95 protein-coding genes and 1 pseudogene (1 of these 96 running past the window's edge) are annotated in these 115,343 nt (G+C 67.4%); 71 read left to right on the top strand and 25 right to left on the bottom strand.

Features of this window, described 5'->3' with window-relative positions:
- Positions 1–139 (bottom strand): annotated as a pseudogene (gene gloA, locus ABE546_RS09830) (lactoylglutathione lyase) (its annotated part extends 386 nt beyond the left edge of the window); the annotation flags it as partial.
- Between the two features lie 111 nt (positions 140–250).
- Between gloA and ABE546_RS09825 the strand changes: the two are divergent.
- Both ABE546_RS09825 and ABE546_RS09820 read left to right on the top strand, forming a co-directional pair.
- Positions 251–1,363: a PLP-dependent cysteine synthase family protein gene (locus tag ABE546_RS09825; protein ID WP_313213023.1), complete on the top strand. Its 1,113-nt coding sequence runs from the start codon at positions 251–253 to the stop codon at positions 1,361–1,363.
- Between the two features lie 118 nt (positions 1,364–1,481).
- Entirely contained in the window at positions 1,482–3,515 is a 2,034-nt protein-coding gene (locus tag ABE546_RS09820) for a M3 family metallopeptidase (protein ID WP_346463510.1), read from the top strand.
- A 127-nt stretch (positions 3,516–3,642) separates the two neighbouring features.
- Here the strand turns inward: ABE546_RS09820 and ABE546_RS09815 are convergent, their stop codons facing one another.
- Both ABE546_RS09815 and ABE546_RS09810 read right to left on the bottom strand, forming a co-directional pair.
- Positions 3,643–4,443, bottom strand: a complete 801-nt coding sequence (locus tag ABE546_RS09815) for an SDR family oxidoreductase (RefSeq protein ID WP_346463509.1) — start codon at positions 4,441–4,443, stop codon at positions 3,643–3,645.
- Complete coding sequence (locus ABE546_RS09810) at positions 4,434–5,012, bottom strand: DUF1415 domain-containing protein (RefSeq protein WP_123730129.1); 579 nt, start codon at positions 5,010–5,012, stop codon at positions 4,434–4,436. Before ABE546_RS09810 ends, ABE546_RS09815 begins: the two co-directional genes overlap by 10 nt.
- Before the next feature lie 210 nt (positions 5,013–5,222).
- Here ABE546_RS09810 and ABE546_RS09805 point away from each other — a divergent pair, with 210 nt between their 5' ends.
- The 3 genes from ABE546_RS09805 to ABE546_RS09795 all read left to right on the top strand — a co-directional run bounded on the left by ABE546_RS09805 (position 5,223) and on the right by ABE546_RS09795 (position 9,017).
- Positions 5,223–6,686: a benzaldehyde dehydrogenase gene (locus tag ABE546_RS09805; protein WP_346463507.1), complete on the top strand. Its 1,464-nt coding sequence runs from the start codon at positions 5,223–5,225 to the stop codon at positions 6,684–6,686.
- Positions 6,687–6,700: 14 nt separating this feature from the next.
- A complete protein-coding gene (locus ABE546_RS09800) occupies positions 6,701–7,828 on the top strand; it encodes an NAD(P)-dependent alcohol dehydrogenase (protein ID WP_346463505.1) in 1,128 nt (375 codons plus the stop codon).
- A gap of 88 nt (positions 7,829–7,916) precedes the next feature.
- Positions 7,917–9,017, top strand: coding sequence for a helix-turn-helix domain-containing protein (locus ABE546_RS09795; protein ID WP_346463503.1), 1,101 nt, complete (start codon positions 7,917–7,919; stop codon positions 9,015–9,017).
- 402 nt (positions 9,018–9,419) lie between these two features.
- Here ABE546_RS09795 and ABE546_RS09790 read toward each other — a convergent pair whose 3' ends face one another.
- Positions 9,420–9,902, bottom strand: coding sequence for a YajQ family cyclic di-GMP-binding protein (locus ABE546_RS09790; protein WP_313212414.1), 483 nt, complete (start codon positions 9,900–9,902; stop codon positions 9,420–9,422).
- 78 nt (positions 9,903–9,980) lie between these two features.
- Between ABE546_RS09790 and ABE546_RS09785 the strand changes: the two genes are divergently transcribed.
- The 3 genes from ABE546_RS09785 to ABE546_RS09775 all read left to right on the top strand — a co-directional run bounded on the left by ABE546_RS09785 (position 9,981) and on the right by ABE546_RS09775 (position 12,713).
- Positions 9,981–10,877: a DMT family transporter gene (locus ABE546_RS09785; RefSeq protein WP_313219553.1), complete on the top strand. Its 897-nt coding sequence runs from the start codon at positions 9,981–9,983 to the stop codon at positions 10,875–10,877.
- A 142-nt stretch (positions 10,878–11,019) separates the two neighbouring features.
- The gene (locus ABE546_RS09780) at positions 11,020–12,027 is read left to right on the top strand and encodes a methionine ABC transporter ATP-binding protein (protein WP_313212412.1); all 1,008 of its coding nucleotides are present in this window, start codon (positions 11,020–11,022) and stop codon (positions 12,025–12,027) included.
- Positions 12,024–12,713 carry a methionine ABC transporter permease gene (locus ABE546_RS09775; RefSeq protein ID WP_121039992.1) on the top strand — a complete coding sequence of 230 codons (690 nt, stop codon included), beginning with the start codon at positions 12,024–12,026 and terminating at the stop codon, positions 12,711–12,713. Before ABE546_RS09780 ends, ABE546_RS09775 begins: the two co-directional genes overlap by 4 nt.
- A gap of 74 nt (positions 12,714–12,787) precedes the next feature.
- Here the strand turns inward: ABE546_RS09775 and ABE546_RS09770 are convergent, their stop codons facing one another.
- Complete coding sequence (locus tag ABE546_RS09770; RefSeq protein WP_088433799.1) at positions 12,788–13,399, bottom strand: lipocalin family protein; 612 nt, start codon at positions 13,397–13,399, stop codon at positions 12,788–12,790.
- Positions 13,400–13,602: 203 nt separating this feature from the next.
- Here ABE546_RS09770 and ABE546_RS09765 point away from each other — a divergent pair, with 203 nt between their 5' ends.
- Both ABE546_RS09765 and ABE546_RS09760 read left to right on the top strand, forming a co-directional pair.
- A complete protein-coding gene (locus ABE546_RS09765) occupies positions 13,603–13,929 on the top strand; it encodes a hypothetical protein (protein WP_313212417.1) in 327 nt (108 codons plus the stop codon).
- A gap of 34 nt (positions 13,930–13,963) precedes the next feature.
- Positions 13,964–16,060 (top strand): prolyl oligopeptidase family serine peptidase, encoded by a 2,097-nt coding sequence (locus ABE546_RS09760; protein WP_346463501.1) that lies wholly within the window; start codon positions 13,964–13,966, stop codon positions 16,058–16,060.
- A 166-nt stretch (positions 16,061–16,226) separates the two neighbouring features.
- Here the strand turns inward: ABE546_RS09760 and ABE546_RS09755 are convergent, their stop codons facing one another.
- Complete coding sequence (locus tag ABE546_RS09755; RefSeq protein ID WP_346463499.1) at positions 16,227–17,423, bottom strand: pyridoxal phosphate-dependent aminotransferase; 1,197 nt, start codon at positions 17,421–17,423, stop codon at positions 16,227–16,229.
- A 111-nt stretch (positions 17,424–17,534) separates the two neighbouring features.
- On the opposite strand from ABE546_RS09755, the gene ABE546_RS09750 reads away from it, so the two are divergent.
- From ABE546_RS09750 to hslU, 8 genes are all read left to right on the top strand, one after another.
- The gene (locus ABE546_RS09750) at positions 17,535–19,652 is read left to right on the top strand and encodes a S9 family peptidase (RefSeq protein WP_346463498.1); all 2,118 of its coding nucleotides are present in this window, start codon (positions 17,535–17,537) and stop codon (positions 19,650–19,652) included.
- Between the two features lie 122 nt (positions 19,653–19,774).
- Positions 19,775–20,212, top strand: coding sequence for a YbaN family protein (locus ABE546_RS09745; RefSeq protein WP_346463497.1), 438 nt, complete (start codon positions 19,775–19,777; stop codon positions 20,210–20,212).
- Positions 20,213–20,368: 156 nt separating this feature from the next.
- The gene (locus ABE546_RS09740; protein WP_019183672.1) at positions 20,369–20,614 is read left to right on the top strand and encodes a lipoprotein; all 246 of its coding nucleotides are present in this window, start codon (positions 20,369–20,371) and stop codon (positions 20,612–20,614) included.
- Complete coding sequence (gene dapF / locus ABE546_RS09735) at positions 20,607–21,461, top strand: diaminopimelate epimerase (protein ID WP_313212405.1); 855 nt, start codon at positions 20,607–20,609, stop codon at positions 21,459–21,461. The genes ABE546_RS09740 and dapF overlap by 8 nt, the downstream gene beginning before the upstream one ends.
- Positions 21,458–22,135: a DUF484 family protein gene (locus ABE546_RS09730; protein ID WP_346463495.1), complete on the top strand. Its 678-nt coding sequence runs from the start codon at positions 21,458–21,460 to the stop codon at positions 22,133–22,135. Before dapF ends, ABE546_RS09730 begins: the two co-directional genes overlap by 4 nt.
- 22 nt (positions 22,136–22,157) lie before the next feature.
- Entirely contained in the window at positions 22,158–23,048 is an 891-nt protein-coding gene (gene xerC / locus ABE546_RS09725; protein ID WP_313219558.1) for a tyrosine recombinase XerC, read from the top strand.
- A gap of 91 nt (positions 23,049–23,139) precedes the next feature.
- Positions 23,140–23,691 (top strand): ATP-dependent protease subunit HslV, encoded by a 552-nt coding sequence (gene hslV, locus ABE546_RS09720; RefSeq protein ID WP_019183676.1) that lies wholly within the window; start codon positions 23,140–23,142, stop codon positions 23,689–23,691.
- A gap of 148 nt (positions 23,692–23,839) precedes the next feature.
- Positions 23,840–25,213: an ATP-dependent protease ATPase subunit HslU gene (gene hslU / locus ABE546_RS09715; protein ID WP_121039962.1), complete on the top strand. Its 1,374-nt coding sequence runs from the start codon at positions 23,840–23,842 to the stop codon at positions 25,211–25,213.
- Positions 25,214–25,274: 61 nt separating this feature from the next.
- Here hslU and ABE546_RS09710 read toward each other — a convergent pair whose 3' ends face one another.
- Positions 25,275–25,943: a TetR family transcriptional regulator gene (locus ABE546_RS09710; RefSeq protein WP_313212404.1), complete on the bottom strand. Its 669-nt coding sequence runs from the start codon at positions 25,941–25,943 to the stop codon at positions 25,275–25,277.
- Between the two features lie 230 nt (positions 25,944–26,173).
- Between ABE546_RS09710 and smeD the strand changes: the two genes are divergently transcribed.
- From smeD to ABE546_RS09695, 3 genes are read left to right on the top strand one after another with little or no spacing between them, the layout of a single operon-like run.
- The gene (gene smeD / locus ABE546_RS09705) at positions 26,174–27,352 is read left to right on the top strand and encodes a multidrug efflux RND transporter periplasmic adaptor subunit SmeD (RefSeq protein ID WP_123730148.1); all 1,179 of its coding nucleotides are present in this window, start codon (positions 26,174–26,176) and stop codon (positions 27,350–27,352) included.
- Positions 27,353–27,364: 12 nt separating this feature from the next.
- Positions 27,365–30,511 carry a multidrug efflux RND transporter permease subunit SmeE gene (gene smeE, locus ABE546_RS09700; protein WP_346463493.1) on the top strand — a complete coding sequence of 1,049 codons (3,147 nt, stop codon included), beginning with the start codon at positions 27,365–27,367 and terminating at the stop codon, positions 30,509–30,511.
- Positions 30,504–31,904: an efflux transporter outer membrane subunit gene (locus ABE546_RS09695; RefSeq protein WP_346463491.1), complete on the top strand. Its 1,401-nt coding sequence runs from the start codon at positions 30,504–30,506 to the stop codon at positions 31,902–31,904. Before smeE ends, ABE546_RS09695 begins: the two co-directional genes overlap by 8 nt.
- 42 nt (positions 31,905–31,946) lie before the next feature.
- Here the strand turns inward: ABE546_RS09695 and ABE546_RS09690 are convergent, their stop codons facing one another.
- From ABE546_RS09690 to ABE546_RS09675, 4 genes are all read right to left on the bottom strand, one after another.
- Positions 31,947–32,366 carry a low affinity iron permease family protein gene (locus ABE546_RS09690; protein ID WP_313212401.1) on the bottom strand — a complete coding sequence of 140 codons (420 nt, stop codon included), beginning with the start codon at positions 32,364–32,366 and terminating at the stop codon, positions 31,947–31,949.
- 76 nt (positions 32,367–32,442) lie between these two features.
- Positions 32,443–32,775: a hypothetical protein gene (locus tag ABE546_RS09685; protein WP_313212400.1), complete on the bottom strand. Its 333-nt coding sequence runs from the start codon at positions 32,773–32,775 to the stop codon at positions 32,443–32,445.
- Between the two features lie 62 nt (positions 32,776–32,837).
- Positions 32,838–33,116 (bottom strand): hypothetical protein, encoded by a 279-nt coding sequence (locus ABE546_RS09680; protein WP_346463490.1) that lies wholly within the window; start codon positions 33,114–33,116, stop codon positions 32,838–32,840.
- 256 nt (positions 33,117–33,372) lie between these two features.
- Entirely contained in the window at positions 33,373–33,825 is a 453-nt protein-coding gene (locus tag ABE546_RS09675) for a nucleoside deaminase (protein WP_019186053.1), read from the bottom strand.
- 79 nt (positions 33,826–33,904) lie between these two features.
- Here ABE546_RS09675 and ubiE point away from each other — a divergent pair, with 79 nt between their 5' ends.
- The 3 genes from ubiE to ABE546_RS09660 all read left to right on the top strand — a co-directional run bounded on the left by ubiE (position 33,905) and on the right by ABE546_RS09660 (position 37,624).
- Positions 33,905–34,666 carry a bifunctional demethylmenaquinone methyltransferase/2-methoxy-6-polyprenyl-1,4-benzoquinol methylase UbiE gene (ubiE, locus tag ABE546_RS09670; protein ID WP_070471930.1) on the top strand — a complete coding sequence of 254 codons (762 nt, stop codon included), beginning with the start codon at positions 33,905–33,907 and terminating at the stop codon, positions 34,664–34,666.
- Positions 34,667–34,734: 68 nt separating this feature from the next.
- Positions 34,735–35,601, top strand: a complete 867-nt coding sequence (locus ABE546_RS09665) for a GGDEF domain-containing protein (RefSeq protein WP_313219564.1) — start codon at positions 34,735–34,737, stop codon at positions 35,599–35,601.
- Between the two features lie 82 nt (positions 35,602–35,683).
- Positions 35,684–37,624, top strand: coding sequence for a M1 family metallopeptidase (locus tag ABE546_RS09660; protein WP_346463488.1), 1,941 nt, complete (start codon positions 35,684–35,686; stop codon positions 37,622–37,624).
- A gap of 71 nt (positions 37,625–37,695) precedes the next feature.
- On the opposite strand, the gene ABE546_RS09655 is transcribed toward ABE546_RS09660, so the two are convergent.
- Complete coding sequence (locus ABE546_RS09655; protein ID WP_313219566.1) at positions 37,696–38,316, bottom strand: TetR/AcrR family transcriptional regulator; 621 nt, start codon at positions 38,314–38,316, stop codon at positions 37,696–37,698.
- 132 nt (positions 38,317–38,448) lie between these two features.
- Here ABE546_RS09655 and ABE546_RS09650 point away from each other — a divergent pair, with 132 nt between their 5' ends.
- The 3 genes from ABE546_RS09650 to ABE546_RS09640 all read left to right on the top strand — a co-directional run bounded on the left by ABE546_RS09650 (position 38,449) and on the right by ABE546_RS09640 (position 40,929).
- Positions 38,449–39,495, top strand: a complete 1,047-nt coding sequence (locus tag ABE546_RS09650) for an MBL fold metallo-hydrolase (RefSeq protein ID WP_313219567.1) — start codon at positions 38,449–38,451, stop codon at positions 39,493–39,495.
- 94 nt (positions 39,496–39,589) lie between these two features.
- Entirely contained in the window at positions 39,590–40,321 is a 732-nt protein-coding gene (locus ABE546_RS09645; protein ID WP_313212991.1) for a hypothetical protein, read from the top strand.
- Complete coding sequence (locus ABE546_RS09640; RefSeq protein ID WP_313219569.1) at positions 40,309–40,929, top strand: HAD family hydrolase; 621 nt, start codon at positions 40,309–40,311, stop codon at positions 40,927–40,929. Before ABE546_RS09645 ends, ABE546_RS09640 begins: the two co-directional genes overlap by 13 nt.
- A 221-nt stretch (positions 40,930–41,150) precedes the next feature.
- Here ABE546_RS09640 and ABE546_RS09635 read toward each other — a convergent pair whose 3' ends face one another.
- Complete coding sequence (locus ABE546_RS09635; protein WP_346463486.1) at positions 41,151–42,089, bottom strand: carbohydrate kinase family protein; 939 nt, start codon at positions 42,087–42,089, stop codon at positions 41,151–41,153.
- Between the two features lie 275 nt (positions 42,090–42,364).
- Between ABE546_RS09635 and ABE546_RS09630 the strand changes: the two genes are divergently transcribed.
- From ABE546_RS09630 to ABE546_RS09590, 9 genes are all read left to right on the top strand, one after another.
- On the top strand, positions 42,365–43,411 hold the full coding sequence (locus ABE546_RS09630; RefSeq protein WP_019186044.1) for a rod shape-determining protein: 1,047 nt from the start codon (positions 42,365–42,367) through the stop codon (positions 43,409–43,411).
- 156 nt (positions 43,412–43,567) lie between these two features.
- Positions 43,568–44,635: a rod shape-determining protein MreC gene (gene mreC, locus ABE546_RS09625; RefSeq protein WP_313212996.1), complete on the top strand. Its 1,068-nt coding sequence runs from the start codon at positions 43,568–43,570 to the stop codon at positions 44,633–44,635.
- Entirely contained in the window at positions 44,632–45,117 is a 486-nt protein-coding gene (gene mreD / locus ABE546_RS09620; protein ID WP_019186042.1) for a rod shape-determining protein MreD, read from the top strand. The genes mreC and mreD overlap by 4 nt, the downstream gene beginning before the upstream one ends.
- 1 nt (position 45,118) lies before the next feature.
- Positions 45,119–47,179 (top strand): penicillin-binding protein 2, encoded by a 2,061-nt coding sequence (mrdA, locus tag ABE546_RS09615; protein ID WP_313212999.1) that lies wholly within the window; start codon positions 45,119–45,121, stop codon positions 47,177–47,179.
- A complete protein-coding gene (rodA, locus tag ABE546_RS09610; RefSeq protein ID WP_313213001.1) occupies positions 47,176–48,288 on the top strand; it encodes a rod shape-determining protein RodA in 1,113 nt (370 codons plus the stop codon). The genes mrdA and rodA (ABE546_RS09610) overlap by 4 nt, the downstream gene beginning before the upstream one ends.
- A gap of 166 nt (positions 48,289–48,454) precedes the next feature.
- The gene (gene rodA / locus ABE546_RS09605) at positions 48,455–49,555 is read left to right on the top strand and encodes a rod shape-determining protein RodA (RefSeq protein ID WP_313219570.1); all 1,101 of its coding nucleotides are present in this window, start codon (positions 48,455–48,457) and stop codon (positions 49,553–49,555) included.
- A gap of 601 nt (positions 49,556–50,156) precedes the next feature.
- Positions 50,157–51,302, top strand: coding sequence for a lytic murein transglycosylase B (gene mltB, locus ABE546_RS09600; RefSeq protein ID WP_346463484.1), 1,146 nt, complete (start codon positions 50,157–50,159; stop codon positions 51,300–51,302).
- Positions 51,299–52,618 carry a septal ring lytic transglycosylase RlpA family protein gene (locus ABE546_RS09595; protein WP_313219571.1) on the top strand — a complete coding sequence of 440 codons (1,320 nt, stop codon included), beginning with the start codon at positions 51,299–51,301 and terminating at the stop codon, positions 52,616–52,618. Before mltB ends, ABE546_RS09595 begins: the two co-directional genes overlap by 4 nt.
- Positions 52,619–52,723: 105 nt before the next feature.
- On the top strand, positions 52,724–53,947 hold the full coding sequence (locus ABE546_RS09590) for a D-alanyl-D-alanine carboxypeptidase family protein (protein ID WP_346463482.1): 1,224 nt from the start codon (positions 52,724–52,726) through the stop codon (positions 53,945–53,947).
- A 155-nt stretch (positions 53,948–54,102) separates the two neighbouring features.
- On the opposite strand, the gene ABE546_RS09585 is transcribed toward ABE546_RS09590, so the two are convergent.
- Complete coding sequence (locus ABE546_RS09585) at positions 54,103–55,167, bottom strand: lipid A deacylase LpxR family protein (protein ID WP_176988173.1); 1,065 nt, start codon at positions 55,165–55,167, stop codon at positions 54,103–54,105.
- 193 nt (positions 55,168–55,360) lie between these two features.
- Between ABE546_RS09585 and ABE546_RS09580 the strand changes: the two genes are divergently transcribed.
- From ABE546_RS09580 to gnd, 7 genes are all read left to right on the top strand, one after another.
- Positions 55,361–55,639 carry a DUF493 family protein gene (locus ABE546_RS09580; protein WP_121041243.1) on the top strand — a complete coding sequence of 93 codons (279 nt, stop codon included), beginning with the start codon at positions 55,361–55,363 and terminating at the stop codon, positions 55,637–55,639.
- Positions 55,627–56,334, top strand: a complete 708-nt coding sequence (lipB, locus tag ABE546_RS09575; RefSeq protein WP_313211595.1) for a lipoyl(octanoyl) transferase LipB — start codon at positions 55,627–55,629, stop codon at positions 56,332–56,334. The genes ABE546_RS09580 and lipB overlap by 13 nt, the downstream gene beginning before the upstream one ends.
- 18 nt (positions 56,335–56,352) lie before the next feature.
- Positions 56,353–57,366: a lipoyl synthase gene (gene lipA, locus ABE546_RS09570; protein WP_313211596.1), complete on the top strand. Its 1,014-nt coding sequence runs from the start codon at positions 56,353–56,355 to the stop codon at positions 57,364–57,366.
- A gap of 239 nt (positions 57,367–57,605) precedes the next feature.
- The gene (locus ABE546_RS09565) at positions 57,606–59,783 is read left to right on the top strand and encodes a carboxy terminal-processing peptidase (protein WP_346463480.1); all 2,178 of its coding nucleotides are present in this window, start codon (positions 57,606–57,608) and stop codon (positions 59,781–59,783) included.
- A 128-nt stretch (positions 59,784–59,911) separates the two neighbouring features.
- Complete coding sequence (locus ABE546_RS09560) at positions 59,912–60,538, top strand: DUF2242 domain-containing protein (protein ID WP_346463478.1); 627 nt, start codon at positions 59,912–59,914, stop codon at positions 60,536–60,538.
- Between the two features lie 22 nt (positions 60,539–60,560).
- Positions 60,561–61,841 carry a hypothetical protein gene (locus ABE546_RS09555; protein ID WP_313211599.1) on the top strand — a complete coding sequence of 427 codons (1,281 nt, stop codon included), beginning with the start codon at positions 60,561–60,563 and terminating at the stop codon, positions 61,839–61,841.
- A gap of 3 nt (positions 61,842–61,844) precedes the next feature.
- Positions 61,845–62,747, top strand: coding sequence for a phosphogluconate dehydrogenase (NAD(+)-dependent, decarboxylating) (gene gnd / locus ABE546_RS09550; RefSeq protein WP_313211600.1), 903 nt, complete (start codon positions 61,845–61,847; stop codon positions 62,745–62,747).
- 85 nt (positions 62,748–62,832) lie between these two features.
- On the opposite strand, the gene ABE546_RS09545 is transcribed toward gnd, so the two are convergent.
- Positions 62,833–63,873, bottom strand: a complete 1,041-nt coding sequence (locus ABE546_RS09545; RefSeq protein ID WP_313211601.1) for an oxidoreductase — start codon at positions 63,871–63,873, stop codon at positions 62,833–62,835.
- Between the two features lie 170 nt (positions 63,874–64,043).
- On the opposite strand from ABE546_RS09545, the gene ABE546_RS09540 reads away from it, so the two are divergent.
- The 4 genes from ABE546_RS09540 to ABE546_RS09525 all read left to right on the top strand — a co-directional run bounded on the left by ABE546_RS09540 (position 64,044) and on the right by ABE546_RS09525 (position 68,375).
- Positions 64,044–64,415 (top strand): BON domain-containing protein, encoded by a 372-nt coding sequence (locus tag ABE546_RS09540; protein ID WP_313211603.1) that lies wholly within the window; start codon positions 64,044–64,046, stop codon positions 64,413–64,415.
- A gap of 183 nt (positions 64,416–64,598) precedes the next feature.
- Positions 64,599–66,419 (top strand): ATP-binding protein, encoded by a 1,821-nt coding sequence (locus tag ABE546_RS09535; RefSeq protein ID WP_313211604.1) that lies wholly within the window; start codon positions 64,599–64,601, stop codon positions 66,417–66,419.
- Positions 66,416–66,856, top strand: a complete 441-nt coding sequence (locus ABE546_RS09530) for a response regulator (RefSeq protein WP_313211605.1) — start codon at positions 66,416–66,418, stop codon at positions 66,854–66,856. Before ABE546_RS09535 ends, ABE546_RS09530 begins: the two co-directional genes overlap by 4 nt.
- Positions 66,857–66,860: 4 nt before the next feature.
- Positions 66,861–68,375: an ATP-binding protein gene (locus ABE546_RS09525; protein WP_313211606.1), complete on the top strand. Its 1,515-nt coding sequence runs from the start codon at positions 66,861–66,863 to the stop codon at positions 68,373–68,375.
- Here ABE546_RS09525 and ABE546_RS09520 read toward each other — a convergent pair whose 3' ends face one another.
- Positions 68,376–69,110: a 20S proteasome subunit A/B gene (locus ABE546_RS09520; RefSeq protein ID WP_152152276.1), complete on the bottom strand. Its 735-nt coding sequence runs from the start codon at positions 69,108–69,110 to the stop codon at positions 68,376–68,378. It lies immediately after the preceding gene.
- Positions 69,111–69,194: 84 nt separating this feature from the next.
- On the opposite strand from ABE546_RS09520, the gene folK reads away from it, so the two are divergent.
- Positions 69,195–69,686, top strand: coding sequence for a 2-amino-4-hydroxy-6-hydroxymethyldihydropteridine diphosphokinase (folK, locus tag ABE546_RS09515; RefSeq protein ID WP_346463477.1), 492 nt, complete (start codon positions 69,195–69,197; stop codon positions 69,684–69,686).
- Between the two features lie 65 nt (positions 69,687–69,751).
- Here folK and ABE546_RS09510 read toward each other — a convergent pair whose 3' ends face one another.
- Positions 69,752–70,489, bottom strand: coding sequence for a pteridine reductase (locus ABE546_RS09510; RefSeq protein WP_313211608.1), 738 nt, complete (start codon positions 70,487–70,489; stop codon positions 69,752–69,754).
- A 56-nt stretch (positions 70,490–70,545) separates the two neighbouring features.
- Here ABE546_RS09510 and ABE546_RS09505 point away from each other — a divergent pair, with 56 nt between their 5' ends.
- Together ABE546_RS09505 and ABE546_RS09500 are read left to right on the top strand one after the other, a co-directional pair.
- Positions 70,546–71,730 carry a class I SAM-dependent methyltransferase gene (locus ABE546_RS09505; protein ID WP_313211609.1) on the top strand — a complete coding sequence of 395 codons (1,185 nt, stop codon included), beginning with the start codon at positions 70,546–70,548 and terminating at the stop codon, positions 71,728–71,730.
- A 1-nt stretch (position 71,731) separates the two neighbouring features.
- Positions 71,732–72,121: a VanZ family protein gene (locus ABE546_RS09500; RefSeq protein ID WP_346463475.1), complete on the top strand. Its 390-nt coding sequence runs from the start codon at positions 71,732–71,734 to the stop codon at positions 72,119–72,121.
- Between the two features lie 65 nt (positions 72,122–72,186).
- Here the strand turns inward: ABE546_RS09500 and ABE546_RS09495 are convergent, their stop codons facing one another.
- The 3 genes from ABE546_RS09495 to ABE546_RS09485 all read right to left on the bottom strand — a co-directional run bounded on the left by ABE546_RS09495 (position 72,187) and on the right by ABE546_RS09485 (position 78,506).
- On the bottom strand, positions 72,187–74,523 hold the full coding sequence (locus ABE546_RS09495) for a family 20 glycosylhydrolase (protein WP_346463473.1): 2,337 nt from the start codon (positions 74,521–74,523) through the stop codon (positions 72,187–72,189).
- Between the two features lie 93 nt (positions 74,524–74,616).
- A complete protein-coding gene (locus ABE546_RS09490) occupies positions 74,617–77,331 on the bottom strand; it encodes a TonB-dependent receptor (RefSeq protein ID WP_313219579.1) in 2,715 nt (904 codons plus the stop codon).
- A 155-nt stretch (positions 77,332–77,486) separates the two neighbouring features.
- Positions 77,487–78,506: a glucokinase family protein gene (locus tag ABE546_RS09485; protein WP_313211614.1), complete on the bottom strand. Its 1,020-nt coding sequence runs from the start codon at positions 78,504–78,506 to the stop codon at positions 77,487–77,489.
- 366 nt (positions 78,507–78,872) lie between these two features.
- Here ABE546_RS09485 and ABE546_RS09480 point away from each other — a divergent pair, with 366 nt between their 5' ends.
- The 9 genes from ABE546_RS09480 to ABE546_RS09440 all read left to right on the top strand — a co-directional run bounded on the left by ABE546_RS09480 (position 78,873) and on the right by ABE546_RS09440 (position 91,025).
- On the top strand, positions 78,873–80,165 hold the full coding sequence (locus ABE546_RS09480; protein ID WP_346463471.1) for a sugar MFS transporter: 1,293 nt from the start codon (positions 78,873–78,875) through the stop codon (positions 80,163–80,165).
- Between the two features lie 42 nt (positions 80,166–80,207).
- On the top strand, positions 80,208–81,275 hold the full coding sequence (locus ABE546_RS09475) for a LacI family DNA-binding transcriptional regulator (RefSeq protein ID WP_313211617.1): 1,068 nt from the start codon (positions 80,208–80,210) through the stop codon (positions 81,273–81,275).
- Positions 81,276–81,281: 6 nt separating this feature from the next.
- Positions 81,282–82,310 (top strand): SIS domain-containing protein, encoded by a 1,029-nt coding sequence (locus ABE546_RS09470; protein WP_313246741.1) that lies wholly within the window; start codon positions 81,282–81,284, stop codon positions 82,308–82,310.
- Positions 82,310–83,458, top strand: coding sequence for an N-acetylglucosamine-6-phosphate deacetylase (gene nagA, locus ABE546_RS09465; protein WP_313219582.1), 1,149 nt, complete (start codon positions 82,310–82,312; stop codon positions 83,456–83,458). The genes ABE546_RS09470 and nagA overlap by 1 nt, the downstream gene beginning before the upstream one ends.
- Entirely contained in the window at positions 83,455–84,522 is a 1,068-nt protein-coding gene (locus ABE546_RS09460; protein ID WP_346463469.1) for a heparan-alpha-glucosaminide N-acetyltransferase domain-containing protein, read from the top strand. The genes nagA and ABE546_RS09460 overlap by 4 nt, the downstream gene beginning before the upstream one ends.
- A 119-nt stretch (positions 84,523–84,641) precedes the next feature.
- Complete coding sequence (locus ABE546_RS09455) at positions 84,642–87,635, top strand: autotransporter domain-containing protein (protein ID WP_346463467.1); 2,994 nt, start codon at positions 84,642–84,644, stop codon at positions 87,633–87,635.
- A gap of 158 nt (positions 87,636–87,793) precedes the next feature.
- Entirely contained in the window at positions 87,794–88,816 is a 1,023-nt protein-coding gene (locus ABE546_RS09450; RefSeq protein ID WP_346463465.1) for a S41 family peptidase, read from the top strand.
- Between the two features lie 70 nt (positions 88,817–88,886).
- Positions 88,887–89,606: a helix-turn-helix domain-containing protein gene (locus tag ABE546_RS09445; protein WP_137190365.1), complete on the top strand. Its 720-nt coding sequence runs from the start codon at positions 88,887–88,889 to the stop codon at positions 89,604–89,606.
- Positions 89,607–89,729: 123 nt separating this feature from the next.
- On the top strand, positions 89,730–91,025 hold the full coding sequence (locus tag ABE546_RS09440) for an MFS transporter (RefSeq protein ID WP_313211622.1): 1,296 nt from the start codon (positions 89,730–89,732) through the stop codon (positions 91,023–91,025).
- Positions 91,026–91,347: 322 nt separating this feature from the next.
- Here the strand turns inward: ABE546_RS09440 and ABE546_RS09435 are convergent, their stop codons facing one another.
- Positions 91,348–92,517, bottom strand: coding sequence for a mandelate racemase/muconate lactonizing enzyme family protein (locus ABE546_RS09435; RefSeq protein ID WP_313219586.1), 1,170 nt, complete (start codon positions 92,515–92,517; stop codon positions 91,348–91,350).
- Positions 92,514–93,446, bottom strand: a complete 933-nt coding sequence (locus ABE546_RS09430; RefSeq protein ID WP_102789407.1) for a dihydrodipicolinate synthase family protein — start codon at positions 93,444–93,446, stop codon at positions 92,514–92,516. Before ABE546_RS09430 ends, ABE546_RS09435 begins: the two co-directional genes overlap by 4 nt.
- Before the next feature lie 236 nt (positions 93,447–93,682).
- On the opposite strand from ABE546_RS09430, the gene ABE546_RS09425 reads away from it, so the two are divergent.
- The 5 genes from ABE546_RS09425 to ABE546_RS09405 are packed head-to-tail and all read left to right on the top strand — an operon-like array spanning position 93,683 to position 101,414.
- Positions 93,683–96,346 (top strand): TonB-dependent receptor, encoded by a 2,664-nt coding sequence (locus ABE546_RS09425; RefSeq protein WP_313211624.1) that lies wholly within the window; start codon positions 93,683–93,685, stop codon positions 96,344–96,346.
- Positions 96,347–96,377: 31 nt separating this feature from the next.
- Positions 96,378–97,115, top strand: coding sequence for an SDR family oxidoreductase (locus ABE546_RS09420; RefSeq protein WP_206663131.1), 738 nt, complete (start codon positions 96,378–96,380; stop codon positions 97,113–97,115).
- Positions 97,112–98,035, top strand: coding sequence for a 2-dehydro-3-deoxygalactonokinase (locus ABE546_RS09415; RefSeq protein WP_313211625.1), 924 nt, complete (start codon positions 97,112–97,114; stop codon positions 98,033–98,035). Before ABE546_RS09420 ends, ABE546_RS09415 begins: the two co-directional genes overlap by 4 nt.
- A complete protein-coding gene (locus ABE546_RS09410) occupies positions 98,032–99,483 on the top strand; it encodes a 2-dehydro-3-deoxy-6-phosphogalactonate aldolase (RefSeq protein ID WP_346463464.1) in 1,452 nt (483 codons plus the stop codon). Before ABE546_RS09415 ends, ABE546_RS09410 begins: the two co-directional genes overlap by 4 nt.
- On the top strand, positions 99,480–101,414 hold the full coding sequence (locus ABE546_RS09405) for a sialate O-acetylesterase (protein WP_313211627.1): 1,935 nt from the start codon (positions 99,480–99,482) through the stop codon (positions 101,412–101,414). Before ABE546_RS09410 ends, ABE546_RS09405 begins: the two co-directional genes overlap by 4 nt.
- Positions 101,415–101,517: 103 nt before the next feature.
- Here the strand turns inward: ABE546_RS09405 and ABE546_RS09400 are convergent, their stop codons facing one another.
- Both ABE546_RS09400 and ABE546_RS09395 read right to left on the bottom strand, forming a co-directional pair.
- Positions 101,518–102,738, bottom strand: coding sequence for a multifunctional CCA addition/repair protein (locus tag ABE546_RS09400; protein ID WP_313219590.1), 1,221 nt, complete (start codon positions 102,736–102,738; stop codon positions 101,518–101,520).
- 55 nt (positions 102,739–102,793) lie between these two features.
- Complete coding sequence (locus ABE546_RS09395) at positions 102,794–104,770, bottom strand: transglycosylase SLT domain-containing protein (RefSeq protein ID WP_346463462.1); 1,977 nt, start codon at positions 104,768–104,770, stop codon at positions 102,794–102,796.
- A 174-nt stretch (positions 104,771–104,944) separates the two neighbouring features.
- Between ABE546_RS09395 and ABE546_RS09390 the strand changes: the two genes are divergently transcribed.
- The 3 genes from ABE546_RS09390 (at position 104,945) to ABE546_RS09380 (ending at position 109,030) form a co-directional block, all read left to right on the top strand.
- On the top strand, positions 104,945–105,115 hold the full coding sequence (locus ABE546_RS09390) for a hypothetical protein (RefSeq protein WP_346463460.1): 171 nt from the start codon (positions 104,945–104,947) through the stop codon (positions 105,113–105,115).
- Positions 105,116–105,314: 199 nt separating this feature from the next.
- A complete protein-coding gene (locus ABE546_RS09385; protein WP_346463458.1) occupies positions 105,315–108,188 on the top strand; it encodes a TonB-dependent receptor in 2,874 nt (957 codons plus the stop codon).
- A gap of 215 nt (positions 108,189–108,403) precedes the next feature.
- Positions 108,404–109,030, top strand: coding sequence for a LysE family translocator (locus ABE546_RS09380; RefSeq protein WP_346463457.1), 627 nt, complete (start codon positions 108,404–108,406; stop codon positions 109,028–109,030).
- A 138-nt stretch (positions 109,031–109,168) separates the two neighbouring features.
- On the opposite strand, the gene fhuE is transcribed toward ABE546_RS09380, so the two are convergent.
- Positions 109,169–111,334 (bottom strand): ferric-rhodotorulic acid/ferric-coprogen receptor FhuE, encoded by a 2,166-nt coding sequence (gene fhuE / locus ABE546_RS09375; RefSeq protein WP_346463455.1) that lies wholly within the window; start codon positions 111,332–111,334, stop codon positions 109,169–109,171.
- Positions 111,335–111,762: 428 nt separating this feature from the next.
- Between fhuE and ABE546_RS09370 the strand changes: the two genes are divergently transcribed.
- The 4 genes from ABE546_RS09370 to ABE546_RS09355 all read left to right on the top strand — a co-directional run bounded on the left by ABE546_RS09370 (position 111,763) and on the right by ABE546_RS09355 (position 115,270).
- Complete coding sequence (locus tag ABE546_RS09370; RefSeq protein ID WP_070471854.1) at positions 111,763–112,242, top strand: VOC family protein; 480 nt, start codon at positions 111,763–111,765, stop codon at positions 112,240–112,242.
- Between the two features lie 103 nt (positions 112,243–112,345).
- Positions 112,346–113,197 carry an AraC family transcriptional regulator gene (locus tag ABE546_RS09365; RefSeq protein ID WP_346463453.1) on the top strand — a complete coding sequence of 284 codons (852 nt, stop codon included), beginning with the start codon at positions 112,346–112,348 and terminating at the stop codon, positions 113,195–113,197.
- Positions 113,188–114,276, top strand: a complete 1,089-nt coding sequence (locus tag ABE546_RS09360; protein WP_346463451.1) for an alpha/beta hydrolase — start codon at positions 113,188–113,190, stop codon at positions 114,274–114,276. The genes ABE546_RS09365 and ABE546_RS09360 overlap by 10 nt, the downstream gene beginning before the upstream one ends.
- Before the next feature lie 115 nt (positions 114,277–114,391).
- On the top strand, positions 114,392–115,270 hold the full coding sequence (locus ABE546_RS09355) for an EamA family transporter (protein WP_346463449.1): 879 nt from the start codon (positions 114,392–114,394) through the stop codon (positions 115,268–115,270).
- The last annotated feature ends 73 nt before the right edge of the window (positions 115,271–115,343 follow it).

Here is a 115,343-nt window from a genome sequence, read left to right as displayed (position 1 = left end):
CGAGCACGCGGGTGTAGAAATCCAGCGAAGCGGTGGCGTCCTTGACGCGCAGCATGGTGTGGTTGAACACGAAGCCGGTGGTGTCAGCGGGCACCTGGGCGGCGACACCCGGTTGGTTCTGGAAGGCGGCAAGGCTCATGGGGGATCCTGGGGCGGGGGCCGCATCGGCGCGGCGGACGGGCCATTTTAGCGGTCCCGGCTGGATGGGGTGGCGGGTAGAATGGGGCGTCTCCCTGCGCAGTGTTCATCCATGTCCCAGCGTGAATGGGTGGCCGCCGCCATCCGCAAGATCGAAGCCGACTTCAACCGATCGGCCGATACCCACCTGATTCCGATGGACCTGCCCGGGTTCGAGGGCATCGACCTGTATTTCAAGGACGAATCCAGCCATCCCACCGGCAGCCTGAAGCATCGTCTGGCCCGGTCGCTGTTCCTGTACGCGCTGACCAACGGCTGGCTGCGTGAAGGGCGCCCGGTGATCGAGGCGTCCAGCGGCTCCACGGCCGTATCCGAGGCGTATTTCGCCCGGCTGCTGGGCCTGCCGTTCATCGCCGTGATGCCGGCCACTACCTCCCCCGAGAAGATCGCGGCGATCGAGTTCCACGGCGGCCGCTGCCATCTGGTGGAACGCGCGTGCGACCTCAACTGCGATTCGGAAGCGCTGGCCCGCGAAACCGGCGGCCACTTCATGGACCAGTTCACCTACGCCGAGCGCGCCACCGACTGGCGTGCCAACAACAACATCGCCGAATCGATCTTCAAGCAGATGGCCGAGGAGCCGCACCCGGTGCCGGAGTGGATCGTGTGCAGCCCGGGCACCGGTGGCACCGCAGCCACGCTGGGCCGCTACGTGAGCTACCGCCGGCATGACACGCGCATCCTGTGTGCGGACCCGGAAGTGTCGGTGTTCTACGACGGCTACTGCGCGGCGCTGGCCGGGCAGCCTTGGCGCGAGCTGACCTGCAGCGGTGGCTCGCGCGTGGAAGGCATCGGCCGGCCGCGGGTGGAATCCAGCTTCATCCCGACCAGTGTCGATGCGATGGTCAAGGTGCCCGACGCGCTGAGCCTGGCCGCGATGCGCCACGTCAGCCGCCAGCTGGGCCGCCGCGTGGGCGGCTCCACCGGCACCAATTTCATCGGCGTGCTGCAGGCCGCGCAGCTGATGCGCGATGCCGGCCGCAGCGGCTCGATCGTGACCATCCTGTGCGACAGCGGCGAGCGCTACGCCCACAGCTATTACAACCCGGAGTGGTACCCGAAGCAGGGCATCGACGTGGAGGGCGCCGATGCCCAGCTTGCCGCGGCGGTGGCGGGGCAGGGGTTGCCGGTGCTGCCCTGCGTCTCGCTGGAAGCGCTGTACTGAGCGGGGCAGCAGGCGCGGCGTGAACCTCGCCCATCGGCGCACGCCGGGGCCTTGTGCGGGGCGGGGGGCAATGCCATATCGTGGGGTGATGCCGCTGCAGCGGCCCCGTTGTCTGGAGATGCCTGTGACCCCCACCAACCCCCTGCTCGATTTTTCCGGCCTGCCGCGTTTCGATGCGATCCAGCCTGAGCACATCGCCCCGGCGATCGATGCCCTGCTGGCCGAGGCCGAGGCGGCGGTAACGACCGCCGAGACCGTCACCCCGCTGACCTGGGCGACCTTCGCCGATCCGCTGGATGACGCCACCGAGCGCCTGTGGCGTGCGTGGGGGCAGGTGGGCCACCTGCAGGCTGTGGTGAATACCCCGGCACTGCGCGAGGCCTACAACGCCAACCTGCCCAAGGTGACGCGCTTCGGCAGCGCACTGGGCCAGAACCTGGCGCTTTACCAGCAGTACCGTGCCCTGGCCGCCGCGCCGGAAGCGGCGCAGTACGCTCCGGCTCGCCGCAAGGTGCTGGAGAACGCCCTGCGTGATTTCCGCCTGGGCGGTGCTGAACTCGATGACGCCGGCAAGGCGCGCTACCGCGCGATCCGCGAAGAACTGTCCGCGCTCTCGGCGACGTTCTCGCAGAATGTGCTCGATGCGACCGATGCCTGGTCGCTGCATGTGGAAGACCGCGCCGAACTGGCTGGCCTGCCGGACGATGTGATCGCCGCTGCCCGCACGGCCGCAGAGAAGGATGGCCTGAACGGCTGGAAGCTGACGCTGCAGATGCCGTGCTATATCCCGGTGCAGACCTACGCCGAGCATCGCCCGCTGCGTGAGGCGCTGTATCGCGCCAACGCGGTCCGCGCCTCCGAATTCGGCGATGCCGCGCTGGACAACAGCGGCAACATCGATCGCGTGTTGGCCCTGCGTGCGGAGCTGGCGGCGCTGCTGGGCTTCGCCAACTACGCCGAGTATTCGATCGCCACCAAGATGGCCGAAGATGCGCCGCAGGTGCTGGGCTTCCTGCGCGATCTGGCCGCGCGTGCCAAACCGTATGCACAGCGCGACCGTGCCGAGCTGGAGGCCTTCGCGCGCGACGAACTGGGCCTGACCGCGCTGGACGCGTGGGACCTGGCCTTCGCGGCGGAGAAGCTGAAGCAGGCGCGCTACAGCTATTCCGAGCAGGACGTGAAGCAGTACTTCACCGAGCCGAAGGTGTTGGACGGCCTGTTCAGCGTGATCCGCAGCCTGTACGGGCTGGAGGTGCAGCCGGACAGCGCGCCGGTGTGGCACCCGGACGTGCGCTTCTTCCGGGTGGTCGATGCGCAGGGCGCGCTGGTGGGTCAGTTCTATCTGGACCTGTACGCGCGCGAAGGCAAGCGCGGTGGCGCGTGGATGGACGATTGCCGCAACCGCCGCGAGACCGCTGCCGGTGTGCAGACGCCGCTGGTGTACCTGGTCTGCAACTTCGGCAAGGGCGCCGCGGGGCAGCCGGCGACCTTCAGCCATAGCGATGTGACCACGCTGTTCCATGAAATGGGGCATGGGCTGCATCAGTTGCTGACCCGCATCGGCGAGCTTGGCGTGGCCGGCATCAACGGCGTGGAGTGGGACGCGGTGGAACTGCCAAGCCAGTTCATGGAGAACTTCTGCTGGGAATGGGAGCGCGTGCAGGCGATGACCGCACACGTAACCACAGGCGAGCCGCTGCCGCGTGCGCTGTTTGACCGCATGCTGGCGGCACGCAATTTCCAGAGCGGCATGTTCACCGTGCGCCAGCTGGAGTTCGCCCTGTTCGACATGCAGCTGCACAGCGATTTCGACCCGACCCAGGACAGCGTGCAGGCCCTGCTGGAGCGCGTGCGCGATGAGGTGGCGGTCAACCGGCCGCCGGCCTGGAATCGCTTCCCCAATCAGTTCAGCCACATTTTTGCCGGTGGCTATGCGGCGGGCTACTACAGCTACAAGTGGGCTGAAGTGCTCAGCGCCGATGCCTATGCCGCGTTCGAGGAAGCGCCGGACAAGGTGACCGAAACCGGTCAGCGGTTCCGCGATGAAGTGTTGTCGCGCGGCGGCAGCCGGAGTGCGGCAGAGAACTTCGCCGCGTTCCGTGGCCGCGCGCCGACCGTGGACGCCCTGCTGCGACACAACGGGATGGTGTGACCCCGGTTACGGTAGTGCCGGCCGCTGGCCGGCTCTGCATCCTGCCGCCAGGGGCGGAGTGTCATGCAACGTGAGGCGCCGGCCAGCGGCCGGCACTACCCGGCAGCGTGATCGGACCGGACGCGGCTCATTCGGCGTAGATCATCTTGCGGGTCATGCCGCCGTCGACGATGTGGTCCTGGCCGGTGATGAAACCGGCCAGGTCCGAGAGCAGGAAAACCGCCAGCGCGCCGATGTCCGGCGGCTGGCCAACCCGGCCGACCGGATGCTGCGCCTGATCGCGGCGCGAGAGCTTGGGCATGCGCCGGCGTGACGGTGCCTGCCAGGCATCGGTGGTGATCCAGCCGGGGCTGATGCTGTTGACCCGCACCGCCGGCCCTTCGCTCAACGCGAGTGCATGGGTGAAGGCGACCAGCCCGCCCTTGGCCGCGGCATAGGCCTCACTGTCCGGTTCGGACTGCCAGGCACGCGTCGAGGCGATGTTGAGGATGGCCCCGGCGTGTTCGCGCAGGGCGGGCAGGGCGTGTTTGCTGCACAGGAAGGCGCCATGCAGGCTGGAGAGGCGGCGTTGCCACTCGGCCAGCGGCATCTCCGCCAACGGCGTGCCATGGGCACTGGCGATGCCGGCATTGTTGACCAGGCCATCCATGCGGCCAAAGCGCTTCATCGTCGCCTTCATCAGCGCCTGCACACTGCGCTCGCTGGCCACATCCGCGCGCTGGAACGCCGCGCGCTCCGGCAGCGCCCATTCGGTCAAACAGGCCTTGCCGGCATCGGCATCCAGGTCGGCAATCATCACGCTGCCGCCGGCGCCGAGCACCGCCTGCGCGATGCCACGGCCCACCCCCTGCGCACCGCCGGTGATCACCACCACGCGATCGCGCAGCGGCTGTGCCGGCCAGTCGAGGATGGACGGTGTCAGTGGCACGGCGGCATGTCGTTGCGGCCCAGCAGGCGCGTCCAGCCTTCAATGCCGAGCTTGTCCAGCGTTTCGATGTTGCGCTCCACGATCACATCCGGATCCGGGAACGCGGCGACCGCCCGCTCGACGCTGTCTTCGCGCAGCAGGTGCAGGGTCGGGTAGGGCGCACGGTTGGTGTAGTTGCTCACGTCATCCGGCGCCGCGCCGGCGAACTGGTACTGCGGATGGAAGCTGGCCACCTGGAGGATACCCTGCAGATCCAGTGCTTCGATCGCCGCATCGGCGTTGTCGAGGAAATCGTTGTAATCCAGGAAATCGGTCAGCACGTCCGGATGCACGATCAACGTGGTGTCGATCTGTTCGGCCGGCGTATCGCGCAGCAGGATCAGCTCTTCGGCCAGTTCCTCCACCAGGGCTTCCGGGGTGGTCGCATCGCTGAGCACGAACCGCACCTGATCCTTCACGTACACCGCTTTGGCGAACGGGCACAGGTTCAGGCCGATGACGATCTGCTCCAGCCATTTCCGGGTCTCGGCAATGGGGTCGTGGGTGGCAGTGAGGGAAGCATCGTTCATGGCGGGCGGTGTCGCTGGCTGGGCTGTTGATTGTACGGCGCGGCGGTGAAGCGGGCGGGTGATCGGCTCCACTGTCCATTAACTGGACACCGGCCATGCTGATAAACCCTTATCCGGCAATCACTTGCAGTGATCGGGCCAACGGCCAATAGGCAGTGGTCCGCCGCAGGTATCCAATGGCCGGGTACACGACGCAAGGAGTTATCAGAGATGGCAACACACGCATTCCTGCCGACGGCCACGTGGTCCGGCATGCTGTTCGAGGGTCAGTGGAGCCCGGGTGCCGGCACCCAGGATGTGGTCGAACCGGCCACCGGCGAACGCCTGGGCGAGATCGCGATGGCCGACCCGGCGCAGATCTCGCGCGCCGCCGCCACCGCCGCCAAGGCGCAGCGCGACTGGGCCAGCGCCCCGTATGACACCCGCGCGCAGGTCCTGCGCCGTGCCGCGCAGCTGGCCGAAGAGCACAACGACGAGATCGTGCAGTGGCTGGTCCGCGAAAGTGGCTCCACCCAGCTCAAGGCCGGCTTTGAGGCCAAGGTGAACACCAAGGCGTTGCATGAAGCGGCGGCACTGCCCTCGCGCAGCATCGGTGAAGTGCTGCCGTCCGAACCGGGCCGTCTGAATCTGGCGCGCCGCCGACCGCTCGGCGTGGTCGGCGTGATCGCGCCGTTCAACTTCCCGCTGTATCTGGCCATGCGCGCAGTCGCCCCGGCACTGGCGCTGGGCAATGCGGTGGTGCTCAAGCCCGATCCGCGCACCGCCGTGTGCGGTGGCTTCGTGATCGCACGCCTGTTCGAACTGGCTGGGCTGCCGGCCGGCCTGCTGCACGTGCTGCCCGGTGATGGCGCGGCCGGTGCGGCGCTGACCAGCGACCCGAACATCGCGATGATCCAGTTCACCGGCTCCACCGGTGCCGGGCGCAAGGTCGGTGAAGCGGCGGGCAAACACCTGAAGAAGGTGTCGCTGGAACTGGGCGGCAAGAACTCGCTGATCGTGCTCGACGATGCGGACATGGATCTGGCCATCGCCAATACGGCGTGGGGCGTCTACCTGCACCAGGGCCAGATCTGCATGGCCACCGGCCGCGTGCTGGTCCAGCGCAGCATCCATGCGCGCTTCCTGGAAAAGCTGGTGGCCAAGGCGAAATCGCTCAAGGTCGGCAATCCGGCCGACGGCGAGGTGGCGATCGGGCCGTTGATCAATGCCCAGCAGCGTGACCACGCCGCGCGCATCGTCGCCGAGGCACAAGCCGCGGGCGCGACCCTGGCGACCGGTGGTGGCTACCAGGATCTGTTCTTCGAGCCGACCGTGCTCAGCGATGTGAGCCGCGACAACCCGGCCTTCCACGAAGAGATCTTCGCACCGGTCGCGGTAGTGGTGCCGTTCGATACCGATGATGAGGCGGTGGAGCTGGCCAACGACAGCGAATACGGCCTGTCGATGGCGATCGTATCCAGCAACGTGGGCCGCGCGCTGAAGCTGGGCGAACGGCTGCGCACCGGCCTGCTGCACATCAACGACCAGACGGTGAACGATGAGGTGATCAATCCGTTCGGTGGCGTGGGCGCCTCCGGCAACGGCACCAGCATCGGTGGCCCGTCCAACATCGACGAGTTCACCCAGTGGCAGTGGATGACCGTCAAGGGCGAAGCGCCCGCGTACCCGATCTGATCCAGGAGATTCTCATGACCGCAACAGCAGAACTGCGCGACATCACCGTGGCCGTGGTGCGCGAAAAAGAACAGCCCTTCACCATCGAGAAGGCGCGCATTCGTGGCCCGCAGGACGATGAAGTGCTGGTCCGCGTGGTCGCCACCGGCCTGTGCCATACCGACCTGATCGTGCGTGACCAGTACTACCCCGTGCCGCTGCCGGCCGTGCTCGGCCATGAAGGCGCGGGCATCGTCGAAGCGCTCGGCCCGGGCGTGAAGGACCTCAAGGTCGGGGACCATGTCGTGTTGACCTACGGCGCCTGCGGCCACTGCAATCCCTGCAGCGGCGGCCACGGCGCCTACTGCAAGGACTTCTTCGGCCTGAACTTCGGTGGCGGTGCGCTGGACGGCTCCACCGCGATCCAGGATCCGGACGGCACCCCGCTGCACGATCACTTCTTCGCGCAGTCCTCGTTCGCCACCTACGCACTGAGCCGCGAAAACAACGCGATCAAGGTGCCCGAGGATGCGCCGATCGAACTGCTCGGCCCGCTTGGCTGCGGCATCCAGACCGGTGCCGGTGCGGTGATCAACTCGCTCAAGGTGACCGCCGGCAGCAGCTTCGCCAGCTTCGGTGCCGGCGCGGTCGGGCTGAGCGCGGTGATGGCCGCACGCGTGGCAGGTGCGACCACCATCATCGCCATCGATGTGGTGCCGTCGCGGCTGGAACTGGCCAAGGAGCTGGGGGCCACGCACGTGATCAACAGCCGCGAGGTCGATGTGGTGGAAGCGGTGCGCGGGATCACCGGCGGCGGCGCGAACTTCGCACTGGAATCCACCGGTCGTCCGCAGGTGCTGGCGCAGGGCATCGAGGCCCTCGGCGGGTTGGGGATGATTGGCGTGGTCGGCGCGCCGAAGCTGGGCACCAAGGCCGAGTTCGACGTCAACAACCTGCTGCTCGGCGGACGCAGCATCCGCGGCATTGTCGAAGGCGACAGCGTGCCCAAGGTGTTCATTCCGCAGCTGGTGCAGCTGTACCAGCAGGGCCGCTTCCCGTTCGACAAGCTGGTCAAGTTCTACCCGCTGGACCAGATCAACCAGGCCGCCGAGGACAGCACCCGCGGTGTCACCCTCAAGCCGATCCTGACCATCGGCGGGTGAAACGGTCCGTCGCAGGCCTGCATGCCTGCGACGACGTACCAGTCAGCTTTGCGGGAGTAGGCTGTCGGTCCGAGGTGGAGATCGACCGATGGCCGCGATGGTTCTGGAACAGCAGCAGGTATTGGCCGCCGCCCGTCAGCGCTTCGCCGAGGGCGGCGCGCTGATGGACAGCGTGGTCAGCCCGCCGGTGCAGCGCTCCTGGGAGCGCTCGCGCCAGGCCGGCGTACAGCCGCGGCAGGAGCCGTACTACGCGCCCCTTGCCGCTGCGGCCACGCGCCTCGACGACCCTGCCGACCGCCGCCTCGCACGCTGTGTGCGCGAGGACATGGACCACCTCTGGGCCGCCTTCGGCGGCCGCCAGTGGACCCTGTTCTGCGTCAACGCCGACGGCCTGGTCATCGCCCAGCGCGAACATGGCCTGGCCGACGTCCCGGTACTGCGTCCGATCCAGATCGGTCGCCGCCTGCGCGAAATCGACATCGGCACCACCGCACCGGCCTGCAGCCTGGCGGAAGACGCGCCCGCCCTGGTGCGCGGCAATGAGCACTATCTCGACCGCTTCGCCACCGTGTTCTGCCTGAGCGTGCCGCTGCATGGGCTGGATGGCGAAGTGCTGGGTGCACTGGACATCACCGGCACTGGCGAGCGCGATGCCGAGCTGTTGCACGGCTACTTCCGCCAGGCCGCGCTGTCGGCCGAGAACCGCCTCATGCAGGACCACCGCCCCTGCCACCTGCTGGCGGTGCAACACGACACCCGATGGCTGCACTCGCCCCTGCAGGGCCTGCTGGCCATCGAAGAAGACGGCCAGGTGCGTGCCGCCAACCGCGTCGCCCGCCGCCTGTTCGGACTGCCGCGTCGCGGCCACTTGCCCGTTCTCACCCTGGACGGCCTGTTCGCCGGCGCCAGTACCCACCAGCGCCGCCGCCTGCTGCAGAGCGGCCCCGCCCACCGCGTCCGCCTGGATGACGACACCGCCGTGCACGTGCAGTACCTGCGCGGACCCCTCGCACCGCATGCCAGCGTGAAGCTCGATGTGCCGCGCGCCAACGCTGCACCTGCATCGCTGCGCACACACACCACACAGCACGTACGCGACGCCGTGGCCGCGCATCAAGGCAATGTCAGCGCCGCCGCACGCCAGCTCGGTATCTCACGCACCACGCTGTACAAGCTGATTCGCGCGTAACGAGCAGCATCCGGCGGCATACGCCGCGCGCGGAAGGGCTTCTCTTCGATCCTTTGCAACGAGGTTGCCGGCCAGCGGCCGGCACTACCGAGGGGACATCGCCTGATTGCCGGCCAGCGGCCGGCACTACCGCTTTGCTCGCCCATCCGCCGAGGAAGCGTCGGGCGGCGGGTAGGGCCGGGCCTTGCCTGGACAATGAGCGGCATGGATGCCGCGACATGAGCCCCCATGGATGGGTTCACGGCGGGTCCGGGCAAGGCCTGGCCCTACCCGCCGCAGCCCTCGCCAGTGAATCGCCAGCCTTTAGCGATGAGCTGCCAGCGCCCAAAACAACGAAAGCCCATCAGCAACAAACACAGGCGCCCTTCGCTGGCGTTCCTCGCTACAGCCGTCCGGCCAAGATCAATCGCGGAAATTATCGAACTGCAGGGGCACCTCGAACGTCTCCTTCCGCAACAGCGCCATCGCATCCTGCAGATCATCGCGCTTCTTGCCCGTCACCCGCAGCTTGTCGCCGTTGATCTGGCTGTCCACCTTCAACTTGGCCTCCTTGATCGTCGCCGCGATCTTCTTGGCCACCTTCTGCTCGATCCCCTGCTTCACGGTGATCTTCTGCCGTGCACCGGCCAGATTGGTTTCGATATCACCGAACTCCAGGCACGCCGCATCGATCTTCCGTGCCGTCAACCGCTGACGCAGGATGTCCGTCATCTGCTGCAGCTGGAAATCGCTCGGCGCGGACTGGCTGATCACGCTGTCTTCCAGCACGTACTTGGCGTCCACCCCCTTGAAATCGAAACGCGTGGACAGCTCGCGGTTGGCCTGGTCGACCGCGTTGGTCAGCTCGTGGGTGTCGACTTCGGAAACAACGTCAAAAGAGGGCATGGGCAAACTCCAGCGGGTGAATGTCCCCATTCTATCAAGCCACCATGGACGGGCCGGCCAAGCCGGCGATAATGGGCCATGAACACGCAGAAATCCCCCACCCGCGCCGTCGCCTGGATGCTGATGGCCGTCGCCTGCTTTTCGCTGATGGATGCCGGCATGAAGCAGCTGTCGGCCAGCTATCCCACCCTGCAGGTCACCTTCCTGCGCGGTGCGGCCTCGCTGCCGTTCGTACTGGTCTGGGTGCTGGCCACCGCCGGCCCGCGCTCGCTGGTGCCCAGGCGATGGGTCCTGCACCTGCTGCGCGGCGTGCTCGGCATGGTGATGATCGGCTGCTTCGTCTATGCCCTGCGCAGCCTGCCACTGTCCACCGCCTACACCATCTACTTCGTCGCCCCGCTGCTGATCGCCGCGCTCTCGGTGCCGCTGCTCGGCGAGCACGTGGGCCCGCGCCGCTGGATCGCCATCGGCATCGGCCTGGTCGGGGTACTGGTCGTGCTGCGCCCCGGGGTCGGCGGGATCATTTCCTTCCCGGGCCTGATGGTGCTGCTGGCCGCCACCGCCTATGCGCTGGCCGCGATCACGGTCAGCATGCTGACCCGCACCGACACCCCGCAGTCGATGGTGGTGTGGTTCCTGGTGATCATGGCTGTCGGCGCCGGCCTGCTGGCGATCCCGGACTGGCAGCCGCTGCAACTGGGCCATGCCGCGCTGATCGCCGGCATGGGCCTGGCCGGGGCAGGGGGGCAGGTCGCCCTGACCCGTGCTTTCCAGCTGGGGGAGGCCTCGATGATCGCGCCGCTGGAGTACACCGGGCTGGTCTGGGTGATCGGCTGGGACCTGCTGTTCTGGGGCGTGCTGCCCGACCAGGTGACCTGGCTGGGCGCGGCGATCATCGTCGCCTCGGGCCTGTACCTGCTGCACCGTGAGCGGGTGCGCCGGGTCCAGCCGCCCCGGCCGCTGGACCACCCCTGAGCCCGGCCGGCCCCCCCTGGCCGGCCGGATCACGGTCTCTTAGAACCAAACGGAATATCATTCCGCGCAACCGCACGGGCCAGGGCCGCCCCGCGCTGGTAGGCTGCACGCCCCCTCCCGTCGATGCCCGGTTGACCGCGAAGTGATCGAGTTCCAGCGCCTGCACAAATCCTATGCCGTCGGCGGCCGCGCGATTGCCGCGCTGCAGCCGCTGGACCTGACCATCGAGGCCGGCGAAGTGTTCGGCATCATCGGCCATTCCGGCGCGGGCAAATCGACCCTGATCCGGCTGATCAACCGGCTCGAGGAGCCGACCGGCGGCCGGCTCCTGATCAATGGCGAGGATGTCACCGCGCTCGATGCCGAAGGCCTGCGCGTGCTGCGCCGGAAGATCGGCATGATCTTCCAGCACTTCAACCTGCTCTCGTCGCGCACCGTGGCCGCCAACGTCGCCTTCCCGCTGGAGCTGGCCGGGACCCCGCGCGCGGAGATCGACGCGCGCGTGGACGAACTGCTGCATACCGTCGGCCTGGAAGCGCACGCCCACAAATACCCGGCGCAGCTGTCCGGCGGCCAGAAGCAGCGCGTGGGCATCGCCCGCGCCCTGGCGACCCGCCCGCAGATCCTGCTGTGCGATGAAGCCACCAGCGCGCTGGACCCGCAGACCACCGCTTCGGTGCTGAAGCTGCTGGGCAAGATCAACCGCGAGCTGGGCCTGACCATCGTGCTGATCACCCACGAGATGGACGTGATCCGCCGGGTCTGCGACCGCGTTGCCGTGCTCGATGCCGGCCACCTGGTGGAAACCGGCCCGGTCACCGAGGTGTTCCTGCACCCGCAGCACCCGACCACGCGCCGCTTCGTGAGCGAATCGGAGCAGGTGGACGAGGGCGAGCTGCACAAGGATTTCGAGGCGGTCGCCGGGCGCATCGTGCGCCTGACCTTCCTCGGCGCCGACACCTACGAACCGCTGCTGGGGCGCATCGCGCGCGAGACCGGCGTGGACTACAACATCCTGTCCGGCCGTATCGACCGGATCAAGGACACCCCGTATGGCCAGTTGACCGTGTCGCTGGTCGGCGGCGACGTGCAGGCCGCGCAGGCGGGGTTCGTTGCCGCCGGTGTCCACCTTGAGGAGCTGCGCCGATGATCCTGGCCACCGCAGGCGGGTTCTTCCGCCATCTCGACGCCGGCAAATGGGCCGATATCGGCCAGGCCACGCTGGATACCCTGCTGATGCTCGGCGGCTCACTGCCGCTGACGCTGCTGATCGGCCTGCCGCTGGGCGTGCTGTTGTTCCTGACCGGCTCGCCGCAGCTGCACCGCAAGCCGGTGCTGTATGGCGCGCTCGCGCTGCTGGTGAACCTGCTGCGCTCGGTGCCCTTCATCATCCTGATGATCGTGCTGATCCCGCTCACGCTGTGGATGATGGGTACCTCGCTGGGCGTGCGCGGTGCGATCGTGCCGCTGGTGATCGGTGCGGCGCCGTTCTATGCGCGCCTGGTCGAAACCGCGCTGCGCGAAGTGGACCGTGGCGTGATCGAAGCGACCCAGGCGATGGGCGCCACCACCTGGCAGCTGGTCACCCGGGTGCTGCTGCCCGAAGCGCGGCCGGGCCTGATCGCCGGCGCCACGGTCACCGTGATCGCGCTGATCGGCTTCACCGCGATGGGCGGCGCGATCGGCTCGGGCGGCCTGGGCGACCTGGCCTTCCGCGATGGCTACCAGCGCTCGCACACCGACGTGGCCCTGGTCACCGTGGTGCTGCTGCTGGTGCTGGTGCAGATCCTGCAGATGATCGGCGACCGCCTGGTCTCGCACTACAGCCGGAAATAACCGGTAGGTACCGACCGTTGGTCGGTACGCCCAAAATGACCGGTAGGTACCGACCGTTGGTCGGTACGCCACGCTTACCGGACGTTCGGCACTTCAAAGCCCAGCCGGTCCACCTGCTCGGGGTGCTGCGGCACGCGCTTGAGCTTGTCGGTATTGACCCCGTAATCGTCACGCAGGCGGGTGGCGAGCTCCTTGTAGAGCTCTTTGTCCATGTCCGGCTGGCGCGCGAAGATCCAGGCCATCTCGCGGCCCGGGTAGCCCAGCATCGCCCATGAATAATCCGGCGCGACTTCCAGCACACGGGTGTGGGTCGGCACGATCTTGTAGAACCAGGTGCGCCAGTTGTGGTTGCCGCTCTTCTCGTCCACCGAGGCGCGGACGGTCAGTTCCTGCTGCGGCTCGGAGAAGCCATCGCGGTAGCGGTAGGTGATGGACACTTTCTGGTCGCCGCGCAGGCGGAACTGATTGACGCTGGCGACATGGCCACGCTCGATCGGGTTCGGCACGCGGCCGATCACATACCAGGTGCCCATGAACCGCTGCAGGTCGATCGGCGCATTGGCGCTGTCGACCGCGACCGGGGTCGGCGCGGGTTCCGGTTTGGTCTCATGGCGGAACGCACAGGCTGACAGCAATGCCAGCGAGGAGACCAACAGGACAGCGCGAAGCGGGCGGTTCGAAGACATGCGGCAGGTGGCTCCAGTGGCTGGCAGGGGCATGGTGGGTGGGACAGCGGAGAACGTCAATGGCGGCGCAGCGGTTGCGTGACCGATTCATGCAACCGCTCGCCGGACATCCCTCCTGTCGCCTCCCCGTACAAGGTCGCAGCCCTTGAGATGGCGGCGCGGCAAGGTGACGCATCACTTTCGCACGGAGCTGTGTCATGACCCTGTCGTCTTCCCCGCGTTCGTCCGACCGTCCCGATCCCCGCGTGCTGCGTTGCGTCAGGCAGGCCGTCCTTGCCGGGGTGGCCCTGGTCCTGGTCTGGCCCGCCGCGCGGGGGCATAGCGAGTGGATCGGCTGGCTGCCGATGTGGCTGATCGGCATGCCGCTGATGGCCTGGTGGAGCCTGCTTCGCTTCCGCCTGCCGCTGGCCGGCCTGCTCAACCGCACCGCCCGCCGCCGCCGCGGGCCGCAGGCCCGGCGCCGGCGGCGCCCGTTGGCGCGTCCGGCGCGACCTGACCTTCGACACGTGAGCCGCGGCCAGCCGGTGTGATAGCGTCCCAAGGCTATGAACGCCTGGAGCTGCAATGTCACGATTCGCTTCCGCCTGCCTGGTGGCAGGTCTGATCTCCGCCGGTGCGGCGGGAACCGCCATGGCCGCTGACGCCCCCGCGGACCCGTACGCCTGGCTTGAAGACGTCACCGGCGACAAGCCGCTGGCGTGGGTCAAGGAACAGAACGCCAAGTCCGAAGGCCGTCTGGCTGCGACGCCGGCGTTCAAGCAGATGGAGACCAGCATCCGCGAGGTGCTCGATTCCGATGCCAAGATTCCCGGCGTGCAGAAAATCGGTGACTACTACTACAACTTCTGGAAGGACAAGCAGCACGAGCGCGGCCTGTGGCGCCGCACCACGCTGGCCGAGTACCGCAAGGCCTCGCCGCAGTGGGAAACCGTGCTGGATCTGGATGCACTGAACAAGGCCGAGGGCGAGAACTGGGTGTGGCACGGCGCTGACTGCCTGCGCCCGGATTACTCGCGCTGCCTGATCGCGCTGTCGCGCGGCGGCGCCGATGCCGATGTCACCCGCGAGTTCGACCTGGCCAACAAGACCTGGATCAAGGACGGCTTCTTCCGCCCCGAATCCAAGGGTGGCCTGAACTGGATCGACCGCGACACGGTGTTCGTCTACACCGATTTCGGCACCGGCACGATGACCACCTCCGGGTATCCGCGCGTGGCCAAGCTGTGGAAGCGCGGCACCCCGATGGCCTCGGCTTCGATGGTGTACGAGGGCAAGCCCGATGACATGTACATCGCGGCCATGCACGACGATACCCCCGGTTACGAGCGCAACCTGGTCAGCCGCACGCTGGCCTTCTACAACAACGAAATCTTCCTGCGCGCCGATGATGGCACGCTGACCAAGATCGATGCGCCGAACTCGGCCGAGAAGGGCCTGCGCAAACAGTGGCTGACCCTGGAGCTGCGTGAGCCGTGGACCGTGGGCGGCAAGACCTACGCCGCCGGTTCGCTGCTGGCCACCAAGCTGGACGATTACCTCGCCGGCAAGCGTGATTTCGACGTGCTGTTCGCGCCGACCGACACCACCTCGCTGGCCGGCACCAGCTGGACGAAGAACCACCTGGTCCTGAACGTGCTGGACGACGTCAAAAGCCGCCTGAGCGTGCTGACGCCGGGCGACGGCGGCTGGAAGACGACGGCCTTCACCGGCGCGCCGTCGTTCGGCACCGTGGCCGTCAGTGCGGTCGATGCCGATGACAGCGATGCGGTGTGGATGACCGTCACCGATTACCTGACCCCGACCACCCTGGCCATTGCCGAGATCGGCAAGCAGCCTGAGGTGCTCAAGACCATGCCGACGTTCTTCAACGCCGATGGCAAGGTGATCGAGCAGCACTTCGCCACCAGCAAGGATGGCACCCGGGTGCCGTACTTCGTGGTGCACCGCAAAGACATGAAGCTGGATGGCTCCAACCCGACCCTGCTGTACGGCTACGGTGGCTTCGAGATCTCGCTGACCCCGTCGTACTCGGGCGGCATGGGCCGCGCGTGGCTGGAGAAGGGCGGTGTATACGTGGTCGCCAACATCCGTGGCGGTGGCGAGTACGGCCCGCGCTGGCACCAGGCGGCGCTGAAGCAGAACCGCCACAAGGCCTATGAAGACATGGCCGCGGTCGCCCGCGACCTGGTGAGCCGCAAGATCACCTCGGCCAGGCACCTGGGCGTGCAGGGCGGCAGCAACGGTGGTCTGCTTACCGGCAACATGCTCACCCAGTACCCGGAGCTGTTCGGGGCGGTGGTGGTGCAGGTGCCGCTGCTGGACATGAAGCGTTACAGCCACCTGTTGGCCGGCGCGTCGTGGATGGCCGAATACGGCAATCCGGATACGGCCGATTGGGAATTCATCAAGACCTTCTCGCCGTACCACCTGTTCGACGCCAGCAAGACCTACCCGCCGGTGCTGTTCACCACCTCCACCCGCGATGACCGTGTGCATCCGGCCCATGCCCGCAAGATGGCGGCCAAGATGATCGACGCCGGCAAGGACGTGACCTACTACGAGAACATCGAAGGCGGTCACGGCGGCGCGGCGAACAACGCGCAGGCCGCGCATATGTCGGCGTTGGCCTACAGCTTCCTGTGGGAGCAGCTCTCCAAGTAAGCTCGGGGTGCTCGACGGCCAGGGGCGGTCGAGCAGCCGGCAGGGAGTGAGCCTGCCGCGGACGTTGTAGCCCCCTGGCGTAGACTCCGGGTGGTGGGGCGTCAGGTTGGCTCCACCCCATTTTGAGCGCCACGCAGCGATGCGTGGCGTTTTTTTTATGGGCGGCTCAGCGCACCCATGTCTCCAGCCCACGCGCGATCCGGCGCACCGCGTCTTCCAGGCGCGGCACGTCCTGCGTGTAGGCCAGGCGCACATGCTCGTTCGCACGGTGGTGCCCGAAGTCCAGGCCCGGCGTGAACGCCACATGCTCGGTCTCCAGGAAATGCGCACAGAACGCCTGGGCATCATCGGTGAACGCACTCACGTCGGCGTACAGATAGAACGCGCCTTCCGGTTCCACTTCGATGCGGAAACCGAGCGCGCGCAGTGCCGGCAGCAGGTAATCGCGACGCTCGCGGAACGCCGCACGACGCTGCTCGAAGATCGCGATCGATTCCGGCTCGAAACAGGCCAGCGCCGCATGCTGGGCGATGCTCGAGGCGCTGATGTACAGATTCTGTGCGAGCTTTTCCAGCTCACGCACCGCCTGCGGCGGCGCCACCAGCCAGCCCAGGCGCCAGCCGGTCATCCCGTAGTACTTCGAGAAGCTGTTGAGCACGAAGGCTTCGTCATCCACCTGCAGCACGCTGGCCGCGTCCATGCCGTAGGTAAGGCCGTGGTAGATCTCATCCACCACCAGGTGCCCGCCGCGCGCCTTCAACGACTGCGACAGCGCTGCCAGCTGCGCCGCCGAGAGCACGGTGCCGGTCGGGTTGGCCGGGGAGGCGACCAGCGCACCAACACTGTCGGCGTTCCACTGCCGTGCCACCAGGTCCGGCGTCAGCTGGTAGGCCGTCTCCGGGCCGACCGGCACCAGCTGCGCGGCGCCTTCCACCAGCCGCAGGAAGTGCCGGTTGCACGGATAGCCCGGATCGGCCAGCAACCAATGCTTGCCCGGGTCCACCAGCAGGCTGCTGGCCAGCAACAAGGCACCTGAGCCGCCCGGGGTCACCAGGATGCGCTCCGGATCGATCTGCACCTGGTAGCGATCCTGGTAGAAGCCTGCAATCGCCTCGCGCAGCGCGGGCAGGCCGCGGGCCGCGGTGTAGCGCGTGTGGCCGGCCGCCAGCGCGGCCTGGCCGGCGCGCACGATCGGAGCGGCGGTGGTGAAGTCCGGCTCGCCGATCTCCAGGTGGATCACATCGTGGCCAGCCTGCTCCAGCGCCTGCGCGCGGGCCAGTAGCGACATCACGTGGAAGGGTTCGATGTCCTGGCTGCGGCGGCTGTAGCCGGTGCCGGTCGGGGGCGTGCGGGAAGTATCCATGGCCTGATGATAGGCGCAGTGACCAACGACAGGCTTGCTGCTGGCCCACCCGCCAGCACAGACTGCACGGACACGGACGCCATTGCATTCCCCCGCCAGGAGCCTTATCTCGTGAAACCCGCCCTTTGTTTACTGGTTGCCAGCCTCATGACCTCCAACGTGCACGCCGCCCCCGCGCTGACCCCGCCCGACGCCGAGAAGCACCCGCACACGGTGAAGGCTCCCTTTGGCGCGACCCGCAGCGACGATTACTACTGGCTGCGCGACGACAAGCGCGAAAACACGAAGATGCTGGCCTACCTGAATGCGGAGAACGCCTACACCGACCAGGTGGTGGCCCCGCTCAAGCCGCTGGAAGACACCCTGTACAAGGAGATCGTCGCCCGCATCAAGCAGGACGATGCCAGCGTGCCCTCGCGTGACCGCGGTTACTGGTATTACACCCGCTTCGAAACCGGCAAGGACTACCCGATCCAGGCGCGCCGCAATGGCAGCATGGAGGCGCCGGAAGAAATCCTGCTCGACATCAACACGATGGCCGAGGGCAAGGGCTACTTCAACGTGGGCGATGCCGATGTCAGCCAGGACAACCACCTGCTGGCCTGGGCCGAAGACGACGTCGGCCGCCGCCAGTACGTGATCCGCTTCAAGGACCTGCGCACCGGTGAGGTGCTGCCGGATCGCATCGAGAACGTCTCGCCCAATGTGGTCTGGGCCGATGACAACCGCACCCTGTTCTATGTCGAGAATGATCCGGAAACCCTGCTCACCGTGCGCGTCAAGAAGCACGTGCTGGGCACCCCGGCCAGCAGCGACGTGCTCGTGTATGAAGAGAAGGACGACAGCTTCTACATGGGCGTGGGCCGCACCCGCGATGATCGTTTCCTGACCATCGAGCTGCACAGCACGGTGAGCTCGGAAACGCGCTACGCCCCGGCTGCCGACCCGCAGGCGTTCAAGGTACTGGCGCCGCGTGCGCGCGATGTGGAATACGACGCCGACCACTTCAATGGCCGTTGGGTGATCCGCACCAACGCGGCGGACGCGAAGAACTTCAAGATCGTCACCGCGCCCAGCGATGCCACCGCGCGCAGCCAATGGAAAGACTGGGTCGCGCACGATGACGCCGTGCTGATCGAAGGCTTCGAACTGTTCGACGGCTTCACCGCGATCGCCGAGCGCTCCAATGGCCTGGAACGCGTGCGCCTGCTGTTCCCGGATGGCCGCCAGGATTACGTCAAGGCGGATGAGCCCGCCTACTCGATGGGGTTGGCCGCCAACAGCGAGCATGACACCCCGTGGCTGCGTTACGCCTACACCTCGCTGACCACGCCGACCACCACCTACGAGCTCAATACCGTCACCGGTGAACGCCGCCAGCTCAAGCAGCAGCCGGTGATCGGCTATGACCCGTCGCAGTACACCACCGAGCGCGTGTGGGTGACGGCCCGCGATGGCGTCAAGGTGCCGGTGTCGCTGGTCTACCGCAACGGTTTCAAGAAGGACGGCACCGGCGCGCTGTACCAGTACGCCTACGGCAGCTACGGCATGTCGATGGATCCGGGCTTCAACCAGACCGTGGTCAGCCTGCTCGATCGCGGCGTGGTGTATGCCATCGCCCACATCCGCGGCGGCCAGGAAATGGGCCGTGCGTGGTATGAGGACGGCAAGCTGCTCAAGAAGCAGAACACGTTCAACGATTTCGTCGATGTCACCCGCGAGCTGGTCCGCCAGGGCTATGCCGCCAAGGATCGCGTCGCCGCCTCCGGTGGCAGCGCCGGTGGTCTGCTGATGGGCGCGGTGGCCAACCAGGCGCCGCAGGACTATCGCGTGATGGTCGCCCAGGTGCCGTTCGTCGATGTGGTCACCACCATGCTCGACGCCAGCATCCCGCTGACCACCAACGAGTATGACGAGTGGGGCAACCCGGAGCAGCGCGAGTATTACGACTACATGCTCACGTACTCGCCCTACGACAACGTCAGCAGGCAGGCGTACCCGGCCCTGTTCGTCGGCACCGGCCTGTGGGATTCGCAGGTGCAGTACTGGGAGCCGGCCAAGTGGGTGGCCAAGCTGCGCGATGACAACACCGGCCACTTCCCGATCGTATTCCGTACCAACATGGAAGCCGGCCACGGCGGCAAATCCGGCCGCTTCCAGCGTTACCACGAGCTGGCCGAGTCGTATGCGTTCGTGCTCGACCAGCTCGGCGTGACCACTTCCCGGTAATGCCGGCCGGCGGCCGGTCACCTCGGTTGGCCGGCGATTTCCGTTGACCGACGACCTCGTGTCGTCGGCCAATGCAGTGAGGCCGCCATGCGGCGGCCCGTCCGGGTCGCTATGCTGGCACCATGTCCCGGCCCGAACGCCCTGTGGTTTCCGAAGCGCCGGCTGTCCGGCGACGGGTGCGTTTTCGCTGGGCGTGGTGGCTGCTGGCCTATGTCAGCCTGGGCACCGGCGTCGTGGGCATTTTCGTGCCGGGCCTGCCCACCACCGTGTTCATCCTGATCTCGGCCTGGGCCGCCTCGCGCGGGTCCGAGCGCCTGCACAACCGCCTGCTGGCGCACCCGCAGTTCGGCCCGGCGATCCGCAACTGGCAGGCGCATGGCGCGGTCAGCCGCCGCGGCAAATGGATGGCGACCCTGACCATGGCGGTGTGCGCGGGCATCATGCTGTGGTGCGTGCCGATCGCCTGGGTGAAGTGGCTCTCCATCGGCAGCATGGCCTGCGTGGCGCTGTGGCTGTGGACCCGGCCGCTGCCGCCTGGGGATGCACACCGACCCCGGTAGTGCCGGCCGCTGGCCGGCACCCATGAGCCGTCAGGATGTGCGGGGAGCCGGCCAGCGGCCGGCACGACCAGGGTGCCTCCAAGGGCGTGATTTTTAGCGCTGCCCGTTCATCCAGCCGGCACCCAAGCGCTCAAACACCGCGGCTATACTCGGAGGATGAAGACATCCCCCCGTACCCTCATCTCCCTGACGCTGGCCGCCTCGGCGCTGCTGGTGCTGTCGGCCTGTGGCAACAAGGGCCCGCTGGTCCTGCCGCAGAAGCCGGTCCCGGTCGAAGAACAGCTGGTTGAACCGGCCGCCGACGACGCCACGCCGCCGGCCGCCGATGCCGATACCGATTCCCCGGTGGTTCCCGATCCCGTTGAAGCGCCGGCGCTGAAGGCCAATGACGGGAATGAGTAAGTCGAACACGTCCGCGGCGCTGCGCTTCACCAAGATGCATGGCGCCGGCAATGATTTCGTGGTGTTGGACCTGCGCGATGGCAGCGCACCGCCGGATGCTGCGCTGGCCGCGCGGCTGGCCGATCGCCACACCGGCGTGGGGTGCGACCAGATCCTGACCATCGAGCCGCCCAAGGCGGAAGGCTCGGTCGCCTCGTATCGGATCTGGAATGCCGATGGCAGCCGTTCCGAGCAATGTGGCAACGGTGCGCGCTGCGTGGCGGCCTGGCTGGTGCGTGATGGCGCGGCTACCGGCAGCACCTTCGCGATCGATAGCCCGGTCACTACCCATGCAGTCGAACGCCTGGGCGAAGACCAGTACGCGGTGGCCATGGGCGTGCCGCGTTTCGAGCCGGAGAACGTGCCGCTGATCGGCTTCGCCCGCGCCCGCGAGGAATACCTGCTGCCGCTGCAGGGCGACACGGTGCGCTTCGGCGCGGTCTCGATGGGCAACCCGCATGCCGTGATCGAAGTGGGCCTGGTCGATGCCGCCCCGGTCGAGCGCCTGGGCCCGTTGCTGCAGCAGCACGCCTCGTTCCCGAAATCGGTCAACGTCGGTTTCGTGCAGGTGCTCGGCCCGCAGCACGCGCGCCTGCGCGTGTATGAGCGTGGCGCCGGCGAAACCCTGGCCTGCGGCAGTGGCGCCTGCGCTGCGGCCGTGGTGATGATGCAGCGCGGTCGCCTGCAGCGCGATGCCACGATGTCGCTGCCCGGCGGTGACCTGCGCATCCGCTGGCCGGCCGATGATGCACAGATCGTGATGTCCGGACCCGCAGCCTTCGTCTTTGATGGGGAGTGGAACGCATGAGCGAGACCGCCGAGAAAATCGGGTCGCACGAAGTAGCCGCCTGGCTGCGTCGGCATCCGACCTTCCTGAAGCAGTTCCCGGATCTGGCCCTGACCCTGGTGGTGCCGCGCGATGACGGCCCCACCGCGTCACTGGCCAGCTACCAGCTGGAGGTGCTGCGCGACAAGAACCGTGAGCTGTCGCGACGGCTGGCCGATCTGGCCGCCAACGCACAGATCAACGAGCGCTTGGCCGTGCGCACGCACCAGCTGACCCTGGCACTGATGAAACAGGACTCGGCGGCGGACACCCTGCGGGCGATGGCCGCCTCGCTGGAAGAGGATTTCGCCGGGGATCTGGTGCGGCTGATCGTGCTGCATCCGGTTTCCGGGCTGGAACAGGCGCCGTGGCTGCAGGTGATCGAGGAGAGCAGCCCGCTGCTGGGTGTGTTCCGCGATTGCCTCAAGGACGGCGAACCGATCTGCGGCCGCCTGCAGCCGGAAAAGAGCACCGTGCTGTACGCCGGGCGCGCCGAGGAAGTGCAGTCCAGCGCGCTGCTGCCGCTGCCGGGTGTCGGCCTGATCGCGGTCGGCAGCCATGACGGCAATCGGTTCTACCCGGGCATGGGCACGCTGTTCCTGCGCATGATGGGTGAATCGCTGGTCGTTGCGCTGCAGCGTTTCCCGTCCCCCTGACTGCCCGTTGAGCGGAGTCGCCGTGAGTACCGCGCAGGACTTCCTGTCGCACCTGCAGGTGGAGCGCCGCATGTCGGCGCACACGCTGGATGCCTACCGTCGCGACCTGGACGCACTCGCGGCGTGGGCTGAGGGGCAGGGTGCGGTGATCGACACGCTCGACAGTGCGCAGCTGCGCCAGTTCATTGCTGCCGAACACCGCCGTGGGCTGTCACCGACGTCGCTGCAGCGCCGACTCTCTGCCTGCCGCAGTTTTTATGCCTGGTTGCTCAAGCACCATCGCATCGAGGCCAATCCCGCGACCGGCCTGAAAGCACCCAAGGCACCACGCAAACTGCCGCAGGTGCTCGACGCCGATGAAGCCGTGCAGCTGGTGGAACTGCCCACCGACGCACCGCTCGGCCTGCGTGACCGCGCGCTGCTGGAACTTTTCTATTCCTCGGGACTGCGCCTGAGCGAGCTGTGCGCGCTGATCTGGCGCGACCTGGATTTCGATACCGGCCTGGTCAACGTGCTGGGCAAAGGCAACCGCGAACGCCGCGTGCCGTTCGGTTCGCATGCACGCACCGCGCTGCAGGGCTGGCGCGCCGACAGCGGCGGCGCGGCAACCGCACCGGTATTTCCCGGGCGCAAGGGCGGGCCCATCACCCAGCGCGCCGTGCAGATCCGCATCCGCCAGCTCGCCCAGCGCCAGGGCCTGTTCAAGCACGTGCACCCGCATATGCTGCGGCACAGCTTCGCCAGCCACATCCTGGAGTCCTCCGGTGATCTGCGCGGTGTGCAGGAGCTGCTTGGGCATGCCGATATCGCCACCACACAGATCTATACCCATCTGGATTTCCAGCATCTGGCCAAGGTCTACGACGCTGCGCACCCGCGTGCCAAGCGGCGCAAGAGCGGCAACGAAAGCTGAATCGATCCGCTGCGGCATCCGGGCGCAGGGCGGGGCGGGTTGAAGCGTCGGGCAGAGACCCCACCTCAGTCTTTGTCACCCCGGAGGCTCCATGGACCCCAGTCAGAACCCCAACGTATTTCATGCCACCACCATCATCTCGGTGCGGCGCAACGGGCATGTCGCCGTCGCCGGCGATGGCCAGGTCACCCTTGGCCACACGGTGATGAAGGGCAACGCCCGCAAGGTGCGCCGTCTGGGCCGGGAGGGCCAGGTGCTGGCCGGTTTCGCCGGCGCTGCCGCCGATGCCTTCACCCTGTTCGAGCTGTTCGAGGCCAAGCTGGAAAAGCACGGTCAGCTGCAGCGTGCTGCAGTGGAACTGGCCAAGGATTGGCGCACCGAGCGCCGCCTGGGCAAGCTCGAAGCGCTGCTCGCCGTCGCCGACAAGGACACCTCGCTGATCATCAGCGGCACCGGTGATGTGATCGAGCCGGAAGACGGCATCATCGCGATCGGTTCCGGTGGCTCCTATGCCCTGTCTGCCGCCCGCGCGCTGATGGCACATACCGAACTGGATGCCCGCACGATCGCCACCGAGTCGATCAACATCGCCGGTGACATCTGCATCTACACCAATCGCAACGTGGTGGTCGAAGAGCTTTGACCCGGAGGGTCAACGCTCGGTAGCGCCACGCCATGCGTGGCTGCGGTATCCGGTCAGCCACGCATGGCGTGGCTCTACATCAGCGTTACGTCGCTGCCAGGCAGGCCGGTGATACGTCATTCCACCCCATATCCTCGTGAGCACACCCATGCCGCACAAGATTGAAGTTTCTTCCGCCACCATGACCCCGCGCGAGATCGTGCAGGAACTGGACCGGCACATCGTCGGCCAGCACGACGCCAAGCGCGCGGTCGCCATCGCGCTGCGCAACCGCTGGCGCCGCATGCAGCTGCCGGCCGAGCTGCGCAACGAAGTCATGCCCAAGAACATCCTGATGATCGGCCCGACCGGCGTCGGCAAGACCGAGATCGCGCGTCGCCTGGCCACGCTGGCCAATGCGCCGTTCGTCAAGGTTGAAGCCACCCGGTTTACCGAGGTCGGCTATGTCGGCAAGGACGTGGAGCAGATCATCCGCGACCTGGCCGACACCGCGGTCAAGCTGTATCGCGAGCAGGCCAAGGTCCGCGTGCGCACCCAGGCCGAAGAGCGCGCCGAAGACCGCATCCTGGATGCACTGCTGCCGCGCCGCAGCACCGGTATCGGCTTCGATGCCGAGGCCGCGCGCAACGAGCCCTCCGCGCAGGACAACGAGACCCGCATCAAGTTCCGCCGCATGCTGCGCAACGGTGAACTGGACGAGCGCGAGATCGAACTGGAAGTCTCGGCCAATGTCAGCATGGACATCATGACCCCGCCAGGCATGGAGGAAATGGGGCAGCAGCTGCGCCAGATGTTCTCCAGCATGGGCGGTGCGAAGGCGCAGAAGCGCACGCTGTCGATCAAGGCCGCGCGTCCGCTGCTGATCGAGGAAGAGGCCGGCAAGCTGGTCAACGAAGACGATATCCGCAGCGCGGCGATCGAAGCCTGCGAGCAGCACGGCATCGTGTTCATCGATGAGATCGACAAGGTCGCCAAGCGCGGTGACAACGTCGGTGGTGGCGATGTGTCGCGCGAAGGCGTCCAGCGCGATCTGCTGCCGCTGGTGGAAGGCTCCAATGTGTCCACCAAGTACGGCACCATCAAGACCGACCACATCCTGTTCATCGCCTCCGGTGCGTTCCACCTGGCCAAGCCCAGCGATCTGATCCCGGAACTGCAGGGTCGTTTCCCGATCCGCGTGGAACTGGGCGCGCTGAGCAAGCAGGACTTCGTGCGCATCCTGACCGAGCCGAAGGCCGCGCTGACCAAGCAGTACGAAGCGCTGCTGCAGACTGAAGGCGTCTCGATGAAGTTCACGGTCGATGCGGTGGACCGCTTGGCCGAGATCGCCTTCCAGGTGAACGAGCGCCAGGAAAACATCGGCGCGCGCCGCCTGCACACGGTGCTGGAGCGCTTGCTGGATACGCTGAGCTATGAAGCCCCGGACCGCGATGGCGAGACCATCAGCATCGACCAGGCCTACGTCGACGCGCACCTGGGTGAGCTGGTGCAGGATCCGGACTTGAGCCGCTACATCCTGTAACGGCACGCAACGATCGGGTGGTAGGAAGAACGGCGGCACTTCGGTGTCGCCGTTTTTTTTCTCAGGCGTCGTCGTCGGTTGGCAGGGCGGTCGGGGGTGCGCCCGGGGTGAATACACCCGGCTGCACGAATGCGCTGAGGATCGCATCCAGCGTCTGCGCGCCATCGCGCTGGATCTCGAACAGCTCCGGTTCCAGCATCGCGCTATACAGCACCCCGGTCAGGCTGGTGCTCACGATGCGTGCCACCGTGTCCACGTCCACCCCCTCGCGCAGCTGCCCCAACTCGCGCGCGCGCTGGAACGCGGCCGCGAAGATACCCAGCTCCTCGCGCGATGCCTCCAGCTGCAGCACCTGCATCGCCTGGCTTTCCACCGACAGATCATTGCGCAGCATGATTTCCATCATGTTGCGCAGGCGTTCGTCTTCGGCCAGCTCCCGGAAGGAGACCAGCAGTGCCGAGCGCAGGTCCAGGATCGGTGTAGTGCGCTTGGCCGAGGTGGTGCGTCGCAGCCGCTCGATGAACGGGACGCGCTCGCGATCGATCATCGCGGTCAGCACTTCGGTCTTGTTCTTGAAATGCCAGTACACCGCGCCGCGGGTGAATCCGGCGCGCGCCCCGATCATCGCCAGGCTGGTGCCGGCGACCCCGTATTCATGGAAACAGACCTGGGCCGCATCGAGGATGCCCTCGCGGGTGGCCTGCGCCTCTTCTTTGGTTTTTCTGGCCATTGCGCTGTGCAGTTGCTGGATGAAACCGGCCTGAATTGTACCGCTTTACAAACAAACATGCATGTATGTATATTTGCGCCCCACTGATCCTCAGCGAGGACTGCCTGCGCACGCCGGCGGGTCTCGTTTCGGATATTTGCCGTCATTTGCTGCCTGTTTGTCGTCATTCTTCGCTTTTATCGGAAGTTGGGCTGCAGGCGCCCCTTTTCCGTCTGCGAGCCCCTACCGCCATGTCCAGAACCCCGTACCGTCTTCTCGCGCTGTCCCTCGCGATCGCCCTGACCGTGTCCGCCTGTGGCGGTGGTGAGCAGGAGGGTCCGCAGGGCGGCCCCGGCCAGGTGACCGTGGCCACCCTGAAAGCAGAGCAGGTCGGGCTGACCCGCGAGCTGCCGGGCCGCACCAATGCCTTCCTGGTGGCCGAAGTGCGCCCGCAGGTCAACGGCATCGTGGCCAAGCGGTTGTTCACCGAAGGCGGCCTGGTCACTGCCGGGCAGCCGCTGTATCAGCTCGATGACGCCAGCTATCGCGCCCAGGCCAACAGCGCCCGTGCCCAGCTGGCGCGCGCCGAAGCCACCGCCAATGCCGCACGCCTGAGCGCCAAGCGCATCGGCGAGCTGGCCAAGGTCGAGGCGGTCAGCACCCAGGACAACGAAAACGCGATCGCCGCGCTGAAGCAGGCCGAAGCCGATGTCGGCGCCGCGCGTGCCTCGCTGGACGCGGCCAACGTGACGCTGGGTTATGCGCGCATCACCGCGCCGATCAGCGGCCGCATCGGCAAGTCCTCGGTGACCCAGGGCGCGCTGGTCAGCGCCGGCCAGGCCGAAGCGCTGGCCACCGTGCAGCAGTTGAACCCGATCTATGTCGACCTGACCCAGTCCGCCAGTGAGCTGCTGCAGCTGCGCCGCGAACTGGCCAGCGGCCGCCTGCAGGACAACCAGACCCTGCCGGTGACGATCCTGCTCGATGACGGCACCGAGTTCGATCACAAGGGCACCCTGGAATTCTCCGAAGTCAGCGTGGATCCGACCACCGGCAGCTACGCGCTGCGGGTCAAGGTCGAGAACCCGGACCAGGTGCTGATGCCGGGCATGTACGTGCGCGCCCAGGTCGGCAGCGGTGTGCGCGACAACGCGATCCTGGTGCCGATGCAGGGCATCGCCCGCGATCCCAAGGGCGATACCAGCGCCATGGTGGTCGGCAAGGACGACAAGGTCGAAGTGCGGCAGGTCAAGGTCAGCCGTTCGCTCGGCGACAAGTGGCTGGTCGAAGACGGGCTGAAGGCGGGTGACAAGGTCATCGTCGAAGGCCTGCAGAAGATCCAGCCGGGCATGCCCGTGCAGGCCACCGAAATGGGCGCGGCCCCGGCCAAGCCGGCCGCCGCGCCGGCGGCTCCCGCCGCCCAGCAGTAACCGGAGAATTCCATGGCACGTTTCTTCATTGATCGCCCCATCTTCGCGTGGGTGATTGCGATCATCATCATGCTCGCCGGCGGCCTGGCGGTGCTCAAGCTGCCGGTGTCGATGTACCCGGAAGTGGCACCGCCGGCCGTCGAGATCAGCGCCAGCTACCCGGGTGCATCGGCCAAGGTGGTCGAGGACTCGGTGACGCAGATCATCGAGCAGAACATGAAAGGCCTGGATGGCCTGATCTACTTCTCGTCCAACAGCTCGGCCAACGGCCAGGCGACCATCACCCTCACCTTCGAGAGCGGGACCAACCCGGATATCGCGCAGGTGCAGGTGCAGAACAAGCTGCAGCTGGCCATGCCGCTGCTGCCGCAGGAAGTGCAGCGCCAGGGCATCAACGTCGCGAAGTCGAGCAGTGGCTTCCTGCAGGTGCTCGGCTTCGTCTCTGAAGACGGCAGCATGGATGCCAACGACATCTCCGATTACGTCGGCTCCAACATCGTCGATCCGCTGAGCCGCGTGCCAGGCGTGGGCAACATCCAGGTGTTCGGTGGCAAGTACGCCATGCGTATCTGGCTGGACCCCAACAAGCTGCACACCTACAAGTTGTCCACTGCCGAAGTGATCGCCGCGATCACCGCGCAGAACGCGCAGGTCGCCATCGGCCAGCTCGGCGGCGCGCCGTCGATCAAAGGCCAGCAGCTCAACGCGACCATCAACGCACAGGACCGCCTGCAGACCCCGGAGCAGTTCCGCAACATCATCGTGCGCAGCGCGCAGGACGGTGCCGAACTGCGCCTGTCCGATGTTGCCCGCGTCGAGCTGGGTGCGGAGTCGTACGACTTCGTGACCCGTTACAACGGCAAGCCGTCGTCGGGTATCGCGATCACGCTGGCGACCGGCGCCAATGCGCTGGACACCGCCAATGGCGTGCGTGCGGCGCTGGATGAGATGGAGCCGAACTTCCCGGCCGGCCTGAAGGCGGTGGTGCCGTATGACACCACGCCGTTCGTGCAGGTCTCGATCAAGGGCGTCATCAAGACCCTGATCGAAGCCATCGTGCTGGTGTTCCTGGTGATGTACCTGTTCCTGCAGAACTTCCGCGCGACCCTGATCCCCACGATCGCGGTGCCGGTGGTGCTGTTGGGCACGTTCGGCATCCTCGCCGCGCTGGGCTTCTCGGTGAACATGCTGACCATGTTCGCGATGGTGCTGGCGATCGGCCTGTTGGTCGATGACGCGATCGTGGTGGTGGAGAACGTCGAGCGGATCATGTCCGAGGAAGGACTCTCGCCGCTGGAAGCCACGCGCAAATCGATGAGCCAGATCACCGGCGCGCTGGTCGGCATCGGCCTGGTGCTGTCGGCGGTGTTCGTGCCGATGGCCTTCATGAGCGGGGCCACCGGCGTCATCTACCGCCAGTTCTCGGCCACGATCGTCTCGGCGATGGCCCTGTCGGTGCTGGTCGCGATCGTGCTGACCCCGGCGCTGTGCGCCACCATGCTCAAGCCGCTCAAGAAGGGCGAGCACCACGTGGCCCACAAGGGCTGGTCGGGGCGTTTCTTCAACGCGTTCAACCGGGGTTTCGACCGTTCCAGCAATGGCTATCAGCGTGGCGTGCGCGGCATTCTTGGCCGTCCGTGGCGCTTCATGGGCGTGTTCGCTGCGCTCGCGCTGGTGATGGGCCTGCTGTTCATGCGCCTGCCCAGCTCGTTCCTGCCCAATGAAGACCAGGGCATCCTGATGGCGCTGGTGCAGACCCCGGTCGGCGCCACCCAGGAACGCACCCTGGAATCGATCGACAAGCTTGAAAAGCACTTCATGGAGAACGAGGCCGACGCGATCGAGTCGATCTTCTCGGTGCAGGGCTTCAGCTTCGCCGGCATGGGCCAGAACGCGGGCATGGCCTTCGTCAAGCTCAAGGACTGGAAGGACCGTGATGCCGATCAGGGCGCGATGCCGGTGACCGGTCGCGCGATGGCGGCGCTGGGCGGGATCAAGGATGCCTTCATCTTCGCCTTCCCGCCGCCGGCAATGCCGGAACTGGGTATCGGCTCGGGTTACACCTTCTTCCTGAAGGACACCAGCGGTGCTGGTCACCAGGCGCTGCTGGACGCACGCAACCAGCTGCTCGGCATGGCCGGGCAGAGCAAGCTGCTGGCCAACGTGCGCCCCAACGGCCAGGAAGACACCCCGCAGCTGCGCATCGACATCGACGTCGGCAAGGCCAGTGCGCTGGGCCTGTCGCTGGAGGCGGTCAACACCACGCTCGCTGCGGCCTGGGGCAGCAGCTACATCGATGACTTCATCGACCGTGGCCGGGTCAAGCGCGTGTACGTGCAGTCCGATGCGCCGTTCCGCATGAACCCGGAAGACTTCAACCTGTGGTCGGTCAAGAACGCGGCCGGTGAGATGGTGCCGTTCTCGGCCTTCGCCAGCCAGCGCTGGGACTACGGTTCGCCGCGCCTGGAGCGCTACAACGGTGTGTCCGCCATGGAAATCCAGGGTGAGCCGGCCCCGGGCGTGGCCTCGGGCGATGCGATGAACGAAGTGGAGAAGCTCGCCAAGCAGTTGCCGGCCGGTTTCGACATCGAGTGGACCGCGCTGTCCTACCAGGAGCGCCAGGCCGGTTCGCAGACGCCGCTGCTGTACACGCTGTCGCTGCTGATCGTGTTCCTGTGCCTGGCCGCGCTGTATGAAAGCTGGAGCGTGCCGACCTCGGTGCTGCTGGTGGCCCCGCTGGGTATCCTCGGCGCGGTGCTGGCCAACACCATGCGTGGCATGGAGCGCGATATCTACTTCCAGGTGGCGATGCTGACCACGGTCGGTCTGACCAGTAAGAACGCGATCCTGATCGTGGAGTTCGCCAAGGAAAACCTGGAGAAGGGCGCCGGCCTGATCGAGGCGACGATGCACGCCGTGCGTGACCGTCTGCGCCCGATCATCATGACTTCGCTGGCCTTCGGCCTGGGCGTGCTGCCGCTGGCGATCGCCTCTGGTGCCGGTTCCGGTGCACAGCAGGCCATCGGTACCGGCGTGCTCGGCGGCATGCTGGTCGGCACGGTGCTGGGTGTGTTCTTCATCCCGCTGTTCTTCGTGGTGGTGCAGCGCGTGTTCAATCGCAAGAAGTACGGCAAGAACGCCGGAGGTTCCGATGCGTAAGCCCTTGATGGCCAGCCTGGCGCTGGCCGTGAGCCTGGTGCTGTCCGGCTGCTCGACGCTGGAGCCGCGCAGCACCGAAGTCGCCCCGGCGATTCCCGCGCAGTGGCCGGGCACGGCCACCGCAGGGGCGGTGACCACCGCACCGATGGAGGTGGCCGACATCGGCTGGCGCGATTTCTTCGTCGATCCGCGCCTGCAGACGGTGATCACCCACGCCCTGGAGAACAACCGCGACCTGCGCGTGGCCGTGCTCAATGTCGAGCGTGCCCGGGCGCAGTACCGCATCCAGCGCGCTGACCGCGTGCCGGCGGTCGGTGTGCAGGGGCAGATGACCCGCAGTGGCGGCGATGCCCCGGTGACCGAGCAGTTCAGTGCCAACCTCGGCGTGGTCGAGTTCGAACTGGATCTGTTCGGCCGCGTGCGCAACCTCAGCCAGGCGGCGCTGCAGCAGTACTTCGCCGAAGCGGCCAACCGCCGCAGTGCGCAGCTGTCGCTGGTGGCCGAGGTGGCCAATGCGTGGCTGACCCTGGGCGCGGACAGCGAGCAGCTGCGGATCGCGCAGGCGACGTTGGCGACCTATGAGGATTCGCTGCGCCTGACCGAGGCCCGCCGTCAGCTCGGTGGCGCCTCGGCGCTGGAACTGAGCCAGACCCGTACCCTGGTGGAAACCGCGCGCACCGATGTGGCGCGCTTTGCCGGGCAGGTCGCGCAGGATCGCAACGCGCTGGTGCTGCTGGCCGGTGGGCCGATCGATGCCTCGCTGCTGCCGCAGGCGGAGGTGACCGAGGTCGCCAGCGTGCGGCCGCTGCCGGCCGGGATGCCGGGCGATGTGCTTCTGCAGCGGCCGGACGTGATGGCGGCCGAGCACGTGTTGCTCTCGGCCAACGCCAACATCGGTGCGGCGCGCGCGGCGTTCTTCCCGTCGATCAGCCTGACCGGCAACATCGGGTCGGCCTCGTCGGAGCTGTCGGGGCTGTTCGACGGCGGCACGCGCGTGTGGAGCTTCATTCCCAAGCTCACCCTGCCCATCTTCCAGGGCGGCAAGCTGCGCGCCAATCTGGGCATGGCCACGGCGGATCGCGATATCGCACTGGCGCAGTATGAGAAGGCGATCCAGGTCGGTTTCCGCGAGGCGGCCGATGCACTGGCGCTCAACGAGAGTCTGGATGCGCAGTTGTCGTCGCAGCAGGCGCTGGTGGCGGCGGCGGAGCAGGCGCAGCGGTTGTCGCAGGCACGCTATGACGCCGGCCTGGACAGCTTCCTGACCCTGCTGGATGCACGCCGTACGGCGTACACCGCACGGCAGTCGCTGGTCAGCACGCAGCTGGCCCGGCAATCCAATCAGGTCGCGTTGTACAAGGTGCTCGGCGGCGGTTGGCACGAGCGCGGGTGAATGATCCACGCGGGTGCGGCCACGTTGCCGCACCTGCGCCGCTCAGGGATCGTCTGCCCGGCCATCGCCGTGGCAGCGGCGCGCGCGATCCAATGCGCTGCCTGCTTCGCGGGCCATCCGTTCGTATTCGCGGCGGATTTCTTCCAGGCGCTCTTCGTCCAGCTCTTCGAGATCGAGCAGTTCGTTGTTGGCCTCTTTCGTCGCGCGGATCAGCTCATCGAGCTTGATCTGGATCGCAGCGGTATCCGCGTTCTGGCTGTGCTGGATCAGGAACACCATCAGGAAGGTGATGATGGTGGTGCCGGTGTTGATCACCAGCTGCCAGGTGTCGTTGAACCGGAAGATCGGGCCGCTCAAGGCCCAGATGACCACGATCGTCACCGCCGCCAGGAAGGTCCACGGCGTTCCTGCCGCATAGGACGCCTTCTTGGCGACAAGATTGAAGAGACTGCGCAGTTTCATGAGGCACGACAGGTGGGAGCCGAGGTGCCTGCATCATTGGTGGGGCGCCGTGCAGGCGCTGTGCAGCCGGCGCAGGTCAGACGCGGGCATGCAGCCGCGGGCGCGATGCCTGGTCCTGGCGACCGGCGAGGTAAACGTGTTCCCAGCACTGGTCAACGAACTGACGGGCCTGGTCTTCGGACAGGCGCGGCATGATCTGCAGCGCGTAATGAGTCTGGAACATTTCATCGCGCTCCTCATCACTGGCACGCGGTTGCGTGATCAGCGAATCGCAGGCGAATTTGATCCACGGCACGTAATGGCCGAATGAGCCCGTCCCGAGGTTGCCGTCGGCGTGACGCTGGCGCCAGTAGCTGACTTCGGCGTCGACATCGATGACGGCAGGGATGGAGATCTGGGCGGAGGACATGGTCACTTCAATATGGGAAGAAGGGAATCTGGATGATGGCGTAGGGCGCGGTGCATGTGATGTCATGGCGATGTGGAGCCGGTGTGGCGGCGTTCGCCCCGTTGTTCGCCCAGCAGATGCGCGTGGTGGACCACGCCCAGGCGTTCGGCCAGCGTCGCCAGCCGGTTGCAGACGGCGACGCGATAATGAGGATGGGACCGCGTCAACTCTTCCTGGATGGCCTGGTAGGCATCCCAGAAAGGCGCGGCGTTTTGGTGGCGTGCGTAGTGCACCTGCAGTCTTTCCCACGCGTCCATCAACGCAGGTTCGACGGAGGAGGTGCGGCTGGTTTGGGCATGCATGACGTCTCCTCGACGATGGTGCCCCCTGTGCAACCACCTTAAGACGTTCATGCAGCGCGGTTGTTAGTGCGGCGTGTTCGCGATGTCCCACGGCGGTGTGCGGCGCGTGACGGTGTCACGTGCATACACCCATGGCACAGGGCCTTGCGCACCGCCTTGCTCACTGAAGCATTCAGAACGTTGCAGCACCCGCGCGCTGCGTATTGGCATCACGCTGGCAGGTTCCGCGCGCATCCGCGCGGAACGGTGGTGTTTCTTATTCGCCGATGTCTTCGTTCCAGACCTCGGGATGGGCGCTGATGAAGCCGCCAAGCAGGTCGATGCATGCCTGGCTCTGCATGTCGATCACCTTGACCCCATTCTCGCGCAGCCACTCGATGCCGCCTTGGAAGGTGACCGACTCGCCCACCACCACGGTGCCGATGTTGAACTGGCGCACCAGCCCGCTGCAGTACCAGCACGGGGCCAGGGTGGTGACCATGATGGTGTCCTGGTAGCGGCGCTGGCGGCCGGCCTTGCGGAAGGCATCGGTTTCGCCGTGCACCGAGGGGTCGCCTTCCTGGACGCGGCGGTTGTGGCCGCAGCCGAGCAGGCGGCCGTCGTTGTGGTACAGCGCGGCGCCGATCGGGATGCCGCCTTCGGCCAGGCCCTGGCGGGCTTCGGCGATGGCGGTTTCGAGCAGGGCGGCGTAGTCGGGGGTGGTGATCATGCGCAATCCAGGAACGTGAAGGCCCCCATGATAGTGGGCGGCCTGCCGCAACGGCGCCGGCGGTGCGATAATCGTCCCCATGAGCGAATCCCCCTACAAGACTGGCACCACCCATTTCGGCTTCCGCGATGTCGCTGCGAAGGACAAGCAGAAGCTGGTGGGCGAAGTGTTCACCTCGGTCGCGCGCAGCTACGACCTGATGAACGATCTGATGAGCCTGGGCATCCACCGGGCGTGGAAGCGCTACTACGTGGCCACCGCGCAGGTGAAGCCGGGCGACCGCGTGCTGGATCTGGCCGGCGGTACCGGCGATATCGCCGCGCTGATCAAGGAGCGGGTGGGTGACGAGGGTGAAGTGGTGCTGGGCGATATCAACGCCGGCATGCTCTCCGTCGGCCGTGACCGGCTGACCAACCGCGGCCTGGTCGCGGGCCTGAACTACGTGCAGTGCAACGCCGAGGCGCTACCGTTCCCGGATGCGAGCTTCGATCTGGTCACGATCGCCTTCGGGCTGCGCAACGTCACCGACAAGGAAGCCGGCCTGCGCGAGATGCATCGCGTGCTCAAGGTGGGCGGCCAGGCGCGCGTGCTGGAGTTCTCGGAAGTCACCGCCGACTGGTTCAAGCCGATCTACGATTTCCACTCGTTCAAGATCCTGCCCAAGCTGGGCCAGCTGTTCGCGCGTGATGGCGACAGCTACCAGTACCTGGCCGAGAGCATCCGCAAGCATCCGCCGCAGGAGCAGCTCAAAACCATGATGGCCGAGGCCGGTTTCGAGCGCTGCCATTACAAGAACCTGACCGGCGGCATCGTTTCGATTCACTCCGGCTACAAACTTTGAGACAGAGGTCCGGTTCCCGCTGAGGGAGCTCGGCCACACTGCAGGCAGGCTGTCGAAGAGGGCCTGCCATGCGTCTGTACCGCGGGCTTGCCCGTGTGTTTCCCCGCTCGTTCACCGCCAAGCTGATGGCGGTGGTCTTCCTTGGCCTGCACGTGCCGCTGCTGGTCCTGCTGGTGTGGATGGCCGCCACCGGCCATTACGCGCGCGGCGTGATGTGGACCGTGGTCGGCGTGGTCCTGCTGGCCACGCTGCTCGGCACGGCGATCGCGATGATGGCGCTGTACCGCCTGATGGCGCCGCTGCGCCAGGCCGCCGATGCGCTGGAGGCCTACTACGACGAGCAGCGCCTGCCGCATCTGCCCGATCTGGGCCACGATGAGATCGGCCGGCTGCTGCGCAGCATCAACCGCAACCTGCATGGCGTGGACGCCGGCCTGCGTGACCTGCGTCGCAGTGTGCTGCTCGATCCGCTCACCCAGGCCCTGAACCGGCGCGGCTGCGAGCAGGCGCTGGCCGATTCCGCCGCCTGGGCCAGCGAGAAGGCCCGTCCGCTGACCCTGTTCGTGGTCGATCTGGACAACCTCAAGCCGATCAACGACGCCCACGGCCATCTGGCCGGCGACCAGGTGCTGGTGCGGCTGGTGGAGACCGCGCGACAGTGGCTGCGCGGCCCGGACTGGATCGGGCGCTGGGGCGGCGATGAGTTCCTGCTGGCCGTACACGCCGATGCCAACGAGGCCGGCGAGCGGGTGACGCGTTGGCTGGCGCAGCTGGCCGCGCCCGCGCGTGCCGGCGACCCGCCGGTACGCGCCAGCGCCGGCGCGGCCGCGTATCGCCCCGGCGATGACCTGCGCGAGGCCTACCGGCGTGCCGATGCGGCGATGTACCGGGCCAAGTACGCCGGGGGCGGGCGCCTGTTGCGCGCCGAGGACTGAATGCGCGAACCGCCACGCATGGCCTGCGCGGGCGTCGGGGACAGGGGGTAAACTGGTCGTTTCACCCTGATCGGTCCCGTTCATGCGATCTCCGTTCCTGTTGATTCCCCTGGCCGTCGCCCTGGCGTCCGGCTGTTCCAAAGAACCGGCGGCTCCGACCGTCGATCCCACTGCCACCGCCCCGGCGAGCACTGCCATGAAAGCCGACAGCCGCAGCCACGATGAAAGTTCGTACGCCGAGCCGGACAAGGTCGTCGTCAAGGACATCGCGCTGGACCTGAAGCTGGATTTCGACAGCAAGCAGATCGGCGGCACCGCGACCTACACGCTGGAGTGGAAGGACAAGGCCGCCAAGCAGCTGGTGCTGGACACCCGCGAGCTGACCGTGGAGAAGGTCGAGGCGATCGCCGCCGACGGCAAGGCTGCACCGCTGCCGTTCGTGCTGGCACCGGCCGACAAGGTGTTCGGCAGCAAGCTGAGCATCGAGACGCCGGATCAGCCGGCCAAGGTCGTGATCACCTATCACACCGCACCGACCGCCTCGGGCCTGCAGTGGCTGGAGCCGTCGATGACCGAGGGCAAGAAGCTGCCCTTCATGTTCAGCCAGTCCCAGGCCATCCACGCCCGTTCCTGGGTGCCGCTGCAGGACACGCCGAGCGTGCGCTTCACCTACAGCGCGCATGTCACCTCGCGCCCGGACGTGATGGTGCTGATGAGCGCCGACAACGATCCCAAGGCCGCGCGTGATGGTGATTACACCTTCAAGATGCCGCAGCCGATCCCGTCCTACCTGCTGGCCATCGCCGCCGGCGACCTGGTGTTCGAGCCGATCTCCGGCCGCTCCGGCGTGTGGGCCGAACCGACCATGGTCGGCAAGGCCGCCAAGGAGTTCGAAGACACCGATAAGATGATCGGCGCTGCCGAGAAGCTCTACGGCGAATACCGTTGGGGCCGCTACGACATGCTGGTGCTGCCGCCGTCGTTCCCGTTCGGTGGCATGGAAAACCCGCGCCTGACCTTCGCTACCCCGACCGTGATCGTCGGCGACAAGTCGCTGGTCTCGCTGGTGGCCCACGAACTGGCACACAGCTGGTCGGGCAACCTGGTGACCAACGCCAGCTGGAAGGACATCTGGCTCAACGAGGGCTTCACCACCTACGTGCAGGGCCGCATCACCGAGGCGCTGTACGGCCAGGAAATGGCCGAGATGGAGCGCGAGATCGACCAGAACGATCTGCTCGCCGAAGTGAAGGACATGAGCGCGGCCGACCAGGCCCTCGCCCTGCCGCCGCTGAGCGAGCGTGACCCGGACGAGGCATTGAGCCAGGTCGCCTACGTCAAGGGCGCCTGGTTCCTGCAGTTCCTGGAACAGCGCTTCGGCCGCGAAACCTTCGATCCGTTCCTGCGGGGCTGGTTCGATGACCATGCCTTCCAGAGCGCGAACACCGACCAGTTCGTCGAGTACCTGAAGAAGAACCTGCTGTCCAAGAAGCCCGGCGCCGTCAGCGACGCCGAGCTGAAGGCATGGCTGGACGAGCCGGGCATTCCGTCGTTCGCGACCAAGGCCCGCTCGCGCAACTTCTCCATCGTCGATACCGCCCGCATCGCCTGGCAGGGCAGCAACACGCTGCCCAACGCGCAGATCACCGGCGAGTGGGGCACCCAGGAATGGGTGCACTTCATCGACGGCCTGGGCAAGACCCTGCCGGTGGAGAAGCTGGCCGCGCTGGACAAGGCCTACCACTTCACCGGTACCGCCAACGGCGAGATCGCGATGCGCTGGTATCCGTTGACGATCCGCAGCGGCTACAGCGAAGCGAACGAAGCCGCCGGTGCGTTCATCGAGCGCGTCGGCCGTCGCAAGCTGATCATGCCGATCTACGCCGAACTGGTGAAGACACCGGAAGGCCTGGCCTTCGCCAAGGCCGCCTTCGCCAAGGCCAAGCCGGGCTACCACCCGATCACCACGGGCTCGGTGCAGGACATGCTGGACAAGGCCGAGGCGGGCACGGCCAAGCCGTAATCGCCAGACGCATCGGTTGAACGAAAAACGGCGGGGAAACCCGCCGTTTTTTTATGCCTGGGCGCCGGCGCTCACACCGCGCGGACCGCCAGGAACATGTCCACGCAGTCGTGCATCACCTGCTGCTGCTGTGCCGGCGTGAGCGGTGGCTGGCCGAAGGTGATCTGCGGCCAGAACGCAAAGGCCTTGAGCATCGCCTGCAACTGGTGCGCGGCGTCGGCCGGCGGCATGTCCGTGCGCAGCCGGCCATCGGCCTGGGCCGCGCGGATCCAGCCGGTCAGGCCTTCTTCCTTCTCGGCCAGCTTGTCCATCATCGCGCGCGCGCGCTCGGGGGCATGGACCAGTTCGGCCATCGCGACCCGGGACAGATCGATGAAGCCTGGGTCGTCGAGCAGGTGCATCTTGCGCGCCGCGAACAGCAACAGTTGATCGCGCAGCGGCCGTGCCGGGTCGTAGGGCACGACAGCCAGCGCCTGGCTGGCCTCGAACAGCTGCCACAGGATGGCGGTGAACAACTCGTCCTTGCTGGCGAAGTGGTTGTACACGGTGCGCTTGGACACCTCGGCCGTGGCCGCGATGCGATCCATGCTGGTGCCGGCAAAGCCGAATTCGCGGAACTCTGCCACCGCGGCGCGGAGGATGGCCTCGCGTTTACGGTCGGTGAGGCGGCTGGGACGGTCGGGGGCGCTCATGCGGATTATTTTACACCGTTCAGTTTACTTTTCGGAAAAGGCAAGTAAACTCGCCGGTGTACTTTCCAGGGCAAGCCCCGCATGAAACGTCGCCTGCCTCGATTCCTCCTCCTTCTGACGGTGTTGATCGCCATGTCCATTGGCCTGTTGACCTGCGGTGCCCGCCCGGCGGCCGCCTATGACCAGTCGCCGCAATTCGGCGACGGGCACTTCCACAATCCCGCAGGCAAGAGCGCGCTGGGCTTCGTCGGCACGCTGGGCGTGATGTGGAAAATGCTGTTCGAAAAGCCCGCCGACGCCACTCCGCTGGCCCCGATTCCGGTGCAGGCGCTGAGCCGCCAGGCCCTGCTCGACGCGCCCGACGACAGCCTGTGGCGACTGGGTCACTCGACGATGCTGATGAAGCTGGACGGCCATTTCTGGCTGACCGACCCGGTCTTCGCCGAACGTGCCTCGCCGATGTCGTTCATGGGCCCCAAGCGCTTCCATGCGCCGCCGCTCACCATCGACGAACTGCCGCCCATCACCGGCGTGATCATCTCCCACGACCACTACGATCACCTCGACCACGATGCCATCCTCGCGCTCGCGCCCAAGGTGCAGCACTTCGTCACCGCGCTCGGCGTTGGCGACCGCCTGATCGGGTGGGGCGTACCGGCCGCGAAGGTCGTGCAGCTGGACTGGTGGCAGGACACCCGCGTGGAGGGCCTGAAAATCGTCGCGACCCCGGCCCAGCACTTCTCCGGCCGCACCCTCGCCGACGGCAACCGCACGCTGTGGGCGTCGTGGGTGATCGACACCGGGCGTACCCGGATCTTCTTCAGCGGCGACACCGGCTACTTCGACGGCTTTGCCCGCATCGGCGAGCGCTACGGCCCGTTCGACCTGACCATGATCGAGACCGGTGCCTACGATGCGCAGTGGCCGGATGTGCACATGCAGCCCGAACAGAGCCTGCAGGCGCATCTGGACGTGCGTGGCAAGGTAATGATGCCGATCCACAACGGTACCTTCGACCTCGCGTTGCATCCGTGGACCGAACCGTTCGAACGCATCACCGCGCTGGCGCAGGAACAGGACGTGGCGCTGACCGCGCCGCACATGGGCGAACGCCTGGATATCCGCAGGCCGGCACCGTCGACCCAGTGGTGGCGCGAAGGACAGCCGACAACGAAGTGAGATCGGCACCGTGCGGCTCCGCACCGGCACGACGCGCTTGGCGATAAAGTAGGCTCAGGCGCCCGGCGCGTCATCGTCCAACACGGAGCACGCAATGAAACGACTGATCCTGGTAGCGGCCTGCGCCTTCGCGCTGGCGGCCTGCAGCAACCCCGAGGCCGAGCGCCAGGCGCAGGAAGCCGCCGCGGCTGCCGCCAAGGCGCAGCAGGAAGAAAAGGCCGAAGGCGTAGCCAAGCAGTACGACATGGCGGTCGCCGCGCAGGATTGGGAGCGTGCCCGCATCCACGGTGGCTCGCTGCTGGACCAGTACAAGGACACCGACGTCGCCGCCCGGATCGAACCGGGCTATGCCGAGGTCAAGGCCAAGGCCGAGGCCGCGCGCGAGACGCGCCGTCTGCAGGCCCTGTGGCAGTACAACCAGATCCCGGTGGGCACCAAGGGCATCCAGTCCTCGGCGCAGATCTACAGCAAGGAGCGCGTGGACGTGGATGGCAGCGGTGCCAAGCCGGTGCAGCTCGTGTTCCGCGATCATCCCGAATGGAAGCGCCATGCGTACCTCGTGCTGCAGGCCGGCGATTTCCGCTGCCCGAAGTGCCAGGTCAAGGTGACCGTCGACGATGGCAAGCCGGTGTCCATGGCCGCCTGGCGCCCGGATACCGATGAAGCGATCGCGATGTTCATCACCGACCAGAAAGCGCTGTGGAACCTGGCGCGCAAGGCCAAGGTGATCAGCATCGAGTTCCCGGTCAAGGCCGGTGGTACGCGCACGGCCGTGTTCGAAACCGGTGGTGTGGATGCCAGCCGCATGCCGCAGTGGTGGAAGTGAGCGGCCTGCCGGCGATCCGTCACTGGGTGTTCGACATGGACGGTACGCTGACCGTGGCGGTGCACGATTTCCAGCGCATCAAACGTGACCTTGCGATTCCCCCGGACGACGACATCCTCACCCATCTGGCGGCGCTGCCGGCCGAGGAGGCCGCGGCCAAGCATGCGTGGTTGCTCGCACACGAACGTGCGCTGGCCGGGGCGGCGCAGCCCGCCCCCGGCGCCGTCGCCCTGATCCGCGCGCTGCACGCCGCGGGCTGCCGGCTGGGCATCCTGACCCGCAACGCACGCGAACTCGCCGAGGTGACCCTGCAGGCGATCGGTGTCGGGGACGTGTTCGCCCGAGAGGACATCATCGGCCGCGACGAAGCCGAGCCCAAACCGTCACCGGCGGGCCTGCGCTATTTCGTTGAGCGTTGGCAGGTGGATCCTGCCCAGGTGGTGATGGTCGGCGACTACCGCTTCGACCTGGAATGCGGCCGTGCCGCCGGCACCCGCACCGTGCTGGTCAACACCCCGGACAACCCCTGGCCGGGCATGGCCTGCTGGCACCTGGCCGATTGCGGGCAGGTGCTGGCTGCATGGGAAGGCAACCAGATGTCGGCCTGACCGCGCCGGACAAGTTCCTGCCCATGATCGGCAGGCGGTGGACCCGGAAAGCAGCCAGGCATGGCCTGGCTCTACCCTCATCCCCCCCCCCGATTCCCGGCTGGGGGAGAGCCCCCGTGATGTTCAAGGGGGCGCGCCGAAGGCGGGGGGATAAGGTGGCATGCAATTGGGACCCGCGATTCGCTACGGCGAATCGTGGGCCGCGTTTGATCGCACTGCGATCAAACGTTCAACGCGTAACCAAACTGCTGCTTGAACTGCTCATTGAACTCATCGAACGTGAAGCGCTGGTTCTGGGTGCCCGGGTGCTCGACCTTCAGCGCGCCCATCAGGTTGCCCATGCGGCCGATGGTCAGCCAGTCGTAGCCCTTCTCGATGCCGTAGATCAGGCCGGCGCGGAACGCATCGCCGCAGCCGGTCGGATCGACCACGCGGCGCTCGTGCGCCGGCGGGATGTCATAGGTCTTTTCCGGGGTGTGGATGACCGCGCCCTTGGGGCCACGGGTGGTGATGTAGGCCTTGACCCGGCTCACGATCGCCTGTTCATCCCAGCCGGTTCGCTCCTGCAGCAGGTTGGACTCGTAGTCGTTGACGACGACGTAGTCGGCCTGCTCGATGAAGGTGCGCAGCTCCGGGCCGTTGAACAGCGGCATGGCCTGGCCCGGGTCGAAGATGAACGGCACGCCGGCCTCGAAGAATTCCTGCGAGTTCTGGATCATGCCCTCGCGCCCATCCGGGCCGACCAGGCCCAGGGTTACGCCCGGCACGTCTTTCACGTGGTTCTCGTAGGACCGCATCATCGCGCCCGGGTGGAAGGCGGTGATCTGGTTGTTGTCGTGATCGGTGGTGATGAACGCCTGCGGGGTGAACAGCTCATCGATCACCTTGACCCGGCTCAGGTCGATGCCCAGGCCCTGGAAGTACTCGCGGTACGGGCCGAAATCCGAACCCACCGTGCCCATCGGGATCGGCTCGCCACCCAGCAGGTACAGGTTGTAGGCGATGTTGCCGGCGCAACCGCCGAATTCACGACGCATGCGCGGCACCAGGAACGACACATTCAGGATGTGCACCTTGTCCGGCAGGATGTGATTCTTGAACTGGTCCGGGAACACCATGATGGTGTCGAAGGCAAGAGAACCACAGATCAAAGCGGACATCGAGTAAGGCCTATGCGGAAGGGGGTTTGAGGCCCGTTGGGCGGGCAACGAAACGGCGCCCTGCGGCGCCCTGCGGCGCAAAGGTTAACGGGTAGGGCGGCTTTGGGCCAGAACCCGGGCTGTCCGGATTGGCCTGAATGGCCGTGAAGGCTGGCTTTCGGCCAGATTTGTCCTTGCTCGCGCACAGGGGGATTGCTAGGCTTGTCGGCCTCGAATTCTGCCCATTTTTTCGCCATCCCGCGTTGGGCGCGACACCCCTCAGGATCAACTCCCAGATGTTCAAGAAACTGCGTGGCATGTTCTCCAATGACCTGTCCATCGACCTGGGCACGGCCAACACCCTCATCTACGTGCGTGGGCAGGGGATCGTGCTGAACGAGCCGTCGGTCGTGGCCGTGCGCCAGGACCGTGCCATCGGTGGTACCCGTTCCGTGGCTGCCGTGGGCGCCGAGGCCAAGCAGATGCTGGGCCGTACCCCGGGTCATATCACCACCATCCGCCCGATGAAGGATGGCGTCATCGCCGACTTCACCTACACCGAGGCGATGCTCAAGCACTTCATCAAGAAGGTCCACAAGTCGCGCTTCCTGCGCCCGAGCCCGCGCGTGCTGGTCTGCGTGCCGGCCGGCTCGACCCAGGTCGAGCGCCGCGCGATCAAGGAATCGGCCGAAGAGGCCGGTGCGCGTGATGTGTTCCTGATCGAAGAGCCCATGGCCGCTGCGATCGGCGCCGGCATGCCGGTCACCGAGGCGCGCGGCTCGATGGTCATCGACATCGGCGGCGGCACCACCGAAGTGGCCGTGATCTCCCTCAACGGCATCGTCTACTCGGCCTCCGTGCGTATCGGCGGCGACCGCTTCGACGAATCGATCACCAACTACGTGCGCCGCAACCACGGCATGCTGATCGGTGAAGCGACCGCCGAGCGGATCAAGGTCGAGCTGGGCTGCGCCTACCCGCAGGCGGAAGTGATCGAGATGGAAATCTCCGGCCGCAACCTCGCCGAGGGCGTGCCGAAGATGATCAAGATCAACTCCAACGAAGTGCTTGAAGCCCTGCATGAGCCGCTCTCGGGCATCGTCAGCGCGGTCAAGCTGGCGCTGGAGCAGACCCCGCCGGAACTGTGTGCCGACGTCGCCGAGCGCGGCATCGTGCTGACCGGTGGTGGCGCCCTGCTGCGCGACATGGACCGCCTGATCTCCGAGGAAACCGGCCTGCACGTGCAGGTGGCCGATGACCCGCTGACCTGCGTGGCCCGCGGTGGTGGTCGTGCGCTGGAGCTGGTGGACATGCACGGCAACGAGTTCTTTGCGCCGGAGTGAGCCGTACCGGCCGTGTATCGTAGACGCGCCTCTGCGGCGTGATGCCTCCGGCAAGCGTCGCTTGCCGGGCGTCACCTCGCCGGGGCGTTGTCGCATGCTGTTCCCGCTGCGCTCTTGTTCCGCGCGCTTCATCCACATTATTTCCAGTCGACGCCTGTGCCGCCTTACGCCGGTCCTCCCGTAGCCTCCCGCCAGGGCGATGCCGCCAGTCCGCTGCGCCTGCTCGCTTACCTGGCGTTGGCCATCACCTTGATCGTGCTCGATGACCAGGCGGGCTGGCTGTCGCGCCTGCGCGCGCAGGCCAACGTGCTGGTGCAGCCGGTATGGGCGCTGGCCGGCCTGCCGGGGCGCCTGGGCACGCAGGTCAAGGACAACGCCGCCAGCCACGGCCAGCTCGTCACCGAGAACCGCGAACTGCGCAACCAGTTGCTGATCGCCAATGCGCGGTTGACCCGCCTGCAGACCGCCGCGCTGGACAACGCCCAGCTGCGCGAGCTGCTCAACGTGGCCGAACGCAGCGGACTGGACGTACAGCTCGCCCCGATCCTGGATATCGACCTGGACCCGGTGCGCCAGCGGCTCGTGCTGGCCGCCGGCACCCGCGATGGCGTGCATGTCGGCCAGGCGGTGATCGATGCCGGCGGCCTGATGGGCCAGGTGATCGCCACCACCGGCAACAGCGCGACCGTGCTGCTGCTCACCGACCCCGACCATGCCGTGCCGGTTACCGTGGCCCGCAACGGCGTGCGTCTGATCGTCTACGGTCGCGGCGACACCCTGGAGCTGCGCGACATTCCGCTCAGTGCCGGGGTGGAAGTGGGCGATGAGATCGTGACCTCAGGGCTGGGTGGGCGCTTCCCGGCAGGGTTCCCGGTCGGCAGCATCACCGCGCTGCGGCCGGATGACACGCATGCCTTCCTGGTCGGCGAGCTGAAGCCGGCCGCCCAGCTCGACCGCGGTCGCGACGTGTTGCTGCTGCGCCCGGGCGAGGCGATCCGCATTCCGCCGAACCTGCGTCGCGACGCGGGCGAGGCCGGTGGCCCGGCTGCGGCGCCGCTGAGTTCATCCCCGGCCACCACGGCACCTGCGACGGCGCCCGCCAATGCACCGCAGGCCAACCGGCCCGGTCCGTCCGCGCCGGTACCGGTGACGCCGCGTCGTGCCGCAGCCGCGCCTGCGCCCGCGCCCGAAACCGGCGCCGCGCCGCCGGAGGAACAACGATGAGCCGCCTGCGCGACAAACCCTGGGTGCTGCCGGTGAGTCTGGTCGTGGCGCTGCTGCTGGGCCTGTTGCCGTTGCCGGCGCTGCTGCAGCCGCTGCGTCCGTATTGGCTGGCACTGGTGCTGGCGTACTGGGTGATCGAGACACCGGACCGGGTCGGGCTGGGCATCGCCTTCGCCAGCGGCGTCATCGCCGATCTGCTCTATGGCGGCGTGCTCGGCGAGCAGGCGCTGCGGCTGGTGATCCTGACCTTCATCCTGCAGCGCTTCCGCGCGCGGATCCGCTTCTTCCCGATGTCCCAGCAGATCCTGGCGATCGGCGGCCTGCTGTTCAACGACCGCATCGTCAGCGCGGTGGTGCACATCGTGGTCGGCGAGCCGACCCTCCCGTGGTCGTACTGGTGGGCGCCGCTGCTGGGCATGGCGCTGTGGCCGCTGGTGTTCGTGCTGCTGGACGCGCTGCGCTTCGGGCGACGCGGGCGCTGACATGTACATGCGCCGCCAGGCCAAGAATCCGCATGCCGAGGCAGAACAGTTCCGGCGCCGTGCCGCGCTGGGCTTCCTTGGCGTGCTGGTGTGCCTGTTCGGCCTGGGGGGGTGGTACTTCAAGCTGCAGGTGATGGACCACGACATCTACGCCACGCGCTCGGAGGCCAACCGGATCAAGCCGCGGCCGGTGGTGCCGGGGCGCGGGATGATCTACGACCGCAACGGCCGGCTGCTGGCCGAGAACGTGCCGGCGTTCCGCCTGGACATCACCCCGGACAAGGTCAAGGACATGGACGCCACCCTGGCGGGCCTGTCGAAGATCCTCGCGCTGAGCCCGGAAGACATCGAGACCTTCAACAAGTCGCGCAAGGCCCGTCGCAGTTTCCTGCCGGTCACCCTGAAGCTGCGTGTCACCGATGAGGAGATGGCGCGCTTCGCGGTGGACCGCTGGCGCTTCCCCGGCGTGGAGCTGGAGCCGTACCTGACCCGTCGCTATCCGTACGGCGATCTGTTCGCGCACATCATCGGCTACGTCGGCCGGGTCGATGACAAGGATCTGGAGATGCTGGGCGAGGGCAATGCGGCGCTGACCCACATCGGCAAGTCCGGGCTGGAGCGCTATTACGAGCAGCAGCTGCGCGGCAAGGTCGGCTACGAGCAGGTCGAGACCAACGTGCAGGGCCGGGCGATCCGTACCATCGGCCGGGTCGCGGCGCAGTCGGGCAGCGATCTGCGCCTGTCCATCGATGCCGATCTGCAGCGCGCGATGGTCGCCGCCTTCGGCGAGTTCGAAGGGGCGGCGGTGGCGATGGACCCGCGCACCGGCGAAGTGCTGGCGATGGTCAGCCTGCCGTCCTACGACCCCAACCTGTTCGTCAACGGCATCTCGCATGCCGATTTCAAGGCGCTCAACGACAACCCCTCGCGGCCGCAGTTCAACCGCCTGGTGCTGGGCGGCGTCGCGCCCGGCTCGACGATCAAGCCGCTGATCGGCCTGGCCGGCCTGGACAGTGGCGTGCGCAGACCGGAAGACAAGATCCTGTCCACCGGCATGTTCTATCTGCCGGGTACCTCCCGCGGTTGGGGCGATGCCAACCGTGGCGGGCATGGCTGGACCGATCTGCGCAAGTCGATCACCCAGTCGGTCAACACGTACTACTACAAGCTGGCGCTGGATCTGGGCATCGATCGCTTCGACCACTACATGGGCTACTACGGGTTCGGCGCACCGACCGGCATCGATCTGACCGGCGAGATCGGCGGCATCCTGCCCTCGCCGGCGGCCAAGTTCAAGGCACGCAAAGAGCGCTGGTATCCCGGTGATACGGTCAACGTCAGCATCGGCCAGGGCGACTGGAAGGTCACCCCGCTGCAGCTGGTGCACGGCGTGGCCGGCATCGCCGATGGCCAGCTGCGCCAGCCGCATCTGGTGATGCAGCAGCGCGCCGGTTTCGATGCGGACTGGACGGCCACGCCGCCGGGCGAGAGCAAGCCGATCAGCCCCACGCCGAGCAATCTGCAGGCGGTGCGCGAGGGCATGATGGGCACCATGCAGCCCGGCGGCAGCGGCGCGCGTGCGGCCGCAGGCGCGCCGTACGTGATGGCGGGCAAGACCGGTACGGCACAGGTGATCAGCCGGCGCGGTACGGCAGCGGTCAACCCGCGCAGCCTGCCACTGCATCTGCGCCATCGCGCGCTGTTCGTGGGTTTCGCGCCGGCCGACCATCCGGTGATCGCCGTGGCGATCGCGGTCGAGGGCGGCGGCTACGGCGGCTCCGCCGCGGCGCCCATCGCACGCAAGATTTTCGACGCCTGGCTGCTCGGCAAAATGCCCGATGGCCTGGAGCCGCTGGACAGCGAGCGCGGCACGACCGCGATCGGGATCACCGCCTTCGATGGCGGCGATGGCGCCGTGCGCGAGGCGGGCGACGCCGCCGTGGCTGCGCTGGAGCTGATGCCGGTGGTGGTGGGCCTGCCTGCGCCCGCGCCCGCGCCGGACCCCGGTGCACCCGTTCCCAGTGCCACCCCACCCCCGACCGCACCGGAGCGGCCACGATGAAGGTCTTCCTGCGCTGGGCGGTCGACATGGCCGTCCGCTTCAGCAGCTCGCTGGACTGGGTGCTGTGCCTGGCCCTGGCCGCGCTGATGCTGATGGGCCTGGCCGTGCTCAAGAGCGCTGGAGGTGACGGCCTGGTGTTCGCCCAGGGGGCGCGCTTCGCGGTTGGCCTGGGCGCGATGTGGGCGATTTCGCGGATCTCGATCCTGCGCATCCGTTCGGCCACGCCGCTGATCTATGCAGTCTCCATGATCCCGCTGCTGGCCGTGTTCGTGCTGGGCACCGGCAAGTACGGCCGCCAGTGGCTGGATCTGAAGCTGTTCTACCTGCAGCCGGCCGAGCTGCTCAAGGTCAGCCTGCCGATGATGGTGGCCTGGTATCTGCATCGCATGCCGCTGCCGCCGCGCTTCTCCACCGTGCTGACCAGTGCGGTGATCATCGGCGTGCCGACCGGGTTGGTGATGCTGCAGCCGGACTTCGGCACCGGTGTGCTGATCGCTGCCAGCGGCGCGTTCGTGCTGCTGCTGGCCGGCCTGCCCTGGTGGTGGGTAGGTGTGGCGGTCGGCGGTGTGGCTGCGGCCGCGCCGGTGGCCTGGTTCTGGCTGCTGCGGCCGTACCAGAAAGACCGCATCATGATGTTCATGGACCCGGAAAGCGATGCGCTCGGCGCCGGCTGGAACATCATCCAGTCCAAGATCGCGATCGGCTCGGGCGGCTTCGATGGCAAGGGTTGGGGGCAGGGCTCGCAGTCGCACCTGAACTTCATTCCCGAGCAGACCACCGATTTCGCCTTCTCGGTGCTGAGCGAAGAATTCGGCTGGATCGGCGTGGCGATCGTGCTCGCGTTGTACCTGGTGGTGATCGGGCGTTGCCTGTGGATCGCCTCGCAGTCGCGCGATACCTATTCGCGGCTGCTGGCCGGCGCGACCGGGCTGGCGTTCTTCGTCTATGTGCTGGTCAACGGCGGCATGATTTCCGGCCTGCTGCCGGTGGTCGGTGTGCCGATGCCGTTGATCAGTTACGGCGGTACCTCGGCGGTCTCGCTGTTGGCCGGCTTCGGGCTGGTGATGGCGGTGCGTCGCCACAATCCGGTGCACGGCGGCTACGGCTGAGCAGACGCGATGCGTGCGCCGTCGCCCGGCGGTACGCATCGGCTAAGGATTGCGGCGCCCGCGCGTGTTACGGTCCTGCGCTCGCGCCGGCCTGCCTGACGGGTCCGCTTTCTGTTCGCCGTGTCGCCTCCCGCTGTGCGTCGCGTCATCCACAGGAGTCGTCCGCATGGTCGAACTACTGCAGCGCGCACGCGCCGTGTTCCATTTCTTTTTCCGCACCCTGGATCTGCCCCTGGTGGGCGCGCTGTGCCTGCTGATGGTGGCCGGCCTGGCCGTCCTGCACAGCGTGGACGGGCCCGTGCATGCACAGGCGATGCGCTACGGCGCCGGGCTTGCCGCACTGTGGGGGCTGTCGCGGCTGCCGGTGGTGACGCTGCGCGCGTGGTCACCCTGGATCTACACGTTGTCCTTGCTGCCACTGCTGGCCGTCTATGTGGTCGGCACCGGCAAGTACGGCCAGCGCTGGTTGAACCTGGGCGTGTTCTACCTGCAGCCTTCCGAGCTGCTCAAGCTCAGTCTGCCGATGATGATGGCCTGGTACCTGCACAAGCAGCCGTTGCCACCACGGCCGCGCGCGGTGCTGACCGCCGCGTTGCTGATCGGTGGCCCGGCGGTGCTGATCCTGCTGCAGCCCAACCTGGGCACGGCCACGCTGGTGACCGCGAGCGGGGTATTCGCGCTGTTGCTGGCCGGCCTGCGCTGGTGGTGGATGGCCGTCGCGCTGGGTGGGTTGTCGGTGGCCGCGCCGCTGGCCTGGTTCGGCCTGCTGCGGCAATACCAGAAGGATCGCGTGCTGACCTTCCTGTATCCGGAGAACGATCCGCTGGGCACCGGCTGGAACATCATCCAGTCCAAGATCGCGATCGGCTCGGGCGGCATGCATGGCAAAGGCTGGGGGCAGGGCACCCAGGCCACGCTGGATTTCCTGCCCGAATACACCACGGATTTCGCCTTCTCGGTGCTGGCCGAGGAATTCGGCTGGGTCGGCGTGGCGGTGGTGCTCAGCCTGTTCCTGTTCGTCACCGCGCGCTGCCTGTGGATCGCCAGCCAGTCGCGTTGTGGTTATTCGCGCCTGCTGGTGGGCACCACCGGCCTGGTCTTCTTCGTCTATGTGCTGGTCAACGGCGGCATGATCTCCGGCCTGTTGCCGGTGGTGGGCGTGCCAATGCCGCTGATCAGTTATGGCGGCACTTCGGCGGTCTCACTGCTGGCCAGCTTCGGGCTGGTGATGGCGGCGCGGCAGCATCAGCCCGTCCATGCGACATGAGCTGTCGGCGCGACCGCGATTGCGCATGCCCAGCACACGAAAACGGTTTCAGGTGCAAACGTTGTCAACACCTGGAGATAAAAGTGAGAAGTGGCGCACAGATATGGAGTGACTTGATCTCGATCAATGGACTTGTCGTAAACGGCCTGCACAATGGCGGCCCGCCAACAACGACGCGCTGAGCCAAGCATCGCGGATGGGGAGTCTGGCGGGGAGTAGTTGACCCAACAGGCAGAGGGGCGAGGCGCGCGCTGGGGAGATGCGCGCCGCGCCGCTGCCGATCGGGTCCGGTTTGGCCGGTTGCGTCTGCGGGGATGGGGACGCAACCGGCGAACCTCTTGTGCCTTCTGCATCTTTCTCAAAAGTGAGACGTGCGTTGCTCGATGGCCCTTCGCCGGGCGGCTGCGGTGAGCCGGACATGCGCCTGGCCGCATTGCCGCGCGTTCGAGACGGCGACGGCGTCTTCGTCAGACTATGAATGGGCGGGGGAGGCAGGACCTGTCTACACACGGGCTTAACGGCCGCAAAGAAACTCAGGCAATCCGTTGAGATTCATGGTCTTAGGGGTTTTAATTCATCCATGACCTGCTAACCTGCCGCGATGATTCGACGCTCCCTGGCCTGCATGCTCACGCTCGGTTTGGTCGCTTGTGCGACCCAGCCGCAGACTCCTTCACCGACGCCGCAGGCCTCGGGTGTCCCGGTCACGCCGGCCGCCGGCAACAAGGGGCCCGCCGAAGCCGCCCCCGAAGCCGCCGGTGCCAATGCCGCCCCGGTCGATCTGACCCCGGTGCCCTTCGAGGTGGCCCGCGCCAACTTCGTGCGTGACACCGCCGCCCGCTACGGGATTCCCGCCGCGCAGATCCAGGCAACCCTCGCCCAGGCGCAGATCCGTGATCCGATCATCGCCGCGATGTCGCGCCCGGCCGAGCGGGTCAAACCGTGGAACGAATACCGGCCGATGTTCATCAGCCAGGCGCGGATCGAGGGGGGAAAGAAATTCCTCGCCCAGCACCGCGAGGAGCTGATGCGCGTGCAGCAGCGCACCGGCGTGCCGGCCGAAGTGATCGTGGCGATCATCGGCGTGGAAACCAGCTACGGCGGCAACACCGGTAGTTACCGCGTGCTCGATGCGCTGTACACGCTGGCCTTCAAATACCCGCGCAGCGGCGATCCGGCCAAGCTGGAGCGCGAAGTGCGCCGTGAGCTGTTCTTCCGCGACGAGTTGGCGCGCCTGTTCGCGCTGACCCGCGACGAGAAGCTCGACATCACCGCGATCAAGGGCAGCTACGCCGGCGCGATGGGCATGGGCCAGTTCATGCCGTCCAGCTATCTCGACTATGCGGTGGATGGCAACGGCGATGGCCGTCGCGATCTGTTCAACAGCTACGATGACGTCTTCTCGTCGATCGCCAATTACTTCGTCAAGAAGGGCGGTTGGGTGCGCGGTGGCCCGGTCGCCGTGCCGGCCACGCTGCAGGCCGGTCGCGAAGAATTCAATCCGACCGAATGGGCACCGACCTGGACCTTGTCCCAGTTGGCCCAGCGCGGTTACCAGCCCAGCGTCCCGGTCGCGGCCGGCCTGACCGCCACCCCGATCACGCTGGAAGGCAGCACCGGCAAGCAGTACTGGCTGGGCTTCCAGAATTACTACGCCATTACCCGCTACAACCTCTCGAAAATGTACGCGATGGCCGTGTACCAGTTGTCCCAGGCCATCGCCGGACAGGAGTTGCCGCCGGCATGAACACGATCGCACGCTCCAGATGGCTGATCCCGGGTCTGTTGATACTGGCACTGGCCGCCTGCAGCAGTGCGCCGAAAAAACCGGGTGGCAGCACTGCCGGCAGCAGCAAACCGTCCGGCGCGGTGGTGCAGGGCAAGGGCGGACGCCCGGCGCATTGTCCTGACGGGTCGCCCTACAAGGCGGCGGCGGAAGATCCGAGCACGCGCGGTGACTACCGCGCCGGCGGCCTGTACAAGCCCGGCGTGAATGACAGCACCCCCACCTACATCCCCAACGTGGCCTGCATCCCGGAGCCGGAAGTGGTCGATCTGCCGCGCTCGGCGATCGGCAACAAATCGCCGTACGTGGTGCTGGGCAAGCAGTACCAGGTGATGGACAAGACCCGCGGCTATGCCGAGAAGGGCACGGCCTCGTATTACGGCGCCAAGTTCCATGGGCGCCTGACCTCCAACCGCGAGGTGTACGACATGTACGCCTTCACCGCCGCGCACAAGACGCTGCCGTTGCCGAGCTTCGCCCGCGTCACCAACCTGGACAACGGCGAATCGGTGATCGTGCGGGTCAACGATCGTGGCCCGTTCCACGATGGCCGCGTGGTCGACCTCAGTTATGCCGCCGCGGTGCGCCTGGGCATCACCCAGCGCGGCACCGGCAACGTGGAAGTACGCGCGCTGGCCCCGGGGGATGACAACCTGCTGGCCGACAAGCCCAGCCGTCGCGAGCGCCGCGAGGTTGCCGCCGCTGCGGCGGCCGCGACCACGGCCAGCGCTGCCGCGGCACGCCGCGCCAGCGACATGGATGCCCTGGTCGGCAAGCTGCCGGCCGCCACGGCCACGGCAGCCGCCGCCAAGCCGGCTGGCGAGCAGTACCGCTACCGCGTGGCCGACTCGGCCAAGCCGGGCAACGCCGACAACTTCGATCACTGGATGCGCGACAACGGCGTGCGCGTGGCGACCGGCAAGCCCGCCACCACCCAGGCCGCCAGCGTCAACAGCGCCCCGGTCGCGGTGGCCGCGTTGCCCGCCGCCGCACCTGCAGCGCGCCCGGCACCGGCGCCCAGCGCGACGCTCTCCCAGCAGGTGCTCGGCAGCGTGCTGCTGCAGGTCGCCAGCTTTGCCAGCCGCGACAACGCCACCCGTGCGCTCGGCCAGTTGTCCTCGGCGGGGATCGCCGGGGCCAGCATCAGTGACATCGTCAGTGGCGGGCGCACCCTGTGGCGCCTGCGCGTGCCGGCCCCCGACCATGCCAGTGCCTCGGAACTTGCCGGCCGGATTGCCGGTCTGGGCTTCGGGGCGCCGCAGATCGTGAAGGACTGAGCCTTCCGCTGCCCGCGGCACGCCAGCGCGTGCCGCCGCTCCTTGGGCCTACAATGCCCGTTATCCCTCATCCCCCCTTGGCGCCCTCCAGGAGCTTGCTGTCCGATGAAATTCCGCTTTGCCGCCGCTGCCATGGCCACGACCCTGTTCGTGGGCATGGTTTCCGCCCAGACCCCCTTGCCGACCCCGGCACCGGCGCCTGCTCCCGCTCCCGCCGCCGCCGCACCGGCCACCGTGGCCACGCCGCCGGCCCCGAAGCCCAGCGTCTCCAAGGCCTGGATCCTGATGGATTACGCCACCGGGCAGGTCCTGGCCGGTGAAAACGTGCACGAACAACTGGCCCCGGCCAGCATCACCAAGGTGATGACCTCGTATGTCGTGGCCGCCGAGGTCAAGAACGGCAAGGTCCGTACCGACGACCAGGTGATGATGAGCGAGCGCGCCTGGCGCGAGGGCGGCGCCGGTACCGACGGCAGCTACAGCGGCTTCCCGGTCAACCAGACCGCGCGCCTGGAAGACATGGAAAAGGGCATGGCGATCCAGTCCGGCAACGATGCCGCGATCGCCCTGGCCGAGCACGTCGCCGGCAGCGAAGAAGCCTTCGCCTCGCTGATGAACAGCTACGCCGCCAAGATCGGCATGAAGGACTCCCACTTCGTCAACGCCCATGGTCTGAGCGCCCCGGGCCACCACACCACCGCCTATGACCTGGCGCTGCTGGGCCGCGCGATGGTGCGTGACTACCCGGAGACCTACGCCTACAACAAGGTGAAGGAATTCACCGTGGGCAACATCACCCAGCCCAACCGCAACCTGCTGCTGTGGCGCGACCAGAGCGTGGACGGCATCAAGACCGGCCATACCTCCGAAGCCGGCTACTGCCTGATGAGTTCGGCCCAGCGCGGCGACCAGCGTCTGGTGGCGGTGGTCCTCGGTGGCGGTTCGGAAAAGCAGCGCGCCGATGACAGCCTGGCGCTGCTCAACTGGGGCTTCCGCTTCTTCGAAACCCACCGCATGTACGAGCCGGGCAAGGTCGTGGCCGAGCACAAGGTGTGGAAGGGCAAGACCACCACGCTGCAGCTGGGCGTGGCCCAGCCGATGCTGGTCAGCGTCCCGCGCGGCCGCTACAACGATCTCAAGCCGAGCATCGATGTTCCCAAGACCCTCGAGGCCCCGTTCACCGCTGGCCAGCAGGTCGGCACGCTGAAGGTGATGCTGGACAACCAGGTCGTCGCCCAGGCGCCGCTGGTGGCCGTGGCCGCCGTGGAAGAAGCCGGCTTCTTCAAGCGTCTGTGGGACAGCTTCTGGATGTGGTGGGAATCGGAGTAATCCGGTTCGACCGCAGTGAAAAAAGACCGGCGCATGCCGGTCTTTTTTTTGGGTGGGCGATGGGCCGTGTGGGGGTGTGCCGACCAACGGTCGGCAGCTACCACGTGAACCGGTGCGGATCCGGGTAGTGCCGGCCGCTGGCCGGCTCCTCGCACTTACAGCGACCGGCTGATCGTGAAGCTGCCAAACACCGGCGCCTCGCGCTGCCCATCGAACTCGCGCGTGCTGTGGTAGCGCGCCAGCGCGAACTTCCAGCGCCCACGCATCACCGCCAGCCCGTACCCGGCCTGGCCGACCACATGTCGCTTGTCGACACTGTGGCTGTTGCGGAACGTGTTGCCGTCCAGCGTGATATCGCGGATCACCCACGCCGCATCGGTCGTGGCGAACAGATGCCACGACCACCCGCTCGGCTTGCCACCGCGCGTCGGCGCCGTGTTCTCACCGGCCGGGCGCAGGGGGGTGCTACCGAAATCGTCCGGCAGCTTCCAGCCGAAGCGCACTTCGCCACCGGCATTGAGGTGCGTGGCCAGGTTGCCCACCGCGCCACCGTAATGGCTGATCGCATCCCAGCCCCAGCCGCCCAGGTTCTCCGTGGCATCGGCCGGCCACCGGCGCATCCGCTCGTGGGTCAGCATGAACACCGGCTCGTTGTGCAGCTGGTTGTCCCAGCCCTGGAACTTCTCATCGCCCAGCAGCTCGTGCACCGCGTTCTGCACTTCTTCGCCCTGTGCCCAGGGCCCGACCACGCCCAACGCCAGCTGCGTTGTCTGCAGCCGGTCGCCGCGGCGCGCGTTGTACCCGAAGCTGCCGATCAGCACGCCCGCATACGGGCGGTCATCTTCGATCAGGTCCTTCCGGGTGAAATCGGTCGGGGTGAAAATTCCCTGGGCCAGGCTGAAGATCATGTTCTGCTGTTCGAACTCGCCCGGGTGCAGCCGCTCCAGGTGGCTGTTGACCCAGCGCGCCAGGCGCGGCAGGCATGGGTCGTCGGTGTAGTCGACCAGATTCGGCGACACGAAGGTGATCTGGGCCCCGTTGGTATAGCCCTGATCCTGGTCCTTGCCGCCGAACAGATCGTTGTCAACGCGGAAATTGACCTGCGGCGGATGCTCGCGCATCGCATCGGGCCCGCATTGGGAGGCAGCCTGGGCGGCAGGCGCCGCCAGGGCGAGGACACCGGCAAGCGCGGCCGGCAGCGCGAAGGGCTTCAAGGACATGGGATACCAGACAGGGATTTATTCTTTCTTAAGCTGGTACAGCGTAGTCAGAGCGTGATCCTGTGAACAGCGCTGCGCACGCACTGCTGCGTATCAGTGGCGATACAGGCGTTTTCACGTGCCGTTCGGTACCGCTGTGCGCACGATCAAGCAGTGCTTGGGTTCGGGCGCGGGCATCCCCATAATCCGGGTCATGGAGATCAAGTCTGACAACCCCGACCACGGCTTCCAGTTCCCCGGCCAGTTCGAACTCAGCGCCATGGGCGCGGCCGGCAATGACCTGGAACGCGAACTGCCGCGCCTGCTCGAGCTCGCCGGCCTGGAAGTACTGACCGAACGGGTCAGCTGGAAACACTCGTCCAACGGCAAGTACGTGTCCGTGCGACTGGTGTTCAAGGCCGACAACCGCGAACAGTACGATGCCGCCCACAACGCGCTGCGCGACCACCCGGAAGTGAAGTGGACGCTGTAGCCAGCTGCGCCACTGCCGCGGCCCCGGGCGACCGGGCGCCACAACCGGCCCTCGTGCGTGACCTCGGCCGCCAGCCCTATGCCCCGGTCTGGCACGCCATGCAGCGTTTCACCGATGCCCGCACCGATGCCACCCGCGATGAACTGTGGGTGGTCGAGCACGACCCGGTGTTCACCCTGGGCCAGGCCGGCAAGGACGAGCACGTGCTCGCCCCGGGCGATATTCCCGTTCTGCATGTCGACCGTGGCGGCCAGGTGACCTACCACGGCCCCGGCCAGCTGGTGATCTACCCGCTGCTGCAGCTGCGGCGACTGGGGATCGGCGTGCGCGACTACGTGTGCCGGATCGAACAGGCCATCATCGACACCCTGGGCGACTGGAACATCGGCGCCGAGCGCCTGGATGGCGCGCCCGGGGTCTACGTGGGCGGGGCCAAGGTGGCCGCGCTCGGCATCCGCGTCCGCCGCGGCTGCACTTTCCATGGCCTGTCCTTCAATGTGGCCATGGACCTGGAACCGTTCCGCCGGATCAACCCCTGTGGCTATCAAGGGCTGCAGGTGACCTCGGTGGTAGACTTGGGGGGACCGTCCGGCATGGCGGCCGTCACGCCGGTGCTGCTGGGCCATCTGGCCCGCCAGTTCGGCCTGGACCTCGAGCCGGCCGCTGAACTACCCGATTTGACTGACGCGGCGTGAACGCCGCCGACCAAGGCCATGACTGAAACCACCGCTCGCCTCATTCCCCTGCAGGTTGTGCAGGGCGACACGCCGTCCGCCGCCCCGTTGCAGACGGGCGTCAAACAGATCGGCGGTGACAAGATCGGCCGCTCGCCGGTGCAGTTCGCCGACGTGCCGGTGCTGCGCAAGCCGTCGTGGATCCGCGTGCGGATTCCCTCCGGCAACGCCGTGCAGAACCTCAAGGCCAAGCTGCGTGAGAACCGCCTGGTCACGGTCTGCGAGGAAGCCAGCTGCCCCAACATCCACGAGTGCTTCAGCCACGGCACCGCGACTTTCATGATCCTCGGCGAGGTCTGCACCCGTCGTTGCTCGTTCTGCGACGTCGCCCACGGCCGGCCCAAGCCGCCGGACGCCAATGAACCGGCCAGCCTGTCCCAGACCGTGGCCGACATGGGCCTGAAGTATGTGGTGGTGACCAGCGTCGATCGCGATGACCTGCGCGACGGCGGTGCCCAGCACTTCGCCGACTGCATCGGTGCCATCCGTGCCAGGTCGCCCAAGACCAAGATCGAAGTGCTGACCCCGGATTTCCGTGGCAAGGGCCGCATGGAGCGCGCGCTGGAGATCCTGGCGACCAACCCGCCGGATGTGTTCAACCACAACATCGAAACCGTGCCGGACCTGTACCGCAACGTGCGCCCGGGCGCGGATTACCAGTGGTCGCTGACCCTGCTCAAGAAGTTCAAGGCCCAGCACCCGGAGATCGCCACCAAGTCCGGCATCATGCTCGGCCTCGGCGAGACCCTGGAGCAGGTGCAGGCCACGCTGCGCGACCTGCGCGAGCACGACGTGGACATGATCACGATCGGCCAGTACCTGCAGCCGACCGCGCATCACCACCCGGTGCTGCGTTACTGGACCCCCGAGGAGTACAAGGCGCTGGAGGAGTACGGCAATGCGCTGGGCTTCAGCCACGTCGCTTCCGGGCCGATGGTGCGTTCGTCCTACCATGCCGACCGCCAGGCGGCCGACGCCGGCGTCGCCGGTTGATCCCGCGGGCCCTTCGGGGCCCGTTCTGCCAATCCCCACTCGTCTTTCCCCGGCCGCGGCCCTGAACCGCGGATGGCCGCAGGCCTGTGCCTGCCCGCCGTTCTCCCCGGTATTCACAAATTTCTCCAACGGCCTCGGTAGGCTGAAGGCCCCGGTGACAAACGCGGCAACTTTCGGCACTGTCGTGGTGTCTGTAATGCACGCAGTCTCTCCCTTGGCAAGGTGCCACGAGCTAGTCCATGAAATTCAAAGCCCCCGCATTCCTGATGGCCCTGGCGCTCACCGCGCCCATGGCACTGGCCGCCTACGCCGATTCGCCCGCGCTGCCTTCGGCTGCCACGGCCGACCAGGTGACCACCTCCAAGCTGGTCTACGGACTGCTCTCGGACAGCCGATACGCCTACCGGCCGCGCGCACTGGATGCGGCGACCTCCAAGGACGTCTTCAAGCGCTACCTGGAGTCGCTCGACAGCAGCAAGCAGTTCTTCACCCAGGCCGACATCACCCGCTTCGCCCCGTTCGAGGCCAACATCGCCACCGCCATCCGCGGCGGCGAGCTGGAACCGGCGTTCCAGGTGTTCGCGGTCTACAAGCAGCGCGTGGGTGAGCGTGTCGGCTATGCGCGCAAGCTGCTCAAGACCGATTTCGATTTCAGCACCGATGAAAAGTTCGAGTACGACCGCAAGGACGTGCCGTGGGCCGCGAGCAGCGCCGAACTGGACGATCTGTGGCGCAAGTCGGTCAAGAACGATTGGCTGCGCCTGAAGCTGGCCGGCAAGCAGCCGGCCGAGATCCGCAAGACGCTGGACAAGCGTTATGCCACGCTGGAAAAGTCGGTCAATGAGCTCAAGGGCGAGGACGTGTTCCAGTTCTTCCTCAACGCCTACACCAGCGCCGTGGATCCGCACACCGATTACTTCACCCCGCGCACCGCCGAGAACTTCAACCAGGCGATGTCGCTGTCGCTGGAAGGCATCGGCGCGCAGCTGCAGCGCCAGGACGACATGGTGGTGATCCGCGAGGTCATCGCCGGTGGCCCGGCCGCGGTCAACGGCACGCTGAAGCCGGGCGACCGCATCGTCGGCGTGGGCCAGGGCAAGTCCGGTCCGCTGGAAGACGTGATCGGCTGGCGCATCGATGATGTGGTGGCCAAGATCCGCGGCAAGAGCGATACCCAGGTCCGCCTGGAGTTCATTCCGGCCGAAGAGGGCGTCGACGGCAAGCACCACACCCTGGTGCTGACCCGCCAGAAGGTGCGTCTGGCCGAACAGGCCGCCAAGGGCGAGACCCTGACCATCCCGGCCAAGGATGGGGAGCCGGCCCGCAAGGTCGGCGTGATCAAGTTGCCCACCTTCTACCAGGACTTCGAAGGCCGCCGCCGCAACGCCGCCGACTATGCCTCTGCGACCCGCGACGTGGCCAAGCTGCTGGCCGGCTTCAAGGCCGACAAGCTCGATGGCGTGGTGCTGGACCTGCGCAACAACGGCGGTGGCTCGCTGGATGAAGCGATCGAACTGACCGGTCTGTTCATCGAACAGGGCCCGGTGGTCCAGGTGCGCGAGTCCGGTGGCCGCGTCACCGTCAACAGCGACCGCAGTGAAGTGGTGGCGTGGGACGGCCCGCTGGCCGTGCTGATCAACCGCGGCTCGGCTTCGGCGTCGGAAATCTTCGCCGGCGCCATCCAGGATTACGGCCGTGGCCTGGTGATCGGTGAGACCACCTTCGGCAAGGGCACCGTGCAGAACATCGTCGACCTCGACCGTTGGCCCAGTGGCGAGACCCAGCGCTTCGGCCAGGTCAAGCTGACCATCGCCCAGTTCTTCCGCGTCAGCGGCAGCAGCACCCAGCACAAGGGCGTGGTGCCGGATCTGGCCTTCCCGGCCAGTGTGGACGCCAGCGAGTACGGCGAAAGCACCTACGACAACGCTCTGCCGTGGACCCGTATCGCCGCCGTGCCGCACACCCAGTACGGCAACTTCGGCCCGCTGCTGCCCAAGCTGGAGAGCCGCCACGACACGCGCATCGCTGCCGACAAGGAGTTCCAGTGGTGGAACGAGGATGTCGAGCAGTTCCGCGCCGAGAAGGCCAAGAAGTACATCTCGCTCAACGAGGCCGAGCGCCGCGCCGAGCGTGAGAAGCAGGACAGGCAACGCACCGACCGCCAGGCCATCCGCAAGGAACTGGGTCTGGATCTGGATCCGTTGGCCGATGACAGCAATGACGACGGCCTGACCGGCAACGAGCGCGATATCGTCAAGGATGCCGCGCGTGAGAAGGCGGCCGAAAAGCGTCCGGATCCGCTGCTGCGCGAGTCGGCCGCGATCCTGGCCGATGCGGTCAACCTGTTGGAGGCCGACCGCCCGCTGTCGGCCCAGGTGCTGCCGCAGTCGACCGGTGTCGGCCGCTGGGCGGACTGACCGCCGCGGCAGCCCAGCTGAACCGGTGACAACTCCACAGGCCGCCCTTCGGGGCGGCCTGTGCATTTCCACCTCCTGCCAACGTGCGCAGGTCTATCCTTGCAGGCTGGATTTCCGCAGGAGCGGCCATGCGCTTTCGTCGTGTACGTTCGATCCCGCTGCTGGCGGCGGTCGCCGCCTTGACCGCCTGTGGCGGCCGCGCCGCTGACAGCACGCTGATCCGCGAGTCCTTCGACTCCGGCGATACCTATTCGCGCACCGTGCCCGGCCCGCCGGCCCAGGCCTGCGAGGCCGCGCGCCGCACCCTGCTCAGCCAGGGCTATGCGATCGCCCGCGCCGGCGATGACGCCGTGGAGGGCAACAAGAACTTCCAGCCCAAGGATGAAGAACACGAGCAACTGGTGCTGCGCATCTCCTGTGCGCCGCGCGGCGACCAGGCGCTGGTGTTCGTCAGTGCGGTGCAGGACCGCTACGCACTCAAGAAGAGCCCGACCTCGGCCAGCGTCGGCGTGGGCGCACTGGGCTCGGTGTCGCTGCCGTTCGGCAGCAACGACGACTCTCTGGTGAAAGTGGCCAGCAGCACCGTGCAGGACGCCACCTTCTACCGCCGCTTCTTCGAGCGCCTGCAGCAGTACCTGCCGGCCGTGCCCGAGCCGACGCCGCCGGCGGCCGCAGCACCGGCAGCGGCGCCTGCCACGGCCGTCGAGTCGGCGCCTGCCGAGGTGGTGAGCGATACCCCGGCATCGCTGCGCTGATCGGGTGGGGGTGGGGCAGGTCATGGCAGCAGGATCGCGGCGCTGGCATCGCTGTGCGCTCGCCGCGCTGCTGGGGCTGATCCCGGCGACCAGCGCGTGGAGCGCCGCCTCCTGCGCGCAGGGCGTGCTCGAGGATCTCGGCTGGCAGGTCGACGCCGCTGATATCGCCGCGCCGGTCGTGCACGGTGGTCCGGTCTGCGAACGTGCCGATCTGCGCCAGGCCCAGAGCGCCGGCGACCTGCGTGTGCAGCTGCCGCGCCAGTGGTCGGCGGCGCAGCGGCAGGCCTGGCTGCCCACATTGTTCGATGACCCGGCCACGGTCTGCGCGTATGCCTTCCAGCTTGGCGCCGCCACGCGCCGCGCGACGACCGCGCTGCAGGACAACGATGGCTTCCGCTTCTCGGCACTGCAGCTGGGCTGGATCGGTTTCGGTGCAGGCGGCGCGCAGGCCAAGGGCTGGGAGCGCTTCCGCAGCTTCGGTCGCGGCTATCAGCCGGCCGAGGCCAACAGCGCGGCACTGCAGACCTTCTACGAGGGCCGCGTACGGGCCGAATGCGGGGTCGGCCGCCAGGTCGCGCAGTTGGCGACCCAGCGCGAGCTGTACGGCGATGCCGCGTTCGATCGCGAGTTCTCGGCCGATGAGCTCTCCATCGGCACCTTCCTGACCCTGCACGAGACCGACAGCATCCTGCTCGGCCGGCACGCCGGTGAGTTCCTGGCCGATGGCAAGGCGAAGCAGACCGCCCTGCGCGGGCGGCAGGCCTTCGTCGGCACGCCCGGTTTCATCGAGCACGTGTTCGAGCGGAAGTACCTGGACGACATCAACAACCAGGCCGAGAACTTCGTGGTGGTCGATGTCAGCGATGCGGCGGCACGCGCGCTGCGCGAGCACGAGGGCTTTGCCTACTACGACCAGATCAACCGGCGCATCTGGGCGCTGGCCCAGCGCATGCCGGGCCCGGGGCCGCGCCGGTTCGAGCGGCTGCTGATCGAGCGCGATCCGATCTGGCGGCGCGAGGTGCCGGCCGAGCAGCAACCGCTGCTGAAGGAACTGGATGCCTTGCTGGACGATCCGTTCTACCAGGGGTTCCTGATTTACGTGCATCCTCGGGGTATACGTCCTATCGGGTACCACATCGCACGCCTGCTCGATCGCAATCCGCGTACACCGTTCGCGATCGAACTGGGGCTGCACAACCTGCATACCACGCTGTATCGGCGCTGGATCGACGCACGCCTTCGCCAGTGCGATTCCCCGCCGTCAGCGTTCCCGCAAGACAACACGACAACAGAGCAAAGGTGATTCATGGATATTGCAATGATCGGGCTGGGCCGCATGGGTGCGAACATGGCCGAGCGGCTGCACCGTGGCGGCCACCACGTGATCGGCGTCGATCCGGGTGAGGCCGCCCGCAGCGCGGCGGCCGCGCGTGGGTTCGAGGTCAGTGCCTCGATCGCCGAGACGCTCGCCGCGCTGCCGGTCCCGCGCGTGGTGTGGCTGATGGTGCCGGCCGGCGTGGTCGACCAGACCCTGGCATCACTCTCGCCGCATCTGTCCGAGGGCGATGTGGTGATCGACGGCGGCAACTCGTACTACAAGGACTCCATGCGCCGCAGCGAACAGCTGCAGGGCGAGGACGTGACCTACATCGATTGTGGCACCAGCGGCGGCGTGTGGGGCCTGCAGGAGGGCTACAGCCTGATGATCGGCGGTGACACGGCGGCGGTCGAACGGATCGGGGCGATCTTCCGCACCCTGGCGCCGGGCGAGGACCGTGGCTGGGCGCATGTGGGGCCGAGCGGGGCAGGGCACTTCTGCAAGATGGTCCACAACGGCATCGAGTACGGGATGATGCAGGCCTACGCGGAAGGCTTCGCGCTGATGCAGCACAAGACCGGGTTCAACCTCGATCTGGCGCAGGTGGCCAAGGCCTGGCAGCACGGCAGCGTGGTGCGTTCGTGGCTGCTCGATCTCAGTGCCGATGCACTGGGCCGCAACCCGCAGCTGGATGGCATCGCGCCGTACGTCGAAGACTCCGGCGAAGGCCGTTGGACCGTCGCCGAGGCGATCGATCTGGATGTGCCGGCCCCGGTGATCACGCTGTCACTGCTCGAACGGTTGCGCTCGCGCGAGAAGAATTCCTTCAGCGACCGTCTGCTGGCGGCGATGCGCAACGAGTTCGGCGGTCACGCGATCAAGACCACGTAATACGGATCGATGCGGGCCGGCCGAACCCCATCGTCCGGCCCGCATTCCTGCATGGCGTGGAGCTACGTGGGCTGGCGTGACCGATTCAAAGGGTCACCCGCCGCCCGCTGCGTGCACTCTCTGCGCCCGCATCCAGCAGGCGCATCAGCTGCAGCGCCTGCGCCGTGCTGACCGGCGCTTCGCCCACGCCCAGCATTGCATCGCGGAAGGCCGCATAGAACGCCCGGTAATCGCCGGGCATGTTGTCCACGGTGCTGCGCCGGGTGTGCCCGTCGGCATCGATCCGCACCAGATGACCGTGCTGCGGGTCCAGTCCCCAGCCCGGGGCGCCCGGGGCAATGCCTCGCCGCAGCTGATCCTCCTGCACGTCCAGCCCGTCCTTCAGATAGCTGCCGGCATCACCATGCACGATGAAGCGCGGACCGGAGGCGGCCACCAGCGAGCCGGCATGCAGGATCGCGCGATGCCGGGGGTAATGCAGCACCGCATGGAAGTAGTCGTTGCCGAGCGCGTGTTCGCGCTGCGCCATCAGGTCCACACTGATCGCGCCGGGCCAGCCGAACAGCTGCAGCATCTGGTCCAGCAGGTGCGGCCCCAGATCCATCCACAGCCCGCTGCCGGGCGCATCGCTTTCGCGCCAGCGCTCGCGCACCTGCGGGCGGAAGCGGTCGAAGTGGGAATGGCATTCGGCGACGTGGCCGATACTGCCGCTGTCGATCACCTGCTTGAGCGTGAGGAAGTCGGCATCGTGGCGGCGGTTCTGGAACACCGTGACCACACGCTCCGCGTCGTGCGCGGCCTGCACCACCGATTCGGCTTCCGCCACGGACAGCGCGAAGGGCTTGTCGACCAGCACATGTTTGCCCGCCGCCAGTGCCGCGCGCGCCAGCGGTGCATGCGCATCGTTGGGCGTGGCGATCACCACCGCGTCCACCGCCGGGTCATCGAACACCGCCTGCGGGTCATCGCAGATGCGCACATCGGTGAAGCTGCGCAGCAGGCGATCACGTTGCGAGCTGACGATGCTGTGCAGTGCAAGCCCTGGCGTATGCAGGATCAACGGCGCATGGAACACGCTGCCGGCCAGCCCGTAGCCGATCAAGGCGACCTGAAGTGTGGCGGCCATGGTGCGCTCCAACATAACGGGGCAGGACAGCGTAACGGCTGCGCGCGCGGGGCGGAAATCTGAACGATCCGGCGCCAACCTGAGTGGTTCACGGCAACGTTATGCGGCGCCCACGTCCTGTCCACGGCCGTGCACGGACACTGGCTGCACATCCGCAAAGGAATTCGAACATGACCAACACGACCCGTAATCTGCTTGCTGCTTCGCTGGCCCTGGGCATGGTGCTGGGCACCTCGACTGCCATGGCCAAGGATCCGCCGAAGACCGATCATGCCGCGATGACCCACGCCGACAAGCACGACTCGGCCGAGCCGGTCACCGACAGCTGGATCACCACCAAGGTCAAGACCGACCTGCTGACCAGCAAGAACGTCCCGGGTACCGAAGTGAAGGTGGAGACCGTCAATGGCGTCGTCACCCTGACCGGGACCGTGGCCAGCCAGGCCGAACATGACAAGGCGGTGCGCGTGACCCAGCAGATCAAGGGCGTCAAGCGCGTCGATGCTGCCAACCTGAAGGTGGCTGCGACCGCCGCACGCTGAGCCCCACCGCTGCATCGCTGAACAGGGCGCGCCTTCGGGCGCGCTCTTTTTTTTGCAGGCCGCCTGCCCCGTATTCACAAAGGGGTGGAGTATATTCACCGCTTCGCCATTGCCGATGGGGCTGCGCGGGCCGGCGCTGCCGCCTGGGCCGGGTCGTCGATGGCATCGAGCTGAAGAGGGACTATGGCGCTGGTGTTCAGTGATCAAATCTGGGACCGCTGGCGTCTGCCGGCCTTGGCCCTGGCGGCGGTAGCCATCATCGTGGTGCCGTGGCTCACCCTGCGCAAGCTGGCCAATGACAACATCGATGCGATGAACTGGGTCACCCATACCCAGGATGTCGGGGTGGCGGTCTACCAGCTGCAGGCCGATGTCCGCGATGTGGAATCCGCGGCGTTGACGATGTCCAAGGGCATCGATGCCCCCGGCCTGCGTGAGCGGTTGGCCCAGGCCGACGACATTCCGGGGCGGCTGGCGCGGTTGGCGGAACTGACCCGCGACAATCCCGATCAGCTGGTCCGGATCGGTCGCATCCAGTCCATGCTCGAGCGCCGGATGGAACTGGCCAAGCAGTTGGCCCGTTCCTCGCCCGATGCCGATCAGCGCCAGCTGGTGGCCGACCTGACCACGCGCTACCCGATCCGCAGCCTGGTGGAAGAACTCCAGGCCACCGAGGAACAGCTGCTCAAGCAGCGCTCAACGCTGTTTGCCGCACAGCAGCGGCAGGGCGAGTTCGTCTCCTGGTCGGCGCTGGTGGTGCAGTTGCTGTTGCTCGGCCTGGTGCTGTGGCTGTTGCAGCGGCAGATCCGCCACCGCCTCTCCGCCGAACGTGCCTCGCTGCGCGCGGCCGAGCGCGCGGCCTCGGTGCTGCATACCGTGCGCGAACCGATCGTGCTGCTCGACCGCAGCTTGCGGGTACAGATGCACAACCCCGCGTTCGCCGAACTGTATGGGCTGGACGAGGAGACATCGCCCGAGGGGCTGCCGCTGGACAGCATCGGCGACGGTGCCTGGGCCGATGCGGTGGTCCGCCAGCGTCTGACCGATGTGCTGCTGCGCGGCCGCGAGCTGTGGGACTACGAGCACGAACAGCGCACCGCCGATGACGTGGTGCGCATCATGCTCATCAACGCGCGCCGCATGCCGTTGCCCGACAAGGACGACGAAGTGGTGCTGATGACGGTCAGCGATGTCACCGTCCAGCGCGCCGTGCAGCTGCGGGTGGAAGAGCTCAATCGCCAGCTGGAAGGGAAGGTCGAGCAGGTCTCCGAGGTCAACCGCGAACTGGAAGCATTCAGCTACTCCGTCTCGCACGATCTGCGCGCGCCGCTGCGCCACGTGGCCGGCTTCTCGGACAAGCTGACCCGCCACCTGGGCGAGGGCGCGGACGAGAAGTCGCTCCATTACCTTGGCGTGATTTCCAATTCGGCCAAACGCATGGCCGCGTTGATCGACGACCTGCTGGTCTATTCGCGCCTGGGCCGGGCGGCGATGCGGCTGCAGGCCGTGGACATGCAGTCGCTGGTGGCCGACACCCGCGCCATGCTCGATGCCAACCAGCAGAGCGAGTCGGAGAGCAGCGGGGTGCCGCACCATATCGACTGGAAGATCGCGCCGCTGCCGATCATTGTTTCCGATGAAAACATGATGCGGCAGGTCTGGCTGAATCTGCTCGGCAACGCGATCAAGTATTCTTCCAACCGCGAGCCGGCCCGGATCGAGGTCGACTACAAACTGCAGCCGGACGGCAGCCATCTGTTCACCGTGCGCGACAACGGCGCCGGGTTCGACATGGCTTACGCCGGCAAGCTGTTCGGGGTGTTCCAACGGCTGCACAAGGCCAGTGACTACCCCGGCACGGGCATCGGCCTGGCCAGTGTCCGCCGGGTGTTGACCCGCCACGGGGGCCGTATCTGGGCCGAGTCGGCGGTCGATCAGGGCGCCACGTTCCACTTCGTTCTTCCACCCGCGCTCGACGCAATCAACAAGGGCTCCGCCGCATGACCGCTCTCCGTACCATCCTCCTTGCCGAGGACAGCCCCGCCGACGCCGAGATGGCCATCGACGCATTGAAGGAGGCCCGCCTGGCCAACCCGATCGTGCACGTCGAAGACGGCGTGGAAACGATGGATTACCTGCTGCGCCGTGGCGCCTTCGCCAACCGCGATGAAGGCCTGCCGGCCGTGCTGCTGCTGGATATCAAGATGCCGCGCATGGATGGGCTGGAAGTGCTCAAGGAAATCCGCAACACCGAGGAGCTCAAGCGGCTGCCGGTGGTGATCCTGTCGTCCTCGCGCGAGGAAAGCGATCTGGCACGCAGCTGGGACATGGGCGTGAACGCCTACGTGGTCAAGCCGGTGGACGTGGACCAGTTCTTCGGCGCCGTGCAGACCCTGGGCAAGTTCTGGGGCTTGATCAACCAGGCACCGGAGATCGAGTAAGCCCATGCCGCTGACCGGCCCCGCCCTGGGTGCGCTGCGGATCCTGCTGATCGAGGATTCGCCGGAAGACGCCGAACTGATGTGCGAGCAGATGCTCGACGCTGGCCTGGAGGCGAGCTTCGAGCGGGTCGAGAGCGCGCAGGAACTGCGTGAGGCGCTCGAGCGCGCCGCGCCGGATATCGTGCTGTCCGACCTGAGCATGCCCGGCTTCTCCGGCAATGAAGCGCTGCAGATCGTGCGCGCCGCGTTGCCCGAGGTGCCCTTCATCTTCGTGTCCGGCACGATGGGTGAGGAAAACGCGGTGGCCGCCCTGCACCAGGGCGCCAACGATTACATCATCAAGCACCAGCCGGCGCGTCTGCCCTCGGCGGTGGCGCGTGCCGTGCGCGAAGCGCGCAGCGCGATCGACCGCCAGCGGGTGGAAGCCGAGCTGATGCGCGCGCAGCGTCTGGAAAGCCTGTCGCTGCTGGCGGCCGGCCTGAGCCACGACCTGCGCAACATCCTGCAGCCGCTGCTGATCATGCCGGACCTGATGAAGGCGCGGACCGACGATCCGCAGCTGCACCATCTGGCCGACATCATCGCCGAGTGCGGCCGGCGCGGGCATGAGATGGCCGAATCGATGCTGTCCTTCGTGCGCGGTTCGCGCAACAGCAGCGAGCACATCTGCCTGGTCCACCTGTTCGAAGGGGTCGAGCTGCTCCTGCGCAGCAACCTGCCGGCCAAGGTCACCCTGCACTTGGAGGTGGCCGATGGCCTGGCGGTGGATGCCAACTACACCGAGCTGCAGCAGGTCCTGCTCAACCTCGCGTTGAATGCCATCCAGGCCATGCCGGACGGCGGCCGGTTGACCCTGCGCGCGGCATCCGCCGCCGATACGCATGGCGAGGACTGGTTGCGGATCTCGGTGACCGATGAAGGCATCGGCATGGATGCCGACACGCTGTCGCATCTGTTCAATCCCTTCTTCACCACCAAGGCCACCGGCACCGGTCTGGGCCTGATTTCGTGCAAGCGCATCATTGAAGGCGCACACGGCAGCATCCACGTCGACAGCCAGCCGGGTGTCGGCACCCGCTTCGATCTGCTGCTGCCGATGCGCGAGATCGCCGACACCGCCGCTGCGGTCGATGGGCCGATCGCCGCCGGTACCGGCCAGTCCATCCTGGTCGTGGATGGTGAGGCGACGCGGCTGTCGCTGCTGGGCAATGCGTTGTCCAGCCAGGGCTATCACCTGCAGCTGGCCTCCGATGGTGCGGCCGCGCTGCGCTGGATGCAGCAGGAGAGCATGCCGGCCCTGGTGATCGCCGATGCCGGCTCCAAGCTGCTCTCGGCCAGCCACCTGCTGGGCGAGATGGCCACGCTGGGCTACCGCGGCCCGGCGCTGGTGCTGGAAGAAGCCGAGGTGACCGTGCCGCTGGCGGTGTTCCCGCCCGGCATCAATGTCCACGTGCTGCGCAAGCCGCTGGAAATGCAGCAGGTGTTCCGTTCGGTCGCCGAGGCGCTGGAAACCGCCTGATCAGGCCTCCCAGGGAAACCGGGGGAGGCTGGCCACGGCCTGCTCGAGCTTGAAGGACCAGTTGCCGTGGATTTCCGCGTAGAGCGGGCTGTCGCCGGCCAGGCGCATGCGCTGGGTGATGCGCAGGTCATCCTTGCGGATCAGCACCAGATCCACCGGCAGCCCGACCGACAGGTTGGAGCGGATGGTCGAATCCAGCGAGACGATGGCGGTGCGCGCAGCGTCTTCCAGCCGCGTCTGCGGGCGCAGGATCCGGTCCAGGATCGGCTTGCCGTACTTGGACTCGCCGATCTGCAGGAACGGGGTCTCCGGCGAGGCCGCGATCGCATTGCCGAGGGGATAGATCATGTACAGCCCCGGATGCTCGCCGCCGATCTGGCCACCCAGGATCAGCGTGGCCTGGGTCACGATGCCGTCCTGGCCCGCCTCATGCGTGCTGGATTTGACCTGGCTGTCGAGCAGCACCCGGCCCACGTACTCGGCCACCTCGAACAGATGCCGGTAGGCGCGCAGGTTTTCCGGACGTTGTTCCTCCACATCGCGGCGCAGCCGTGAGATCAGCAGCTGGGTGGTCGCCAGGTTGCCCGCGGCCATGATGACGAAGGCGGCTTCACCGGGAAACTCAAACTCGTGCAGCTTGCGGTGCACGCGTACGTCGTCCAGCGACGCGTTGGTGCGGGTGTCGGCGGCGAAGACCAGGCCTTCGTCCACCTCGATGCCGACGCAATAGGTCATGTCGGTGTCCTATGATGTGCACCCCGATTCTATGCGCTGGGCATGTTGCCCCCGTGTGGAATCGCCCCACGTACGCTGAATACCATGACCACTGCGCTCCTGAGCCTGGGCAGCAACCTGCAGCCGCAACAGCACCTTCACGCCGCGGTGGAAGCGCTGCGCGCGCGTTTTGGCGCGATCGCTGTATCGGCGGCCTACCGCACTGCCGCGGTCGGCTTCGACGGGCCGGATTTCCTCAACAACGCCGTGGCGATCGAGACCGATCTGCCGCTGCAGACGCTGGATGACTGGCTGCACGCGCTGGAGGATGCCCACGGCCGCGACCGCAGCGGCCCGCGCTTCAGCGACCGCACCCTGGATATCGATGTGGTGTTCTACGGCGATCTGATCGTGGAAGGCCCCGGCCACCTGCGCATCCCGCGCCCGGAGCTCAAGCACGCCTTCGTGCTCAAGCCGTTGGCCGACATCGCGCCGGACTTCCGCGACCCGGTCAGCGGGCTGACCCTGGAGGCGCTGTGGCGGGCCCATCGGCAGTTCGGCGAGCCGTTCGACACGATGGAGCTGGTGCCGGTCTGATCGATGCGGTAGGTACCGACCGTTGGTCGGTACGGGGCCCGCATGCGACCACCAACGGTGGCCGCCTACGACAACGTCCGCCCACCATCCACGCGCAGCGTGTGCCCGGTGACGAACGCGGCCTCGGTGGCCAGCCAGTACACCGCCTCGGCGATCTCCTCCACCGTGCCGGTACGGGCCAGCGGCGTGCGCGCCAGCAGCGCCTGCTGGGCGAAATCGTCCTTGCCCTGTTCCGGCCACAGGATGGCGCCAGGGGCGACCGCGTTGACCCGTACCTTGGGCGCCAGTTCCAGCGCCAGCGAGCGGGTGACCATTTCCAGGGCTGCCTTGGCGGCGGCGTACACCGGGTGGTCACGCATCGGCTGGGTACCGTGCAGATCGGTCAGGTTGACGATGCTGCCCTGCTGGCGGCGCAGGTGCGGCGCGGCGGCCTGGGCCAGCAGCAGCGGCGCGCGGGCGTTGACCGCGAACAGGTCGTCCCATTGCGCGGCGGTGATCTGGCCGAGCAGGGTGGGGTAGAAGTTGGAGGCATTGTTGACCAGGCTGTCCAGCCGGCCGAACTGGGCCACGGTCTGGTCGATCAGATCGGGCAGGGCATCGGCATCGCGCAGATCCGCCTGCAGCGCCAGCACGCTGCCCGGGCGCAGCATGTCCATGTCGAAGGCCATCTGCTGCAGCTCGGTCGTGGAGGTGTGGGCGTGCAGCACCACCGACCAGCCACAGGCGTGGAACTGGCGGGCGATGGCCGCGCCGATCCGGCGCGCGCTGCCGGTGATCAGCGCCACGGGCGCGGTATCGGTCATCGGGGGTACTCCCTGCTCAGGCTATGCTGTGCATTGTCACCGCAATCGCCCGCGCCATGCATTCCCCACTGCCCACCCCCGAATCCGACGCCCTGGCCCACAGCGACGAGCTGGCTGCGGCGCTGCGTGCTGAAATCCTCGCCAACGGCGGCGCGATGCCGTTCTCCCGTTTCATGGAGCTGAGCCTGTACACCCCCGGTTGGGGCTATTACAGCGCCGGTGCCAGCAAGTTCGGTGCCGCCGGCGATTTCACCACCTCGCCGGAAATCGGCGCGCTGTTCGCCGCCACGCTGGCCAATGCGATCGCCCCGGTGATGCAGCAGCTCGGCCCGGAAGCGCGTTTCATGGAAGTGGGGGGCGGCAGCGGCGCGTTCGCCGAAGTGCTGCTCAAGCGCATGCTGGAACTGGACGCGCTGCCTGAGCGCTACGCGATCCTGGAGCCCAGCGCGGACCTGCGCGAGCGCCAGCGCGAGCGCCTGGAAAAGGCGCTGATCCCGCCCGTGTTCGCCCTGGTGGAGTGGCTGGACGGCCCGTTCGATGACGACTGGGACGGCATGGTCTTCGCCAATGAAGTGATCGATGCCTTGCCGACGCCGCGCTTCCTCGCGCGCGATGGCATGGTGTACGAGGAAACCGTCGAGCTGGATGCACAGGGCGCCTTCGTGCGCGGCGCGCAGCCGGCCGATGCGATGCTCACCGCAGCGGTGCGGCATGTCGAGCACTACCGCGAGAAGCCCTTCGCCGATGGTTACCGTTCCGAACTGCTGCCGCAGCTGCCGTACTGGATCCAGGCGATCGCCGGCGGCCTGAAGCGCGGCGCGATGCTGTTCGTCGATTACGGCTACCCGCGCAACGAGTATTACCAGGACGACCGCGACGACGGCACGGTGCGCGCGTTCTATCGCCATCACGTGCACAACGATCTGTACCGCTGGCCGGGCCTGCAGGACCTGACTGCCTCGGTGGATTTCACCGCGTTGGCCGAGTCGGGCACCGGTGCCGGATTCGAACTGGCCGGTTACTGCACGCAGGCCAGTTTCCTGCTCGGGAACGGGCTGGATACGCTGCTGGAGAAAGCCGATGCGCGCACCGACGAGATCGGCCGCGTGCGCCTGCGCGATCAGGTGAAAAAGCTGACGCTGCCGACCGAGATGGGCGAGCGCTTCCAGGTGATGGGCTTCCAGCGTGATGTCGATTTCGAACCCGCCTTCGAACTCGGCGATCTGACCTGGCGGCTGTAACGTGGCGGCCCCGGATCTGTTGAAGCCGCTGCGCTGGCCGCGGTTCTGGCTGGCGCTGTGGTGGGGGGCGGTATTGGGCACGATCGTGGTCTGCCTGATCCCGCCGCCGCCGATCCCGTTGCCGGAGAACAGCGACAAGGTCGAGCACTTCCTCGCCTATTTCCTGCTGGCCGCCTCCGCCGTGCAGATCTACCAGCGGCGTGCGGCGCTGGTCTGGGCCGCGGTCGGCCTGGTCGCACTGGGCATCGGCATCGAATTCGCGCAGGGCGCCTTGACTGTCAACCGCATGGCCGACCCCATGGATGCGCTGGCCAACAGCGTTGGCGTACTGGCCGGCCTGGCGATCGTGTTCACCCCGTTGCGCGATCTGCTGGTGCGCCTGCGCGGTTGATGGGTGTGACGTCGGCGACGCACGACCGGTAGTGCCGGCCGCTGGCCGGCACCCCGGTGCCCGAATTAGCGCGGCAACAGCGTCATCTCATCCAGCACCCACATCGTCGGCCGGGTATCGCCGGTGAAGCGCACGCACAGGTTCTGCGTACCCTTCAGCGACCGCGGCAATGCCGCCTCCAGCGTGATGAAGCCATCGGCGCCCGGCGCGGCCGGCAGCGTGACGCTGGCCAGCGGTTTGCCATTGCACTGCCCGCCGAGGATGTCCATCTCCCCGTGTGCGCTGCGCTTGGGCGCGAAGCGGCGGTTCGGCTCGTCGTGGGCCAGCTGGAAGTAGTACGGGATCTGCCCGGCCCGCACGCGCAGTTTGGCGATGCCCTCCACGTCCGCGTCTTTCCACAACCAGCACGGGTTGAAGATGTCCACGTTGAAGATCGCGCGCTCGCCATCGGCCGGGCCGTCGTCTTCCAGGCGCAGCAGCAACTGGCCTTCGCCCGGGCACTGCGCGAGATGTTCGTCGGTCCGCGACAGCAGCGACGCGGCGGTGACATCGAAGCGGCTGGCCGCCTTGGCCAACGCCTGGCCGTTGAAGAACGTGGCCGCCTGCAGCGCCACCGGCAGCGGCTGCTGCAGCGGGGCGGTGTAGCGCGGTGACTGCGCGGTGACCGCGCTGCCATCCACGCTGTAATGGATGTCGTAGCCGAGCGCGGTGCGCAGGGCCAGCGTCGCGGTGCCGGCGGCGCGGTCGTCCGTGCTGTCCAGCTCCACCTGGAACGGCGTCTGCGCATACGCGATGCCCATCGCCTGGTAACGCTGCAGCTGCGCTGGCAGGCGCGCCAGGAAATCCGCATAGTCGCGGCGCTCGCGCGGCGACCAGCCGGTCTCGGCCACCGCGGCCAGGCGCGGGAACAGGTTGTGCTGCAGACGCGCGTAGCTGCGGGTGTGCTCGGTGAACATGTTGGCCTGCAGGCCGAGGATGTGGTGCTGCTTGTCCTTGGCCAGCGCGTCCGGCACCGGCTCGAAGCCGTACACACGTGCCAGCGGAATCGTCGCCGGGCGGCCCGGCGGTTCGTTCGGTGAGTTGGTCTGCAGGTAGTCCATGTACATGTCGGTCACCGGCGACATGACCACGTCGTGGCCCTCGCTGGCGGCCTTGAGGCCGCCCTCGGTGCCGCGCCAGGACATCACCGTGGCTTCCGGCGGCAGCCCGCCCTCGAGGATTTCATCCCAGCCGATCAGGCGCCGGTCGTGTTGTTCCAGGAAGGTCTCCAGGCGCTTGATGATGTGGCTCTGCATTTCCATCTCATCGCCGGCGCCCACGTCGCGCATGCGTGCCTGCACCCGTGCGGAGGCCTCCCACTGGTCCTTGACCGCTTCGTCGCCACCCACGTGCACGTACGTGGCCGGGAACAACGCGATGACTTCTTCCAGCACGTTCTCGAGGAACTCGAGGGTGCTGTCGTCGGTGTTGAACAGGTTCGGGAAAACGCCCCATTCGCTCAGCGGCTTGAGTGGGGTGTCGATCGTGCCGAGTTCCGGGTAGGCCGCGATCGCTGCGGTGGCGTGGCCGGGCACGTCGATTTCAGGAATGACCTGGATATGGCGCGCGGCGGCATACGCGATCACCTCACGGATCTGGTCCTGCGTATAGAAGCCGCAGTACGGGCGCTCGGCGCCGGTGACCGGGTCACGGCCGCCATCGCCGGCCGGAATGCGGCAGCTGCCGATGCCGGTCAGCTTCGGGTAGCGCTTGATCTCCATGCGCCAGCCCTGGTCATCGGTGAGATGCCAATGGAAGGTGTTGAGCTTCTGCTCGGCCATCGCATCGAGGACCTGCTTGATCTCATCCAGGCTCTGGAAGTGGCGGGCCGAATCGAGCATCAGGCCGCGCCAGCTGAAACGGGGCGCATCGTCGATACGCAGCGCCGGGAGTTTGCCATCGCTGCCGCCGGTGAGCAGCTGCGAGAGCGTGGCCGCACCGTAGAACAGGCCGGCTTCGGTGGCGGCCTGCACGGTCGCGCCACGCGCGTCCGAACGCAGCTGGTAGCCCTCGGTACCGGTCTTGAGCGTGGCATCGAGCACGAAGCGGATGCCGTCCTTGCCGCGTCCTTCGCTGACCGTTACCGCCGGGCCGCCGCTGTCGCGCAGCAGGGTGGCGAACTGCGTGGCGACGCGCTGGGCGGCGTGGCCCTGTGCACGGACCGGCGTGGCGGCGGTCACGGTGTAGCCGGCGCCGTCGATGCGATCGACCTTGGCGGGCGCGGGGATCAGCATCAGCGAACCGGGCAGGGCCTTCGGGCCAGCCGGTGCCTGTGCGTCGGCAGCCTGGGCCAGCGGTGCGAGGGAGAGCGCCAGTGCGAAGGACAGCAGCGACAGCGAGGTACGACGGGTGCGGGTGTGCATCGGGTCATTCCTTTGTAGCGAATCGGGTTCCACCTGTGAAACGGGCCCGGAAATCCGGGCCCGTTTCAGGTGTGCAGCGTGTTACCGCGGCGATCAGTACTTGAAGCGGAAGTTCAGATAGTACTGGCGGCCGTTGGAGTAGAACGAGGTCGGAATCAACGCGCTCTGGTAGTACTTGTAGGTCGGGTTGTTGAGGTTCAGGCCATCCAGGCTGATGCTCAGCCAGTCGGTTGCCTTGTAGCTCAGCGACGCCGACAGGGTGCCGAAGTCATCCTGGTAGTACGGGTTGGTACCGGACAGGCTGATCAGGAACGAGGAACGGCGGGTGTAGCTGACGCGGGCGCCGAAGCGTTCGTTCTCGAAGTACGCACCCACGTTGTAGGTGTTCTTCGAGGTGCCCAACAGGTTGTTGGTGCCATCGGCCCAGGTGTGGTTGGTCTTGCCATTGGCGTAGGTGTAGTTGGCGTTGACGCCGAAGTACTCGCCGATCGGCTGCTCGTAGGCCACTTCCACGCCGGTGACCTGCCCATCGGCATTGATCGGGGTGGAGATGTCGTAGGTTTCAAGCTGGTTGGTCAGTTCGCTGAAGAGCTGGCGCTGGACCACGTCGAAGGCGATGTAGTCCTTCAGGCGCATGTGGTACGCGCCCAGCGACAAAAGGCCGCGCGGCATGAAGTACCACTCCAGGTTGGCATCCAGGTTGCTGGACAGGGTCGGCTTCAGGTCGGGGTTGCCGCCACCGCCGGTCTTGTTCAGATCCGAACCCCACGACGACGCACCCAGTGCCGAGTAGTCCGGCAGCGTCTGGGTCTGCGACGCGGCCACGCGCAGCACCAGGTCATCGTCCAGGTCGAACTTGATGTTGGCGCTCGGCAGCACGCGGTCGTGCTTGTTCTCGAAGGCCTGGCGCTGCCACATGCCGAACAGGCTGCGCACGTCGGCGCGGGCCGGATCGCTGACGGCCAGGTAGGTGTCGATGTCCTGCTTGATGTTGACGTAGCGCAGGCCGATGTTGCCGCTCCACCAATCACCGGTGAAGTTGGCCTGCACGTAACCGGCGAAGTTCTTTTCCTTCACCTTCCACTCGGCACCGTAGTTGTGGCGGCCGTCGGGACCGTCGTTGCCGGCCAGCCAGGTCGAGTTGTTGACGATGGCGTTCTGCAGCGCATCCGGGGTGTAGTACCAGATGTTGCGCGGGAAGGTGCCGCCCACGCCGCTGGCGAAGTTGCCCGGGTACTGCCCGGTGGCGCTGCCGCGCAGTGCGGACCAGATATCGCCCGGGCTGGCGCCTTCCGGTGACAGGGCTTCACGTTCGTGGTCGGCGAAGCGCAGGCCGAAGTCGATCGAGCTCAGCGTGCCACCGTTGCTGAAGTACTGGTTGAAATCCAGCGACGCCCAGTCTTCCTTGTCCTCTGCCTTGACCAGCTGGTTGCCCCAGGTGCCGAAGCTGCTGACGCCTGCTTCGCTGAGGTCGCCACCGATGTTCCAGTCGACCGGGGAGCCGGCGCCGTGGCTGGCGTAAGACGCGCCGCCACCCTGGCCGACGGTGACTTCGGCGATGAACTGGCGCGGGGTTTCGCCGGTGCCCTTGGTGGTGCCGGCCTGGAACTTCGCATTGAGGTTGTCGTTGATCTGCCAGTCCGCGTCGAAGGTGACGTAGCTGCTCTTGGCGGTGGCCTCGCGGTAGATCATGTCGTACACGCCGTAGTTCGTACCGGGAACACCGGTATACGTCGCGTTGGTGATCACGCCATCCACCACGGTGTAACCCGGGTCGGGGGCCTGGGTCCGGCCGAAGCCGCTGCCGAACATCATGAAGTTGCGGTTGTAGTTGTTTGCTTCCAGTTCGGACGTGAAGCCGCTCAGGCCCAGGGTCAGCGTGTCGATCGGCTTCCACTGTACGGTGACCATGCCACCCTTGCGCTTGCGGGTCTGCTCGAACAGGGTCGAACCCAGCAGGCCGGGAATGGACAGGCCTTCCAGGTCCGGACGCGGCGCCTGCAGGAACTGGCCCGGATTGGCCGGATCGGGGATGCCTGCCACGACCGGATCGGTCGCCTTGAGCGCGAAGAAGCCGCCCGGGATTTCCTGCGCTTCACGGCGCAGTTCGCGCTCCTGGTAGAAGCCCTGCACCAGCACGCCGAAGGTGTTGGCGTCATTCTTGTAGTTGAACAGGGCCGAGTACTGCGGATCGGTCGAGTCGGCCTGGTCCGAGCGCACGGCGCCGATCGATGCTTCGGCCGTGAACTGCTTGGCGAACTGCAGCGGGGTACGGGTGATGATGTTGACGGTACCGGTGGTGCCGCCGTCCTGCAGCTTGGCCTGCGAGGACTTGTTCACTTCCACCGAGCTGACCAGCTCGGACGGCAGCAGCGAATAGCTGACGCTGCGGCCGACGTTGTTGCCCTGGCTGAGCACGAACCAGTCGGCCGAGCCGACGCTGTGGCCGTTGATGAGGGTCTGGGTCAGGCTCGGGCTGGTGCCGCGCAGGCTGACACGGTCGGCTTCATCGAAGCCGCCCTCATCGGCGCTGGACGAGCTGATGTTCACGCCGGGCACGCGCTGCAGGGTATCGGCGACGTTGTGCGCGGGCAGCTTGCCCACGTCTTCGGCGGTGACCACTTCCAGGCGCGCATTCGCTTCGCGCTTGGTATCGAGCGACTTCTCCATCGAACCGCGGATGCCGGTGACTTGGATGGTGTCCAGGTCGGTTGCGGCCGGCGTGGAGGCAGGGGCCTGCTGCGCGTGGGCGCTGAAGGCCAGGCAGCTGACGATGGCTGCGGAAAGCAGGGTCTTGCGGGTGTTCATGATGTCTCTCCTCATCACTCGATGGTCGCCGGCGACGGCGTCTGTTTGCTTGCGTCTGGTACGACTGTGCCGCGCGCCTGTTGTCCGGGTGCGCCTTGGGTACTACGTACTGCGTGGTGCGGTGTCCGCAGCGCCGATCCCGGCGCCGTGGCAGATCAGGTGTCCGAGCGGCCGAGATACCAGCTGGCGGCGCCGATGACGCCCAGCTGCCCGTGCTCGACCACCTTCACGGGAATGCGTTCCAGCGCCTCGCGCATCGGCCCCTTGTTGAGGTACCGCTCGACGAAGGTGCTGTTCAACAGGAAATCGCGGATCTGCGGCAGGATGCCGCCGGCCAGGTAGACCCCGCCGGTGACGCCGTACTGCAGCGCCATGTCACCGATCGTGCTGCCGAGCAGGCCGCAGAACACGTCCAGGCTCTGCCGCGCGAGCGGGTCCTGATCGGCCACGGCGGCGGCGGTGATCGCATCGGGGGTGGTCAACGTCGGTGCGTGGCCGTTCAACGCGCACAGGGCGCGATACAGATTCATCAGGCCGGGGCCGGACAGCGCCTGCTCGACCGAGACATGCGACCGGTCGCGCAGCATCTGCCGCACGATCGCCATCTCCAGTTCGGTGGTGGTGGCCAGCGTCGGCTGGCCGGCTTCGGTGGCCAGGACCACCGCGCCATGGGCGGTCGGGATCCATACCGCCGCGCCGAGGCCGGTGCCGGGACCGACCACCAGGGTCGGGCCGCGCGGGGCGGTGGCCGGGCCGGTCAGCTGCAGCACGCCGCTGGCATCGACCTGGGCGGCGGCGTAGGCCACGGCTTCGAAGTCATTGACGATGTACACCTGGTCCAGCCCGACGTCCCGCTCGATCTGCCGCGCCGACAGCGGCCAGGGCAGGTTGGCGGTGATCACCGTGCCGTCGTCGCGGGCATAGCCGGCCGTGGCGACCACGCAATGCGTCGGGCGCGGGCCGTCGGCCAGGAAGTCGGACAGGATCGCGCTGAGGCCGGCGTAATCCGCATTGCGGAACTTGCGGTAGTCCAGCAGCTCCACCGGATGGGCCGGATCGGCGCTGGCCTGGACCCGGCCAACCCGGACATGCGTGCCACCCACGTCGGCGGCCAGGAACGGCGGCGTCGCGGCGGGCGGGGCATGGGCCGGTACAGCGTGGGCGGCGTTGGTCACACGGACTCCATCGGTTGGGCACGGCCAGGGCTGACCCGGCGATTGAGGCGGAGTCTGTAATCGTTCTGACAACGATGTCAACGATAACCTCACACTTTCGATGCTGCGCCGCAACGTGGGTTTGCGCGGGAAAACGTTTTCATCACACTGCCGTCATGTTTTCGCAAACTGCCGTGAATACGGGCTCTGCTCCGCCCGCGCCGAGCGCTGCCGCCAGATTGCGCAGGTGCAGCAAAGGAAAATGCGCGGCGCTGGCGTGAACCAGTTGTTGACAAACCTGGCGGCTGCAACGAATAAATGTGACAACGTTGTTCCCAGCCACTCTTCCGATGCCGCCCCGGCGCCGTCGATGCAGGAGCCTCCTTGATGTCTGCCGTGCCTGCTGCCTCCGCGCGTTCGAGCGTGCTTACCTCGATCCTGATCATCGGCGTGCTGTTCTTCCTGATCGGCTTCTTCACCTGGCTCAACGGCCCGTTGATCACCTTCGTCAAGCTCGCCTTCGAGCTGGACGAGGTTGGCGCCTTCCTGGTGCTGATGGTCTTCTACCTGTCGTATTTCTTCCTGGCCCTGCCGGCCTCGTGGATCCTCAAGCGCACCGGCATGAAGAAGGGCCTGAGCCTGAGCCTGCTGGTGATGGCGGCCGGTGCGGTGGTCTTCGCGCACTTCGCCCAGCAGCGCTGGTACCCGGGCGCGCTCAGCGGCCTGTTCATCATCGGCAGCGGCCTGGCCCTGCTGCAGACGGCGGTCAACCCGTACATCAGCATCCTCGGCCCGATCGAGACGGCGGCGCGGCGCATTGCGCTGATGGGCATCTGCAACAAGATCGCCGGCATGCTGGCCCCGGTGCTGATCGGCACGCTGGTGCTGCATGGCATCGGCGATCTGGACTCCCAGGTGAAGGTCGCCGATGCGGCCGCCAAGACGGTGCTGCTCAATGACTTCGCCGCCAAGATCCAGCTGCCGTACATGGCCATGGCCGGGCTGCTGGTGGTGCTGGCAGTGGGCGTGCTGTTCTCGCCGCTGCCCGAGCTGAAGACCGCTGAAGCCAATGCCACGCCGGCCCGCGCGCCCGGGGTGGCCGAGCGCACCAGCATCTTCCAGTTCCCGCACCTGTGGCTGGGCGTGCTGTGCCTGTTCGTGTACGTCGGCGTGGAAGTGATGGCCGGCGATGCGATCGGCACTTACGGCCACGGCTTCGACCTGCCGCTGGACCAGACCAAGATGTTCACCTCGATCACCCTGGGCGCGATGCTGATCGGCTACCTGGCCGGCCTGGCGCTGATCCCGCACCTGGTCTCGCAGTCGCGCTACCTGAGCATCTCGGCGGTGCTGGGCGTGCTGTTCTGCATCGGCGCGCTGCTGACCCACGGCTATGTCTCGGTGGGCTTCGTGGCGGCCCTGGGCTTTGCCAACGCGATGATGTGGCCGGCGATCTTCCCGCTGGCGATCCGCGGCCTGGGCCGCTTCACCGAGACCGGCTCGGCCCTGCTGGTGATGGCCATCGCCGGTGGCGCGATCATTCCCCAGCTGTTTGCCGTGCTCAAGCAGCACTTCGATTTCCAGTGGGTGTTCGCCGGCCTGATGGTGCCCTGCTACCTGTACATCCTGTTCTATTCGATGCGCGGCCACCGCGTCGGGCTGTCCCGCGACGGGCAGTGATCGGCGATCATGGACGCTCAACCGGTCAGCCAGGAAAAGACGATGCGTAGAGCGACCATCAAGGATGTCGCCGAACGGGCCAAGGTATCGCTGAAGACGGTCTCGCGGGTCATCAACAACGAGCCCTCGGTGATGCAGGCCACCCGTGCACGGGTGCTGCGTGCGATCGCCGAGCTGGACTACGAGCCCGATCCGGCCGCGCGCAACCTGCGCACCGGCACCACGCTGGTGGTCGGGCTGGTCTACGACAACCCCAACCCGTACCACATCATCGGCGTGCAGAACGGCGTGCTCGCTGCCTGTCGCGAAACCGGCTTCGGGCTGCAGATCCACCCCTGCGATTCCAGCTCGCCGATGCTTGCCGAAGAACTGGCCGACTGGGTGCAGCGTTCGCGCCTGGCCGGGCTGGTGCTGACCGCGCCGATGTCCGAGCGCAAGGATCTGGTGGCCGCGCTCACTGCCCGCGGCATCAAGCTGGTGCGCATCATCGCCGCCACCGCCGATCCCGAAGACGGCGCGTGCGTGTTCGTCGATGACCGCGAAGCGGCCTATGAAATCACCGAGCACCTGATCCAGCTGGGCCACCAGCGGATCGGCTTCCTGTGGGGCGGCACCTCGCACCGCTCCAGCGGCGAACGCTATGCCGGCTACGAAGCGGCGCTGCGCGATTACGGCATGAGCATCGACAAGCACCTGGTGGTGCAGGGCGATTACACCTTCGATGATGGTTTCCGCGGCGCACGACGGTTGCTGGCGCTGCGCGAACCGCCTACCGCGATCTTCGGCTCCAACGATGAAATCGCCGCCGGCGTGCTGGCGGCAGCCAAGTCCACCGGCATGAACGTGCCCTACGACCTGTCCATTGCCGGTTTCGAGGACAGCCCGTTCTCGCGCCAGTCCTGGCCGCCGTTGACCACCGCCAAGCAGGCCACCGAAGACATCGCCCGGCATGCCGCGCGCCTGCTGATCGCGCAGCTGCGCAGCGATGCTTACGACGACGCACCACTGCAGCTGCAGAACCAGGGCTTCGTGCCGCAGCTGGTGGTGCGTGGCTCCACCGCGCCGATGCGCCCGCAGGGTGCACGGCTTCCTTCTCCTGAAACGACCTGAGTCCCCATGTCCCTGCCTGCTCCCCACGACACCCTGATGTACCGCGAAGCCGCCGAGGCTGCCGATGTGATCGCCGCGCAGTTCGCGCGCAACCAGGTGGCCGTGGAGACGCTGGCCGCCAGCCTGCGCGCGGCGCCGCCGCCGTTCGTGGTGACCTGCGCGCGGGGCAGCTCGGACCATGCCGCCACTTACGCCAAGTACCTGCTGGAAACGCGCCTCGGGCTGGTGACTGCCTCGGCGTCGCCGTCGGTGGGCTCGGTGTACGAAGCGCCGCTGAAACTGCGGGGCGCGCTGTACATCGTCATTTCGCAGTCGGGCAAGAGCCCGGACCTGCTGCGCAACGCCGAGGCCGCGCGTGCGGCCGGTGCGCGCGTGGTGGCGCTGGTGAACGTGGAGGATTCGCCGCTGGCGCAGCTGGCCGAAACGGTGATCCCGCTGGGGGCCGGTGCCGAACGCAGCGTGGCGGCGACCAAGAGCTACCTGGCCTCGTTGTCGGCGATCCTGCAGCTGGTGGCCTACTGGAGCCAGGACGCGGCACTGATCGCCGCACTGCGGGCGCTGCCCGATGCGCTGCGCCAGGCCTGGAACAGCGACTGGTCGGCGCTGACCGACGGCCTGGTGCCGGCGCACAACCTGTTCGTGCTTGGCCGCGGCCTGGGCCTGGGCGCGGCCCAGGAAGCTGCGCTGAAGTTCAAGGAAACCTGCGGCCTGCATGCCGAGGCCTATAGCTCGGCCGAAGTGAAGCATGGCCCGATGGCGCTGGTGGGCCCGGGCTTCCCGGTGCTGGCGTTTGCCCAGCCCGATGAAACCGGCGCGGGCACCCGCGCGGTGCTGCAGGAGTTTGGCGCGCGCGACGCACAGGTGTGGCTGGCCGATGTCGATGGCGACCTGGCGCTGCCGGTCGCACCGCACCCGGCCTGCGCACCGCTGCTCACCGTGCAGGCCTTCTATCGCGCGATCAATGCACTGGCGCTGCGCCGCGGGCACAACCCGGACCTGCCGCCGCATCTGAACAAGGTGACGGAAACCGTCTGATGAAAACCGTCCTGCGCAATGCCCGGATCCTGGCCGGCGATGAGTTCCGCGACGACCTGGCAGTGGTGATCGAAGACGGCCGCATCACCGCGCTGGTCTCCGACGCGGCCCCGCAACTGGGCAGCGCCGACGAACAGGTGGACCTGGGCGGTGGCTGGCTGCTGCCGGGCTTCATCGACGCGCAGGTCAACGGTGGCGGCGGCGTGCTGTTCAACAACACGCCCGACGTGGAGAGCCTGCGCACGCTGGCTGCCGCGCACCGCCGCTTCGGCACCACCGGGCTGCTGCCCACGCTGATCAGCGACGATGTGCAGGTGATGCGCCGCGCGATCGACGCCACCCGCGCGGCCATCGCGCAGGGCGTGCCCGGCGTGCTCGGCATCCACCTGGAAGGCCCGTACATCGCGCCGGCGCGCAAGGGCACCCATGACGCCAACAAATTCCGCGTGCCCGACGCTGACGAGATCGCGATGGCGGCCTCGCTCGACAACGGCGTGACCCTGTTGACCCTGGCCCCCGAACGGGTGCCGCTGGAGAGCATCCGCGCGCTGGTCGAGCGCGGCGTGATCGTGGCCGCCGGGCATACCGCCGCCAGTTACGAAGAAGCGCGCGCCGGGCTGGACGCCGGCATCCGCGGTTTTACCCATCTCTACAACGCGATGTCGCCGTTGACCGGGCGCGAGCCGGGTGCGGTGGGCGCGGCGCTGGAAGACCGCGACAGCTGGATCGGCATCATCGCCGACGGCGTGCACGTGCACCCGGCCAGCCTGCGCGTGGCGCTGGCGGCCAAGCCGCGCGGCAAGGTGATGCTGGTCACCGACGCGATGCCGCCAGTGGGCGCCGACAGCCCCAGCTATGAGCTGTATGGCGAAGTGATCACGGCCGTGGACGGCGTGGTGCGCAATGCCGCCGGTTCGCTGGCGGGCTCGGCGCTGGACATGGCCACGGCGGTACGCAACGCGGTGCACCTGCTCGGCCTGCCGCTGGACGAGGCTGCACGCATGGCCTCGCGTTACCCGGCGCAGTTCCTCAACCTGGACGACCGCCTGGGTGAGATCGCCGAGGGCTACCAGGCCGACCTGGTGCTGCTCGACGACGCACTGCAGGTGCGCGCCACCTGGATCGCTGGCGAGCGCGAGGACGCATGACCGCCTCCCCATCGCCGCGCATGGGCTCGATCGATGCCCTGCGCGGGCTGACCGTGGCGGCGATGCTGCTGGTCAACAACCCCGGCGACTGGGGCCATGTGTATGCACCGCTGCTGCATGCGGACTGGCACGGCTTCACGCCCACCGACCTGATCTTCCCGCTGTTCCTGTTCATTGCCGGTGTGTCGATGGCCTTCAGCCTGTCGCCGCGCGCGGGCGAGCCGGCACTGCGCCCGGCCCTGCGCAGTGGCCTGCTGCAGCGTGCGCTGCGCATCGCGGTGGCCGGCGCGGTGCTGCACCTGCTGGCGTGGTGGCTGATGGACCTGCCGGCCTACCGGCTGTGGGGCGTGCTGCAGCGGATCGCGCTGTGCGTGGCGGTGGTCGGGCTGCTGGCGATCCAGACGCGTGCGCGCACGCAATGGGCGGTGCTGGTCGGGCTGCTGCTGGTGTACACGGCGATCCTGCTGGGGGCCGATTCGCTGGCACCGTGGGTCAACCCGGCCAGCCGCCTGGATACCGCGTTGTTCGCGCCGCTGCTCTACAAGTACGACCCGCTGACCGGGCTCGGCCACGACCCCGAAGGGCTGCTGAGCAGCCTGGGCGCGCTCGCCAGCACGCTGCTGGGCCTGCGTGCGGGCGCGTGGCTGCGGGCGGGGCAGGTGGGTGGGCTGGCGGCGCTGGCCACGGCATGCCTGTTCCTGGGCGGTGTAGCGACGCTGTGGCTACCCCTCAACAAGCAGCTGTGGACCCCCAGTTTCGTGCTGTGGACGGGCGGGCTGTCGGTGGCGGCCTTGCTGCTGGCTCACCTGCTGGTGGATCGCTGGGGTGCGCCGGCGCTGGGCCGACGCTTCGGCGTCAACGCCATTGCCGCCTACCTCGGCTCGTCAGCGATGGCGCTGCTGCTGATGGCCAGCGGCGCGTGGGGATGGCTGTACCAGACGCTGTTGGCGCTGCTGCCGACGGCCCCCGCACTGGCCTCGCTGCTGTGTGCGCTGAGCTTCGTGGCGGTGTGGTGGGGCGTGGTGTGGGCGCTGGACGCGCGGCGCATCTACCTCAAAATCTAGGATGGGCATCACGTGCGTTTACCCCCCCATCACGGCGCGGCAGTAAAAGTACTGACGCCGGTCTGCGTAGAAGCACTGGGCCGTTGCCGTACCCCCCTCTTGTAGAACAGGAAAGGCGTATGCGCTCCAAGCCCGCTTCGCCGGCACGCACCGTGCTGGCCGACCGCATTTCATATTGGTTGCGTCGAAGCTGCGGGGGCGCGCTCGGCACGGTCCTGCTGGCCGGTACCGCGCCCGCCTGGGCCGGCTGCGACAACCCCGCGCCCGGGCAGGACCAGACGGTGACCTGCTCGACCGCAGCGCCCAATCCGGATCCGGTGGCGATCGTCACCGCCGGTGGCGCGTCCAACACCACCATCAACGTGCTGGCCAACGCGCAGCTCGGTATCGCCAGCGGCAATGCGATCACCGTGCAGGCCGGTACCGGGCATGTCATCAACAACAGTGGCAGCATCATCGCCAACGCCGGCCGCGCGCTGCAGCTCAACGGGGCCACCTACCTGACCAACCGCGGCACCCTTGCCGGCAGTACCGGCGGCGTCGTGTCCGGTGCCGGCAACGACCGCATCGACATGCTCGGCGGCAGCATCCAGGGCGGCGTGCTGCAGGGCGCGGGCAACGACACCCTGGTGATCCGCGACGGCGTGATCGACAGCGTCGACCAGGGCGATGGGCAGGACAGCCTGGAGATCAGCGGCGGCAGCGTCACCGGCACCGTGCAGCAGGGCTCGGGCATCGACACCTTCCTGATGACCGGTGGCAGCATCGGCGCCCTGCTGCAGGGCGATGCGCTGGACCGCTTCCGCATGACCGGCGGGCGCATCGTCGGTGCATTCGACGATGGCGACTACGCCGAGATGACCGGCGGCCGCATCGGCCGGGTCAACATGAAGCTGGACGACAACACCTTCCTGATGTCCGGCGGCACCATCGACGGCAACCTGGTCACCGGTTTCGGCCGCGACACCATCGTGCTGTCCGACGGCTACATCGGCGGCAACATCAGCGTCAGCGGTGGCGACGATGCGGTCACCATCATCGGCGGCACCGTGCGCGGCGAGATCCGCCTGAGCTTCGGCAACGACAGCCTGACCTGGAACGGCGGCGGCGTGGTGCACGGGGCGATCGACTTCGGCGAAGGCGACGATGTCGCGCAGCTGAGCAACCTCAACAACGCCCACCTGGGCGCGCTGCCGTCTTTCGATGGCGGGCTGGGCAACGATGTGCTCGGCCTGGACAACGTCAAGACCAATGGCGTGGCGCGCTTCACCAACTGGGAACAGGTGGCGCTGCGCGACGATACCCAGCTGACGTTCGATGGCACGTGGGTGCTGGGCGACAGCGGCAGCGGCACGGGCAGCCTGGACATCGATGCCACCAGCGCGGTGTTCGGCGGCGGCAGCAACGGCGTCCTCGCCCCGTTCGTGGCCGGGCGGCTGGCCACGCTCACCAATGCCGGCCGCATCGATCTCAGCAATGGGGGCGGCGTCGGCGATACCTTCACCGTGGTGGGCAACTATGTCGGCAACGGTGGCGCGTTGTACCTCAACACGGTGCTGGGCGACGACAGCTCGCTGTCGGACAAACTGGTGATCTCCACCGGCAGCGCCACTGGCACCACCGGCGTGGGCATCCTCAACGCCGGCGGCACCGGCGCGTCCACGGTGGCTGACGGCATCCTGGTGGTGCAGGCGATCAACGGTGCGACCACCGCGCCCACCGCGTTCGCGTTGTACAACCCGGTCGCTGTTGGTGCCTACGAGTATTTCCTGTTCAAGGGCGGCGTCAGCGGCGGCACCAGCGAAAACTGGTATCTGCGCTCGACCCTGGTGGCCAGCGTGACCCCGGCGCCCGCACCGCCGCCGGGTGGAGTCACCACGCCGCCGCCCCCGCCGCCGGAGGGCGCCGGGACCCCGCCGGCGGAGCTGCCACCCGCGCCGCCCCCGCCGCCGGACGTCAATCCGCCGGATGATCCGAACCCGGCCGCGCCCGAGCCGGCCCCACCGCCGGAGCCGGCCGATCCGGCCGACGTGGCGCCGCCCACCATCGATACCCCGCCGCCGGTGCCCACCGACATGGCGGCGGTGCCCGGGCCGCTGGCGGTGCCGCCCACGCCCGGTGCGCGCCCGGCGCAGGGCGACATCATTCCGCTGTACCGCTTCGAGACCGGCCTGTATTCCGTGGTGCCGCCGCTGCTGCGCGAAACCAGCCTGGCCAGCCTGGGCACCTTCCACGAACGCCAGGGCGAGCAGCGGCTGTTGGCCGGGCAGGGCGGCGTGCGCGCGGCATGGGCGCGGATGGTCGGGCAGAGCCACGAACAGCACTGGGAAGGCGACGCGCAACCGGGCTTCGACGGCGACATCCAGGGCATCCAGGCCGGCCTGGACCTGTACGCCAACGCGGGCGATAGCCATCGCGACCAGTTCGGCGTGTTTGTCGGGCGCACCCGTGCGCAGGGCAACGTGACCGGTTTTGCGATCGGCTGGGAAAACGTTGCAGTGGGCCGCACGCGGCTGGATGACAAACACGTGGGCGTGTACTGGACCCGCGCCGGCAGCGCCGGTGGCTACCTGGACGCGGTGGTGATGCAGAGCCGCTACGACGGCGACGCAACCTCCTCGCGCGGGCTGGGCATCGACGTGCGTGGCGATGGCACTACCGCCTCGCTGGAAGTGGGCAAGCCGCTGCTGCGCTTCGGGCAGAGTGCGTGGTGGCTGGAGCCCCAGCTGCAGGTGATCTGGCAGCGCACGTCGGTGGACGATGCCGGCGACGCGGTGTCCGCGCTGCGCTTTGACAACGACAACGCCTGGACCGGTCGCGTGGGCCTGCGCCTGGCTGCCGACTACGACATCGCCGGCAACGGCTGGCAGCCGTACATCAAGCTCAATTACTGGCAGACCCTGGACGGCGAAGACCGCATCGATTTCGATACCAACCGCATCCTCAACCAGCAGGATTCACGCGCGCTGGAAGTGGGCGTGGGCGTCGTTGCGCGCTTCAACAGCGCCGTCAGTGCGTTTGCGGTAGCCGATTACACGCGCGACCTGGAAAGCAGTGCGCAGAAGGAGCGCAAGGTGATCGAAGGCAATGTCGGGCTGCGGCTGGACTGGTAGGGCGACGGCAGGCAAAAATCCGCAGCGGTACGCCGGACGGAATCGGCGATGCCGCTGCGTTGCAGTGTCACGCGTCGCTGGTCATGTGAACGGTGCACTGTGCCAATGACCGCGTGCAGCGTTAAGCTGCGGCCTCTTCACTACAGGGATGTAGCACGATGATCGCAGGACGTGGTTGGCTGTTGATGGTGGCGCTTGCAACGGCAAGTGGCGCTGCACACGCGCAGGACGTACCCAGTGCCGAGGCACAGGCGCGGATCCTGGATCTGCTGCAGCAGCAGTCGCTGTATCGCGACCGCGTGGACTGGTCCAAGGCCCGCGCGGAGTTGGCGGCCGCGCGTGACCCGGCGCAGACGCGGCGATTGCTGGACGATGTGATCCAGCGCAGCAGTGGCGGGCACGGGCGTTGGATATCGGCCAACCAGCAGCGCACGCAGTCGCAGCGCGCGCAGGCCACTCAAACCGCGATGGGTGCTGCGACCCCGCAGACAGATGACGCCCGCAGCGGACCGACAGCGCGTCTGGGGTGGATCAAGGTGGGCGCCTACATGGACGACAGAACGCAGTCGCAGGATATGCAGAAGCAGGCGCGCAAGCAGGCGGCCGTCGCGCTGCAGGCGCGCATCCAGGCGCAGGATGATGGTAATCGCTGTGGCTGGGTGGTCGACCTGCGCGGCAACAGTGGCGGCAACATGTGGCCGATGCTGTTGGGCATGGGCCCGTTGCTGGGCGATGCCAACGGCGCTGATCCGGTGGGCATGTTCCTGCTGGCCGACAAACGCCAGCCGTGGGCGTACCGCGAGGGTGCGGTCTGGCTGGACGGCAAGGCGGTGGTCGGATCGCGCAACACGCAGTACACACTGCGCCACCCGGGCGCCCCGGTGGCCGTCCTGTTCGGGCCGCGCACTGCAAGTTCCGGCGAGGCATCGGTACTGGCCTTCCGCGGCCGGGCAGCGTCGCGCAGCTTCGGCCAGCCCAGTGCGGGCTATTCCACCGCCAATACCCCGCAGCGTCTGCCCGATGGCAGTCTGCTGTTGTTGACCGGCAGTGTGATCGCCGACCGCAACGGCGTCGGCGATGGCAACCGCCTGCAGCCCGACGTGATTGTGGCCGAGGGGCAGGATGCAACGACGGCCGCGCAGGCGTGGCTGTTGGCGCAACCGGCCTGCAAGCTGCCCTGAAAGGTCGTCGCCCCGGTCTGGCGTGTTGCTATTGGTGGCATTACCCGCGGGGGGGAAGTACGCTTTCCCGATGCGAACCAAGCCCAATGCACAGCCCAACCAGAGCCTGATCGACGGCATCGCCACCCTGCAGGCGCTGGCCTCGTCCCCCGAGCCGGTCGGCTGCCGTGAACTGGCCCGGCAGCTTGACGCCAACCCCACCCGGGTCAACCGGCTGCTCAAGACCTTGGCCTACCTTGGTATTGCGCGGCAGACCGCCGACCGCAAGTACACCGCCGGCCCGGGCATGCACGTGCTGGCCGCGCAGAGCCTGTTTGCCTCCGGGTTGATCCGGCGCGCGCTGCCGGTGCTGGAACACCTGCGCCGGTTCGGCCACACGGTGGCGCTGGGGGTGCTCTGGAACGACAGCGTGAGCTACCTGTTCCATGCCCCGCCGGGCATCGAGGCGGCACGCGGACTGGGCCGCATCGGGCTGCTGCCCGCCACCACCAGCGGCATCGGCATCGCGCTGCTGGCCCAGCTGGGCGACGAGGACGTGCGCGAGCTGTATGCCGACCGGCCGATTCCCATGTTCCCCGAGGGCATCGAGCAACTGCTGGCCACCCTGGCCATTACCCGTGCGCAGGGCCACGCGCGCGTGCATGTGGCCGACGAACGTGACCACCACATCGTGGCCATCGCGATGGGCGATCCGGTGCATGCCGGCATTGCCATGTCCGGCTGGATCCCGGAAGCGGCCACCGAGGAACTGGTGGCGGCGCTGCGCGCGGCGGCGGCGGAAATCGGCTGAGCGATTGCCGCAGTGCGGTTTGACATGTTGCTACAATAGCAATACGTTGCAGCCTTCCGATGGGGAGGCATCAGCGATGTCCAAGCGTGCAGGCGGGTGAGCGGGACCGGGAAAACCAAATGGGTGCTGCTGGCGCTGCTGTTCTTCTCGACCGTCATCAACTACCTGGACCGGCAGGCGCTGTCGATCCTGGCGACGACCATCCAGGCCGACCTGAAGATGACCGACCTGGAATATGCGCGCGTAGTGCAGGTGTTCCTGTTCGCCTACGCGGCCGCTTATGTCATGGCGGGGCGGGTCACCGATTGGCTTGGCGCGCGCGTGGCACTGCTGCTGTTCGTGGGCTGGTGGTCGCTGGCCAACATCGCCACCGGGTTCGTGCGCAGTGCGGTGGAGCTGGGCGCGGCCCGCTTCGCGCTGGGCCTGGGCGAGCCGGGCAACTACACGGTGGGCACCAAAGTGGTGTCCGAACAATTTCCCGCGCCGCAACGCGGGCTGGCACTGGGGCTGTACACGGCCGGCGCGATGATCGGCGCCACGCTGGCGCCGCCGCTGATTGGTGGCATCGCGCTGACCTACGGCTGGCGCAGTGCGTTCTGGATCACCGGCGTGGCCGGACTGCTGTGGATGCTGGCGTGGTGGTGGGCCTATCCGCGCAAGGCGCAGGTGCCGGCTGCAACGCCGCAGGCCGAGGCCGCCGCTGCAGCCGAGGCCAGCGCGACCCCGGGACTGGAAACGCCGGTGCCGGTTGCGCCGCCCACCTCGATGAAAGGCGTGTGGGGGCGGCTGGCGCGCGACCGTACCGTTTGGGCACTGGTGGCGTCGCGCGCGGTTGCCGATCCGGTCTGGTACTTCTACCTGTTCTGGTTCCCCAAATACCTGGGCGATGCACGCGGCATGAGCCTGGCGATGATCGCGTCGGTGGCGTGGATCGTGTACGTGGCCGCTGATATCGGCAGCGTGGGCGGCGGGCTGATTTCCGGCCGGCTGGTGAAGCGCGGCATGCACCCGGTGCGTGCGCGCCTGACCACCATGATGGGCGCGGCGTGCCTGGCACCGGTCGGGCTGTTCGTGGCGATGCATCCCCCGATTCCGCTGCTGCTGGCGCTGGCCTGCGTGGTGACCTTCGCCCACCTTACCTACCAGATCAACCTGACCACGATGACCGTGGACCTGTTCCCGTCGCGCTACATCGCCTCGGTCGCCGGTCTGGTCGGCTGCGGCAGCGCGCTGGGCGGCATGGTGTCGGCGCAGGTGGTGGGGCACCTGGTGGCCGACGGCAACTTCGATCGCGCCTTCGTGCTGATGGCCTTCCTGCATCCTATCGCGGTGCTGTTGGCGTGGACCGCGTTGAAGCAGGCGCGCCGCTCGAAGATGACCTTGATCGGCCCGCAGGCTGCGGCGGTTGCGGCCGGCTGAGAAACGCCGCGCGTCCCGCCAATGAAGCGCGCGCGGATCATGGCCGCGTCGCCACGCGACCACCAAACGAAACGCCACCGCACGTAGCGCCGGGCTCTGCCCGGCTGCCTTCATCAGCCCATGCCAGAAAAAGGTTCTTCGCCCTTACGCTCGCGACCGGCCGGATCGGAGACGCCAGCCGATCCAAACGGCGCTTGCACATCCGGCCATCCGCGTAGCGTCGTGCGCACTCTGCGACGGCCGTTGGAACAAGACGCTCCCCTCAAAGGGGCGAAGAACCAAAAAGGAGCGCCTGCGAACAGCAGCCGGGCAGAGCCCGGCACTACGCTACCGCTTCGGTGTGGTGCCAGAAACGGGCGTTCGGCACCGCGCCCAGGCCGGGGCCGCTGGGCAGACGATAGCCGTCGTGCGCGTAGGCCATGTCGGTGTCCAGCATCTCCACCGAACGCGAGAAGATCGAGTGCTGCCACTCGTGCCGCCACAGCCCGTCGATCACCGCCGATGCATGCAGGCTGGCGGCCATGAAGATGCCGCCGCCAATGGTCGCGTGCGGTGCAACCTGCACGCCACGGCGCGCTGCCAGCCTGGCGATGCGCAGGAACTGGGTAATGCCGGTGTGGCCCATCTCCGGTTGCACGTACGCCAGCGTGCCGCCGTCCAGCCGCAGGCGTGCCACGTAGTCGGTGGGCCACTCTTCGCCTGCCGCCACCGGGATCGGACTGTCGGCCCCGAGGGCGATCAGACCCGCCACGTCCTCCGGCTTCAACGGCGCTTCGATGAAGGTCAGTCGACTGGGCAGAAGCTCGTGCGCCAGTGCGAGGGCCTGGGCATGGTCGAACTTCCAGTGCAGGTCGACCATCAGCTGCACCTGCTCGCCCAGCGCGGCACGCAGCGCGGCCATTTCCTCGGCGATGCCGTCGTGGCTGACCACGGCATGCACCTTGAACGCATCATGCCCCTGTGCGGCAAACGTGCGGGCCATGGCCACCTTCTCGTCCACGGTGGCCGCCGGCAGTCCGGACACATAGCCGGCAATGCTGTCGCGTTGGCGCGTGCCGAGCAGCGACCACAGCGGTTGCCCCGCCGCACGTGCGCGCAGGTCCCAGAGGGCGATGTCCAGCGCAGCCAGCGCGTCGGTATGGAAACCGCTGCCGCAGCCGCGCACGCGCATCAACCCGTACAGGTCATCCCAGATCGTTTCCACGTCCTGCGGATCGCGACCCACCAGTTCCGGGGCCAGCAGGTCATTGATGATCTCGCAGGTGGCACGCGGTGCGCAGATGCCATAGGTTTCGCCCCAGCCCACCGCGCCATCGGCGGTGGTGACCCGTACCAGCACCGAGCGGTCCACGGTGGGGTACAGCGTGCCGTTGCCGCGGCGTACCAGATAGCCCCGCGCGTTGACCCGTTCGCCCGCGCCGAGCGGACCCAGGTACGGCGTGGTGCGTGGCACGGTGAGGATGAAGGTCTCGACCTTGCTGACAACGCTCATGCGGAATGTCTCGTGGCCTGGCCGGGAACGGTATCCATCGGCAGCAGGTCGCCGATGCGGTCCAGCAGGATAGTCAGTTCCTGCTGGTCATGCCGGTCCAGCGACGGGCCCGGCGCGCGCACGTGGTCGCTGCCGATCAGGCCACGCCGCAGCAGGATCGCCTTGGTCAGGCGCCAGCGGAACACCGCCTGCATGCTCAGCAGGGGCAGGGTGCGTTCGAACAGGTCGCGCGCGCGGTCGCGGTCGCCGTCGGCCCAGGCGGCCAACATCGCCACATGCACTTCAGTGATCTCACAGGCCGGCATCGTGCCCACCGCACCGCGTGCCAGTTCGTCCAGCACGTAGCGCGCTCCGGCACCGCCGAACACCGCCTGCACGCTGTCGCCGGCACGTTCGGACAATGCGGTGATGCGATGGCCCGACGGCATGGTTTCCTCCTTGACGTAGGCGATGGCCGGCACCTGCGCGGTCAGTGCCACCACCTCGTCCACGCCCAGCCCCACCCCCATCGGGGCGGGCGCGTTCTGCAACATCACCGCCACGCCCGACTCGCTGCCCAGCCGGGCAAAGAACGCCGCCATCGCCGCGGCATCGCCGGCCAGCGCATGCGGGGTCAACACCATCGCCGCCTCGGCCCCTGCCTCGCCACCGGCACGCGCCAGCCGCACCGCATCCTCCAGCGTCTTCGCGCTGGCGCCGACGATGAAGGGCACCCGGCCGCGGTTCCAGCGCCCGATGCACGCGGTCAGGTGCAACCGCTCCTCCAACGACAGCATGTCGTACTCGCTGGCCAGGCCCGGGAACACCACGCCGGCCGCACCCGCGGCCAGGATGTACTCGAATACCGCCTCGGTGCCGCGTTCATCGAGGGCGCCGTGCGCGTCGAAGATCGTGGGGAGGATGGGGAAGACACCTTGCAGAACGGCCATTGCGCCGGGTCCTTGTTGAACTGTGTGTGCCGTGGATAGCAACACTATGGAAGGGAGGTTCCCGTACATGCCGCAAAGGAACCATCATTTTTCGCTGCATTGCAGCGTGCGCGGCCAAAACATATTGCTATATTAGCTACACGCTGCCAAGCCGCAGCGCAGCAGCAATGACGGAAAAGCGCTGGATCCAGCCGGCAGTCCGGTCTGGGTCCCTACCTTGGGAGAGGGTCCGATCCATGCATCGTTTTCGACGTTCCACCTTGTTCATCGCCCTGGGCACCTGCCTGCTGGCGCCCGTGCTGGCAACGGCGCAGGACGCCCCGGCCCCCTCAACCACCGAACAGCAGGCGCAGACCCTGGACGCGGTCAGCGTCGTGGGCATCCGTGGCAGCCTGGAAGCCTCGCGGGATCTCAAACGTGACTCCGCGCAGATCGTCGACGCGATCGTGGCCGACGACATCGGCAAACTGCCCGACACCAACGTGGCCGAGTCACTCGGGCGCGTGGCCGGCGTGCAGCTCGAGCGCGGCATGGGCGAGGGCAGCGACATCCTGGTGCGCGGGCTAAAAGAAAACGTGCTGCTCTACAACGGCCGCCAGATCGTCGACGCCACCGGGCGCGGCGGCAACGGCCTGGACCAGTTGGCCACCTCCACCTACGGCCTGCTCTCGCTGGTGCCTTCCGAGCTGATCTCGCGTCTGGAGGTGACCAAGCTGGCTGGCGCCGACCAGCTCTCCGGTGGGCTGGGCGGCATCGTGGACATCCACACCCGCCAGCCGTTGTCCGGCGACAGCGACCAGAACGTAGTGAGCCTGGCCGGCACCTACGATGAAATGTCCGATGCCTGGGGGCACAACGCGTTCGGGCTGATCTCACGGCGCAGCGACGACCGTCGCTTCGGTGCGCTGCTGTCGGCCACCTACGGTCGCCGCAACGTGGTGCAGCAGGGCCTGGACACCTTCTCCGGGTATGCCCGCTATACCGACCCCGCCGACCCTACCCGCACCCGCTTCGGCAGCACCGACATGCGTGCGCAGAACATCGACGATGACCGCACCAAGGTCGGCGTCAGCGCGGTGCTGCAATGGCGGCCGACCGACGGGGTGGAGCTCACCTGGGATACGTTCTATTCGCGCCAGAAGGCCGAGCGTGACCGCTACTGGATCGCCTTCAATCCCTCGGCGGGGTTGAGCAATGCGGTCTACTCCGACCACGACATCCTGCTGGCGGGGCGCTCCACCGGCACGGTGCTGCTCAATGCCGAATCGGCTGATATCGATTCGGACACGCTGTCCACCGCGCTGCGTGCGGGCTTCCGGGTCGGCGATCGCCTGGATGGTTCGGCCGAGTTGGACTGGGGCCGCTCCACCGCCAACTACAACCAGCGCTATATGCGCCTGGCGCCAATGGCCGGGCGCAGTTCGGTCACCGACTTCGACCTGCGCAGCGGCAGCTTCGGCAGCTTCAACGTCAGCGGCATCGACCTGACCGATCCATCGCAGTGGCGCATGACCATCATGTTCGACAACGACTGGCGCGCACAGACCGATTCGCGCGCGCTGCGCACCGACTGGAGCCTGGCCTTCGGCGATGGCCCGTTGCGCTCGCTGGACTTCGGTGCACGCTTCAGCCGCCTGGAAAGCCTGCAGGATCCGCGCCGCGCGGATATCCGGCCGGTTGGCGGGGTGCCGGTCACGCAGATGGCGCCGTACATCCGCGTGTACAGCAACAACGACTTCCTGCCGGGCGAGTTCAGTGGTCTGCCGCGTGCCTACCTCGGGCCGTTCCGCAGCACCTTCGGGGGCTGTGAAAGCTTCACCACGCTGCCGCAGATCTCACAGAACGCGCAGTGCCTGGACCCGCGCAACAACGCGCTGGCCTACGCGGCCACCTTCAGCGTCGACGAGGATTTCCTGGAGGCCTACACCAAGCTCAACTGGGACACCGACGTGGCCGGCATGCCGCTGGGCGGCAACCTGGGCGTGCGCTTCGTCGGCCGCGACCTGACCTCGCGCGGCAACCTGATCAGCGGCAGCGGCGCATTGAGCCCCTCGCTGTTCGAGCGCGACGATCGCGAGGTGCTGCCCTCGGCGGTGGCCAAGCTGCAGATCACTGACAGCCTGATACTGCGCGGCGGCGCGGCCAAGGTGGTGGCCTTCCCCAACACCGAAGACCTCAACAACGGCGTCACCCTCAACAACAACGCGGTGTTCGACAGCAACGGTGTGCAGACCTCGCCGGGCACCGGCAGCGGCGGCGCCCCGGACCTGGATCCGTTCAAGGCCACCCAGTACGACCTGTCGCTGGAGTGGTACTACGGCGGCCAGGGGCTGCTGTCGGCCGGACTGTTCTACAAGGATGTCTCCACCTTCATTGTCCAGCGCCAGAGCGCGGAGACCTACAACAACGTCAACTACCTGGTGCTGCGCAAGATCAACGGCGACAAGGCCAAGGTAAAAGGCGTGGAGCTGTTGGCGCAGGTGCCCTTCAGCGGCATGTTCGACGGCTTCGGGGTGGTCGCCACTTACACGTGGATCGATTCGGAAACCCCGATCACCGACATCAACGGCAGCGCGTTGACCTTCCCGGGCCTGTCCAAGAACAACGCCAACCTGATCGGCTACTACGAGAACGGTCCGTTCGGCATCCGCGTGGCCTACAACTGGCGTGACGAATACCTGGTCGGCCTGTCGGCCGCGTCCACCGGCATCTACAACGACACCTACAAGGATCTGTCGGCATCGATGAGCTACGATTTCAGCGACCGCCTGTCCCTGAAGGTGGAAGGCAACAACCTGTTGGACAGCGAGCAGCGCACCTTCGATGGCTATGCCGAAGGGCTGCGCACCAACGTGGTATTCGGCCGGTCCTACAAGGCCAGCCTGACCTACCGGTTCTGAGCATGGATCTTCTGGAAGGAAAGGGCAGGGCATGAGCGATACGGCAATGCACGGGCGCGTGGCGCTGGTGACCGGCGCGGCCAGTGGCATCGGCGCGGCGGTGGTGGCGCGGTTGCGTGCAGACGGCGCCACGGTGGCCACGCTGGACCAGGTGGCCAGCGACGGCGGGCAGGCCAGCGCGATCGCCGACCTGCGGTCGGCCGAGGCGGTCACCGCCGCGATCGGGCAGCTGCGTGCTGCGGTGGGTCCGTTTGATGCCCTGGTGCATTGCGCCGGCATCTGCCCGGCCGGTGGCACCCTGGCACACGACGATGCGGTGTGGCTGGATGTGTACTCGGTCAACGTGCTGGGCGCGCTGCGGGTGATCCGGCAGGTGGTGCCGGACATGCGCGGTCGCGATGGCAGCATCGTGCTGGTGTCGTCGATCAACGCCCGCTTCGCCACGCCCGGATTGGCGGCCTACGCGGCCTCCAAGGCCGCACTGGAGGAACTGGCGCGCACCGCCGCGCTGGAGTTTGCGGCCGATGGCATCCGGGTCAATACCATCGCCCCGGCGTCGGTGGATACGCCGATGTTGCAGGCCTCGTTCGCACGCGCCGCCGACCCGGCTGGCGCCCGCCACGCCAACGTGCAGCGACATCCGCTGGGGCGCCTGGGCACGCCGGCCGATGCGGCCGAGCTGGCGCTGTTCCTTGCGTCACCGCGCAGCAGCTGGATCACCGGCGCGGTGTTTCCCCTGGACGGTGGCGCAGGAGTGACCCGGCAATGAGTGAGGCAGCCACGCCGTACATCATCGGCATCAACTGGGGCAGCACCAATTTCCGCGCGTTCCGCATCGGCCACGACGGCCAGGTGACCGGCGCGATCGAACAGCCGCGCGGCATTACGGGGCTGGAGCGGGCACAGATGCAGGCGCTGCTGGAGGATGTGGTGGCGCAGTGGCCGCAGGCCACGCGCATCTACGCCAGCGGCATGGTGGGCTCCAACATCGGCTGGAGCGATGCGGGCTATGTGGAATGTCCGGCCACGCTGGACGCGTTGGCCGGCCAACTGCACCCGGTCCAGATAGGGGCGCATGCCGTGGCGATCGTGCCCGGCCTGGCCTGTCGGCGGCCGGACGGCGCGCCGGACATCATGCGCGGCGAGGAAACCGAATTGCTCGGCCTGGTCGCCGCCGGTGCGGTGCCCGACACCGGCGTGGTCGCGCTGCCGGGCACGCACAGCAAATGGGTGCAGCTGGAGGGCGGCACGGTGGTGGCCTTCATGACCGCGATGTCCGGTGAAATATTCGATCGCCTCACCGCCGCCGGCCTGCTTGCCTCGGTGGTCGATGGGCCGGCGCACGACGGGGCGGCCTTCATCGATGGCCTGCATGCCGCGCACGACGGCGGCATGGGCTTGGGTACGTTGCTGTTTGGTGCGCGGGCGAAGGTGATCCGCGGCGACCTGCCGCGGCGTGATGGCGCGGCCTATCTGCGCGGGCTGCTGATCGGCGCCGAGCTGTCCGATGTGCGCCGGCAGTGGCCAAAGGCCCTGCACGCCGTGCCGCTGGTGGGGGCCGCCCCGGTTTGCGCGTTGTATGCACGCGCATTGGTCGAACTGGGCGGCGGCAGCCGCTCCATTGCCTCGCAGGACGCCTCCACCCGCGGCTTCCTTGCATTGCATCAGGCAGCCGGAGCGTTGGCATGAACGACGAACACGCAGAAACATTCGACGCCGCGCTGGCGCGTACCGGCATCATCGCGATCCTGCGCGGCCTGCCCGGTGACGAGGCGATCGCGGTGGTCGAGGCGCTGTACGCCGCCGGCGTGCGGCTGGCCGAAGTGCCGTTGAACTCACCGGACCCGCTGCGCACCATCCGCACCCTGGCGGCACATTTCCAGGGGCGCATGCTGATCGGTGCGGGCACGGTGGTCAGCACCGCAGCGGTCGAGCAGTTGGCCGCCACCGGCTGCGCCTTCTGCGTGGCCCCCAACACCGATGCAGCGGTGATCGCCTCGTCGATCGCGCACGGCATGGTACCGGTGCCGGGGTTTGCCACGGCCTCCGAAGCCTTCGCCGCAATCGCCGCCGGTGCGCGCCATCTGAAGGCGTTCCCGGCCAACGGTGCGCAGCCGCGCCTGCAGGCGTTGTCGGCGGTGTTGCCGGGCGGGGTTACCTTGATCGCCGTCGGCGGCGTCGCTCCCGCGCAGGTTGCTGAGTTCCGCGAGGCCGGGGTAAGCGCCTTCGGCGTGGGCACCGACCTGTACCGGCCCGGCCGCAGTGCCGAGGCGGTGGGGGAGCGTGCCTCCCGCTGGATGCACGCCGTGCAGGCGGCGGCACCGGCGCGCGCTACCCTGGTGTGCGACGCGCGCACCACCGTGGGCGAATCGCCCGTGTTCGGTGCCGACGGTGTCCTGCGATGGGTCGATCCGACTGCGCCCTGCCTGTTGCGTTGGGACGGGACGCAGTGCGAACGGGTGCCGCTGTCCGAGCCGGTCTGGTCGCTGGCCATGGCCGACGGCACGCTGGTGGGCAACGGCGAGACGCACTTTGTCGCGTTTGCACCCGACGGGCCGCTGCAGGCGGGCCCGGAAGTGGACGTGGGCGCAGGGTGCCGGCTCAATGATCTGGTCACCGACAGCCGCGGCGGGTTGTGGGGCGGGTCGATGCATCGAGGCCTGCTCACTGGACGCGGCGCACTGTTCCATGCGCCGGCCGTGGATGCGCCGGCGCGGCGCGTGGCCGACGGCCTGGGCGTGGCCAACGGCATGGCGTTCTCGGCTGACGAAACCACCCTGTTCGTGATCGACACCTTGGCCCGCACCCTGCTCGCCTACCCGGCCGATGTGGTGGCAGGCACGTTGGGCGAGCCGAAGGTGGTCACCGATTTCCTGGGCGTGCCGGGCAAGCCCGACGGCATGGCGATGGCGCGCGATGGCCACCTGTGGGTGGCGATGTGGGGCGGCCATTCGGTGGTGGAGTTGGCCGCCAACGGCGCCGTCCTGCGCACGCTCGCGGTACCGGCGCCGCACGTGGGCAGCCTGTGCTTCGCGCCCGACGGACGGCTGTTCATCACCACCGCGCGTGCACGACTGGGCGAGCAGGCGTTGGCGCAGTGGCCCGGTTCCGGCGGATTGTTCGCGGTCCAGCCGTGAGCCTGCAGCGGCCTGCCGGGCCGGTCGGCGTGCTGCTGATTGCGTTTTTTGCGGTGGCGGCGACCCACGCAGCGCCAGCCCTGCTGGACGCGCCGTTCACCGACCACATGGTGGTGCAGCGCGACCGCCCGATTGCCGTATGGGGCGCGGCGGCACCGGGCGCACGGGTGGACCTGCAGCTGGCCGGGCATGCGCAACGCGTGCGCGCCGATCGCAGCGGCCGCTGGCAGGCGACCCTGCCCGCGTTGCCGGCCGGCGGCCCGCATGTGTTGAACGTGGCCTCGCAGGGGCGGCAGCAGCGCGTGGATGACGTGCTCATCGGTGACGTGTGGCTGTGCAGTGGCCAATCCAACATGGCCCTGCCGGTGGAGCGCACGCTGGATGCCCGCGCCGAACTGGCGGCGGCCACCCACGATCGCATCCGCCTGCTGCAGATTCCGGCCCAGGACAGCGCGGTGCCGACGCAGCGCTTCGCCGATGCACCGCAGTGGCAGGCCGCCACGCCCGACACCGTGCGGGGGTTTTCGGCCACGTGTTACTACTTTGCGCGCGCGCTTCAACGCGACGTGGATGTGCCGATGGGGCTGGTCAATGCGTCGTGGAACGGGTCGCGCATCGAGGCCTGGACACGCGCCGATGCGCTGCGCCGGGTCGATGGGCAGGCGCCGGCCCTGGCCGTGCTGGACCAGTACGCGCAGGACCCGGCGGCGGCACTGGTGGCCTGGGGTGCGCAGTGGGAACAGGCCTGGCAGCGCGATAGTGCCGATATGCGCCAGCCATGGCGCGTTGACGATACCGGTCCCTGGCAGAGGGCATCCCCCACGACGGCGTGGGTTGCGCCGGCACTGGCCGACCACCTTGGCATGGGCTGGTACCGCACCACGCTGCAGCTCGACGCCGCGCAGGCCGGGCAGCCCAGCGTGCTGGAGTTGGGGCGGATCGACGAACTGGACACCACCTGGATCAACGGTCGCATCGTGGGCAGCAGCTTCGGTGCCGGGCTGGCGCGACGCTATGTGCTGCCGGCCGGCACGCTGCACGCCGGTGCGAACACGCTGGTGGTCAACGTGCTCAACACGTATCGCGAAGGAGGCCTGCCGGCGGAGCCGCGCGCACTGCGGTTGGCTGACAGGTCACGCCTGCCGCTTGCCGGCCCGTGGGACTACCAGACAGTACCGGCAGCCCAGCGCATGCCACCGACCGCGCCGTGGCTGTCGTCGTGGGGCATGGGCACCCTCCACAACGGCATGGTGTCGCCGCTGGCCGGGTATGGCCTGCGGGGCGCGCTGTGGTACCAGGGGGAATCCAATACGTTCGAGGCTGGGGCCTATGCCGCGAAATTGGCCGCCTATCGTGCCAGCCTGCGCGCCAGCTTCGGCAGCGCGCTGCCGCTGCTGGTAGTGCAGCTGTCCGGCTTCGGCCCGGCGCCGCTGCAACCAGAGGCCAGCGACTGGGCGCAACTGCGGGAGGCGCAGCGCAGGGTCGTGGCGACCGATCCGCACGCGGCGCTGGTGGTGGCGCTGGATATCGGCGAGCACGACGACCTGCACCCGGCCAACAAGCAGGCAGTGGGGCAACGCCTGGCGCGTGCCGCGCTTCATCTGGCCTACGCCGATCCTGCGCCAGCGTCCGGGCCGGTGCCGGTGCAGGCACGCCGCGATGGCAACGGCGTGCGTGTTGCCTTTGCCGACATCGAGAGCGGACTGGTCGCTCACGGAGGACTGTCGCCGGTCGGTTTTGAACTCTGCGGGGATACCCAGGCCAGCTGCCGCTACGCGCAGGCGCATATAGACGGCAACGACGTGGTGCTTGAGGCCGACGGCGCAGGGCAGGCTACCCGGGTCCGGTATGGATGGGCGGGCAGCCCGGTCATTACGCTCTATGACCGCAACGGCTTGCCCGCCGGGCCGTTCGAGGTGCCCATCCGGTAGCGCCCGCGTTGCATATGGCCTTGAGAAGATAACCCTCTTTGATGTGCTCGAACGGTTTCTGCAACCGCCGTGGCGTGTCGCCGCAGCCGGCTGATCCCGTAGGTCAACGCACCGCCGCAATCGCCCGCGTACGCGCTTTGGCCAGCGCTTCACCCACCGCCGGTCCCTTCAGGTGGGTGAGGTCCAGGTCGCGCGCCTGGACCGCCAGCGCCGCCTGGTGCAGGCGGGTGAGCGTGGTGCCCTGCGGGTAGTCGCTGTCCTCGAAGCCCAGTCGGCCGCGCTTGTCGGCCTCGCAGCACAGCGCGATCTGCGCGATCCGCTCCGGGCGACGGAAGCCGTCGCACCGGGCCAGCAGCTCCAGCACGGTGGCATCGCGCAATTCGTCGATGCGGTGCACGTTGAGATGATCGCGGCAGACCGCTTCGGCCAACTGGCGGTGATCGACCGGCACTTTCAGGCGCTCGGCCAGGGCACGCAGCGGGGCCACCCCGCGCTGCTCATGCATGATGTGACGCGGCCATTCCTCTGGCGGGGTCAAGCCCTTGCCGAGGTCGTGGGTCAGCGCGGCGAAGCCGATCAGGTCATCGCCCGGGGCCAGCTGCGCGGCCATGTCGCTGACCATTTCCTGGTGCACGCCGGTATCCACTTCGGGGTGGAACTCCGCGCGCTGCGGCACGCCATACAGTGCTTCCAGCTCGGGCAGGATCGGGCCCAGTGCATGGGCATCATGCAGCGTGCGCAGGAAGGCGGATGGCCGCGCGGAGGCGAGGGCGCGTCGCAGCTCCTGCCAGACACGCTCGGGCACCAGTGCCTCAAGCTCACCGCTGGCGGCGATCTGCTGCATCAGGGCCATCGTCTCCTCGGCCACGGTGAAGCCGGCTGGGGCAAAGCGCGCCATGAAGCGGGCCGCACGCAGCACGCGCAGCGGATCTTCGATGAAGGCCGGACCGACGTGGCGCAGCACCCGCTGTTGGATATCACGCACGCCCCCATACGGATCCACCAACGTACCGGTGGCCTCATCGCAGGCGATCGCGTTGATGGTGAAATCGCGCCGCTGCAGGTCTTCTTCCAGCGTCACCGACGGGTCGGCATCCACCACGAAACCGCGGTAGCCGCGCCCGGATTTGCGCTCGGTGCGGGCCAGTGCGTATTCCTCGCCGGTGTCCGGATGCAGGAACACCGGGAAATCACGGCCCACGGCCTTGTAGCCCTGCGCTTCCATCTCCGTCTGGGTGGCGCCCACCACCACCCAATCGCGGTCACCGGGGGGCTGCTGCAACAGGCGGTCGCGTACGGCGCCGCCAACAAGATAGATCTTCATGCGCCCATGATGCCGCAGTGGGCCAAGGCGACGCCAACCGGCATACCGGGGCCGGTCAGTCGCCGCCCTTGTCTGCGTTGGCCGCGCAGGCGAAGGTCTTGCGCTTGACCTGCAGGCGGCCGTTCATGCGATCGGTCACCGGCAGCGCGTCGCCGTTCAAGCGCCAGTCGTATATCACGCTGAAGGCCAGGATGCGCGCGACGTACTCGCGGGTTTCCTTGTAGCTGATCGTCTCGATCCAGATGTCCGGATCGAACCCCGGGCGCTGCGACTGCCAGCGGGCGGTCGGGGTCGGGCCGGCGTTGTAGGCGGCAATCGTGACGTAGGGCAGGCCCTCGTACTTGTTCATCAGCTGGCGCAGGTAGGCCGTGCCGATGGCAATGTTGGTGTCGGGGTCGTAGAGGCTGGCGGCGCCGCCGTAGTTGGTCAGGCCGATCGATTTGGCCACGGCCGCGCCGGTGGTGGGCAGGACCTGCATCAGGCCCATGGCGTTGGCCGGCGAGCGGGCCTTCGGGTTGAAGATGCTCTCGGCACGGATCTCCGCGGCGACCCAGGCCGGGTCGATGGCATTGCGTGCGGACTCGCGGCGGATGCTGTCGTCGTGGTGCAGGGGGAAGCGCAGCGAGTACAGGCGCTGCTCGTCCGGGGTCTTGCCGAGCGAGAACACCGCACGGTCGAACCAGCCGTTGTAGCGTGCCACTTCCACGGCGAGACGACGCTGCGTGTTGTCATAGCGGCTCAGCGCATCGTTCCACTCGGCCACGGCCCAGCCTGCACGTTCGATCTTGAACAGTTCCATCGCCCGCACGATCGCCGGGTCCCGCGCGACCGCCGCCTGCGCCTGGGCGCTGTCGTTGGGTTCCCACGGGCACAGCGTGTAGTTCTGGCCGAGCTGGTCGGCGGCCAGGAAGCCATGGAAGGTGGCCGCACGGGCCGCCTCACGGAAGGCCGCCTGCGCTTCGCTGCGTTTGCCGGTCTTGTCCAGCATGCGCGCTTCGAAATAACGCCAGCGCGAGTCGGCCCGCTGGGTGGGGCCCATCTTGCGGATGGCGGTCAGTGCGGCTGGCCAGTCGCCGCGCGACAGCGCTTCGCGCGTGCGCCATTCGTGCAGGCGCTCGTCGTACGCCGATTCGGGCACCGCATTGAGGCGACGGGCGGAGTCGGGACCGTACGAGGCGACCGTCCACAACGCGATCTGGTACAGCACCTGCGCGCGCTGCGCGGCGCTCAGCTGCAGGGCGTCGGCGTACTGCGGCAACTGCTGTTCGGTGGCTCCGGGATCGGCCTTGGCCAGCTTGGCCAGGCCATCGGTGGCGATGCGCCGGCTGCGCTCATTGCGTGGCCAGTTCAACGCGCTGGCGTTGGGCTTGTCGACGAAGGCGGCATAGGTGTTGGCCAACGCCAGGTCGGCAGTGGGCAGGCCGCGCGCGGCGCTGCGCATCACCGCCGGCTGCTGCTCATCGGCAGCGGCATCGATGCGCGCCCAGCGCAGTTCGGTGTTCATTCCGCCCTTGGCGTCCAGCACCGCGAACACCGGATCGCAGGCATCGGGCAGCGATTTGCCGGTACTGCGCCAGATCGCCTGCGCCTCGCTGACCCACTGCGCATCGGCCTTGCCGGTAGCCTGGCGTGCGTTGAGCTGGGCGCAGCGCAGGCCGACGTTGGTCGTGTCGGTCCAGTTGGCGAGCAGCGTCGGCCAATCCTGGCGCCGCGCCACCGCGGGCAGCCATACGTTGCGGAAGCTGGTGGCCACCGCCTGGCCGTTGTAGCGCTTCAGGAAATCCTGCGCCTGCACGTTGCTGACGGTATCGATGTTGCGCCGCAGGTTGGCGAATTCGACCCAGCCATACAGCGGGTGCCTGCTCAGTGCCGCCGCCTGGGCAGGATCGAACTGGCCGCGCTCGGCATTGTCGATCACGGCCTTGAGCTGCGCGCGCTGGGCATCCAGGTTCTGGGCATCGGCCACCGGGCTGACCCCGGTGCAGGCCAGCAGGACGGTCGCGCTGAAGAAATACAGGGGAAGTCGAGTCATGCCGGAAAGCATAACGGCGCGGGGTGAAAGGGAGTGAGGGCAAGCCGACTCGAGGATGAACAGCTGCCGCTGAGGCGGGCCATTCGCATCACCGGTCCATCGCTCCACCGGTGACCACGGACGTGGGAAGCACGTGCCGATCGCGATCCCACCGCATCATGGGCGGTGTAGCACGTGGATGCCCGTGCGGGCGACGTTCAACGGCTGCGCACTGAAGCCGATTCCGACGCGCTGGATGGCGCAAATGCCAAGGTTCCGGTCGCCACCCGAATCCTGGCATCAAGCGGATGGCGTTCGCGCAGCAGCGGCACGACGCCCACCTTGGATGCCTTCAACGACCCTTGAAAACAGCGACATTTGCGTTCCTACGCGTCGCACGGGAGCTGCCTCCATAGCTGGACCCTGCGCAGTCGGTTTTGTCGAATTCCCGTGAAAGCGAGGCGCACGTCACTCCTTCACATTTACAGGTTGTTTACAAAGGAGACGCTGCCGCCATGCAGGGGGCGCGGCAGCCCAGCCCGACATTCCTTTGGAGAGAGAGCGAATGAACAACCTGCATCACCGCCCGCTGGCGGTTGCCGTATCCGTGTGCCTGTTGCTGGCTGCGCCGGCCTTGGCCAGCGCGCAGGACGCGCCCCGCAGCACGACCGATCTGGACCGGGTGGAAGTGACCGGCAGCCGCATCAAGCGGGCCGAGGTGGAAGGGCAGGTGCCGATCCAGACCCTCACCCGCACCGAGATCGAACGTACCGGCCTGACCTCGATCGGCGATGTGCTGCAGCAGCTGACCGGCTCCGGTTCGGCGCTCAATGCGAAGTTCAATTCCTCGGGCAACTTCGGCTTCCCGCCAGATGGCAGCGGTGTGGGTGCGGGCTCGGCCCAGGTCGATCTGCGTCACCTGGGTGCCAAGCGGGTGCTGGTGCTGGTCGACGGCATCCGCTGGGTCAACGAATCCTCCGCCTCCGGCGTGGGCGCGGCGACAGACTTGAACACCATCCCGCTGGCCATCGTCGAGCGCATCGAAGTACTCGAAGACGGCGCGTCGTCGCTGTACGGCTCCGACGCCATCGCCGGTGTGGTCAACATCATCACCCGCCGCGAATTCGACGGCGCGCAGGTGACGATGAACTACGGCGAATACACCAAGGGCGATGGCACCCAGAAGGGCGTGGACCTGGCCTGGGGCACCAGCGGTGACCGCTACAGCCTGTTCCTGGGCGCGAGCTGGACCAAGCAGGATCCGGTGTATGCGCGCGACCGCGAGCAGTCGCGCCTCCCGATCCCGGGCACCGGACTGGCCTTCGGCAGTGGCGGCATTCCCCAGGGGCGCTTCAAAATCATCGACCCCACTTCCGGATTGTTGCAGGACATCGTGCCCAATACCGGGGTGAGCAACCCACGTTACGACGGCAGTGCCGGCTGCACCCGCAGCGATGATTACCACTGCTTCACTTCCGCCGACCGCTTCAACTTCGCCGACTACAACATGGTGCTCACTCCGTCCGAGCGGAAGGGTATCTTCGGGCAGTTCCGTTTCGACCTCACCGATGACATCCAGTGGTACATCAAGGCACTGGGCAATCGCCGCGAATCCACCAACCAGGCCGCACCCGAGCCGCTGTTCTTCGGCCCCGATGGCGCCACCGGCAATCCGCTGGCGGACAATATCGTGGTTTCCGGGCTCAACCCGTACAACCCGTTCGGCTTCGATCTGGTTGCATCGGACAATATGATCTTGATCGGCCGCCGCCCGGTGGAAGGCGGCGCGCGCGTATACGAGCAGGAGGTCAACACCCAGTACTTCGCCACCGGGCTGGTGGGCCAGTTCCAGGCCGCGGATCGCAGCTGGTTCTGGGACCTCAACGGCATGTACAGCAAGAACAAGGCCGAGCAGACCAACTATGGCAGCTACGACATCTACAAGGTCAACATGGCGCTGGGGGAGCCGGCCATCTGCGCGGCCACGCCGGGCTGCGTACCGCTGAACATCTTCGGTGGGGTCGGCTCGATCACCCCGGAGATGCTGCGCTGGATCCAGCCGGTGGTCCGTGACCGCAGCCAGAACGAGCTGAGCCTGTTCACCGCCAACCTGAGCAGTGAGCTCTTCACCCTGCCGGCCGGCCCGGTCTCGTTCGCCACTGGCTATGAGTACCGCAAGTACGAGGGCCGCTACGATCCGGATCCGCTGACGGTGATCGGTCACTACAACGGAGTGCCGTCACTGCCGACCTCCGGTTCCTACGATGTCAACGAGGCCTACCTGGAGTTGAGCGTGCCGATCTTCGCCAAGAGCGCGCTCGGCGAAAAGCTCGACCTGAGCCTGGCGGGGCGCTACTCGGATTACTCCACCTTCGGCGGCGAATTCACCCCGAAGTACGGCCTGCGCTGGCAGGTGACCAACGACTTCGTGCTGCGCACCAGCTATGCCGAAGGCTTCCGCGCGCCGTCGATCGGCGAGCTGTACGGCTCGGCCGCGCGTGCCGACCTGCAGCTGTTCGATCCCTGCTCGGTCGGGCTGGGCGGCACGCCGCCGCGTGGCAGCGCGGCCAACTGTGCGGCGCTTGGCGTGCCGGGCGGCTTCCAGCAGGCCAACTCGCAGATATCGGTCACCACCGGCGGCAACGCCGAGCTGGATCCGGAGCGTTCGCGCAGCTTCAGTGCCGGCTTCGTGTGGAGTCCGTGGTTTGGCAGCAATGCGTCGTGGTCGGAGCGCTTCGATGTCGAGGTGACGTTCTACCGCCACCACATCGAAGGCGCGATCCAGGCGATCAACGCGCAGACCCAGCTCGACCTGTGCGTGGACACGCTGGACCCGCTGTACTGCAGTGGCATCACCCGCGCCTCCACCGGGGCGGTCAGCAGCTTCAACAACCGGTTGACCAACCTGGGTTCGATCAAGACCGATGGCTGGGATGTGGATCTGTTCTGGACCCTGCCGCAGACGGAGATCGGGCAGTTCAAGCTGGGCTGGCAGAACACCTTCGTCGGCCGCTATGAGGCACTGGGCGCGGCCGGCCAGCGGCAGCCACAGGAGCCGGGGGTGGAAGTGGCCGACAGCTCGATCCCGGAATGGACCAGCAATGCCACGCTGAGCTGGAATCTGGCCAACTGGAACGCCTCCTGGACGGTGCGCCACATCTCCAAGCTCACCGAGGAGTGCGGCGATGTGGCCGCCTTCCCGATCTGCAGCAACCAGGCCGAAGGCACCAACGAACTGTCGGCCACCACCTTCCACGACATGCAGGTGGGCTACAAGGTCGACTGGATGAAGGGTCTTCAACTCAGCGCCGGCCTGAACAACGTGTTCGACAAGGATCCGCCGATCTGCCTGTCGTGCTCGCTCAACGGCTATGACGCGTCCACCTACGACATTCCGCGCGGGCGCTACTGGTACGTGCGCGCGGACCTGCGGTTCTGATCGCGGGCTGATGCGAAGGTGACACACCGGGGCGCCATCAGGGCGCCCCGGTGCCGGCTTGCAGCAGTGCCGGTCAGGCCCCGCTGCGTGCAGGGACGGACAAATGCGTTGCGCACACCGGCCACCGCGCGTGCCTGGCATGCCGGTGCTGTCTGCGTCAGGCATCATGGGGAGCCGGCCAGCGGCCGGCACTACCTCTCCTGAACGGCATTGCCATGAACCTGCATACCTGGTGGATCTTCGCCGTCACCGTGTTCGTCCTGTGCGGCACGCCCGGCCCGAACATGCTGCACGTGATGACCCGCAGCGTGCGCGTGGGTTTCCGTCGCAGTATCGCCGCCATGGCCGGCTGCCTGACCGCGCTGGTACTGGCCCTGGCGATCTCCGCCGCCGGGCTGGGCGCGGTGCTCAAGGCCTCGCCGATGGTGTTCGACGTGCTGCGCTACGCGGGCGTGGCGTACCTGGTGTACCTGGGGATCAAGGCCTGGCGCGGCGGTGATGCGCCGATCGACGTCGGCAGCACCACGGCGCTGGTGCCCAGTTCACGCACCGTGCTGTTCCGCGATGGATTCATCATCGGCATCAGCAACCCCAAGTTGCTGCTCTTCGCCTCGGCGTTCCTGCCGCAGTTCGTTGATCTCACCCAGCCGCAGCTGCCGCAGTTCGTGATCCTGGTGGCGACCTTCGCGGTGATGGAGATGTTCTGGTACGGGGTGTACGCCGCCGGCGGCCGCGGGCTGGCCGGTCATCTGGCCAAGCCGGGGCTGCGCAAGGTGTTCGACCGCGTGGTCGGCACGATCTTCATCGGGTTCGGGTTGGCGCTGCTGCGCGCACGGCCGTGATGGTCTGGCGCAGCGCGCGCGGCGTTTATGGTAGTGCCGGCCGCTGGCCGGCTCCCGACCCATCTGCCGGGGCCCCAAACGCAGAGAGCCGGGCAATGCCCGGCTCCCCGTTGTTGAAGCGATACGATCAAAGACCGGTCAGAACGACCAGTTGAAGGTGATGGAGCCATTGCGACCATCACCGTACGCGCCGTACCCGTTGATCTGCGAGAAGTACGTCTTGTCCAGCAGATTGTTGAGGTTGGCCTGCACGCTGAACGCCGGCGAGATGCGGTAGCGCACGAACGCGCTGACCAGCGCATAGCCACCCTGCTCGATGAGGCCATAGGCCGGCACCGGATAGTAGATGCCGTTCTGCCAGTTGGCACCGCCACCGACCGTCAGCGCGCTCAGCGACTGCGGGGTGTAGCTGGTGAACAGCTTGATGGTGGTCTGCGGCAGGTTGGTGTTGATGTCCGCATCGTTGATGTCCTTGGCCACGTAGCGCGAGGCACCGAAGGTCGCGTTCCAGCCCGGCGCGAGTTCGCCGTTGAGCTCGAACTCGAAACCGCGGCTCACCGTGCCGCGCGCGGCGATGTAGGCGAACTCACCCGGGCGGCTGGGGATCAGCTCGCTGGTGACCTGTGCGACGTTGTCCTGCTCGATGCGGAACGCAGCGACGGAGGCGTTCAGGCGGTTGTCGAACCAGGCGCCCTTGACGCCGATTTCGTAGCTCTTGCCGTCCACCGGATCGAGGTAGCTGCCGCTGCGGTCGCGCGCCGTCTGCGGCTGGAAGATCTCGGTATAGCTGGCGTAGGTGGAGTAGGTGTCGTTGATGTCGAACACCAGGCCGGCGTACGGAGTGGTGACCTTGTGCGAACGGTCATCGCCTTCACCTTCGCTCTTCCAGTCGGTGTAGCGCGCGCCCAGGATGAGCTTGAGCGGATCGGCCAGCGACAGGCGGGTGGCGACGTAGCCGGCTTTCTGGGTGATGGTGCCTTCGCTCTGCAGCGGCAGGGTGCCGACCCAGTTCGGTTCGGGGAAATCCGCCACACCGGCCAGATAGTTGTCCAGCGGCGCCCAGCCCATCTGGTAGTCGCCGTAGTTGGCGAACTCGCGCTTGTTGTAGCTCAGGCCGGCCATGAACTGGTGCTCGCGACCGAACAGCTGGAACGGACCTTCCACGAAGCCGTCCACCGCATTGACCTTGCGCTCGGTGTTGTAGAACCCTGCCGAGGGCGTAACGCCGGCACCGGTGGTCTTGTCCAGCAGCGATGCACCGCTGGTCCAGTCGTTGTAGGCCGGGTAGAACAACTTGTCATCGGCCTTGGTCGTGTCGTGCGTTGCGCCGAGCTTGACCTTCCAGTCGTTGGCGAACGCATGCTCCAGCGTGGCGAACAGGCGCTTGCTGGTGGTATCCCAGTAGGTCCAGCGCGGGTTGGCGCTGAAGGACGCATCGAACGGGGTCAGGCTGCCATCGGAGAACAGCATCGGGAAGCCACCCCAGGTCGCGCCGTTCGCGCGCTTCTGCTGGTAGTCGTAGCCCACGCTCAGCTGGGTGTCCGGGGTCAGGTCGGCATCGATCACCGCATAGCCCAGCGTCTTGTGCTGGTCGTAGCGGTCCATCTGCGATTCGGTATCCAGGTAGCTGCCGATCACGCGCGCGCGCACCGAGCCGCTGGCGTTCAGCGGGGTGGTTACATCCACCGTGCTGCGGGTGCGGCCCCAGCTGCCGACATTGACCGACACGTTGCCGGTCAGTTCGGCGCTGTCGGCGTGCTTGCGGATCAGGTTCACCGAGGCAGACGGGTTGCCGGCGCCGCTCAGCAGGCCGGTGGCGCCACGGACCACTTCCACGCGGTCATACAGGGCCAGGTCCAGGCCGGAATCGCCGTAGCTCCAGTTCTGCACCATCTGGGTCGGCAGGCCGTCGAACTGGTAGCTGTCGATGTAGAAACCGCGCGCATAGAACTCGGTGCGCTCGGTATCGGACTGGGTGCTGCTCACACCGGTGGTGTTGGCCAGCACGTCGATGATGTCATCAAGGTTCTGATCTTCGATGCGCTGGTGGCTGATGATGCTGACCGACTGCGGGATCTCGCGCGGGGCCAGATCGAAGCGGGTGCCGGCCGAGGTCCGGCGGACCGAATAGCCTTCGGCGCGCTCGCCCTTGACCACGATCTTGTCCAGGGTGGTGGCGTCAGGAGTCGCATCCTGCGCGAACGCAGGCGTAACGGCGAGGGCGCACAGCGCCACCATCAAGGCCTGCGGCAGCGGGCGACGGTGCATCGACGGGCGGGACAGCACGTGGGCGGAGCGGGTCATCGGCGTTTCCAGAAAGGCGGCAACGGGCAAGGCCGGCGTCCTGGGTGGCCTGCGGCGGAGCGGGTGGGGGCAGGAAGCGGCTGGCGGGGGCGGTGACCCGGCGCGGGCTCGATAACTGTTCACGGGTACGCATCCCTTGCGCGACCCGGATCACACTATGGTAATAGCAATGATTCGCATCATCAACCGCATCGGACATCGGCACCGATGCGCAAGGCCGGCGACTCCAGGCGCTCTCGTATTCATACTTCCCGCTGCCGAGCCCCCGCGGGCGCAGGCGCGCCTCGTGCGTCGCCGCAGCTACCCGCGCGCTGGGTTAACAGCCCCGTCGCTACCCTGAGCCTGCGCTGGGTGGACAGCCTGAGCCTCCGCGCGATTCGGCGGCCCCGCGCAGGCCAGGCCGCCTTCCTCCGCTGCAGGAGATGCCCATGGTCAGCAAGAATACGATCTGCCTCTGGTTCGACGGTACCGCGCTGGACGCCGCCACCTTCTACGCCGCCACCTTCCCGGACAGCGCGGTGCACGCGGTGCATCACGCACCGGGCGACTTCCCCTCCGGCAAGCAGGGGGACGTACTCACCGTCGATTTCACCGTCGCCGGCATTCCCTGCCTCGGGCTCAACGGCGGACCGGCGTTCAAGCACAGCGAAGCCTTCTCCTTCCAGATCGCGACCGATGACCAGGCCGAGACCGACCGGCTCTGGAACGCGATCGTCGGCAACGGCGGCGAGGAAAGCGCCTGCGGCTGGTGCCGCGACAAGTGGGGCCTGTCCTGGCAGATCACCCCGCGGGTATTGACCGACGCGGTGACCAGCAAGGACCCCGCCGTGGCCCGGCGTGCGTTCGAGGCGATGATGACCATGCGCAGGATCGACGTGGCGGCCATCGAAGCGGCGGTGAGAGGCTGAGACAACAGGCGCGGCGCGTTGCAGCGGACAGCAAGAACGATCAAATGGCGCGGCGCGCGCTGGGTTACGCTGCGGTCCCGTTCATCGGCATGGATCTGGCGGTATGGGTGCGGCACGCAGGGCCCTGTGGTACATCGAAAGCCACTTCGCTGAAAACCCGTCGCTGGCCGATATCGCCGGCGTGGTGGGGCTGTCGCCGTTCCATCTCTCGCGGCTGTTCCAGCTCACCACCGGCACCTCGGTGGTGCGCTATCTGCGAGGCCGCCGGCTGACCCACGCCGCGCACCAGCTGGCGGCCGGGGCCGATGGCATTCTCGAGGTGGCCATTGCTGCCGGCTACGCCTCACACGCGGCCTTTACCCGCGCATTTTCCGAGCAGTTCGGACGGTCGCCCGAGCAGGTGCGCGAGCAGGGGCCGGCCGGCATGGTGTTGGTCGAGGCATTGAAGCTGATCGATCCCTCGACACCCTGCACGATCGAACCCCATCGCGCGCACCGCGGTGCCCTGCGCGTGGCCGGCATCGGTGCACGCCATACCGCCGCGACCGTCGCATCGATTCCTTCGCAATGGCAGCGCCTGGACGAGGCGCATGGGCTGGGCGCGCAGATCGCCTACGGCGTGTGCGGCAACAATGACGCTGACGGCGGCTTTGACTATATCGCCGGCGTGGAGATCCCTGCCTCCGCGCCCGTGCCCGCCGGCTGGCAGGCGATCTCGATCGCGCCCCGCGAGTATCTGGTGGCCTGGCATGCCGGGCACATTTCCGCGATCCGCTCCACCTGGTTCTGGCTGTTGAATGACTATCTGCCGGCGTCCGGCCTGACCCTGGCCGACGCACCGGACCTGGAGCGCTACGACGCGCGCTTCGATGACCGCAGCGGCCACGGCGGGGTGGAGATCTGGCTGCCGCTGGCCGACACGTTGCACCTCAAGGAGATTGACCCATGCGAATGACCGCCCGTTGTTGTGCTGCGCTGCTGGCGCTGTGCCTGCCCCTGTTTGCCGCTGGGGCCGTGCCGCCCGTTGGCGAGCGGCACGGCGTTGCTCATACGCCCAGTGCGGCCGTGCGCGATGCCGACCACCGCGACAACGTGCGCTACACCGTGTGGTATCCGGCCCAGCCCGATGCGCAGGAAACCGCGCTGACGATCGGCCCGCCGGGGGCGCCCTTGTTCGAGGTCGGTACGGCGGCCGCCGATGCCGCCATCGCCAAAGGACGCTGGCCGGTCCTGCTGCTCTCGCACGGCAACGGTGGCAGTGCCCGGATGATGGGCTGGTTCGGCACCGCGATGGCGCGGGCCGGATACGTGGTGATCGCAGTGGATCATCCCGGCAACAACGGGGTGGACCCGATGACCGAGGCCGCCAGCATCCTGATGTGGAACCGCGTGGATGACCTGGCTGCCGCGCTGGCCGCGGTGCAGGCCGACCCGGTGCTGGCCGCGGAGATCGATGCCACCCGGTTGGGCATCGCGGGCTATTCGGCCGGCGGGTTCACTGCCCTGGTCGCCGCGGGCGCACGCCCGGACGTGAAGCGGCTGCTGGCGTTCTGCCGCGCATATCCCGCCGATGGGGTATGCGCCCCGCAGGCGGAGAACCCGGCGCTGACGCTTGCCCGCCGGATGGCGGCTGCAGACACACCGGAACTGGCCCCATGGGTGGCCAAGGCCGGTGAGGATCGCGCCATCCCAGGCGTGGACGCCGTGTTCCTGATTGCGCCGGCCATGGTGCAGGCCTTCGCCCCGGAGGAACTGGAGAAGGTCACGCCGCCGGTCTCGATCATCGTCGGTGCAGCCGACACCGTGGCCTCACCGGCCACCAACAGCGACGTGGCTGCCTCGGCACTTCCGAAGGCGACGCTGACCACCTTGCCGGCGGTGGGACACTACGACTTCCTGTCCAGCTGCACCGCTTTGGGCCAGACGCGCGTCGGCGCACTCTGCCAGGTGGCGGCCGACAAGCAGGCCACACACGGGGCCGCGATCACGGAAGCGACGGCATTGTTCGATGCTGCGCTGTCGGCCACGCGCTGACGCAGGTAGCTCCGCCCGGGCAACGTTCAGCGCCTTCCGAGCGCGGCACATCAAGGCCGCCGTCAGGGCCAGCAGCAAGGCGGCGTCGGCAGGCGATCCGCAATATCCTGTGCGCATGTCGACCTCCCGCCTCTCTACGTTCTTTCCCGCCCTGGCCGTGCTGGGCTCGGTCACCTCGCTGGCCGTCGGCACCTCGTATGCCAAACAGCTGTTCCCGCTGATCGGTGCGCAGGGCACCAGCGCACTGCGCGTGGGCTTCTCGGCGCTGGTGCTGCTGATGGTGTTCCGGCCGTGGCGCTGGACCACCTCGCGCGCGGATGCGGGGGCGATCTTCCGCTATGGCATCACGTTGGGGGTGATGAACCTGCTGTTCTACATGGCGCTGCGCACGATCCCGTTCGGCATCGCGGTGGCGATCGAATTCTGCGGGCCGTTGGCGGTGGCGATGTGGTCCTCGCGGCGGCCGGTCGATTTCGTCTGGGTCGGCTGCGCGCTGGTCGGGCTGTTGCTGCTGCTGCCGCTGGGCCATGGCGAGCCACTGGATCCGGCCGGGGTGATGTTCGCCCTGGGCGCGGCGGTGTGCTGGGCGATGTACATCATCTTCGGCAAGCGTGCCGGCCATCTGCCGGCCGGGCACACCGTCTCGCTGGGGCTGTGCGCGGCGGCGCTGGTGGTGGTGCCGGTCGGTGTGGCGCACGCGGGCATGGCACTGCTGGAGCCGAAGATCCTGCTGTTCGGGCTGGGCGTGGCGATTGTCTCCAGCGCGATCCCGATGTCGCTGGAGATGATGGCGCTCAAGCGATTGCCGAAGGAGACCTTCGGCATCCTGATCAGCATGGAGCCGGCGGTCGCCGCGCTGCTGGCGATGGGGTTGCTCGCCGAGCACCTGACCACGCTGCAGTGGGCGGCGATCGGCTGCACGGTGGTGGCCTCGGTGGGCAGTACGTTGACCGCGAAGCGAGCGGTGCCCGTGGTGCCGGGCGCGCCGGGGTGATCGTGATGCCGTAACCGGTAGTGCCGGCCGCTGGCCGGCTCCGCGATTACCGTGGGTTCGCGAGGAGCCGGCC

The organism is Stenotrophomonas sp. TWI377, from assembly GCF_039674525.1.
GTDB lineage: Bacteria > Pseudomonadota > Gammaproteobacteria > Xanthomonadales > Xanthomonadaceae > Stenotrophomonas.
This window is presented reverse-complemented; position numbering and strand designations above follow the sequence as displayed.

Excerpts from the sequence above, each read along its gene's own strand:
- ABE546_RS09825 (WP_313213023.1), top strand. The coding sequence starts at position 251 with ATGTCCCAGCGTGAATGGGTGGCCGCCGCCATCCGCAAGATCGAAGCC.
- ABE546_RS09820 (WP_346463510.1), top strand. The coding sequence starts at position 1,482 with ATGCCTGTGACCCCCACCAACCCCCTGCTCGATTTTTCCGGCCTGCCG.
- ABE546_RS09810 (WP_123730129.1), bottom strand. The coding sequence starts at position 5,012 with ATGAACGATGCTTCCCTCACTGCCACCCACGACCCCATTGCCGAGACC.
- ABE546_RS09805 (WP_346463507.1), top strand. The coding sequence starts at position 5,223 with ATGGCAACACACGCATTCCTGCCGACGGCCACGTGGTCCGGCATGCTG.
- ABE546_RS09800 (WP_346463505.1), top strand. The coding sequence starts at position 6,701 with ATGACCGCAACAGCAGAACTGCGCGACATCACCGTGGCCGTGGTGCGC.
- ABE546_RS09795 (WP_346463503.1), top strand. The coding sequence starts at position 7,917 with ATGGCCGCGATGGTTCTGGAACAGCAGCAGGTATTGGCCGCCGCCCGT.
- ABE546_RS09790 (WP_313212414.1), bottom strand. The coding sequence starts at position 9,902 with ATGCCCTCTTTTGACGTTGTTTCCGAAGTCGACACCCACGAGCTGACC.
- ABE546_RS09785 (WP_313219553.1), top strand. The coding sequence starts at position 9,981 with ATGAACACGCAGAAATCCCCCACCCGCGCCGTCGCCTGGATGCTGATG.
- ABE546_RS09775 (WP_121039992.1), top strand. The coding sequence starts at position 12,024 with ATGATCCTGGCCACCGCAGGCGGGTTCTTCCGCCATCTCGACGCCGGC.
- ABE546_RS09770 (WP_088433799.1), bottom strand. The coding sequence starts at position 13,399 with ATGTCTTCGAACCGCCCGCTTCGCGCTGTCCTGTTGGTCTCCTCGCTG.
- ABE546_RS09760 (WP_346463501.1), top strand. The coding sequence starts at position 13,964 with ATGTCACGATTCGCTTCCGCCTGCCTGGTGGCAGGTCTGATCTCCGCC.
- ABE546_RS09755 (WP_346463499.1), bottom strand. The coding sequence starts at position 17,423 with ATGGATACTTCCCGCACGCCCCCGACCGGCACCGGCTACAGCCGCCGC.
- ABE546_RS09745 (WP_346463497.1), top strand. The coding sequence starts at position 19,775 with ATGTCCCGGCCCGAACGCCCTGTGGTTTCCGAAGCGCCGGCTGTCCGG.
- ABE546_RS09740 (WP_019183672.1), top strand. The coding sequence starts at position 20,369 with ATGAAGACATCCCCCCGTACCCTCATCTCCCTGACGCTGGCCGCCTCG.
- dapF (WP_313212405.1), top strand. The coding sequence starts at position 20,607 with ATGAGTAAGTCGAACACGTCCGCGGCGCTGCGCTTCACCAAGATGCAT.
- ABE546_RS09730 (WP_346463495.1), top strand. The coding sequence starts at position 21,458 with ATGAGCGAGACCGCCGAGAAAATCGGGTCGCACGAAGTAGCCGCCTGG.
- hslV (WP_019183676.1), top strand. The coding sequence starts at position 23,140 with ATGGACCCCAGTCAGAACCCCAACGTATTTCATGCCACCACCATCATC.
- hslU (WP_121039962.1), top strand. The coding sequence starts at position 23,840 with ATGCCGCACAAGATTGAAGTTTCTTCCGCCACCATGACCCCGCGCGAG.
- ABE546_RS09710 (WP_313212404.1), bottom strand. The coding sequence starts at position 25,943 with ATGGCCAGAAAAACCAAAGAAGAGGCGCAGGCCACCCGCGAGGGCATC.
- smeD (WP_123730148.1), top strand. The coding sequence starts at position 26,174 with ATGTCCAGAACCCCGTACCGTCTTCTCGCGCTGTCCCTCGCGATCGCC.
- smeE (WP_346463493.1), top strand. The coding sequence starts at position 27,365 with ATGGCACGTTTCTTCATTGATCGCCCCATCTTCGCGTGGGTGATTGCG.
- ABE546_RS09695 (WP_346463491.1), top strand. The coding sequence starts at position 30,504 with ATGCGTAAGCCCTTGATGGCCAGCCTGGCGCTGGCCGTGAGCCTGGTG.
- ABE546_RS09690 (WP_313212401.1), bottom strand. The coding sequence starts at position 32,366 with ATGAAACTGCGCAGTCTCTTCAATCTTGTCGCCAAGAAGGCGTCCTAT.
- ABE546_RS09685 (WP_313212400.1), bottom strand. The coding sequence starts at position 32,775 with ATGTCCTCCGCCCAGATCTCCATCCCTGCCGTCATCGATGTCGACGCC.
- ABE546_RS09680 (WP_346463490.1), bottom strand. The coding sequence starts at position 33,116 with ATGCATGCCCAAACCAGCCGCACCTCCTCCGTCGAACCTGCGTTGATG.
- ABE546_RS09675 (WP_019186053.1), bottom strand. The coding sequence starts at position 33,825 with ATGATCACCACCCCCGACTACGCCGCCCTGCTCGAAACCGCCATCGCC.
- ubiE (WP_070471930.1), top strand. The coding sequence starts at position 33,905 with ATGAGCGAATCCCCCTACAAGACTGGCACCACCCATTTCGGCTTCCGC.
- ABE546_RS09665 (WP_313219564.1), top strand. The coding sequence starts at position 34,735 with ATGCGTCTGTACCGCGGGCTTGCCCGTGTGTTTCCCCGCTCGTTCACC.
- ABE546_RS09660 (WP_346463488.1), top strand. The coding sequence starts at position 35,684 with ATGCGATCTCCGTTCCTGTTGATTCCCCTGGCCGTCGCCCTGGCGTCC.
- ABE546_RS09655 (WP_313219566.1), bottom strand. The coding sequence starts at position 38,316 with ATGAGCGCCCCCGACCGTCCCAGCCGCCTCACCGACCGTAAACGCGAG.
- ABE546_RS09650 (WP_313219567.1), top strand. The coding sequence starts at position 38,449 with ATGTCCATTGGCCTGTTGACCTGCGGTGCCCGCCCGGCGGCCGCCTAT.
- ABE546_RS09645 (WP_313212991.1), top strand. The coding sequence starts at position 39,590 with ATGAAACGACTGATCCTGGTAGCGGCCTGCGCCTTCGCGCTGGCGGCC.
- ABE546_RS09635 (WP_346463486.1), bottom strand. The coding sequence starts at position 42,089 with ATGTCCGCTTTGATCTGTGGTTCTCTTGCCTTCGACACCATCATGGTG.
- ABE546_RS09630 (WP_019186044.1), top strand. The coding sequence starts at position 42,365 with ATGTTCAAGAAACTGCGTGGCATGTTCTCCAATGACCTGTCCATCGAC.
- mreD (WP_019186042.1), top strand. The coding sequence starts at position 44,632 with ATGAGCCGCCTGCGCGACAAACCCTGGGTGCTGCCGGTGAGTCTGGTC.
- mrdA (WP_313212999.1), top strand. The coding sequence starts at position 45,119 with ATGTACATGCGCCGCCAGGCCAAGAATCCGCATGCCGAGGCAGAACAG.
- rodA (WP_313213001.1), top strand. The coding sequence starts at position 47,176 with ATGAAGGTCTTCCTGCGCTGGGCGGTCGACATGGCCGTCCGCTTCAGC.
- rodA (WP_313219570.1), top strand. The coding sequence starts at position 48,455 with ATGGTCGAACTACTGCAGCGCGCACGCGCCGTGTTCCATTTCTTTTTC.
- mltB (WP_346463484.1), top strand. The coding sequence starts at position 50,157 with ATGATTCGACGCTCCCTGGCCTGCATGCTCACGCTCGGTTTGGTCGCT.
- ABE546_RS09595 (WP_313219571.1), top strand. The coding sequence starts at position 51,299 with ATGAACACGATCGCACGCTCCAGATGGCTGATCCCGGGTCTGTTGATA.
- ABE546_RS09590 (WP_346463482.1), top strand. The coding sequence starts at position 52,724 with ATGAAATTCCGCTTTGCCGCCGCTGCCATGGCCACGACCCTGTTCGTG.
- ABE546_RS09585 (WP_176988173.1), bottom strand. The coding sequence starts at position 55,167 with ATGTCCTTGAAGCCCTTCGCGCTGCCGGCCGCGCTTGCCGGTGTCCTC.
- ABE546_RS09580 (WP_121041243.1), top strand. The coding sequence starts at position 55,361 with ATGGAGATCAAGTCTGACAACCCCGACCACGGCTTCCAGTTCCCCGGC.
- lipA (WP_313211596.1), top strand. The coding sequence starts at position 56,353 with ATGACTGAAACCACCGCTCGCCTCATTCCCCTGCAGGTTGTGCAGGGC.
- ABE546_RS09565 (WP_346463480.1), top strand. The coding sequence starts at position 57,606 with ATGAAATTCAAAGCCCCCGCATTCCTGATGGCCCTGGCGCTCACCGCG.
- ABE546_RS09560 (WP_346463478.1), top strand. The coding sequence starts at position 59,912 with ATGCGCTTTCGTCGTGTACGTTCGATCCCGCTGCTGGCGGCGGTCGCC.
- ABE546_RS09555 (WP_313211599.1), top strand. The coding sequence starts at position 60,561 with ATGGCAGCAGGATCGCGGCGCTGGCATCGCTGTGCGCTCGCCGCGCTG.
- gnd (WP_313211600.1), top strand. The coding sequence starts at position 61,845 with ATGGATATTGCAATGATCGGGCTGGGCCGCATGGGTGCGAACATGGCC.
- ABE546_RS09545 (WP_313211601.1), bottom strand. The coding sequence starts at position 63,873 with ATGGCCGCCACACTTCAGGTCGCCTTGATCGGCTACGGGCTGGCCGGC.
- ABE546_RS09540 (WP_313211603.1), top strand. The coding sequence starts at position 64,044 with ATGACCAACACGACCCGTAATCTGCTTGCTGCTTCGCTGGCCCTGGGC.
- ABE546_RS09535 (WP_313211604.1), top strand. The coding sequence starts at position 64,599 with ATGGCGCTGGTGTTCAGTGATCAAATCTGGGACCGCTGGCGTCTGCCG.
- ABE546_RS09530 (WP_313211605.1), top strand. The coding sequence starts at position 66,416 with ATGACCGCTCTCCGTACCATCCTCCTTGCCGAGGACAGCCCCGCCGAC.
- ABE546_RS09525 (WP_313211606.1), top strand. The coding sequence starts at position 66,861 with ATGCCGCTGACCGGCCCCGCCCTGGGTGCGCTGCGGATCCTGCTGATC.
- ABE546_RS09520 (WP_152152276.1), bottom strand. The coding sequence starts at position 69,110 with ATGACCTATTGCGTCGGCATCGAGGTGGACGAAGGCCTGGTCTTCGCC.
- folK (WP_346463477.1), top strand. The coding sequence starts at position 69,195 with ATGACCACTGCGCTCCTGAGCCTGGGCAGCAACCTGCAGCCGCAACAG.
- ABE546_RS09510 (WP_313211608.1), bottom strand. The coding sequence starts at position 70,489 with ATGACCGATACCGCGCCCGTGGCGCTGATCACCGGCAGCGCGCGCCGG.
- ABE546_RS09505 (WP_313211609.1), top strand. The coding sequence starts at position 70,546 with ATGCATTCCCCACTGCCCACCCCCGAATCCGACGCCCTGGCCCACAGC.
- ABE546_RS09495 (WP_346463473.1), bottom strand. The coding sequence starts at position 74,523 with ATGCACACCCGCACCCGTCGTACCTCGCTGTCGCTGCTGTCCTTCGCA.
- ABE546_RS09490 (WP_313219579.1), bottom strand. The coding sequence starts at position 77,331 with ATGAACACCCGCAAGACCCTGCTTTCCGCAGCCATCGTCAGCTGCCTG.
- ABE546_RS09480 (WP_346463471.1), top strand. The coding sequence starts at position 78,873 with ATGTCTGCCGTGCCTGCTGCCTCCGCGCGTTCGAGCGTGCTTACCTCG.
- ABE546_RS09475 (WP_313211617.1), top strand. The coding sequence starts at position 80,208 with ATGCGTAGAGCGACCATCAAGGATGTCGCCGAACGGGCCAAGGTATCG.
- ABE546_RS09470 (WP_313246741.1), top strand. The coding sequence starts at position 81,282 with ATGTCCCTGCCTGCTCCCCACGACACCCTGATGTACCGCGAAGCCGCC.
- nagA (WP_313219582.1), top strand. The coding sequence starts at position 82,310 with ATGAAAACCGTCCTGCGCAATGCCCGGATCCTGGCCGGCGATGAGTTC.
- ABE546_RS09460 (WP_346463469.1), top strand. The coding sequence starts at position 83,455 with ATGACCGCCTCCCCATCGCCGCGCATGGGCTCGATCGATGCCCTGCGC.
- ABE546_RS09455 (WP_346463467.1), top strand. The coding sequence starts at position 84,642 with ATGCGCTCCAAGCCCGCTTCGCCGGCACGCACCGTGCTGGCCGACCGC.
- ABE546_RS09450 (WP_346463465.1), top strand. The coding sequence starts at position 87,794 with ATGATCGCAGGACGTGGTTGGCTGTTGATGGTGGCGCTTGCAACGGCA.
- ABE546_RS09445 (WP_137190365.1), top strand. The coding sequence starts at position 88,887 with ATGCGAACCAAGCCCAATGCACAGCCCAACCAGAGCCTGATCGACGGC.
- ABE546_RS09435 (WP_313219586.1), bottom strand. The coding sequence starts at position 92,517 with ATGAGCGTTGTCAGCAAGGTCGAGACCTTCATCCTCACCGTGCCACGC.
- ABE546_RS09430 (WP_102789407.1), bottom strand. The coding sequence starts at position 93,446 with ATGGCCGTTCTGCAAGGTGTCTTCCCCATCCTCCCCACGATCTTCGAC.
- ABE546_RS09425 (WP_313211624.1), top strand. The coding sequence starts at position 93,683 with ATGCATCGTTTTCGACGTTCCACCTTGTTCATCGCCCTGGGCACCTGC.
- ABE546_RS09420 (WP_206663131.1), top strand. The coding sequence starts at position 96,378 with ATGAGCGATACGGCAATGCACGGGCGCGTGGCGCTGGTGACCGGCGCG.
- ABE546_RS09415 (WP_313211625.1), top strand. The coding sequence starts at position 97,112 with ATGAGTGAGGCAGCCACGCCGTACATCATCGGCATCAACTGGGGCAGC.
- ABE546_RS09410 (WP_346463464.1), top strand. The coding sequence starts at position 98,032 with ATGAACGACGAACACGCAGAAACATTCGACGCCGCGCTGGCGCGTACC.
- ABE546_RS09400 (WP_313219590.1), bottom strand. The coding sequence starts at position 102,738 with ATGAAGATCTATCTTGTTGGCGGCGCCGTACGCGACCGCCTGTTGCAG.
- ABE546_RS09395 (WP_346463462.1), bottom strand. The coding sequence starts at position 104,770 with ATGACTCGACTTCCCCTGTATTTCTTCAGCGCGACCGTCCTGCTGGCC.
- ABE546_RS09385 (WP_346463458.1), top strand. The coding sequence starts at position 105,315 with ATGAACAACCTGCATCACCGCCCGCTGGCGGTTGCCGTATCCGTGTGC.
- ABE546_RS09380 (WP_346463457.1), top strand. The coding sequence starts at position 108,404 with ATGAACCTGCATACCTGGTGGATCTTCGCCGTCACCGTGTTCGTCCTG.
- fhuE (WP_346463455.1), bottom strand. The coding sequence starts at position 111,334 with ATGACCCGCTCCGCCCACGTGCTGTCCCGCCCGTCGATGCACCGTCGC.
- ABE546_RS09370 (WP_070471854.1), top strand. The coding sequence starts at position 111,763 with ATGGTCAGCAAGAATACGATCTGCCTCTGGTTCGACGGTACCGCGCTG.
- ABE546_RS09365 (WP_346463453.1), top strand. The coding sequence starts at position 112,346 with ATGGGTGCGGCACGCAGGGCCCTGTGGTACATCGAAAGCCACTTCGCT.
- ABE546_RS09360 (WP_346463451.1), top strand. The coding sequence starts at position 113,188 with ATGCGAATGACCGCCCGTTGTTGTGCTGCGCTGCTGGCGCTGTGCCTG.
- ABE546_RS09355 (WP_346463449.1), top strand. The coding sequence starts at position 114,392 with ATGTCGACCTCCCGCCTCTCTACGTTCTTTCCCGCCCTGGCCGTGCTG.